Below are 115,343 nucleotides of genomic sequence, written 5' to 3' on the forward strand. Positions count from 1 at the left end.
TGAAGGGGGTGAACACTCATCCCTGAGCCCGGATCGCTACCCCTTAGCCTTATTTGCCGGCCTTGTGTTCGGCCCGCATCTTCTTTGCCTCCTCCAGGATGGTGTTAACCGCCGTCTTCAGCGGTGCCCAACCATACCAGTGCATGTAGTCGTTGTTGGCATGGAAGGCACCCTGGAAGGTGCGCTGGCGGTATTCCAGCATGATCAGATAGAGTTCCTGCTCGATCTTGGTCTTGGCATCGTAGTACTGCAACAGGTCCGGGGCGAATTCCCAGTGGTCCGGCTTGACCAGGATGCCATCGGCGTAGAGCCCCTGCACCACCTTGATCGCCTTGGCGAATTCGTGGTCGGCGGCCTTGATGATCTCATCCGAGGCACGGAAGTGCTGATCCACAAAACCCTTGGCATGACACTGATTGCAGTGGTTTTTCATCTTCAGGCGCAGCTCGTTGAACTCCTCTGGGCCACGCGCCGCCCGGCCCTGCACCACGATCTCGACAAAGCGCTTGGTCGGCTGCAGGTCGGCATCGAGAATACCGGCTGCTTGCAGGATCAAGGCCCGATCCAGCACCCACTCAGGGTCGTCGTCCACATCCACGTAGTTGCCCGAGGGCAGGGCGGCGGCCAGCTTGGTCAACTGCGGCTCCAGCGCGGGGGCGGCGTCCACCAGGGCCAGGACATTCTCCTTGGTGGGGATACGCAGGGCCAGGAAGCCCCAGGGGGCGACGACCTCGTGGTCGCCTTCCATCATGTGACAGCTCTGACAGGTGGGGGCGCGGCTGTTTTCCTCCTGATGGCCCTCGATCTGCCAGATGATGCCGTGCTTGGCGGTGCTGTACATCTCCCACTGGGGATGGTCAAAGCCCATGTGGCAGTTGGAGCAGGCACGCGGGTCCTGGGCCTCGGACTTGCGGAAGGTATGCCGGGTGTGGCAGTTGTCGCACTGGGCGTTACCGTAGCGGTAGTGCGAGGCCTCCTCGCCGCCGTCGTGCTGCAATTCACCACTGACCCCGTCCATGATGCCCTTCAGGCCCTTTTCACCAATCTTGTGGCAGCCGGAACAGCCCCGGTAGCCCTCCTTGGTGATGGCCCCAGGCTGGCCGTGCCAGGCGATCTGGGACTTCATGCCAAACCAGGCCAGATGGTGCTTGCCCTTTTTCATCTGTTTGGCTTGGGTCTTGTGACATTCCTTACAGGTCTCGGTGGTGGGCATGGCGGCCTTGGCGTGGTCCTCCATGGTCTTGTGCTCGGCACCGTGACAGTTGACACAGGTGACCGCGTCGTTGCGTTTCTTGGTGTTGGCCATGGGGCTGTCGAGCCATTGCTTGACCACCCCAGGGGTTACGTTGCTGTGACAGCCGATACAGTCGGCCTGCTTCTCCCGATCCTCCATGTCCACCACGGCCTCCTCATTGTAGGCCGCCTGCGCCAGCCCGGCTGTAAACAGCCAGCCCAGGGCAAGGACCAAACTACTCCCCCATCTACGTTTCTTCATTGCTGCTCCTCCTCAGGGTGCGTGATTTACCCTCCCCCCGCGGGGACGGGCTGTGGCCGACGCCAACGCCCTGATATCAGAGCGCCAACGCCATAACCCTTATATTTATTGTGTTTTTATGTCTTTTAGCAGAGAAGCGGCAGGGTTTTCTTGATAAATGTCAATTATTGACCTGATTACCCACAAATCTCAGCCAATCGAATAGGGCGGCCCGTGGCCGCCGAGCAACCACTAGGAGCCTGTCGGATTTAGGATGCTCCTACTGCGCCGGTGGGAAGAACGGCTCAAATTTCCCCGATTTTTCGTTGCGTAGGCCCACTATGCGCCTCAAAATCGTGAAAATTTGTTCTCGCTCTCCCACCTTGCTCGCTACGGGCACCTAAACCCGACAGGCTCCTAGGGGCAGGCTTCATGGCTGTGGCTTGGTGGCGGGCGCGGCCCACCCTATGCCGCATGGCAAAGTCGGCCTCCCAGCCCAGGACGTGCATGGCTAGCCAAGCTGAGGTAATGGCTGAGATACATGGGTAATCAGGATTATTGAAGAGAACTCGACAGGACTTGGAACTCGGCAGGTCGTTACGACAATTCTTTCTCCAGGGCTTGGCAGGGCAAGCCAAGCCCCATCCAACAGGGTAGAATGGGGCCTGTTGATTTAGCCTTATCCAGCCTGCCGACTGCCCGTGCCCTCTGCCCCCCTCCAGCCAATCGATCTATCCCATTGCCTGCTGCAAGACCGGCAGGCCCTGGGGCGGCGTCTGCATGGCCTGCGCCAGCGGCAAAAAAAGGGACTGCCCTTCGATCAGGGCCTGGCACGCTTGCAGCGCGATCTACAGCGCTCGCAGGCGGCCTTTGCCGCCCGGCAGGGTGCCCTGGGACCGATCTGCTACCCGGAGGAGCTGCCCATCTCCGCGCGGCGCGAGGAGATCGCCGGGCTGATCCAGCGCCATCAGGTGATCATCCTCTGCGGCGAGACCGGCTCGGGCAAATCCACCCAGCTGCCAAAGATCTGCCTGGAGCTGGGCTACGGCATCGGCGGGCGCATCGGCCACACCCAGCCGCGGCGCATCGCCGCCCGCAGCCTGGCCAGTCGCATCGCCAGCGAGTTGGATACCGAGCTGGGCGCGGCGGTGGGCTATAAGGTGCGCTTCAAGGATCAGGTCTCGGCGCAGAGCCGGGTCAAGCTGGTTACCGATGGCATGTTGCTGGCTGAGATCCAGCAGGACCGCGAGCTGCTGGAGTACGACTGCCTGATCATCGACGAGGCCCACGAGCGCAGCCTGAATATCGATTTTCTCCTCGGTTATCTGAAACAGCTATTACCCAAGCGGCCTGAGCTGAAGCTGATTGTCACCTCCGCCACCATAGACCCGGAGCGCTTTGCGCGCTTTTTCGATGGTGCGCCGGTGATCAACGTCTCTGGCCGCACCTATCCGGTGGATCTGCGCTATCGTCCGCCGAGCGAGGAGGGCGGCAGCAACGAGCGCGATGAACCCCTGCAACAGGCCCTGCTCGATGCAGTGGACGAGCTGGCCCGCGAGCCCTGGGGCGATATCCTGGTGTTTCTCTCCGGCGAGCGCGCCATCCGCGAGTCCGCCGAGAGCCTGCGCCAGCACCGCCACAAGGGCATCCAGATCCTGCCCCTGTACGCCCGCCAGAGCAGCGCCGAGCAGGCGGCCATCTTCCGTCCCGATGGCTCGCGGCGGATCATCCTTGCCACCAATGTGGCCGAGACCTCGCTCACCGTGCCGGGCATCCGTAACGTCATCGACGCAGGCTTTGCCCGCATCAGCCGCTACAGCCATCGCTCCAAGGTCCAGCGCCTGCCGGTGGAGCGCATCGCCCAGGCCTCGGCCAACCAGCGCCAGGGCCGCTGCGGCCGGGTGGCACCGGGCATCTGTATCCGCCTCTACAGCGAGGAGGATTTCGCCAGCCGCGCCGAGTTCACCGAGCCGGAGATCCAGCGCACCAACCTGGCCTCGGTGATCCTGCAGATGAAGATGCTCGGCTTTGGCGACATCGCCGCCTTCCCCTTCATCGACCCGCCGGACATGCGTCTGGTGCGTGATGGCTACCGGGTGCTGGAGGAACTGGGCGCGCTGGATGGCACGGGCCGGGTCAGCCGCATCGGCCAGCAGATTGCCCGCCTGCCGGTGGACCCGCGCATTGGCCGCATGGTGCTGGAGAGCGTACACCACGCCTGCCTGCGCGAGGTGCTGGTGATTGCCGCCGCCCTGTCGGTGCAGGACCCGCGCGAGCGCCCGGCGGACAAGCAGCAGCAAGCGGACGAGGCCCATGCCCTGTTCAAGGACGAGACCTCGGATTTTCTCAGCTTCGTCAAGCTCTGGGACTATCTGCAGGAGAAGCGTCGGCACCTGTCCCGGCGCAAGTTCCAGCAGCTGTGCCAGGGCCATTTCCTCTCCGCCAACCGGGTCAACGAGTGGATCGACATCCACCAGCAACTGCAACTGCAGATGCACGAGCTGGGGCACAAGGAGAACGAACAGCCCGGTAACCCCGGCGAGATCCACCGCGCACTCTTGTCGGGCCTGCTCGGCCACATCGGCTGGCGCGAAAGCGGCAAAAACAAGGGCTACCTGGGGGCGCGCAACAGCCGTTTTCACCTGTTCCCCGGCTCCGGCCTGTTCGCCAGCCAGCCCAAGTGGCTGATGGCGGCGGAACTGGTGGAGACCAGCCGCCTCTATGCCCGCACGGCTGCGGCCATAGAACCCGCCTGGGTCGAGCAGGCCGCCGGGCATCTGCTCCAACGCAGCCACTCCCAGCCCCACTGGCAGAGCCAGCGCGGCCAGGTGGGCGGCTTCGAGAAGGTCAGCCTCTACGGCCTGGTGCTGGTGCCACGGCGGCGGATCAACTACGGCCCGATCAACCCGGCACAGAGCCGCGAGATCTTCATCCGCTCCGCCCTGGTGGAGGGTGATTTCCACAGCCGTGCGCCCTTCTGGCGGCACAATCAGGAGCTCATCGCCCAGGTCCATGAGCTGGAGGCCAAGTCGCGCCGGCGAGACATTCTGGTGGATGAAGACAAGCTGTTCGCCTTTTACAACGAGCGCATCCCCGAGGGTATCTACAGCACGGCGCAGTTCGATCAGTGGCTGCGGGAGATCAGCAAGCAGCAACCCAAGCTATTGCATCTGCGCATGGGCGACATTCTGCGCGAGCAGGCGCCGCAGTTGGATGCCGCCGCCTTTCCCAATCGGCTCGACTTCGCCGGCCTGCAGCTGCCGCTGCGCTATGCCTTTGAGCCCGGTCAGGCGGACGACGGCGCCAATCTGGCGGTGCCCCTGGCGGTGCTCAATCAGGTGGATCAGCAGCAGATCGACTGGGGCATCCCCGGCCAGCTGCAGGAGCGCCTGACCGCCCTGCTCAAGGCCTTGCCCAAGACCCTGCGCAAGCATTTTGTGCCGGTGCCGGACACCGCCGCCCGGCTGGCCGAGCGGCTCAAGCCCGGCGCAGGGCCGCTGCTGACCCGGCTGGGGGAGGAGCTCAAGCGCCTCAGCGGCGTGCGGATTCCCGAGGATGCCTGGGACCTGCAGGCGGTGCCGGAGCACCTGCGCCTGAACATCCGCGTGCTGGATGAAAACGGCCAGCTGCTGGCCCAGGGGCGCGATCTGGCCGCCCTCAAGCGCCAGTTTGCCGAGCGCGCCGAGCAGGCCTTCAGTCAGGTCAAGGGGGCGCTGCAGGAGCAGACCGGCCTGCGCGACTGGAGCTGCGGCCCGCTGCCGGAAAGTATCGAGATCGGCCAGGCCGGGGTGCGCCTCAAGGGCTTTCCGGCGCTGGTGGACGAGGGCAAGAGCGTCGCCCTGCGCGTGCTCGACTCGGCGGCGCGTGCCGAGCAGGCCCACCGCCAGGGACTGCGGCGCTTGTTTCTGATCCGTCTGGGCCAGAGCGGGCGCTATTTGAAGAAAAATCTGCCGAACCTGCAACGCATGGCCCTGCAATACGCCAAGGCAAGGGCCATGGACGGCCAGCCCCGAGAGCTGCAAGAGGAACTGGTGGAGCTGATCATCGACCTCGCCTTCATCCAGGAGCGGCCAGCCATGCGCGATGCCCAGGCCTTCAATCAGGCCCTGGAGTCGGGGCGTAGCGGGCTGATGGAGCAAGCCAATCGGGTGTGCACCCTGGCATCGGAGATCCTCCATCACTACCAGGGGCTGCGCCAGGCCCTGGCCGGTCGCGGCGAGATCAACTGGCTCGACTCCCTCAACGACATGCGCGCCCAGCTCGACCGTTTGGTCTATCGCGGCTTTCTGCTGGACACCCCGTTTCAACAGCTGCGCCAGTACCCCCGCTACCTGAAGGCGCTGCAGCTACGGTTGGATAAGCTGGGCCACGCCGCGGCGCGGGATCAGCAGTTACTGCGCCAGATCGGCCCGGCCCTGAGCGAATGGCAGGGTCAATACGACAAGGCCTGCCACGCTGGGCGCGAAGACGAACGCCTGGAGCAGCTGCGTTGGATGTTCGAGGAACTGCGCGTGTCCCTATTCGCCCAGGAACTGGGCACGGCCTACCCCATCTCCCTCAAGCGCATGGAAAAACGCCGCCGGGAGCTGGGGCTGTGAAATAACCCCGTCAACCAATGGCCAGCGAGCGCGTTGTAGGGCTTGTGGTTCAACAATCGAGGAGAAGCATCATGAAAAAATCACTCATTACCCTGGTCGCCCTGTTGGGCATGGCTGGCCTGGCCCTGGCTCAACCCTATGGCATGGGCCCGACCGGCGGCCCCGGAGCGGGCATGGGCCCGGCCGGACCCCAGGCCATGCCCTACGGCCCCGGCATGGGCCGGGGCGGCATGCGCGGGCCGGGCAAAGGCGGCAAGATGCGCTGGATCGACACCGATGGCGATGGCCGCATCTCCCTGCAGGAGCACAACGCCATGGTGGAAAAGCGGTTTTCCCTTTTTGATACCGACGGCGATGGCACGGTGACCCAGGATGAATTCGTTCAACGCTCGACCGAACGCTTTCAGTTGATGGACATCAACGGCGACGGCTACATCACCCCGGATGAGCGCCAGGCCATGCGCCAGCAGTTCGGCAAAGGGCGCGGCATGGGCATGGGTCGTCCCTAAACCCGCACCAGGCCCCACACCTATCTGCGCCAGGTGTGGGGCACCACGGAGGATGAGAAATCCCTTGGCTGCTTCGGGACTCGGGAGTTGCCACGGATGCTTTACGGTAAAAGAGGCCACCCGACGCAGCCTGGGAGGCCAGCTGTGCTGGGCGACCCGGGTCGGCCAAATCGCGCAGCAAGGCTGCCCTCCCACCAGGCGGCCACCACTTTTCACCCCCGAGCCAGCGTCGTCGAGGGTTGGCCAGTTACAGGAGATTAAAACAGCCTTTTCAGGACGTCCTTGAGCCCGTCCGATGCCTTTTCCTCCAGCTCCTGTTGCAGCTTTTCTTCCAGCTTGGCCTTGGCCTTTTCCTCCAGCTGACGCTTGAGTTCCTCCTCCGAGGCCGCCGCCTCTTCCGACAGGCCCAGCTTCTTTTGCAGCAGACGGCGGCCCTCCTCTTCAGCCCGCTGTTTGACCTTGGCCTTGATCACCTGATCCAGATGCACCTTCCATTGCCGCCAATCGCCCATCTGCTCCAGCGGCCCCTGGTAGCTCATGGGGATAGGGATATTGGTCAGTTCCTTGAAGTCCTTGCCGCCCTGGCCCTTGCTGCTCTCCACCACCACGGCGGTGAGGCGGTAATCCAGCCAGGATTTGGCGCTGTCCAGCTGGCCCTGACCCTCAAAGCGCAGGAAGGGCGACTTCATCTGCATGGATGTGTTGTGAATCAGGCTGCCCTGGATCTTGGCCGTGGCGTCCAGCGCCGAGAAGTCCGTCTCCTGCACCTTGGACGGCTCCGGCGGCGGCTCCTTGCCCTGTAGCTCGGCGATGCGCGCCTTGGCCTCGCGCAGGGTCTGGGCCAGGTTGAAGCCCTTGATGGCGCCATCGCGGAAGCTGACCTGCACATCCCCGTGCAGCCGGTTACGCAGTTCGACGCCGGTGTTGCCCTGGGAGCGGAGTTTGATACTGACATCGCCCTTGCCGCGCAGCCGGTCCTCGCCGCTGATGGCCTTGAGCAGGGGCTCCGCCTGCACGCCGCTGATCTTGGCCTGATAGTCCAGGGTCGGCGGTTTGGCACTGGCGTCGATCAGGGTTAGGCCGCTGTATTTGCCCTGATAGAGGTTGCCTATGTTCTGCTCCAGGCGCAGCTTGCCCTGGGCCTGGGTCAGTTTCAGGCCGATGTTCTCCAGCCGGAAGCGATCCAGCGCCAGCCGACCTATGCCCAGCTGGCCCTGCATATCCAGGGCAAACAGCAGGGCCAGGGGCAGTGGCCCGGACTCGGCAGTCCTGGCCGTACCCGCGGCGGGCGGGGGCAGATAGCGGTTCAGGTCCAGGCCGTTGAGCTTGAGATCAAAGCCCAGCCTGGGCCGCTGCGCCAGGGCGATGCTGGCGTTGCCGCTGAGCAGGCTGTCATCCAGGCTAAGCTGGATATTGGTCAGATCGATCTTGCTCAGATTGCCGCTCAGGCCCAGCTTCAGGCTGCCCTGGGTCAGGGCCACGGGGTCTGTGGTCTGGGGTGCCGACAGGCCAAGACCGGCCAGCACCCGGCGTGGTTTGAAGGGCAGTAGCTCCAGCTTGCCTTTGAAGCTAAGCTGGGTCAGGAGGTTTTCCGCCTGCAGCTGGCCGCGCAGGTCCAGCTCGGCAAAATTGGCCTGAATCTGATCCAGCAGGGCCAGGCCCTTGGCCAGGTCCAGGTTGAGATGGGCGTCCAGCTTGGCCGCAGGCACCCCCGGCAGGGGGCTCAGGCGCAGGGACAGGGGCGAGAGGGAGATGTGACGCTGATGGATATTGGCCGCCAGCTGGCCATCCAGGCTCAGGTTCATGGTCTGGCTGGCACCTGGGGGCTGCAGGGCGGCATTCAGATGCAGGTCACGCAGGTTGAGCAGCTGCAAGCGGGTATCCAGCTCCAGCTGGCCGCGCAGCTCCAGACTCTGCGGACCATTCAGCTCGGCCAGGCGCAGCTTGAGGCCCTGTATGCTGAGTCTTTGGCTGGCGGGGTCGAAATTCAGCTGGCCGGACAGGGCGCTGCTAAAGGCCATGCCACCGGGCAGGGGCTGCACCTGGCTGCTCAGGCCGATATCCACCGGCAGACCGGGGCTGATCTGGCCGCTGCTCAGGTTCAGCCCGGTCAGCTGCACCCCGCGCCCCGCCGCCCGGTCCTCAAAGATAAACAGGCCATCGCTCAGTTCAATGCCGCCAATCAACAGCGCCGCCAGGGGCCTGGCCTTGTTGTCAGCCCCTGTATCGGCCCCGGCCGCGCTGGGCCTGATCAGGTCCTGCCAGTTGTTGCGGCCGTCCTTTTCCTGGATCAGGTGGGCCTTGAAGCCCTTGAGCACTAGGGTATCCACCTCCAGGCGCTGTTGCAGCAGGGGCAGCAGCTTGACCTTGACCCCGGCCTCGTCCACCTGGGCGAAAGGCCTGTCGCCAAAGCCCTTGGCATTGCCCAGGGATACCCGCTCCAGCTCCACCCCCAGCCAGGGGAAGTAGCTCAGGCGGATGTCGCCGCCCAGCTGCAACGGCCGGCCGGTGTGTCGCTCCACCTGCTCGGTGATCTGCTGCTTGAAGTCGTTGGGGTCCAGCACCAACGGCAGGGCCAGGGCCGCCACCAGCAGCAGCATGAGCAGCAAGCCAAGGATTTTGAACAAGAGTTTCATGGTTCTGTCCTCAATGGAATCACATGGGTGTAAAGCACTGGTAGCGCTGGCCTCCCGATAAGTATGCACCACCAGCAACCGTTTCGCGTTGCGCGCTTGCCCAATGCCAATCCAGCGCTGCTCGATCTCGCTATGCTATTCATCTGGGGCTCGACACTTTTGCAATCTGCCGGAATTCCGGCTCAAAATCCGCGTGTTCCGGACAAACGCCCAGCCGGTTTTCGCAATGGTCGATGAACAATCCAGCGGTCTGATACAGGCTCGCAACCATTTCATGCAGGGTATTGAAGTGTTCGGCAATGGCGGCATAGTCGGTTTCGTAGCTGTGCGCTGCCAGATTGCGCACGGTGCGCAGGGCTTGCCATGTTTCTATGGAATCGACTACCCCTGCTTTTTCGTAGTAGGCAAGCACCTTGAGAAAGCTTTCCGTACTTTCGCCCAGCAGCAGTGAGGCATGGCGCATCGCTGCCCCCAGCGTATCTTGCAGCTTGGCGAAACGCTCATTGAAGGCAGCCAGCGCTTCAAAAAGAACGCTGTCTTTTTTCCGGAACTCTAGTGTCTGTCCTTCCAAGGGCCACTCCAGGCGCGTGGTGGTGGCGTGCAGGTAATAGGTACAGCGCTGAATGGCTTCGAGCAGTTGCGCCAGGTGGGTTTTTTCGGCTTCAAGGAAGGGTTTTGCATTCATAGCAAAAGGCCTTTTTCGATGGCGATCCGTTGAAACGGCGTCGGCGGCACTCCGGATTGGTGAGCAATAACGTCCACCGGCAGGGCCAAGGCCTGTTCCAGGGCCAGTTTGATGCGGGCGCGCTGCAGCAGCCCGATGGCATGGTCGGATTGTATGAGCAGGTCAATATCGCCACCCTTGACATCATCACGCAGTCTTGAGCCAAAGACTATGGCACAGGCTTCACGCCCTGCGTGATGCTGAACGGTTCGCTTGATGATTTCGATTTGTTGATTTGTCAGTCGCATGGGTGAAGATTAGCGGCTTTCCTGGTTGTTTTGCGGTTTCGTACAAATATGCTTCCCTAGGAGCCTGTCGGATTTAGAATGCTCCTACTGCGCCGGTGGGAAGAACGGCCCAGAATTGTTTTGAACATTGGCCCCGATTTTTCGTTGCCTAGGCCAACTCAGCGCCTCAAAATCGTGAAAATTTGTTCTCGTTCTCCCACCTTGCTCGCTACGGGCACCTAAACCCGACAGGCTCCTAGGGCCGAACTGTGATCCAATCTATGGTCAAATAACGCAAAATAATTCCGATGAGGTCGTTCATGAGCATCCAAACCATCCACACCCAGCCCTTTTCCGATCAAAAACCCGGCACCTCCGGCCTGCGCAAGAAGGTGCGCGTGTTTCAGCAGCCGCATTATCTGGAGAACTTCGTCCAGTCCCTGTTTGACACCCAGCCGCTGCAGGGCGGCGTTCTGGTGCTGGGTGGCGATGGCCGCTTTTACAACCGTCAGGCGATCCAGATCATCCTGCGCATGGCGGCAGCCAATGGCATTGCCAAGGTGCTGCTGGGCCAGGCCGGTATCCTCTCCACGCCGGCCGCCTCGCACCTGATCCGCAAATACCGCACCCAGGGCGGCATCATTCTGTCTGCCAGCCACAACCCCGGCGGGCCGGAGGAGGACTTTGGCATCAAGTTCAACGCCAGCAACGGCGGCCCGGCGGCGGAGAAGATCACCGAGGCCATCTTTGCCCGCAGCAAGCAGATCGACAGCTATCGCCTGCTGCAAGCCGATGACCTGGATATCGACCACCTGGGTAGCCGCCAACTGGGCGAGATGCAGGTGGAGGTGGTGGATTCGGTCAAGGATTACGCCGAGCTGATGCAGCAGTTGTTCGACTTCGAGCTGATGCGCAGCTTTTTCAACAACGCCAACTTCAGCCTGTGCTTCGATGCCATGCACGCGGTTACCGGGCCCTATGCCCGATACATACTGGAAGAGGTGCTGGAGGCCCCGCCCGGCAGTCTGATCAACGCCCGGCCGCTGGAGGACTTCGGCGGCGGTCACCCCGACCCCAATCTGGTACACGCCGCCGAGCTGGTGGCCATGACCCGTGGCAGCAAGGGCCTGGACTTTGCTGCCGCCTCCGATGGCGATGGCGACCGCAACATGATCCTCGGCCGCGACTGCTTCGTCACCCCCAGCGACAGCCTGGCGATCATGGCCGCCAATGCCCACCTGATCCCCGGCTACGCCAAGGGCATCAGCGGCGTGGCCCGCTCCATGCCCACCAGTCAGGCGGTGGACCGGGTGGCTGCGGCCCTGGAACTGCCTTGCTTCGAGACCCCTACCGGCTGGAAATTCTTCGGCAACCTGTTGGATGCCGGGCGCATCAGCCTGTGCGGCGAAGAGAGCTTCGGCAGCGGCTCGGACCATGTGCGGGAGAAGGACGGCCTCTGGGCGGTGCTGTTCTGGCTCAACCTGCTGGCGGTCAAGGGCCAGTCAGTAGCAACCATCCTCAAGGAGCACTGGGCCCGCTTCGGCCGCAACTACTACAGCCGCCACGACTACGAGGCCATAGACGCCCAGGCCGCCGAGGGCCTGATGGCGCACCTGCGTGATCAATTCGGCCAGCTGCCGGGGCAGCAGATCGAGGGCTACCGCGTCAGCTACGCCGACGATTTCAGCTACAGCGACCCGGTGGATGCCAGCGTCTCCGCCAATCAGGGCATACGCATCGGCTTCGAGGACGGCTCGCGGGTGGTGTTTCGCCTGTCTGGCACCGGCACCCAGGGGGCGACCCTGAGGGTCTATCTGGAGTCCTTCGAGCCCGCCCCGGCCAGGCAGCAGCAGGACACCCAGGAGGTGCTGCGGCCCCTGATCGCCATCGCCGAGCAATTGGCCCAGATCCGCCAGCGCACGGGTCGTGAGCGGCCCAGTGTGATTACTTGAAACGGTGTTGTGCTATGGCATAGGCGGGGGTCGGGCTGGCAGGCCGCCCGACCTCCTTCTTTATTTGCCTTCCAGGTACTGGCTCAGCTTGGCGGCGGGGACGTAGCCGGGCAGCAGTTCGCCGTCGGGCAGGATCATTGCTGGGGTGCCGTTGATGCCCATCAACTCACCCAGACGCATGTGCTCCACCACCGGGTTGTCGCACTTCTTCTCCGCCACCTTCTTGCCGTCCTTGGCCTGGGTCATGGCCTTTTTCTGGTCATCGGCGCACCAGACCGATACCGCCTTGTCATAAGACGGGCTGCCGACCCCCGCCCTGGGGTAGAACAGGTAGCGGATCTGAATATCGGCCTTGTTGTAGGCGGCGATTTCCTTATGCAGCTTGCGGCAATAGCCACAATCTATGTCGGTAAATACCGTTACCTGATGCTTGGATGTGTCGCCGAAGATGATCATATTGTCCTCGCCCACCTCGGCCAGGGCACCTTGAATGGCGGAGGATCGACGTTTTTCGGTGAGATTTTCGTCGGTTTCCAGGTCGATGATGTTGGCCTTCATGAAATAGCGGCCATCGGCAGACAGGTACACCACCTGGGGGCCGAACACCACCTCATACAGGCCCTTGACCGGTGATTCACTGATGCTGTCGGGCTTGGCACCGGGCATCATCTTGGCCAGGCGTTGCTGGACGGCCCCTTTGCCGTCCGTCTCCGCCAGCAGGGGCTGGGCCAGCAGCAGACTCGCTGCCAGGGATAGAGCTATGTTTTTGATCTGCATAGGATTTCCTGATTGAAAATAAAAAACTTTATCTACGGTCACTGAAATCGCGGAGCATGCTGCGCTTGCCAATCCTCTTTCATCTCTGCGTCCTTTGCGCTCCTTTGCGCCCTCTGCGTCCAATTTTAATCGCGAAAATTGTTGAACTGCAGGGGCAGGCCGAATTCCTGCTCCCGCAGGAAGGCGATGACCTGCTGCAGATCATCCCGCTTCTTGCCGGTAACCCGCACCTGTTCGCCCTGGATCTGCGCCTGCACCTTGATCTTGCTGGCCTTGATCTCCTTGACGATCTTCTTTGCCGTGTCCGACTCTATGCCCTGTTTGACGATCACCAGTTGGCGGGCATCGTTGAGGTTGACCACCGGGTCTTTCTTCTCCAGCGCGGCTATGTCCACGCCCCGTTTGACCAGCTTGGCATGAAGAATATCCATCATCTGCTGCAACTGGAAGTCATCATTGGCGCGCAGGTTGATCTCGGTCCCCTTGACCTCGAACCGGGCATCGCTGCCCTTGAAGTCAAAGCGTTGAGATACCTCACGATTGGCCTGATCCACGGCATTGCGCACCTCTTGCAGATCGGCCTCGGAAACCACATCGAATGAAGGCATGTTTTCTCCTAACCCGGCGGTGCCGGAAGCAATGGGACGCAGAGATCGCAGAGAAGCGCAAAGCACGCAGAGGCTTGAACCTATATTCCTCAGTTAAGCCACAGAGACACAGACGACTCCAGGGCCACCGCCCCACACCTACCACCCTTTGGGGCTAGGTGTGGGTTCATCGGTTTGGCATGACCTACCTCCTCCGTCCATGGAGTCGTCTGTGGCTCTGTGGCCAAATGCTCTTTTTAGGTTGAATTTTTATCCAACTCTGCGATCTCTGCGCTCCTTTGCGGTCTCTGCGTCCTGAAATTTTCGCCACTGGGTTCGCCAATGGGGCCGCAAGGCTGGCTAAGTTACCACAGACGCCGCACACCAAGCACGGCGATCAGGCGCGGGGATGATGACGGGCGTGCAGTTCCTGCAGCCGGGCCTGGGCGACGTGGGTGTAGATCTGGGTGGTGGACAGGTCGCTGTGGCCCAGCAGCATCTGCACCACGCGCAGATCGGCGCCGTGGTTGAGCAGGTGGGTGGCGAAGGCGTGGCGCAGGGTGTGCGGCGATAGCCCCTTGTGAATACCGGCGTTGAAGGCATGTTTCTTGATCAGGTACCAGAAGGCCTGGCGGGTCATGCCGGCACCGCGCCGGGTGGGGAAGAGGGCATCACAGGGGCGGCCGTGGAGCAGTTCCTGACGCGGGCCATGCAGAAAACGCCGCAGCCAATCCAGTGCCTCTTCGCCCAGGGGCACCAGGCGCTCCTTGCCACCCTTGCCGACCACCTGCACCACCCCCTGATTCAGGCCCAGCTGATCCGGCCGCAGCCCCACCAGTTCGGACACGCGCAGACCGGTGGCGTAGAGCACCTCCAGCATGGCGCGATCACGCAGGCCCTCGGCGCTGCTGGTATCCGGCGCTGCCAACAGGGCCTCCACCTCGGTCTCGCTGAGGGACTTGGGCAGGGGTCGGCCCAGTTTGGGTGACTCGATGCGTGCCGTGGGATCGACCTCAATCTGCCCCTCGCGCAGGGCGTGGCGATAGAACTGACGCAGACAGGAGAGCAGGCGGGCGCTGGAGCGGCCCTTCTTGCCGCGCTCAAACTGCACCGCCAGATACTGCTGCAGATCGGCGCGCTCGGCCGCCAGCAGGGACCTGCCCTGCCCCTCCAGCCAGAGCGCCAGCTGGCGCAGATCGGTCTGATAGGCACTGAGGGTATTGTGCGCCAGCCCCCGCTCCAGCCAGAGGGCATCGGCGAACTGCTCGATCAGGGGGTTGTCTTTGGGACAGCCCGTTTGAGCCGACTCAGACCCAGTCAAGCCCTACCCCCTCATGGCGCAGCAGCCAGCGTTTGATCTGCAATTGCTCGCCCTGGGTCTGGCCGCAGTAGCCGCCAAGGCCCTGTTTGGCCAGCACCCGGTGACAGGGCACCACCAGGGGGCAGGGATTGGCCCGGCAGGCGTTGCCCACCGCCTGCGCCGAGCTGCCCAGCTGCCGTGCCAACTGGCCATAGCTGCGGGTCTGACCGGGCGGTATCTGCAACAGGGCCTGCCAAACCCGGCGTTGAAAGTCGGTGCCGCGCAGATCCAGTGGCAGAGCTATGGGCCTGTGGCCGTCGGTAAAATAGTCGAGCAGGGGCTTGCAAAGCCATTCGTGGCCCAGGGCCCTCAGGGGGATCGACAAAAACCCGGGCTGTTTTGCGGCAAGAAAGTCCAGGCTGACCAAGCGCCCATCGGCATGGGACAGGCGCAGCCAGCCCAGGGGCGAGTCCATCCGGGTCTGGACAAGAGGGGTATCCATAAGGCGCATACTCACGAAAACTATTATCCTAACGATCATGTAGCGAGCAGCGCCACCCCGGAACATGAAACACCTTCTTGTGCGCTTCGGGACTCGGGGTTCGGGACTCGGGACTCGAAAATTGCCACGGATGTTTCACAGTAAGGATCATGCCTGTCTGAGCCAGGCGTGGGGTACCTCGGCCCTGGCGGTTTGACTCGCCGAGTGCAACTCGGCGCTCCCAGATGCAACAATGCCATTGCCCCTGTTGAGTCCGCGAGTTCGTTTGCGGACATCAATAAAGACCAAACACAAACCCGGACCCATACATGACCGATCCATCACCCTTCTGGCAACGCAAGACACTGGAACAACTCAGCCGGGAAGAGTGGGAATCCCTCTGCGACGGCTGTGGCAAATGCTGCCTGAACAAGCTGGAGGATGGCGACAGCGGGCAGATCCAGTACACCAACGTGGCCTGTAACCTGCTGGACCTGAGCAGCTGCCAGTGCTCCGACTACCCCAATCGCTCGCTACGGGTGCCCGAGTGCGTCACCCTGACGCCGAAAAACAGCCGCGAGCTGAACTGGATGCCGACCAGCTGCGCCTATCGCCTGCTGGCGGCGGGCAAGGACCTGCCCCTGTGGCACCCCCTGATCAGCGGCGACCGCAGCGCCATGCAGCGCGCCGGGCAGTGCATCTGCGGCCGGGTGATCCACGAAAGGGACGCCGACAGGCTGGAGCACCACCTGATCAGCTGGGTGAGTTGACCCTGTATCCCTGCCATCGTCTGGCCTTGGCCTGTCACGGGGCATAGGTCAACGGCTTGGCCAAGACACAAGGGCAATCAGGTAATCATTTAGCTGCAATCCATTGATTTAGCTCTGTGGTTTAACCCACGAATTGGGGATCAATGCAGCAGATGGCCAAAGTTTCCGATCAGGTAGATACCGGCGACGATCCCGGCCAGGGGTAGCGCGGTGATCATGGCGGCGGCGCAGATCCAGCGGTTACCAGGGCCGAACAGGGAGGCCAGGGCGAGCAGCACCCCTGCCGCGCCCAGGCCGGTGGCACCGAAGAAGTAATTCCGCACGCACTGGGTACCACAGGTCCGGTCATCCAGATGACCCGATAGCAGATTAACGAATACCAGTATCAGCAAGACCCAGCCGCCCAATGAGAGCAACAAGCCCAGGGGTGCAGTCAATTTCATCTCTCGGTTCTCCTCAGTGAAGGCGTGTCGATTAAGGCGGGCTCACAGGCCCTGTTGTTGTGCGGCAAGATTACCGCGACTCAGGGGCCTCTGACAAAGGCTAATTGTCCCCAACCGACAGGGACTGGTCCGCTTCAGGCCAGAGAATGAAACAGTTCCCAGGCGCTTCGAGACTCGGAATGCAGGGCCGAGCCTTCAGGCCAGCCACTTACCGCTGAGCGCTGACGGCTGGAACTCACCCCACCCACAGCCGCGCATTGCGGAACAGACGCAACCAGGGGCCGTCATCGCTCCAGCCATCCGGGTGCCAGGAGTGCTGCACGGCGCGGAACACCCGCTCCGGATGGGGCATCATGATGGTCACTCGGCCGTCGCTGTTGCACAGGCCGGTGATGCCGTCGGGCGAGCCGTTGGGATTCGCCGGGTAGCGGCGGGCCGGCTCGCCGCTGTTTTCGATGAAGCGCAGGCCGATCAGCCCCTCTGCCGCTTGCTGATGGGCGGCATCGCGGAACTCGGCGCGGCCCTCGCCGTGGGCCACGGCGATGGGCATGCGTGAGCCGGCCATGCCCGCCAGCAGGATCGACGGCGAATCCAGCACCTCCACCAGCGAGAAACGGGCCTCGAACTGCTCCGAGCGGTTGCGCACGAAATGCGGCCAGTGATCGCTGCCAGGGATCAATTCGTGCAGGTTGGAGAGCATCTGGCAGCCGTTGCACACCCCCAGGGCGAAGCTGTCGCTACGGGCAAAGAAGGCCTGGAACTGGTCGCGGCTGCGCGAGTTGAACAGGATCGACTTGGCCCAGCCCTCACCGGCGCCGAGCACATCGCCATAGGAGAAACCGCCGCAGGCCACCAGACCCTTGAACTGGGCCAGCTCCACCCGGCCGCTGTGGATGTCCGACATGTGCACATCGATGCAGTCAAACCCAGCGCGGTGGAAGGCGGCGGCCATTTCCACCTGACCGTTGACCCCCTGCTCGCGCAGTATCGCCATCGCGGGCCTCGCCCCCAGATTGAGCATAGGTGCGGCCGGGTTCTGATTTAGATCAAAGCTGAGCTGCACCTGCAGGCCAGGGTTTGGCTCGGCGATGCGGGCGTGCTCCTCATCGGCGCACTCGGGGTTGTCGCGCAGGCGCTGCATCTGCTGGCTGGTCTGGCTCCAGGCCTGTTGCAGCTCCACCCGGCTCATTTCCAGCAACAGCTTGCCGGCGTGGAACAAACGGATTTGATCGCTGGCGTTGGGGCTGCCGATAATCCGGCTGTGCTTGCCCAGACCCAGCTCGCCGATGCGCTGCAGCAGTTGCTGGCTGTGCTCCCGGCGTACCTGCAGCACTACCCCCAGCTCTTCGCAGAACAGGGCCTTGCGCGGGTTATCCCCCAGGCCATCGAGGCGAATGTCAAGGCCGCAGCGGCCGGCAAAGGCCATCTCGCACAGGGTCACCGCCAGGCCGCCATCGGAGCGGTCGTGGTAAGCCAACAGCAAGCCCTGCTGGCGGCATTCCACCAGCAGCTGGAACAGCGCCTTGAGCAACTCGGGGTCGTCCAGATCCGGCCCCTGTCGCCCCAGTTGGCCATAGACCTGGGCGAGACAGGAGGCGCCCATGCGGTTCTTGCCCTGACCCAGATCGATCAGGATCAGGTCGCTGTCGCCCTGATCCAGGCGCAACTGCGGCGTCAGGCAGCGGCGCACATCGGCCACCGGGGCAAAGGCGGAGACGATGAGCGACAGGGGCGCGGCCATTTCCCGCGGCTTGTCGCCCTGCTGCCAGACGGTCTTCATGCTCATGGAATCCTTGCCCACCGGGATGGCGATACCCAGTTGCGGGCACAGCTCCATGGCCACCGCCTGCACTGTGTTGTAGAGCTTGGCGTCCTCGGCGGTGTGGCCGGCGGCGGCCATCCAGTTGGCCGAGAGCTTGATGTCGCCCAGGCGCTGCACGTCCGCCGCCGCCAGGTTGGTGATGGCCTCGGCCACCGCCATGCGCCCGGAGGCGGGGGCCTTGAGCAGCGCCAGGGGGCTGCGCTCGCCCATGGCCATGGCCTCACCGGCGTAGCCCTGGTAGTCGCTGAGGGTGACGGCGCAGTCGGCCACCGGCACTTGCCAGGGCCCGACCATCTGATCCCGCGCCACCAGGCCGGTGATGGATCTGTCGCCGATGGTGATGAGGAAGGTCTTATCAGCCACCGTCGGCAACCTAAGCAGCCGCAGCAGGGCCTCCTTGAGGTCGATGTCGCCCAGTTCCAGCTTCTTTTTGTGGAAGGGGCGGCGATGCACATCGCGCAGCATCCGCGGTGGCTTGCCGAACAGCAGGGACATGGACATGTCGATGGGCTGATTGCCGAACTGGGCGTCCCCCAGCAGTAGGCGTTGTTCCTCGGTGGCCTCGCCGACCACCGCATAGGGGCAGCGTTCGCGCTCGCAGATGGCCTGGAAATCGTCCAGGCGCTCGGCATCCACCGCCAGCACATAGCGTTCCTGGGACTCGTTGCACCAGATTTCCATGGGTGACATGCCGGAGTCATCGCAGGGCAGGGTGCGCAGCTCGAAACGGCCGCCGCGGCCGCTGTCGTGCACCAGCTCCGGCAGGGCGTTGGACAGACCGCCGGCGCCGACATCGTGGATGAACAGAATGGGGTTGGCCTCGCCCTGGGCCCAGCAGCGGTCGATGACCTCCTGGCAGCGCCGCTCCATCTCCGGGTTGGCCCGCTGTACCGAGGCAAAGTCCAGGTCCGCAGCGGAGCGGCCAGAGTCCATTGACGAGGCGGCACCGCCACCCAGGCCGATGAGCATGGCCGGACCGCCGAGGACCACCAGGGGCGTGCCGGCGGGGAAGGGTTTTTTCTCGACGTGCTCGGCGCGGATGTTGCCCGAGCCGCCGGCGAGCATGATCGGCTTGTGGTAGCCGCGTAGTTCCTCACCGTCAGGGCCGGGCACCGCCATTTCATAGCTGCGGAAGTAGCCGCACAGGTTGGGGCGGCCGAATTCGTTGTTGAAGGCGGCCGAGCCGATGGGGCCTTCGAGCATGATGTCCAGGGCCGAGACAATCCGCTCGGGGCGGCCGAAGTCCTGCTCCCAGGGCTGCTCGGCACCGGGGATGCGCAGGTTGGAGACGGAAAAGCCGGTGAGCCCCGCCTTGGGCTTGGAGCCCTGGCCGGTGGCGCCCTCATCGCGGATCTCGCCGCCGGAGCCGGTGGCGGCACCTGGGTCGGGGGAGATGGCGGTGGGATGGTTGTGGGTCTCCACCTTCATCAAAATATGGATCGGCTCCGCCGATTCCACATAGCGGCCGGTCGCCGGATCGGCGAAGAAGCGCAACCCCTGCGGGCCTTCCATCACTGCGGCGTTGTCGCTGTAGGCGGAGAGCACGCCGGCGGGGGAGACCTCGGTGGTGTTGCGGATCATCTTGAACAGGGAGTCGGGCTGGCGCTCGCCATCGATGATCCAGTCGGCGTTGAAGATCTTGTGCCGGCAGTGCTCGGAATTGGCCTGGGCAAACATCATCAGCTCCACGTCCGTGGGATTACGCTCCAGGGCCTGGAAGCTGTCCACCAGGTAGTCGATCTCGTCCGCCGACAGGGCCAGGCCCAGCTCGCTGTTGGCCTGCACCAGGGCCTCGCGGCCGCCTTCGAGGACATCGACGCTGATCATCGGCCGTGGTTCGGCGTGGCGGAACAGGGCCTCGGCCTCGTCCAGATCGAACCAGACCTGCTCGGTCATGCGATCCTGCAGCAGGGAGGCGGCACTATTCAGCTGAGCCTGATCCAGACCTGCCTTGCCCGCATTGAGATAGTAAGCAATACCGCGCTCCAGCCGACGGATCTGGCTCAGGCCGCAGTTGTGGGCGATGTCGCTGGCCTTGGACGACCAGGGCGAGATGGTGCCGGGGCGAGGTGTCACCAGCAGCAGCTGACCTTCGGGTTCATGGCTGGCGCGCTTGGGGCCGTAGCGCAGCAGGGCTTCAAGCACCGAAAGCTCGGCGGCATCCAGGGCTTGTTCCAAATGGGGCTCCAGCTCGGCAAAGTGGCAGTACTCGGCGTACAGCTCCAATTCCAGACCCGGTGCCAGACCCAGGGCATCGGCCAGGCGTTGTTGCAGCTTGTTGAGACGAAATTCAGAAAGGGCCGGGGCCCCGCGCAGAACCAGCATCAGGTTTGCCTTTTGAGGGAAAGATGCCGCAATCATAACGAAAATGACGCGCGAATGGGCAGCATCCTTGCGGCCACAGACAGCTGGCAAGGCCCCCTGCCCGCCCCAAGACAAATATGATTATGATTCAAAATCAACAGGATAAGATATATTTACGGTCTCTTTGTGCGGCGCACAAAAAAATTCTTGACAGTCCAGGGATTGTCTCCTATTCTTCTCCTCAGCGTATGTTGCGTTGCACAATTTTCTGACAACCAAACGGGAGAGACCCAAATGAAGACTGCAAAAGAAAACCTCGACATGATCAGCGACCTGAACAGCAAGGGCTATGACAACCTGCGTCAGCTCGGCGAACTCAACCTGACCACCTGGAACCGGATGATGGAAACCCAGCTGAGCACCTACAGCCAGCTGATGGAAAGCGCCATCAACCAGACCAAGGCGGTGACCGAGGCCAAGACCTACCAGGATGCCCTGCGCACCCAGCTGGAAATGGGCCGTAACCTGGGCGAGACCCTGATCGGCAAGACCCGCGAAATGGCCGAAATGAGCCAGCAGGTGGGTGCCGAGTACCGCAGCTGGTTTGAAAAGAACCTGGCCGCCGGCAAGGAAGAGTTCGATAAAGCGGCTGCAAAGGCCGCCTGATTCGTGTCATCATAAGCGCCAAGGCCCGCCCCGCAAGGGCGGGTTTTTTTTATCCTGAATTTAGGCCCTAAACCGGATCGCAAAGAACGCCAAGAACACGCAAAGGGCGCAAAGGGATTAAAAGCTGTGCCTGATTATCCCTGCATCTCAGCCATTATCTTGGCTCGGCTGGCTGTGCATGCCAGGTGCGGAAGATTTAATCCTTTGCGTGCTCTGCGCTCCTCAGCATTCTCTGCGTCCTTATAAGTTCAACCCACTTATCCCATCACATCCCTGGAGAAAAACATGAGTTGCACCAACAAAATTGCCGTAGTTACCGGTGGTCTGGGCGGTATTGGCACCGCCATCTGTCGTCGTCTGGCCCAGGAAGGGGCCAAGGTGATTGCCACCTATCACCCCTCCGAGGCGGACAAGGTCGAGGCCTGGCTGGCCGACCAGGGCGGCGATGCCGAGGCCGTGGTGGGTGATGTCTCCAGCGCCGAGGACAGCGCCCGCATGATGGGCGAGGTCCTGGCCAAGCACGGCCGGGTGGATATTCTGGTCAATTGCGCCGGTATTACCCGCGACACCACCATGAAGAAAATGAGCGCCGAGCAGTGGGATGCGGTGATCCACACCAACCTCAGCAGCGCCTTCTACGTCACCCAGCCGGTGTGGAACAGCATGATCGAGAACGGCTTTGGCCGGGTGATCAACATCTCTTCGGTGAACGGCCAGCGCGGCCAGTTCGGTCAGGCCAACTACGCCGCCGCCAAGGCCGGTATGCACGGCTTCAGCATGACCCTGGCCTACGAGGGTGCCACCAAGGGCGTCACCGCCAACACCATCTCCCCCGGTTATGTGGAAACGGCCATGACCGCCGCCATGCGCGATGACGTGCGCGAGTCCATCGTTGCCGGCATCCCCATGCGCCGCATGGGCAAACCCGAGGAAATCGCCCACGCCGTGGCCTTTGTGGCCGACGACAACAGCACCTACCTCACCGGCGCAAACATTCCGGTGAATGGCGGACTGTTTATTCACTAGCCGTCAGCTGCCAGCGATCAGCCTTCAGCGGCCAGCTGGGGGTTGCCAGGGCTGTTTAAAGCCTCTCTCCCCAACCCCTCTCCCCGTCGGGGAGAGGGGTTTTTCTGCTAACGGCTGGCAGCTGACCGCTCTCCGGGCTACAAATGCCGACGTACCTCAACCACATCCGGCTCGTCGGAATTGTGGACGATGCGAAAGCCCAGCTTTTGGCACATGCGCAGCATCTTGCTGTTGTTGGACAGCACCTCCCCTTCCATCACCTCTATGCCCCGGTCGCGGGCGACGAACATCAGCCGCTGCAACAGGTGGCGGCCTATGCCCTGGCGTTGCCATTCGTCCCCCACGGTGAGGGCAAACTCACAGGAATGCCGGTCTGAATTACTGACATAGCGCACCACGCCCAGGATGCGCGCCTGCGGGGTGTCTTCGTTGATGATGGCGATCAGGGCCATCTCCCGGTCGTAGTCGATCTGGGTGAAGCGTGCCAGCATCAGCGGGCTGAGCTTGTCCAGGCTCTGCATGAAGCGGAAATAGCGGCTCTCCGCCGACAGGTTTTCGACAAACTGCTTCTCGCAGCCGGCATCCTCCGGGCGGATCGGGCGGATCACCACGTTACTGCCATCGGGCAGCTGCCAGGTGCTCTCCAGCTCTGGTGGATAGGGGTGTATGGCCATGTGATCGTAGCGTGAGGTGCTGGTCTTAGGTGGCCCGACGCGGATACGGGCGTCCAGCGCAATCACCCCCTGCTCGTCCACCAGCAGGGGGTTGATGTCCATCTCGCGGATCTCGGGCAGCTCGCAGGCCATCTCCGATATGCGCTGCAGTACCTCCACCAGGGGGGCCAGGTTGGCCTCGGGGAAGTTGCGGAACTTGCGCAGGAACTGGGCCATACGGGTGCCCGAAATCAGCTGCTTGCTGAGGTATTCGTTCAACGGCGGCAGGGCCACCTGGGAGTCGGCAAACACCTCTGAGGCCACGCCACCGGCACCGAAGCGGATCACCGGGCCGAACACCGGGTCCTGGATGATACCGAGCATGATCTCCCGGCCGTGGGGGCGATTGGCCATGGCCTCCACCGTGACCCCTTCCAGCCGTGCCTCGGGCACCTGTGCCGCCACCTCTTCCATCATTTCGCGAAAGGCGGTGCGTACGCTGCGCGGTTCATTAATATTCAGCCGCACCCCGGAGACATCGGACTTGTGCTCTATGCTGGGGCAATTGATCTTCATCGCCACCGGCAGACCCAGGTTCTCGGCGGCAATCAGGGCCTCGGCGGCGGAGGAGACGTTGATCGCCGGCGAGACCGGGATATGAAAGGCGCGCAGCAGGGCCTTTGACTCGGTATTGCTCAGCACGCTGCGCCGATCGCCTAGGGCGTTTTCGATAATCAGCCGCACCCCTTCCACATCGGTCTCGCTCTGCCGCGACAGCGGCGGCGGCACCTGCAGCAAGACCTTTTGATTACGCCGGTAACAGGCCAGGTAGCCAAAGGCATCCACCCCGGCCTCGGGGCTGCGGAATTGAGGAATGCCCGCCTCGCCGAACAGGCGGCGCGCCTCGCGTACCATCAACTCGCCCATCCAGCAGGCCAGCACCGGTTTGCGCGACTGCTTGGCGGCGGCGATTACTCCCTCGGCGCAGGCGGTGGGGTCGGTCATCGCCTGGGGGGCCAGCAGTACCAGCACGCCGTCCACGTTCTTGTCCGCCAGCACCAGCCGGGTGGCGTCCTCATAGCGTTGGTGGTCGGCATCGCCTAGGATGTCAACCGGGTCGCTGTGGGACCAGTGCCCCGGCAATACCTCGCTGAGTTTCTCTATGGTCTCCTTGGCCAGTTCCGCCAGGGGTACATGCAGGTCGCTGGCGCGGTCCGCCGCCATCACGCCGGGGCCGCCACCATTGGTGACTATGGCCAGCCTGGCCCCCTCCACGCGCACATTGGAGGCCAGGATGCGGGCGGCGGCAAACAACTGGCTGACGGTGTGCACGCGCACGGCACCGGCGCGTTCCACCACGCTATCGAACACCGCATCACTGCCCACCAGGGCACCGGTGTGGGATACCGCAGCGCGGGTGCCGCTCTCGCTGCGGCCGGATTTGACCACCACCACGGGCTTCAGTCGGGCCGCCACGCGCAGGCCGCTGATAAAGCTGCGGGCATCGTTCACCCCCTCCACATAGAGCAGTATGCTCTTGGTCTCGGGGTCCACCGCCAGGTAGTCCAGCACATCGCCAAAGCCCACATCGGCGGTGGCCCCGAGGGAGGCCACGGCGGAAAAGCCAAAGCCCTCGCTGTTGGCCCAGTCCAGCAGGGCGGTGCAGAAGGCACCCGATTGGGCCACCAGGGCCACCTTGCCGGTCTGCACCTGGCTCTTGGCCGAGGTGGCATTGAGGCCGATGCGGGGACGGATGATACCCAGGCAGTTCGGACCCATCAGAGGGATGTTGTGGGTCTTGGCGATATCGACGATCTCGTTTTGCAGGGATTCGCCGCGCGGCCCGGTCTCGGCAAACCCGGCGGAGATGACAATGGCGGCGCGCACGCCCAGATCACCGGCCTCGCGCATCATCGTCGGGATCTGCTCGGCGGGCACGGCGAACACCACCAGGTCGATGGGGTGATCTATAGCCCGCAGCCTGGGGTAACAGGGCAGCCCCTGGATCGCTTCGCAGTCCGGGTTGACCGGATAGATCTCTCCCTTAAAACCGCATTCCTGCATGTTGCGCAGGATCTGGCCACCGACCGAATGGGCCTCGTCGGAGGCACCGACAATGGCCACGGAACCGGGTTCAAACAGGGTCTTGAGGTAGTGCTTCTTCATATAATGTATCCAGATAATACGGGGTCAGCTATGAGTTTAGATGAAATTTGCTGCGCCGCAACAAGAAAATGCTGCAACGCAACAACTTCACCCACAAAGATAATGCAAGAAAGCCCCGAACCGAGGGCAAGGCAAGCGGGCAAGCAACGGCTCTGGCAGTGGCGTCAACCTGAAGATGGGGTTTGGCTGTCCCGGCGAGCCCTCGTTAAAAGGAAGCAGAGGATGTTTTCTTTCCACGCCCCTGGGGTAGAATTGGCCGCAAGGAGAACCCCATGCCCATAGCCCTCATCAGCCACAGCGACTGCCTTCTGCACGAGATGGGAGGCGCGCATCCGGAACAACCGGCCCGTCTGCACGCCATCAACGACCGCCTGATTGCCTCCCATCTGGGCATGGTACTGCATCAATATGACGCCCCTGCGGCCAGCCGCGAACAGCTGCTCATGGTCCACCAGCCGGCCTATCTGGACCGGGTCTTCACAGCGGAGCCCGAGCAGGGTCTGACTTGGCTGGACGGCGATACCGCCATGGGACGTCACAGCCTGAGCGCCGCCCTGTACGCCGCCGGCGCAGGCATCCTCGGGGTGGATCTGGTGCTGGGAGGAGAGGTGGATCAGGCCTTTTGCGCCGTGCGCCCACCCGGCCATCACGCCGGGCCTGACTACGCCATGGGCTTTTGCATCTTCAACAACATCGCAGTTGCCGCTTATCATGCGATCCAGAATCATGGCCTGGAGCGCATCGCCATCATCGATTTCGATGTCCACCACGGCAACGGTACCCAGGACATAGTCGGCGGGGATGAGCGCATCCTGTTCTGCTCCAGCTTCCAGCACCCCTTCTACCCCGGCAGCGGCTTTGCGGACAATCCGGGCAACGTGATCAATCTGCCCCTGCCCGCGCTGACCGACGGCAAGGCCTTGCGCCAGGCCATCAGCGAGCGCTGGCTGGGCCAGATCCAGGCCTTCGCCCCGCAGCTGATTCTCATCTCCGCCGGCTTTGACGGCCATCAGGCCGACGACATGGCCCAGTTCAATTTGGTGGATGCCGACTACGGCTGGATCACCAGCCGACTGATGGACCTGGCCCGGATCAGCGCCCAGGGCCGTATCGTCTCCCTGCTGGAAGGCGGCTACGAACTGCACGCCCTGGCCCGCAGCGTCGAGGCCCACCTCAAGGCCTTCATAGGCGAGGTCTAGGAGCCTGTCGGATTTAGGATGCTCCTACTGCGCCGGTGGGAAGAACGGCTCAAATTTCCCCGATTTTTCGTTGCGTAGGCCAACTATGCGCCTCAAAATCGTGAAAATTTGTTCTCGCTCTCCCACCTTGCTCGCTACGGGCACCTAAACCCGACAGGCTCCTAGGGGCCTGTCGGGTTTAACGGGGCAGCCAAATTTCAGAAGTCACATAAGGCAACTGGAATTTTGCAATTTCTGATCAATCATGGCCTTTTTTCGACAATCCGACAGGCTCCCAGTCATGCAACGACCCGACCCTGGCAATGGCGTCACTCCCGGCCAACTGATCCGCTGGTTCGCCGCTGGCCTGTTCCTGCTTGGCACCCTCTCACTGAGCAGCAAACACGGCCTGGGCCTGGCCGGCCTGCTGTTCGGCCTCATCTTTCTGGCCATCACCGGCAGCCTGGTGCATTTTCTGGCCAAGGGGGTGGATGCCCTGGTCCATCAACGTCGGCGCGAGGCCGATGAAAATGAGGCCCGAAAACGGCTCTGCCAGGAACGTGGCTGGGTCTTTCGCCCTATCCCCGGACGCAATCTGCGCTGGCGCGTGCAACCCGGCGACAAGACCCAGGGCTGGTACCTGGACTTTCATTTGCGGGGGGGGGTACTGCCTGGGCAGGACGTGCATCAACTGGGCTTCAGCCTGCAACAATCCGGCAGTTTCCCACCCCTGCTGTTGCTGCATCGGCAGGCCGTTGAGCCGTTGAGCCGGGGATCCAGCCTCCCGGTTGTGCAGGTCGATCGGCTAACCCGTTTCAGCGGCACCGGTGCCGCCCAAGCGCAGATCACCGAGCTGGCCCGACAGCGACCCGAGGCCGGCCCCGAAGGCTATGTCTGGCTATCCCTGGAGCCTGGGCTTGGGCGCAGGCTGGGTCAGGATACCCGGCTCAACGACCGGCTACAGCAGCTGGATGCCGACCTGGAGCCCATCTATGCACGGGCCCGGGCCAACAGCAGCGGCCTGTTTCTCTACGCAGGTGCCGAGGGCCTGGAATTCAATGGCCTGACCGTCTTCATGTCCGCCGAGATGATCACCCTGGCCATAGATATCCTGGAGCGTCTGAAGACGCATGGGTCCGGCCCTCATGCCATGGGTTGATCCTGACTTCGGCAGTTAAGTGTCGAGTATCGCCGCAAGGCCAACGGAGGCAAAACCGGGATTGCGGATGTGTCGAGTCCAGGGTGCAGGTCTAATAGCGGTCTGGGCGCAGCAGGGGCTGCCGGGGTCGATGATCCTTGGCCTTCAGGCGCTGCTCCAGCTCCTGTTGCAGCAACTCCAGGGCGCGGTTTCTGATACGCGAGGCCCCTTGGTGATAGTGCAGCACGGTGCAGGGGATGGGTTCGTGCAGGCCGCGCTGGGCGGGTTCCTGGAACTCGGTCCAGGCGAGAATGGGTAGATCATACAGGCTGGAGTCGATGACCACCCAGCTGTCCCGGTCCAGATAAAGGGACAGGGGCGGCAGCCCCTCCAGGCCGAAGCAGGCCTCGAACCGCTTGCGCGCCAAATAACGCCGCCAGACATTCCACGCCCCGGCAGGGATTTTCGACGGGTAGCTGTCCAGCAGCGGCAGGTCACGCAGGCGCTCGTACATTTTTCCTCCTAGAAGCCGCCAGCCTCCAGCGGTCAGCAGTCAGCCACCAGCTTTCAGCGGTCAGCAATACAGCCCCGTAGCCCGGATGCAGCGAAGCGGAATCCGGGGTTGCCGCTAGGCAGGGCCACACCTATCCCGTTGCACCTCCGAGCCAGCGCTCGGAGCTCCCAGGATGAGAGGCGAACCCCAATGTTGTTTCACAGTAAAAGCTGACGGCTAACTGCTGGCAGCTGGCAGCTTACCCGGTTATTGCTGCAAACACATTGGGCAGGCGTTCCGGCAGGCGTTCGACGTTATCGACAATGGAGTAGTTGTTTTCGCCGAAGATGCGCGCGACGTAGCGGTCGGCGTTGGGGTCCAGGGTCAGGCAGTAGGTATGTATGCCCTTCATCGCCAGGTCTTCCACCGCCTTTTTGGCATCGTTGCGCAGGTACTGGGGGTCGCGCTCGTCGATGTCCGCCGGTTCGCCGTCGGTGACCAGCAGCACCAGCCGTTTCTGCGCCGCTTGCTGGGTCAGGTGCCAACCGGCGTGGCGCAGGGCCGCGCCCATACGGGTGGAAAGGCCACCCTTCATGCCCGCCATGCGTGCCTTGGCCTCGTCGTTGTAGCCTTCGTTGAAGTCCTTGAAGCGGTAGTACTGCACATCGTGCCGGCCATCGGAGGCAAAACCGTGCACGGCGAAGTTGTCGCCGATGGAGTCTATGGCCCAGGCCAGCAGGCCCGAGGCCTCGCGGGTCAAATCGAGGACGCTGGGCTGCTCGCTGTAGCCTTCGTCGTCCGGATCCAGATCGCCTATCTTCAGGTTGGTGGATTCGGACAGATCCAGCAGCAGGACGATGGACAGGTCGCGCACATGGCGGGTGATGCGGATGTTGATGCGCGGGTCAGGCATGATGCCGCGGCGAATGTCGATCATGGCGCGCACCGCGGCGTTCAGGTCCAGCTCCTCGCCCTCCTCGTAGCCGCGGCGACGGACTATGCCCTGGGGCTGCATGGCGTCGATCAGGTGACGGATGCGCGAGGCGATGGGCTTGTGCTTGACCAGGATCTCGTCCATCCGTTCGGGGTCGGCCTTGCCCTGGCGGCGCTCGATCACCGTGGCCCAGTCCGGCCGCGCCAGCTGCACCTGATAGTCCCATTCGTGGTAGTGATAGGGGTCGGAGACCGGCTCGACGCCCTCCATCTGGTTCCAGCTCTTGGTGGTTTCCAGGTCGTCCTCGTAGGGGAACAGCTCGGAGGAGAGGACCAGGATTTCGTCCGGGTTGCCGTGGGTCATCTCCGAGTCGATCTCATCGACAAACTCCATCACGCTGACATAGCGCCGTTTGGGACCCTGTTGTTCGGGGATGTAGTCGTCCCCCTGGGAGATGAACATATTGTCAACGAATTCCCAGATATAGCGGTTGTCATCGCGGTAGGGAATGGGCCAGTCGGAGAGGATACGCACGCTGGGCAGGGGTGCCAGGGCAAGGATGCGGTTGTAGAAATCCACCCCGGCCATCCAGCTCAGATTGCGGGCATAGGGGTCGGCCTCCAGCTTGGTGCGAAACTCGCCGGCCACCTGGCTGATCAGCGGCTGGGGGTCGTTGTAGTCCGGGTCCATGATGGCGCGGGTGACGCGCAGCATGTAGTCCATCATCTCGTGAGGCTGGCCGAACTCGTCATCCTTGCCCGGCTGGGTGGTGTAAAAGGATAGCCAGAGTTTGCGCAGGCCGGGGAACTCCTGATAGGCAAGATATTCGATGCGCGCATCCTCGAACAGCTCGATGAAGCGCATCTGCGCCTGGGACAGCTGCTCGCCGGAGATCGCCTCGCGGGTATAGACCAGGTGCGCGGCGGCGTGAGCGGCGGCGGCGCGGTAGATCTCCATGCCGTCGATGCCGCGAAAGGGGTCGTAGGCGTCCGGTATGTGGATCTGAAAGTCTTCGATGAAGGGCTTGAGGCCGCGCTTGGTCTCGTAGTCCCCCGCCGTTGGGCGCATGAGGAAGGCGCGGGCCCAGAGGGCGCGCAGGTAGAAGTTGAGCCGACGCTGGTTGTCGATGAACAGGGTACCCCGGCGCTCCCGTTGCAGCACGGACTTGGCCGATTCGGTGTTGAGGCCGAAGTAGGCCATCTGGCCGTCGAGATCCCGTTGATGGGCCTGGGCACCCCACATGGCCCAGCGCCGCAGGCCACCAAGGGTGAGTTTGGAGAGCAGCTCGTCGAGCACCTCCATCATCGGCCGCAGACCGCGCGGCGCCTTACCGGCCAGCTGATGCAGCAGCTTCAGATAGCCGCGCATGACCTCGGCATCGCCCAAACGCTGGGCCGCCAGGGGCATGTTGGCCATCATCAGGGTGATGACGGTGCCAGAGGTGTGGGAGGACAGCTTCATCAGCGCCTCGACGATGTCGGGGATGACATCCTCGCCCACCTCCTTGACCACCCCGGGCATTTCCTGCACATAGGTCAGTACCAGGTCCTGACCCCGGCCGAGGGTGCACATGGCGCGCATGCCCTCCAGGTAGTTCTGCAGGCCACGGGGCGACATCACCCGCGATGCCTCGTGATAAGACGACTCCAAGGCCTCGCGGTGCTCGTGGTCCTCGGCACTCAGGCAGCTGACGTACTCACTAAAATCAATGCTCATGAAAAAGCCTCCAGCCGTCAGCTGTCAGCGGCCAGCTTTTTTTAGCTAGCCAGCCAACAGCTGGCGGATTTCTCGATAAATCTATTAGCCTTCAGCTGCCAACCGTCAGCGGCCAGCTTTTAGTTGCTAGCCGCCAGTTTATTCAGCAGGCCAGCTATCATCTGACGGACCTCTCGGCAAAGCCCCTGCAGAACCTGACTCTGATTCTGCGGCATGTAACCCAGGTCGGCAGCCAGCAGCAGCTGATATTCCAGTTCACAGCAAGAGCCAGAAGCAATGTACAAAAAGCGTGAAAAATCCTTATCACTGCTCCGGCCATAACCCTCGGCAATATTCGAGGGTATGGAGACGGCGGCCCGGCGCATCTGACTGGTCAGCCCAAATCGCTCGCTTTCTGGCATCTGCTGGGTCTCGGCATAAAGCGCCAAGACCAAATGATGGGACTTCTCCCAAACCTGCAAACGCCTGAAATCCCTCACGGCGATACGCGGGAAAGCTGGGCGCTGACGGCTGGCAGCTGGCGGCTAAAAATAAGTATTTACCGCCGCGGTGAGGGTATCGCGCATGTCCGGGTCGTCGGTGAGGGGGGTGACCAGGGCCATTTCGCAGGCGGACTGGGTGTCTATGCCCTTGCCGATGAGTTGCGCCGCATAGACCAGCAGGCGGGTGGACATGCCCTCGTCGAGCCCGTGACCCTTGAGGTTGCGCGAGCGCTGGGCGATCTGCACCAGCTTTTCCGCCACTTCCTTGCTGACGCCGCCTTCGTGGGCCACTATCTGGGTCTCGATCTCGCTGCTCGGGTAGTCGAAGTCCATGCCGCCGAAGCGCTGCTTGGTGGACTGCTTGAGGTCCTTCATCAGCGACTGATAGCCGGGGTTGTAGGAGATGACGATCTGGAAATCCGCGTGCGCCTGCACCAGCTCGCCCTTCTTTTCCAGCGGCAGCACGCGGCGGTGGTCGGTAAGCGGGTGGATCACCACCGTGGTGTCCTGGCGCGCTTCGACGATTTCATCCAGATAGCAGATGGCGCCGATGCGCGCGGCCACGGTGAGCGGGCCGTCCTGCCATTTGGTGCCATTGATGTCCAGCAGGAAACGGCCGACCAGGTCGGAGGCGGTCATGTCCTCGTTACAGGCGACGGTGATCAGGGGCTTTTGCAGGCGCCAGGCCATGTATTCGACAAAGCGCGACTTGCCGCAACCGGTGGGGCCCTTGAGCATCACCGGCATGCGCGCGGCATAGGCGGCCTCGTACTTGGCCACTTCGTTGCCGACGGCGCAATAGTAGGGCTCGTCTTGGATCAGATACTGCTGGCTGGTGGTGTCGCTCATGATCGGGCTCCTCAAATAGGTGCTAACCGGATGGTTACAGTGTCCGCAAATAAACGCCAATGGACGCAAATTTAGGACGCAGAGATCGCAAAGTAGCGCAGAGTACGCAGAGTTTGTTATTGCTTAACCACTCAGGCCGTTAAGCCCCGTGCCCTTTTGGAAGATGGGTCGGAGAGGGACAGTAGTCATCTCTTTGCGACCTTTGCGTATCCTTCGCGTTCTTTGCGATCCATCTCTCTCTGCGCTCTCCCCGCTTCTCTGCGTCCTTTAACACTGCGGTCTGCCAGCTGCCACTGCAGCTGGCGGGAATCGGGTCCGGCCCCTGCACGAGCAGGGGCCGGAAGGCGGCCTGGGTGATTACACCGGGGTGCCGCGGAAGACAACCATTTCAGCGCCCTTGGACTGGGCGTAGTTGTCAAAGCCGATCAGGCGCACATGGTTCTTGGGGTGCGCCTTGTGGCAGGCCTCGGCCTCGGCCAGGATGCGGTCCACGTCGGTTTCGCCGAACATGGGCAGCTTCCACATGTACCAGTAGTGGTCGAAGGCATTCTCCGGCTCAACGTGTTCCACGGCCGGGTTCCAGCCCTTGGCGACGATGTAGTCCACCTGCTTGCGGATGCGCTCGGCGTCCATCTCCGGCAGATAGGAGAAAGTCTCGAACTTGCGGCTGGTCACGTCGGCCAGGCTGGATTTGTAGTCTTGCATATCACTCATGATCTGATTCCTCAGTTGTTTGCCTCAGAGCCACAGAGATCACAGAGATGTCTGAAGTCTCTCCGCTCTATCGCTGGTTGTGGCTTAATTGCGTAGGGTCTGATGGATGCAGGCGCTTAGCCCTGCCACCGAGGCACGCAGCTGCAGATTGCCCCAAGGCTCTCTGTGTGCTCTGTGCCTCTGTGGCTGATGGCTTATTTGTGCGCCACGTCCAGCTTGTCCACGGTGTCGAATTCGAACTTGATTTCCTTCCAAGTCTCCATCGCGGCCTTCAGTTCAGGGCTGTTGGCGGCGGCGTTGGTGAGGATTTCCTTGCCTTCTTTTTCCAGTTCGCGGCCTTGGTTGCGGGCCTCGACGCAGGCCTCCAGGGCGACACGGTTGGCGGCGGCACCGGCGGCGTTGCCCCAGGGATGGCCCAGGGTACCGCCACCGAACTGCAGCACCGAGTCGTCGCCGAAGATGGACACCAGCGCCGGCATGTGCCAGACGTGGATGCCGCCAGAGGCCACCGGCATGACGCCGGGCATGGCACCCCAATCCTGATCGAACATGATGCCACGGCTGCGGTTTTCCTTGATATAGGCATCGCGCATCAGGTCGATCCAGCCGAGGGTGGCCTCGCGATCGCCTTCCAGCTTGCCGACCACGGTACCAGAGTGCAGATGGTCGCCGCCGGACAGACGCAGGGCCTTGGTCAGTACGCGGAAGTGGATGCCGTGGTTGGGGTTGCGGTCGAGCACGGCGTGCATGGCGCGGTGGATGTGCAGCAGCACACCGTTGTCGCGACACCACTGCGCCAGGCCGGTGTTGGCGCAGAAGCCGCCGGTCAGGTAGTCGTGCATGATGATGGGCGCGCCCAGCTCCTTGGCATACTCGGCGCGCTTGAACATCTCGTCCGGGGTCGGCGCGGTGACGTTGAGGTAGTGGCCCTTGCGCTCGCCGGTTTCCTTCTCGGCCTTATGGATGGCATCCATGACAAAGTCGAAGCGCTGGCGCCAGCGCATGAAGGGCTGGGAGTTGACGTTTTCGTCGTCCTTGGTGAAGTCCAGACCGCCACGCAGGCATTCGTACACGGCGCGGCCGTAGTTTTTCGCCGACAGGCCCAGCTTGGGCTTGATGGTACAGCCCAGCAGGGGACGGCCGTACTTGTTCATCTTGTCGCGCTCGACCTGGATGCCGTGGGGCGGACCGTTACAGGTCATCACATAGGCCAGGGGGAAGCGCACGTCCTCCAGACGCAGGGCGCGTACGGCCTTGAAGCCGAACACGTTGCCCACCAGAGAGGTGAAGACGTTGACCACCGAGCCCTCTTCAAACAGGTCGATCGGGTAGGCAATGAAGGCATAGAAGGAGTCGTCGCTGCCGGGTACGTCCTCGATGGCGTAGGCGCGACCCTTGTAGTAATCCAGATCGGTGAGCAGGTCGGTCCACACCGTGGTCCAGGTGCCGGTGGAGGATTCGGCGGCCACAGCGGCGGCTGCCTCTTCACGGGGTACGCCGGCCTGGGGGATGATCTTGAAACACGCCAGGATGTCGGTGTCCTTGGGGGTGTAATCGGGCATCCAGTAGGTTTCGCGGTACTCTTTCACGCCCGCATCATAAGTCTTAGCCATGGGTCTTCCTCATCTTGTATTGGGTCTGATGGGTATTGGGTCTGCCAGGACCGGTGAAGCCACCTAACCCCGGCAATAAAACCGCTTGATTTCCAGGAGAACAACCTGGAATGAAGGCAAGTATAGGGGCCTGACCTATAAATGATAGTCAGGTGTTTTGATGAAATTCATAAACGAAGACTTATGTATGCGAGTAGGAACCAGGAGACAACCTGGGTTAGGCACCCCCAATTATGCCCCCAAAATGACGGGATACCCTGGGTATTATTGGGAGTTGGCGGTAATTGACGGAAACAAAAAAGCCAGCTTTTACGCTGGCTTAGGGGGTTGGTGGGAGTAGTTGATTTAAATGGTTGGCTGGGGACGAGGGAGTCGAACCCCCACATACAGAGTCAGAGTCTGCTGTCCTACCATTAGACGAGTCCCCAATAGGGCCCTCGCGGGCCTTGGAAAAAGATTAGCGCTTGGAGTACTGCGGACGCTTGCGCGCCTTGTGCAGGCCAACCTTTTTGCGTTCGACCATGCGCGCGTCGCGGGTCAGGTAGCCGGACTGGCGCATGGGCGGGCGCAGGTCTTCATTGAACAGCGACAGGGCGCGGGCGATACCGTGACGTATGGCACCGGCCTGGCCGGTGATGCCGCCGCCGGTGACGCTGATCTTGAGGTCTACCTTGTCGAGCATCTCGACCTTTTCCAGGGGTTGACGCACGACCATGCGCGCGGTTTCGCGGCCGAAGAACTCTTCCAGGCTGCGGTTATTGATGGTGATGGCACCCTTGCCAGGGCTCAGGTAAACCCGAGCGGTGGAGGTCTTGCGGCGACCGGTGCAGTTGATTACTTCCGCCATGATGCTTTTCTTTCCCGTGGATTCAGATTTCGAGAGGTTTCGGCTGTTGTGCCTGGTGTTTATGTTCGCCCCCGGCATAGACCTTGAGCTTGTCCAGCATGGCGCGGCCCAGGGGGTTACGCGGCATCATGCCCTTGACCGCCTGCTGAATGACGCGCTCCGGCGCCTTGGCCAGCAGGCCTTCAAGATTGATCGATTTGAGGTTGCCGATGTAGCCGGTATGACGGTGATACATCTTGTCTTGCAGCTTGTTGCCGGTGACGGCAATCTTTTCCGCATTGACGATGATAATGTAGTCGCCGGTATCCACATGCGGGGTGTATTCCGGCTTGTGCTTGCCACGCAGGCGGCGTGCCACTTCACTGGCCAGGCGGCCAAGGGTCTTGCCGGAGGCGTCGATCAGGTACCAGTCACGACGCACGTCGGCCGGTTTTGTGCTTACAGTAGTCATTGAATGCTGCCCCATAGCAACTGGATTGGGTTTACCCCGAAAAAGACGGCGCAATATACAGCCCCAAAGGCGGCAAATCAAGCACCGATTATGAATTTACTCTCAGCCAGCGGGAATCCGCAGGCGCTGCACCGGCTGACCCTTGAGCAGGTGGCTTTGCAGGATCTCATCCAGGTCTTCCTGATCCACGTAACTGTACCAGATGCCCTCGGGATAGACCGCGATGACCGGGCCCTGATCGCAACGACCCATGCAGCCGGCGCTGTTGATGCGCACCCCACCCTCCTGGTGGATACCGGCCTCCTTACAGCGTTGTTTCAGGTAATTGCGGGCGTCCCGGGCGTTGTGACGGGCGCAGCAGGCGCTGCCGTCTTGCCGGTCGTTGGTGCAGAAAAACAGGTGATAACGGTAGAACATTTCCCCTCCGCTTGCTTACGGGTTGATGGCGCTGTACCCAACCAAGGTCTTTTCAGCACCGGCCCCTGGGCTGGTAAACTGCATCCTTGCCCGCAACCGACCCGACAACAGTGACCCAGCCCGCCCCGACAGAACCGACCTTGGACCGACAACGCCTGCTGCAACAGGCAGATCGCTGCGTCAAGTGCGGTCTCTGCCTGGCGGTCTGCCCGACCTATGCCCTGCTGCAGAACGAGGCGGACTCGCCCCGTGGCCGCATCGCCCTGATTCAGGGCCTGCTGGAGGGCCAGTTAGCGCACGGCGAACGGCTGGAGCAACACCTGCGCGGCTGCCTGCATTGCCGTAATTGTCAGAGCGCCTGTCCCTCGGGGGTAGAGTATAACCTGATCATCGACTCAGGCCTTGGGCTAATGCCGCCACCCTCGCCATTTCGGCTTGATCAGCTCAGCCGCTGGTCGCAACGGCCCTGGCTGCAGGGCCTGTTGCGCCTGCTCAATCCCCTGCCCCTGCGCGGCCTGGCACGGGGTCTGAGCTGGGGCAGCTGGCGGCGTTCGCTACAGCTGCTGCCCCAGGTGCAGCGGCCAGTCCCTGCCCGTGATCGGCCCGGCGCGGGGCCGGCCTTGTTTCTCGGCTGCATCGGCCAGATCAATGACAGCCCGGCGCAGCGGGCCTTTATCCAGGTCTGCGCGGCGCTGGACATCCCCCTGCGCATTCCCGCCGGCCAGGCCTGCTGTGGCGCCCTGCACCGCCATCAGGGGCTGGTACAGCGCACCCAGCCGATGCAGGCGGCCAATGCCCAGGCCTTTGCCGGGGCCGAGCGCCTGATCAGCCTGAGCAGCGGTTGCGCCGCCGAATTGCAGCAGCAGTTTGGCCAGCGGGTTGAAGACCCCAGCGCCTTTCTGCAGCGCCAGAGTTGGCCTGCGGGGCGGTTGCGGCCATTGAACGCCAAGGTGGCGCTGCACAGCCCCTGTTCCCTGCGCAATGTGCTGGATACGGCGGAATCGGTCCGGCAGTTGCTGGGGCGCATCCCCCAGCTGCGCCTGGAGGCGCTGGCTAACGGCCACGGCTGCTGCGGCGGGGCCGGTCTGCAGCTCCTGAAACAGGACGGATTGGGCGAGCGGCTGGCGCAGCCCCTGCTCGATCAGCTGGAGCAGATGCGGCCGGATATACTGGTCACCTCCAGCAGCGGCTGCGCCCTGCAACTGCGTCAGGCCCAGGCCCAGCGCGGGCTGAACCTGGAGGTGATCCACCCGGTCGAACTCATCGCTCGGCAGTTACTGTGAAACATCCGTGGCAAATTTCGAGTCCCGAGTCCCGAGCCCCGAGTCCCGGCGCCGCCAACAGATGTTTCAGGTTCCGGGGTGGCGCTGTCCGCCCATGTCCGTTGGGTTGAGTATCGGGACTCGGCACCTGACCCATTGGGACGCAGAGGACGCAGAAAAGAATGAATTACGGTGAAACAACTTTGGGACTTGCCTCTCATCCTGGGAGCTCCGAACGCTGGCTCGGAGGTGCAAAGCAATGGCCTGCAGGGCAGACACTCTCATGCTTTGCAGCGCCTCCCCGGATTCCGCCCTTCGGCAGGCCCTTCGGCAGGCTCAGGACATCGCTCAGGACATCGCTCAGGACATCGCTCAGGACATCGCTTCGCTGCATCCGGGCTACGGGGTCGCCGAGTCCCGAAGCGGCCAAGAATTGTTTCATATTCCGGGGTGCCCACACCTAGCGCAGATAGGCGTGGGCCGCTCCATGATCGTTAGGTTCAAACTTGGAGTAATGCCATGCCCCTATCCCACCTGACCCCGGCCGACCGGCTGGTTGTTTCGTTTGATAATGCCCTGCGCACCCTGTTTGGCAAGCCTCGGGGCAGCGGTCGGGCGAGCCCGGCGGCGGGCCTGGAAGAGGCGGAGCTGAACCCGGCGCAACGGCGTCATGTAGGCCGTTTGATGCGCATCAATCACAGTGGCGAGGTCTGCGCCCAAGCCCTGTATCAGGGTCAGGCCGCCACCGCCCGGCGATCCCGGCTGCGGCAGGGCATGGCGCAGGCGGCGCTGGAGGAGAACGACCACCTGGCCTGGTGTGAACGCCGACTACAGGAGCTGGATCAGCGCAAAAGCCTGCTCAATCCCCTCTGGTTCGCCGGTTCCTTTGCCCTGGGTGCCGCCGCCGGCCTGGCCGGGGACAGGTGGAGCCTGGGCTTTGTCGCCGAGACAGAGAAACAGGTCAGCGCCCACCTGGACGACCACCTGCGCCAGCTACCACCGCAGGACCGCAAGGACCGCGCCATTATCCAGCAGATGCGCGAGGATGAAATGCAACACGCCAGCCACGCCCTGGAGGCCGGCGGCACCAAGCTGCCCCTGCCGATCCGCCTGGGCATGAAGGCGGCATCACGGCTAATGACGCGCACCAGCTACCACGTCTGACCTAACGGACATGGAACGGGCAGCGCCACCCCGGAGCATGAAACATCCCCTAGTCGATGGGACGCAAAGGACGCAGAGAAGCATGAGGAAGAAGTAGCCCGGATGGAGTGAAACGGAATCCGGGGTTGCCGTTGGACATGGCTACCCCATTGCCCCTCCGAGCCAGCGCTCGGAGCTCCCAGATTGACAGGCGGCCATGTTGTTTCACAGTAACGGGCATGGGGCGGACAGCGATACCCCGGAACATGAAACCTAATCATTCTGAGCTGTCTCCACCAGCTCAAAGCTGTGACTCACCTGGGCCACCTGGCCGATCATGATGGAGGCGGAGCAGAACTTCTCGGCGCTGAGCCGCACCGCCCGCTCCACCGCCTTTTCCGTCAGCCCCGGCCCGCCGACGCGAAAGTGCATGTTGATCTGGGTGAATACCTTGGGATCGGTCTCGGCACGCTCGGCGCTCAGTTCCACCTCGCACAGGCTCACCTCATGCCGTCCCTTGCGCAGGATGTGTACCACGTCGAACTCAGAGCAGCCGCCCATGCCCAGCAGCAGCAGCTCCATCGGTCGCACCCCCAGATTGCGCCCGCCAAACTCCTCCGGTCCATCCATCACCAGGGCGTGACCACTGCCCGACTCGCCCAGCATCAGCGCCCCTTCGACCCACTTGACTCTTGCCTTCATCGTCTAAAAACCTCATTAAAACAACCAAATAATTCACATCACCAAGGATCTGGAAAATAGGGATATACTCTCTACCAGAACACTGGCCTCCAGCCTCCATCAGGCACGACCCGTCCATTGAGCAACCCGTAACGGACCATGCAGCAATGACAACATACAGTACCGCCAAATCCCAGCCCGAGTATCTCTCCCGCCTGCTGACCTTTTGCCATACCCGCAAGTATCCGCCCAAGGCCGACATCATCCGCCCCGGCGACCCGGCCGATGTGCTCAGCTACATCCTGGAGGGCTCGGTGGCGGTGATGATGGAGGACGAGGACGGCCGCGAGCTGATCCTCACCTACCTGAACAAGGGCGACTTTGTCGGCGAGATGGGGGTGTTCATCCACAGCTCCAACCGCAGCGCCATGATCCGCACCCGCACCGCCTGCCTGATTGCCGAGATCTCCTACACCAAGCTGGAACACCTGCTGGCCACGGACCTCAAGGACTACGCCATCGACATCATCCACGCCATGGGTCGGCAGTTGGCCACCCGTCTGATAGAGACCAGCCGCAAGGTCAGCCACCTGGCCTTCTACGATGTCACCGGCCGCATCGCCCGCACCCTGCTGGACCTGTGCAAGCAACCGGACGCCATGACCCACCCCGAGGGCATGCAGATCAGGATCACCCGTCAGGACCTGGGGCGCATCGTCGGCTGTTCGCGGGAGATGGTTGGCCGCATCCTGAAAAAGCTCGAATCCGAGGGCCTGATCAGCGTCAAGGGCAAGACCATAGTCGTATTTGGCACCCGCTGAGTCGGCCCGGCACATCAACAACCCCAAGCAAGCACCCAGGACACAGCCACATGAACTACCCCGCCTTTTTTGATCAAGTAAAGACCATTGACCTGCACGACCCCCTGGCGCAAATCCTCGGCGTCAGCGCGGACGGGCTGATGCGCTACAGCTATCTGGACGCGGTCAAGCTGGCCGGCCACTCCTGTCCCACGGTGGCCGGGGCCTATCTGATGACCCTCAAGGGGCTGGAATGCCTCTATCCTGAAGGCCCGGCCGAGCGCGGCGGTCTGCGCGTGGAACTGAGCGCGGCCCAGTCCGAAGGGGTCGCTGGGGTGATAGGTGCCGTCGCCGGGCTGTTGACCGGCGCTGCGGGAGAGGGTGGCTTCAAGGGCCTGGGCGGGCGCTTCTCACGCCGCGATCTGCTGCGTTTTGCCAGCAGTCAGGCCGCCGAGCTGCGCCTGCGGCGTCTGGATAGCGGCGCTGCGGTGGACCTGGCCTATCACCCGGAGATAGCGCCACCGCCAGCGGGCCTGCAGCCGCTGATGCAGCGGCTGCTGTCCGGTCAGGCCAGCGCAGAGGAGCAGGTCGAATTCGGTCGCCTCTGGCAGGAACGGGTCCGCGCCATACTGATAGATCACGCCGATGATCACGGCCTGGTCGTTGTAACACCCAGGCCGTGACAGCTACTCAGAGGATCAAGCTCCTTGCCCCTTTGGGGATGCGGGTGCAGAGACGCAGAGGATATCTATACATTACTATGAAACTCGCGAAGCGCTCGTTTGCTCCCCCTCCCCCTGGGAGGGGGTTGGGGGGAGGGAACGATCAGGGGCGAGAAGACTTTCATTTTCCGGGGTGGCTCTGCTCGCCCCATGATCGTTGGGGTTCATCCCCAGCGCCAGCAGCAGCAACACAAACAACAGCAGTGACAGGCCCTGCCAGAAGCGCAGGGGGTGGCTTTGCAACAGGGGCAAGGGGCCAGGATTGACCAGGGCCGGATTGGGCTGGCGCAGGTCCTGCAGAAACTCGGACAGATGCTGATGGCGTCGCTGGGGATCGGGATGCACCGCCTTACGCAGGGCCGCATCCAGCCAGGCGGGAATCTCGCTGCCCTCATCCAACAGCGAGCGATACTGCAACCGATGCTGGGCGGCGCGGCTCGTGGCCCTGGCCACCTGAGTACCGTAGGGCAGGCGGCCACTGAGCATCTGATAGGTCAGCACGCCCAGGGAAAACAGGTCCGACTGTGGGCGTCCCGTTTCGCCGAGAAAATACTCCGGCGCGCTGTATTGGGCGGTGCCGAGCAGGGCCTCCTGACCCAAGGCGGCACCAGAACCCGGCGTGTGGCCCAGCTCCTGCAGGCCGGCCACACGTACCGAGCCAAAATCGATCAGCCGCACCCGGCCGCCGCTATCAATCAGGATATTGTTCGGTCGCAGGTCCTGATGCAGCATCTCCAGCCGGTGCATAGCCTGCAGCCCACGGGCGATCTGCTCCACCAGCTCGCGCACCCGCTCAAGGGCGGGCCTGGGGTGATCCAGCATCCACTGCACCAGGGTCTGGCCCTCGATGTACTCAAAGGCGGTGTAGAGAAATTGCCGCTGGCGGCGCTGCGGCGCGGCCTTGAGCAGATGGGGATTATCCAGCCGCCGGGCGATCCATTCCTCCAACACAAAACGCTCCAGATAGGCGGCATCCTCGCGCAGCTCCACCGAGGGCAGCTTCAGCGCCACCTGCTCGCCCGTATCCGGGTCCTGGGCCAGATAGAGATGGCTGCGATGGCTGTGGTGCAGCTCACGCAGGATCTCATAGCCATCAAAGCGCTGGCGCGGTGCCAGTTCCGGGGCAAAGGCCAGCTCGCTGACCTGACGGTTGAGCTCATCCAGCCCCGGCGGCGGCAGATCCTCGATGCGCAGGATCTGGATGCTGAGGTTGTCCTCACTGCCGTTGTCCAGGGCCAGCTGCAGGATCTGTTGCGCCGCTTGGTCCAGATCATCGCCATGGCGCGCCAGACACTGCTGCATCAGGGCAGCGCTGGCGAACTCATAGATGCCGTCGCTGGCGAGGATAAACACATCCCCCTGCTCCAGGGGCAGGGCCAGATAGTCCAGCTCCAGCCGGTCCTGCATGCCCAGGGCGCGGCTTAGATAGCTCTTATCCGGCGCCAACCAGAGGCGATGATCCTCGGTCAGCTGCTCAAAACCGGCACGGCTGAGGCGAAACACCCGGCAATCCCCCAGGTGAAACAGGTGCGCCGTGCGCGATTTGAGCACCAGGGCGCTGAGGGTGCAGACATAGCCGCGATTCAGGTCATAGCGGAAAGGCCCGTTGCGGCTCTGGGCATAGAGCCAGGAGTTGGTGGCCTGCAGCACCCGCTGCACCGAATGCTTTACCGTCCAGGACTCCGGCGTGGCGTAATAGTCCTCCAGAAAGCTGCGCACCGCCGTCTGGCTGGCGATCTGGCTGACCTGGCTGCTGCTGATGCCATCGGCCAGGGCCAGGGCTATGCCCTTGCTGCTGAGCAGCGGCTCCTGGGGGGCGATCAGGCCGAGAAAGTCCTGATTCAGCGGCTTGCGCCCCTTGTCGCTGCACTGGCCGAGGCTGATGGCTAGCCCAGGCATCCGGGCTCAGGCACCCACCCGAATGGAGGCCTTGTCCGTCGTGCCTTGGGGCGCGGCATTTTCCTTCAGCATCCGCTGCGGACTGGTACGCACATGGGTGTAGTACAGCGGCAGACCCACCAGCACAAAGCCACCCACCAGATTGCCCAGCACCGTAGGCAGCTCGTTCCAGACGATGTACTGCATGAAGGTGAAGTTGCCGCCCATGATCATGGAGAAGGGGAACAGGAACATGTTGACGATGGAGTGCTCGAAGCCCATGAAGAAGAACAGCATGATCGGCATCCACATGGCCGCCATCTTGCCGGTGGCGCTGGTGGAGATCATCGCCCCCACCACGCCCATGGACACCATCCAGTTGCACAGCATGCCGCGGATAAAGATGGTGAACCAGCCATCGACGCCGTGGGCCATGTAGCCCAGGGTGCGCGATTCGCCGATGTGGCTGACCTTCTCGGCAATGGCGCCGCCGTCTGTGTTGTAGCCGTAGGTGAGGATGAAGGACATCATGAAGGCCACGCTGAGGGCACCGGCGAAGTTGCCGATGAACACCAGTCCCCAGTTGCGCAGCAGTTGCCCCAGGGTGACGCCGGGGCGGCGGTCGATCAGGGCCAGGGGCACCAGGGTGAAGACCCCGGTGAGCAGGTCGAATTTCATCAAATAGAGCATGATGAAGCCCACCGGGAACAACAGGGCACCGAGCAGGGGCGAGCCGGTCTGGGTGGCGACGGTGACGGCGAACACGGCAGCCAGGGCAAGAATAGCCCCGGCCATGAAGGCGCGAATCAGGGTGTCCTTGGTGGACATATAGACCTTGGATTCCCCCTGATCCACCATCTTGCTGACAAACTCTGTAGGTTCTAAGTAGGACATGCGGATTACCTCGTTGTGATTAAGCCAATGATAGTGATTAATAAAGTCCGCCAATGAACGCGGATGAACGTTGATGAATGACTGTCCTTGGCCATGGCCGACCCATAGGGCGGCCCGTGGCCGCCACCCAGCGCAGGACATAGGGCGGCCCATGGCCGCCGTCCCCACGCAGAATGCAGGCCTCAGGGCCGATGGCAGCGCCTGTGGCAGGGCAGCTTGCGCCGAAACCTTATGCTGGGAGCTCCGAGCGCTGGCTCGGAGGTGCAAAGTAATAGCCTGCTGGGCAGACACCCCTATGCTTTGCAGCGCCTCCCCGGACATCGCTTCGCTGCATCCGGGCTACGGGGCTGCCGAGTCCCGAGTTTGTGGGAGGGCAGCTTGCTGCGCGACGTCGCCCGGCATAGCCGGCCTCCCACCTCCGAGCCAGCTCTCGGAGCTCCCAGGTTGGCAACACCCAGACCGACAGCTCTGCTTGACCTCATTCTTCCCCTCTGCGTCCTTTGCGCTCCTTTGCGTTCTCTGCGTCCAATTCTGGGCGTCGCCTGGCCTAGCCGGCCTCCCACCTCCGAGCCAGCGCTCGGAGCTCCCAGGTCAGGCCGCCTGAGCCATTTCCTGCAGGCTGAGCAATACGCGGCCGTTTTCCACCTTGACCGGATAGCTGGGGGCGCAGCCCACGTCCGGTGCCTTGGCCTGGCCGCTGCTGAGGTCGATCTTCCAGTTGTGCAGCGGGCAGGTCACCGTGGTGTCGTGGACTATGCCCTGGGACAGGGGGCCGCGCCGGTGCGGGCATTCGTCGCGCAGGGCGAATACCTGATCACTGGCGGTGCGAAACAGGGCGATGTCAAAGCTCTGAGTCTTGACCACCCGTGAGCCGAGCTTAGGGATGTCGGTCAGGGCGGCGATGTCGATCCAATGGGTCATGGGTGCTTCCTCTGGTAGATGAGTGAATAAACTAGGGGGCGGCAAACCCCTATCGAATCCCGAGTCCCGCGTCCCGCGCTGGCAGCGCTATCTTGTTGAACTCATGGGCCTGCGCCCCCTCGGCGCGTTCCTTCCAGGGGTCGATCTGGGCGAATTGCTGGGCGTAGCGGAAACGCTCGGCCAGGGCCTGGCGCTGGGCCGGGTCGAACAGGGCGTCCTTGATGTATTGCAGGCCGACGCGCTCCACCCAGGGCGCGGTGCGCTCCAGGTAGCGCGCCTCTTCACGGTATTTCTGCGTGAAGGCGGCGCAGTACTCCAGTACCTGCTCCTCGGTCTCCACCTTGCACAGCAGGTCGGTGACGCGCACCTTGATGCCGCCGTTGCCGCCGATGTGCAGCTCGTAGCCGGACTCGACGCAGACCACGCCGAAGTCCTTGATGGTGGCCTCGGCGCAGTTGCGCGGGCAGCCGGATACCGCCAGCTTGAACTTGTGCGGCATCCAGGAGCCCCAGGTGAGTTGCTCCAGCTTGACCCCCAGGCCGGTGGAGTCCTGGGTGCCGAAGCGGCACCAGGTCTTGCCGGCGCAGGTCTTGCAGGTGCGCAGGGCCTTGCCGTAGGCGTGGCCGGAGACCATGCCGGCGCGGGACAGATCGGCCCAGATGGCCGGCAGGTCTTCCTTCTTGATGCCGAACAGGTCGATGCGCTGACCGCCGGTGACCTTCATCTCCGGCACCTGATAGGTGTCGCAGACATCGGCGATGGCGCGCAGCTCGGCGGGGGTGCAGAGGCCACCGAACATGCGCGGCACCACCGAGTAGGTGCCATCCTTCTGGATGTTGCCGTGGGCGCGTTCGTTGATGAAGCGCGACTGGGCGTCGTCCCGATAGTCACCCGGCCAGCGCGCCAGCAGGTAATAGTTCAGCGCCGGGCGGCAGCTGGCGCAGCCATCCGGGGTCTTCCATTCAAAGAACTGGCGCACGGCAGCCATATCCTTGAGCTGGTGCTGCTGGATGCCCTTGATCAGATCATCGTGGCTGTAGTCGGTGCAGGCACACAGGGGCTTTTGGCTCGGTTTGACGCTGTAGCCCTCGCCCACCAAGCTGGAGAGAATCGCCTCCACCAAGCCGGTGCAGGAGCCGCAGGAGCTGGAGGCCTTGGTGTGGGCCTGCACCTCGGCCAGGGTGAACAGGCCTTTGCTGGTGATGGCCTTGACGATATCGCCCTTGCATACGCCATTGCAGCCGCAGATCTCGGCGCTATCGGGCAGGGACATGACGTTGGCCCCGGCATCGCCATGGCCGGCATCGCCCAGGTTGTGCTGGCCGAACAGCAGGGTCTTGCGCAGGTCGCTGACATCCGCCCCCTCACGCAGCAGGCTGAAGTACCAGCTGCCGTCCAGGGTATCGCCGTAGAGCAGGGCGCCCTTGATGCGGTTATCCCGCAGCACCAGCTTTTTATACACACCGGCGGCGGGGTCCTGCAGCAGCAGGGTCTCATCGCCCTCGCCTTCGTTGAACTCACCGGCGCTGAACAGTTCGATGCCACTGACCTTGAGTCGGGTCGAGGTGGCCGAGCCCTCGTAGCGGGCTATGCCCAGATGGGCCAGATGATTGGCCGCCACCTTGGCCTGCTCAAACAAGGGTGCCACCAGACCGTAGCAGGTGCCCCGGTGTTGCACGCACTCGCCGACGGCATAGATGCGCGGGTCGAAGGTTTGCAGGGTATCGCTGACCCTTATGCCGCGCTCGCAGTAGATGCCAGCATCCTGCGCCAGCTCGATGTTTGGCCGTATGCCCACCGCCATCACCACCAGATCGGCCTCCAGGCGGCGACCATCGGCCAGACGCACCGCCCGTACCCGGTCATCGCCGAGGATCTCCGCCGTCTGCGCCTGCAGCAGAAACGCCAGCCCGCGTTGCTCCAGGGAGGCCTGCAGCAGGCCAGCGGCGGCCCGATCCAGCTGGCGTTCCATCAGGCGATCCATCAGGTGCAACACCGTCACCGCCATGCCCTTCTTCAGCAGGCCGTTGGCCGCCTCCAGGCCGAGCAGGCCACCGCCTATCACCACCGCCTTGCCGCCCTGCTTGGCCGCCTGCAGCATGTACTCCACATCGGCGATGTCGCGAAAACCAATGACGCCGGGCAGCTCGTGTCCCGGCAAGGGGATGATGAGGGGGCGGGCACCGGTGGCGATGAGCAGGCGGTCGTAGGCCTGCTCGCGGCCGCTGGTGGCAATCACGCGGCGGCGCACGCGGTCGATGCGCACCACGGCATCACCGCTGATCAGCTCTATGCCCTGCTCGGCGTACCAGGCGTGGTCATTGAGGATGATGTCAGACAGGCCCTTCTCCCCGGCCAGCACCGGCGAGAGCATGATGCGGTTGTAGTTGGGATGGGGTTCGGCGCCGAAGACGCTGATCTGGTAGCTCTCAGGTGCCAGCTTGATCAGCTCCTCCAGGGTACGCACCCCGGCCATGCCGTTGCCGATGAGAACCAGTTTCTCTTTGCTCATTGAGTCGCCCTGCTGCTGTGTGGCCTGGAAATCCCCCGCCCGGGCGCTTGGCAGCGCGGGCGGGGTCTGTGCTTTCCGGCGCTACAGCAGGGACTGTGCCAGGCTTAATAAAACCATTTCCTTAGAGACACATAGAAGACGCTGGCTGGAGCATAATTGGGATGAGAGAAGCAGACCTGCACCGGAATGGTGCGTAGAGGGAGCGAGATTGGGCAGCGATGGGGCAGACAGCATGCTGGGGGCGAGCCTGTAGATCAGGAACGCCGCGAGCTGATCCTCACCTACCTCAACAAGGGCGATTTCATCGGTGAGATGGGGGTCTTCATCGAGAGCGCCAACCGCAGCGCCATGATCCGCACCCGCTCCGCCAGACCATAGTGGTGTTTGGTACCCGTTAGCTTTGGGACGCAGAGGGCGCAAAGCAGCGCAGAGATCGCAGAGTGTTAAAGTGGCTTTGATGAGCTATTTGCGTCTTTAAGCCCCTCGCCCCCTAGGTGAGTTGGGGAGAGGGGGCGGCTGACTTGTCGTCCCCAGCTAGCGGCAGGTTACTGGGCAGGGGCTGGGTTGAAGGCTAAGCCATCACCACTGTGGTGCGTACCTCAACCTTCAGCGCACGCTTGATGGCGGCGAAGATCGCCGAGATGTTGCTCATGGTCGGATTGCCCGATGCCGATAGCATTCGGTGCAGACTCTTGGCCGGCTTGTGGATCTCTTCAGCCAGGGTCTCAAACCCAACCGTTGCGTTGACCAAATCGCGCAGAATCAGCTTGGCGGTATCGGGCTCGCCGTCAATGAACAGGGTGATGGCCTCGTCAAGCAACGCCTGGGCAAAAGCCGGATCGCTCTGCACACGGGCAGCCAGGGTTTGTTTGAAATCACGGGTCAGTGCCATGGTTTACGTGCCTTTTTTCGTTGGTGCCTTGCGGCGCTTGTAGTCTTCCCACAAGGCAACCGCTTCATCGATGTCTTTCTGCTGACGTTTCTTGCTGCCGCCACCCAGCAGAACAAGAATTTGCAGGCCGTCTTTGGCCAGGTAGATGCGGTAGCCCGGCCCCCAGTCAATCCTGTACTCGCCAATCCCCCGAAACCACTCCACATTGGACAGATTGCCCTGTTCCATTCTGACAGCCGCGACGCTGACCTTGGCTGCAGCCATGGCATCGAGGCTGGCAAACCATTTAGCGTAAGGGCTGCTGCCATCGGCCAGGAGCAGTTCTTTGACTTGGTAGCTCATTGAGCCCATGGTAACACATAGGTTTCCATTGATGCGGATTGGAGATGAACAAGAGGGTGAACTCTGCGATCTCCGCGCTTCTTCGCGTCCTCTGCGTCCGGCTTTGAGCCCCTAAGCAAACAACTCCGCCAGCCGGGCACCGGGGTCTTCGGCGCGCATGAAGGCCTCGCCGACGAGAAAGGCGTTGACCCCCCGGTCGCGGCAGCGGCGCACGTCTTCGGCGCTGAGGATGCCGCTTTCGGTGATCACCAGCCGGTTAGGCGGGATTGCCTTGAGCAGGTCGAAGGTGGTTTTCAGGCGCACCTCGAAGTTGCGCAGGTTGCGGTTGTTGATCCCCACCAGCGGGTTGTCCAGGGGCAGGCTGCGCTCCAGTTCTTCGCCGTCGTGGACCTCGATCAGCACGTCCATGCCCAGCTTGTGGGCCAGGCTGTTGAGCTCGATCATCTGCACGTCTTCCAGGCAGGCGGCGATGAGCAGAATGCAGTCGGCGCCGAGGGCGCGGGCCTCGAATACCTGATAGGCATCGACGATGAAATCCTTGCGCAGCACCGGCAGGGAGCAGGCGGCGCGGGCCTGTTTGAGATAGTCATCGCTGCCCTGAAAGAAATCCACGTCGGTGAGCACCGACAGACAGCTGGCGCCGCCCTGCTGGTAGCTTTGGGCGATGGCCGCCGGGCGAAAATCCGCCCGCAGCACCCCCTTGGAGGGCGAGGCCTTCTTGATCTCGGCAATCACCCCAGGCCGCCCCGCCGCCACCCGCTGCCGCAGGCCCTGGGCAAAGCCGCGCACGGCATCGGCCCTGCCCGCCAGCCCCTCCAGCTGGGCCATGCCCAAGCGGGCGCTGCGCTGTTCGATCTCCTGCCACTTGCGCTCGACTATCTTATTCAGGATATCCGGGGTCTGACTCATCTCGGCCCTCAACGGCAAAAGCCGCAACCCTAAACCCGACCCGAATGGAAAGCAACCGCCTACCCTGAATTCGCCAGTTAAGCCACAGAGACACAGAGCCCACAGAGATTTTCAATAAGTTACACGCTCAATCATGCTTGGCTGGAAGGCGTTTGATGTTCACTCTTCAAACCCAACGAGCACCCTCTGTGTGCTCTGTGGCTCTGTGGCTAAATGCGGTTTTTAGGCTCATCCTGGCAGCGCGAAAAAACTTCACTCACCTTAACCCCACCGGCCCCGGATGCACGTTTACAGCCCTGAACCTCAACCACAGGAGCCTTGCCATGAAACTGCATTTCACCCTCATCCCCCTGGCCGCCCTGGTGGCCGTTGCCTGCTCGCCGACGCCACCCAGCGAAACCGACCCAAGCCAGATCCAGCACCAAGCCCAGCCCGAGCTGGCAAAGCAGGTGCCCGGCAACAACCCAGGCCCAGCCCAGCCGCCCAGCCAGAGCGAGACGGCCCGGATGGATAGCGCCGGTCCACAACCCAGCCCAGCAGCCATCCCCCAGACCATGCACGAGGCCCTGCCAACCCCGGTTGGCAGGGCGCTGATGACCAAATCACGCGCTCAGATGGGCCTCATCGCCCAGGCCCCGCTGGCGGACGCCATGCTTCGGCCGCAGGAGAATCGGGACAACTACGCCAAGATCGCCGACAACGGCGTGCAGCTGACCCGTGACAACCCCGTCTCCACCCTCAGCGTGGATGTGGACACCGGCAGCTACAGTATCGTCCGGCGCTATCTCAACCAGGGCCAGCTGCCGCCCAAGGATGCGGTGCGTGCCGAGGAGCTGATCAACTACTTCGATTACGCCTACCCCCGTCCGGACAGCCGCGAACAGCCCCTGCGCCTGACCACCGAGCTGGCCGCCAGCCCCTGGAACCCCCAGCGCCTGCTGCTGCAGGTGGGGCTGCAGGGCTATCTGCCGAGCCAGCGGCCAGCGGCCAACCTGGTGTTTCTCATCGATGTCTCCGGCTCCATGCACAGCGCCGACAAGCTGCCGCTGCTGGTCAGCTCGTTCAAGCTGCTCAGCCAGCAGCTGACCGAGCAGGATCGCATCAGCCTGGTGACCTACGCCGGCAACGCCGGGGTGGTGCTTGAGCCGACCCCGGGGAATCAGCGGGCGAAGATCATCGCCGCCCTGGAGAACCTGCAGGCGGGCGGTTCCACCCACGGCTCGGCGGGCATCCACAGCGCCTATCGGCTGGCCGAGCAGGGGCTGATCAAGGACGGCATCAACCGGGTGATCCTGGCCACCGATGGGGATTTCAACGTCGGCACCACCAACCACGAACAGCTGATCCAGCTCATCGAGCAGCAGCGCGCCAAGGGCATCAGCCTGACCACCCTCGGCTTTGGTCGCGGCAACTACAACGACCAGCTGATGGAGCAGCTGGCGGACAAGGGCAACGGCAACTACGGCTACATCGACGGCATCCAGGAGGCGCAGAAGCTGCTGGTGGACGAGCTGGCCTCGACCCTGGAGACCATTGCTGGCGACGTCAAACTGCAGCTGGAGTTCAACCCGGCGCGGGTGGCGGAGTACCGCCTGATCGGCTACGAAAACCGCCTGCTCGCCCGCGAGGACTTCAACAACGACAAGGTGGACGCCGGTGAAGTGGGCGCCGGGCACAGAGTCACGGCGCTCTACGAACTGACCCTGGTGGGCAGCGAGGCGGCGCAGCTGGACCCGCTGCGCTATGGCCAAGCCAAGGTCGAGACATCATCGCTGGCTAAAGACCTGGGTGATGAGCTGGCCTTTGTCAAACTGCGCTACAAGCTGCCGGGCCAGGAGCAGAGCAGCCTGGTCAGCCAGCCGGTGTTGGGCCAATCCCAATCCCAGCAACCGAGCGAGCGCCTGCGCTTTGCCGCCGCCGTGGCCGGCTTCGCCCAGCTGCTGCGCGGTGGCGAGCACCTGGGCAGCTTCGGCTACCCGCAGCTGATCGAACTGGCCAACGGCGCCAAGGGTGAGGATCGCTTCGGCTACCGCGCCGAGTTCATCCGCCTGCTGCGCCTGGCCCAGAGCCTGAAGTGATTGGGACGCAGAGAACGCGGAGAAGCGCGGAGACCGCAGAGGGTATATCTATTTTTCTCTGCGATCTCTGCGCTCCTTTGCGTCCTCTGCGACCTTTTGGGAATGCAGCAGGTCCGCGCTGCGGACAGAGAACGCCTGGACTCGAGCTGATGCAGCATGGCCAGCAGAGTGCCTCTTATGCCGAAAATGATCCGCAGCGCGGATCACCCGGGTTCCCACGCAGCGCGTGGGAACCAGAAATCCTTATTTTTCTCTGCGATCTCTGCGCTCCTTTGCGTCCTCTGCGTCCAGTTCAGCGGTTTTCGTGGTGAAATAGGCCGGTGAACACAGCCATCGAAGACATAAGTGACGAACAGTTGATGCTGGCCTACCAGGGCGGTGATCTGCGCGCCTTTGAGCGGCTCTATGGGCGTTACAAGGGGCCGCTGTTTCGCTACCTGCTGCGCGGTTGTTCGGACCGCGCCCAGGCCGAGGAGTTGTTTCAGGACATCTGGGCCGGGCTGATCAAGGCCCGTGCCCGCTATGTGGTACAGGCCAGCTTCAAGACCTACCTGTTCCAGCTGGGGCATAACCGGCTGGTGGATCACTACCGCCGCCAACAACTCCATCTGGTCAGCGATGAATCCCTGGCGCTGGAGCCCGACCGGCGACCGGACCTGGCCCAGGGGGCCAATGACCGCGACTGCGTCGAGCGCCTGCAGCAACAGCTGGGCCAGCTGCCCGCAGAGCAGCGCGAGGCCTTTGTGCTGCAGCAGGAGACCGAGCTGAGCCTGGAGCAGATCGGCCAGCTGTGCGGCGTAGGCCGCGAGACCATCAAGAGCCGCCTGCGCTATGCCCTCAAGCAATTGCGTGCGGCCCTGGAGGATTGCCTGTGAACGACGAAGCCGAACTGAAGCTGAGCCAGCTGTACCGCCAGGGTGCCCAGGAGCAGCCCAGCGCAAAGCTGGATGGCAGCATCCTGCAGCTGGCCCGCTCCGAGATTGAAGGCCGGGCTGAGGGCCGGGCCAGGCCAAGGCGTCGTTGGCCTCTGCGCCTACCCCTGTCTGCCGCCGCCGGGCTGCTGCTGGCCTTTGGCCTGGTACGCCTGGTGATGCAGGAGATACCGCAGGAACGGCCCCTATTGGATGCGGCCCCGGCCGGTCCAGACCTGATGGCACCGATCATGCGGGAATCGGTCGAGCTGCCGCAGAACGCGGCCCCGGCCCAACCCGAGGAGCGGCCCCTTGGGCAACAACCCCAGCAACAAAAGGCCAGCCGAGCCATGGTCAGGCAAAGACCTGCCGAACAGGGACAGGTGCCCTCGGCCGAGGCCGATCCCCCCCACAGCGCGCAGCGCCTGGACTTCATGGCCAGCCCGCCAGCCCCCAGCAAACGCCACGACGACAGTCTGGAGGCCGTCCCCGGCGATGCCCAGGCCCTGCTGAAACGGATAGAACAGCTGCTGCAACAGGGTCAGCGGGAACAGGCGCGGGAACTCCTGCTGGAATTGAAGAAACGCCACCCCCAGCTGCCCATACCAGCAGGATTGGAGGGCAGATGACAGAGGATAGGGCGCGGTTTACCTGATCTGTCGCGTAGCGACGCAAAATTGTGTCCTCTGTCCTCCGTCCTCTGTATCAGGGCAAGGATTGGCTGAGCAGTACCAGTTCATCCAGCTTGTTACGCGCCGCGCCGCTGCTGATGGCGGCATCGGCACAAGCCAGGCCATCGGCCAGGCTGTCGGCGATACCGGCGGCATAGAGGGCCGCGCCGGCATTCAGGCAGACGATGTCGCGGGCGGGGCCGGGGTGGTCCTCCAGCACGGAGCGGATCAGGCGCAGGCTCTCGCCGGCATCGGCCACCCTGAGGCTGTCCAGGGTGCCCCGTCTGAGACCGAAATCCTCCGGCTGGATGCTGAAACAGCGCACCAGACCGTCCCTGAGTTCGGCCACATCAGTGGGCGCGGCGCAACTGATCTCATCCAGGCCATCGCGGGAGTGCACCACCAGCACATGACGCGAGCCAAGCCGCTGCAAAACCTCAGCCAGAGGCTCCAGCCACTGCTTGGCAAACACGCCGAGCACCTGATTGGGCGCACCGGCGGGGTTGGTCAGGGGGCCGAGCAGGTTGAACAGGGTGCGCACGCCCATCTCCCGGCGCGGGCCTATGGCGTGCTTCATGGCACCGTGATGGGCCGGGGCGAACATGAAGCCCACGCCCACCTGGGTGACGCACTGGGCCACCTGCTGCGGGGTCAGGTCCAGCCGCACCCCGGCGGCCTCCAGTACATCGGCGCTGCCGGACTTGGACGACACCGAGCGGTTGCCGTGCTTGGCCACCCAGCCACCGGCAGCGGCCGTGACAAAGGCCGAGGCGGTGGAGACATTAAACAGCCCCGAGGCATCGCCGCCGGTGCCGCAGGTGTCCACCAGATGCTCGGCATCCAACTCCACCCGGCTGGCCAGGGAGCGCATCACCTGGGCCGCAGCGGCGATCTCGGTGACGCTCTCGCCCTTCATGCGCAGGCCGATGAGAAAGCCGCCGATCTGTGCCGGGGTGGCAGCGCCGGTCATGATGGCCTGCATCACCTCGGTCATTTGCTCCTGGCTCAGGTCCTGGCGGTTGATGACTTGTTCTAGGGCTTGTTTGAGTTCCATCAGAGTCTCTAAATATTAGTGTATAAGTTGCACAGTATTCCTTCGCTCTATCCCTCTGGGAGAGAAAAGGCTCAGGCCACCAAGGGCAACGGCTTGACCGGGGTTCGCGGGGCCTTTCCCGCCAGCCACAGATCATAATTGACTTGCATGCGCAACCAAAGCCCCGGCGGCTGAGACAGGGCCTCTGATAACTTTAAATCCATCTCGGCGGTAATGCCGCCATGGCCGTTAAGGATTTTTGATAGGTGGGAGCGGGATACCCCCAGATGTTCTGCAAATTCGCTCACCGTCAAATCCAGCGTCGGCAATATATCCTGCTTGAGTAGTTCACCGGGGTGTGGAGGGTTGTGCATTTCTATTTGCCTTTTTAAAAAAGACAATCACTTAGAGATTTTCCATAGTGATCATCCGTTAGTGATAATCCAAGTAGTCAAGCAACTCTACGTCACCCTCGGTAAAGCAGAACATCAAGCGCCAATTGGCATTGACAAATACCCGCTTTCGACCCCGTCTCGAAGAACTGCTGCAATCCGGCATGGCGAAAAGTTTTGATCATGGATTTCCTGCAAGCATAGGAAATGTGGCGAACCGGTTCTATCTTCCATCAATAAAATTCCGCAACAGCTCATGCCCCTGCTGAGTCAGGATGGATTCGGGATGGAACTGCACCCCCTGGATGTCCAACTCACGGTGGCGCACGCCCATGATCTCGTCCACCTCGCCATCACGCTCGGTCCAGGCGGTGATCTCCAGGCAATCGGGCAGGCTGGCCTTTTCAATCACCAGGGAATGATAGCGCGTTGCCTCAAAGGGATTGGCCAGGCCGCTGAACACGCCGCTGTCGGCATGAAAGATGGGCGAGGTCTTGCCGTGCATCACCTGGCGGGCATGGACGATGCGCCCGCCAAAGGCCTGGCCGATGGACTGATGCCCCAGACAAACACCCAGAATCGGCAGCTTGCCCGCAAATTCACGGATCGCCGCCAGGGATATCCCCGCCTGATCCGGCGCGCAGGGGCCGGGGGAGATCATCAGCCGATCCGGCGCCAGGGCCTCGATGCCGGCGATATCGATCTCATCGTTGCGCACCACCCGCACCTCCACCCCCAGCTCACCCAGGTACTGCACCAGGTTGAAGGTGAAGGAGTCGTAGTTGTCGATCATCAGCAGCATGGCGGCAGCGCCTATCTTGGGGTGGGATGAAGCAATGGGCCATTTTCACGCAAAATGCCCTCAACATAAACTCCGGCGCTGGCATGAGTTCAACTTTACTGGATCTATCGGCGGCGTCCCGGCAGGCCCTTGGGCCTGGCAGGACGGCTAAACCCCATTTAACCCAGGTAGAATTAGCAGCATTCAGCCCCATATCCCGTCATTCTGCCCCCAGGAAACCGACCATGACCGACAACCCCCTTCTGCATATCCAAGACCTGCCGCCCTTCTCCCAGATTCTGCCCGAGCAGGTGGCGCCTGCCATCGATGCCCTGCTGGCGGACTGCCGCCAGGGGGTGGAGCAGGCCCTGAAACAGCGCGAGTTCCATTGGGACAACCTGATCGAACCCCTGGAGCTGTTGGACAACAGCCTCAACCGGGCCTGGGCGGCGGTGGGGCATCTGAATTCGGTGGCGGATACGCCCGAGCTGCGCGCCGCCCACGATGCCTGCCTGCCCAAGCTGGCGGAGTATGGCACCGAGATGGGCCAGAACGAGGCGCTGTTTGCCGCCTACCAGGCTGTGGCCCAGTCCGCTGAGCCCCTAAATCAAGCCCAGCGCAAAACCCTGGACAATGCCCTGCGCGATTTCCACCTCTCCGGCGTCGATCTGCCGGCGCAGCAGAAGGCCCGCTTCAAGGCCATCAGCCAGGAGCTGTCGCAGCTGTCCAGCCAGTTCGACCACAACCTGCTGGACGCCACCCAGGCCTGGAGCAAGGTCTTCGATAGCGTCGAGCCCCTGGCCGGCCTGCCGCAATCAGCGCTGGATCAGGCGGCCCAGGCGGCGCGCCAGCATGAGCGCCAGGGCTGGCTGATCAACCTGGAGTTCCCCAGCTATTTCGCGGTGATGACCTATGCCGACGACCGCGCCCTGCGCCGCGAGGTGTATGAGGCCTACGCCACACGCGCCTCCGAGCTGGGGCCACAGAGCGGCCAGTGGGACAACAGCGGCCTGATGGAGCAGATCCTCGCCCTGCGCCACGAGGCGGCGCAGCTGTTGGGCTTTGCCAACTATGCGGAGCAATCCCTGGCCACCAAGATGGCCCCATCGACCGATGCGGTGGTGGACTTCCTCCAGGACCTGGCCGTGCGCTCCCGCCCCCAGGCCGAGCGCGAGCTGGCCGAACTGGCCGCCTTCGCCCGCGAAGAGCATGGCCTGGATGAGCTGCAGGCCTGGGATATCGGCTATTACAGCGAGAAGCTGCGCCAGCGCCGTCATCGCCTGAGTCAGGAGGAGCTGCGGCCCTATTTCCCCGCGCCCAAGGTCATCGCCGGCCTGTTCGCGCTGGTGCAGCGCCTGTTCGGCGTGCATATCTCAGCCAAGACCGGGGTGGATACCTGGCACAAGGACGTGGGTTTTTATCAGATTCACAGCGCTGAAGGCGAGCTGATCGCCCAGTTCTATCTCGACCCCTACGCCCGGCCGCACAAGCGCGGTGGCGCTTGGATGGACGACTGCGCTGGACGCTTCTTCGGTCGCCAGATTCGGCAGATCCCGGTGGCCTTTCTCACCTGCAACTTCACCCCGCCGCTGGCCGGTGAGGATGGGGATAAACCGGCCCTGCTCACCCACGACGAGGTGCAGACCCTGTTCCACGAGTTCGGCCACGGCCTGCACCACATGCTCACCCGCATCGACTGCCCGGCGGTGTCCGGCATCAGCGGCGTCGAGTGGGACGCGGTGGAGCTGCCCAGCCAGTTCCTGGAGAACTTCTGCTGGGAGCGGCAGGTGCTGGATCTGATCTCCGGCCATGTGGACACCGGCGAGCCCATCCCCGATGAGCTCTACCGGCGCATGCTGGATGCGAAGAACTTCCAGTCAGCGATGCAGATGGTCAGGCAGCTGGAGTTCGCCCTGTTCGATTTTCGCATCCATCGGGAATACGATCCCAGCCGGGGCGGGCGTATCTATGAGATTCTCGCCGAGGTGCGCCAGCAGGTATCGGTAGTGCGGCCGCCGCAGTGGAACCGCTTTGCCCACGGCTTCTCCCACATCTTCTCCGGCGGCTACGCGGCGGGCTATTACAGCTACAAATGGGCCGAGGTGCTCTCCGCCGATGCCTTTGGTCTGTTCGAGGAGCGCGGGGTGATGGACCCGGCCACCGGCCAGGCGTTTTTGCAGCAGATTCTGCAGCAGGGTGGCTCGCGCCCGGCGATGGAGTTGTTCCGCGCCTTCCGCGGCCGCGAGCCGGACATAGCCCCGCTGCTGCGTCACTCCGGCATCGCCGTGGCCAAGGCCGCCTGATCCAGCCAGAGGCCGAATTCCAGCTCGTCGATGTAGTCGAACTCATCCGCCCCCAGGGCCAGGATAGCGGCATCTGTGGGCGGAAACATCGGCCTCGGTGGCAGGTCCAGCTGCAATGGCACAAGCAGGACCGCCAACAGGGCCAGGGCTGCGGCCAGGGGCAGGGGCTGCCAATCCAGGCCCCGATTCAGGCCAGAAAGCCAGTCCGAAACCCAACCGCCCGAGCGGGCTTGTGGCAGGGCCTGCAGGGCGCTCTGGCGGGACTGCCTGAGCCGTTCCAGGCTGTCCTCATCCAGCCCGGCCAGGCGTCGGTTCAGACCATCCCGCAGGGCCTGCTGCAGGGCTTGCTGCTCGCTGTTGAGGCTGGTGTCTTCTGTTCTGTTCATTGCCAATGCTCCGCTAATTTTGCCCTCAGGGTCTGCAGGGCGCGTGATAGATGGGTCTTGACACTGCCGCCGCTACAGCCCATCACCTGTGCCGTCTGCGCCAGGTCCAGCCCCTCCCAGATGCGCAACAGCACGGCCTGACGCTGTCGTGGGGGCAGCCGGGCCAGGCCCTGCACCAGGGCCTCGCTGGCATCGGCCAGTTGCAGCCGCTGCTCCGGCCCCTCGCTGGCGCGTCCGGGCAGGTTTTCCAGGGGGTTGTCCTCGTCCTGTTCCGGGCTGAAGCTGAACAGGTGGCGGCGACGTACCGCCCGACGCCGATGGTGATCACGAATCCGGTTCTGCAGGGTGCGATGGAACAAGGGCGGCCAGTCCGTTTCCGGCTTGTTGGCATAGGCGCGAACAAAGGCGGCCATGGCATCCTGCAGCAGGTCCTGGGCCTGATCAGGGTCGCCACAGGACAGCTGGGTCATCACCAGGGCACGGCGCTCCACCCCGGCGAGAAAGGCCTCCAGCGCCGACCGGCGTTGCTCTTGCTGCATCTTTGCTGTCATCCCCTCGGTTCTCCTGGCCCCTGCGTACTTAAACGCAGCCAGCGGGGCTTGGTTGACAGAGGACAGAGGACGGAAGACAGAGTGCTGAGGCGCTTCGCGCCAGTTTTCCCTATCTGTCGCGTAGCGACACAAAATTCTGTCTTCTGTCCTCTGTCTTCTGTCCTCTGTCTTCTATCCTCTGTCCCTGCTCCTGGATTTTTTATTCACACGCAAAAAACTGTTGACATTTGCCTTGCGGATGTTCCATCCAAACACCGCACGAAACCCTATTGACATTGATAACTTATTGATTAAAAATAAATTATACAGAGTTGATCAAAATTTGACCAATTTATTAAAACCCCAGTATCGATGCGCCTTGGGGGCCATTACACAGGCTTCATCCACACAGTTATCCACAGATATTGTGGACAACTGAGGTTTTCACCAGTGGCGTGGGGGGTTAGCCCATTTCCGTGCAATCCACCTGACGAAAGCCCCCTAACTCAGGATGCCCCATCCCACCTCAAGGCATAGAATAGCCCCATGCCCTCCCCTCCCCCCCAGATCCCCGTCCGCATCGCCGTGTTCGCCCCGCTGCGGCGCCTGTTCGACTACCTGGCACCCGGCTCGGCCCGGCCTGGTATGCGCGCCCTGCTGCCCTTCGGCCAGGGGCAGCGGGTCGGCGTCATCCTGCAGGTCGATATCCGCTCTGAGCTGGACGAGTCCCGCCTCAAGCCGGTGCGGCAACTGCTCGATGCCGAGCCCCTGTTCAGCAGCGATGACCTGGCCTTTCTGGGCTGGGCGGCGGCCTATTACCAGCACCCTCTGGGCGAGGTGCTGGCCACCGCCCTGCCCGCCCTGCTGCGCCGGGGCAAGCCGCCGCCCCCGGCCGGGTTGGAGGGCTGGGCCCTGCACAGTCCGCCAAGCCCGACCCAGCAACAAGCCCTGGCCCGGGCACCGCGCCAGCACCAGCTGCTGGAGTTGCTGCGCGACGGGCCGAAGGCGGGCCTGAGCCAGGCCGATCTGCGCGCCCGCCTCGGCCCCTGCGGACCTGTCCTAAAGGCCCTGGCCGAGAAGGGGCTGATCCGGCCCCTGCTGCTGCCTCTGGATCTACCCCGCCAAACCGCCGAGCCAGGCCCCGAGCTGATGGCGCAGCAGCGCCAGGCGGTGGAGCAGATCCTCGGCGGCCAGGGCTTTCACCCCTGTCTGCTGCACGGCATCACCGGCAGCGGCAAGACCGAGGTCTATCTGGCCGCCAGCCGGGCCGTGATCCAGGCCGGTGGCCAGGTGCTGGTGCTGGTGCCGGAGATCGCCCTGACCCCGCAGACCACAGAGCGCTTCGCCCGCCGCCTGGGGCTGACGCCGCTGGTGCTGCACTCGGCGCTGAACGAGCGCGAGCGCGCCCTGGCCTGGATCCAGGCCAGCCGGGGCGAGGCGGCGCTGGTCCTGGGCACCCGCTCGGCCATCTTCACCCCCCTGCCCCGACTGGGCCTGCTGATCCTGGACGAGGAGCACGATCTGTCGTTCAAGCAGCAGGACGGCTTTCGCTACTCCGCCCGCGACCTGGCCTTGGTGCGCGGTCGCCGGGCCGCCTGCCCGGTGCTGCTGGGCTCGGCCACGCCCTCCCTGGAGTCCCTGCACAACGCCCGCCAGGGGCGCTTTACCCTGCTGCGTCTGGAGCAGCGGGCCGGGGCCGCCCAGCCACCCCAGGTGCAGCTGCTGGACATCCGCTCGGCGCCCCTGCAGGCCGGCCTCAGCCCCGCCCTGCTGGACGCCATGCAGCGGGAGCTGGCGGCCGATAATCAGGTGCTGCTGTTTCTCAATCGACGCGGCTACGCGCCGGTGCTGATCTGCCACGACTGCGGCTGGATCGCCCCCTGTCCGCACTGTGACGCCCGCCTTTGTCTGCACCTAGCCGAGCAGCGTCTCAGCTGCCATCACTGTGGCCAGCTGCGGCGCATCCCCGATCACTGTCCCGCTTGCCAGGGCCAGCGCCTGAGCGGCCACGGCGTGGGCACGGAGCAGGTCGAGGCATTCCTCGCCCAGCGTTTTGCCGCCTTTCCCTGCGTGCGCATCGACCGTGACAGCACCCGGCGCCAGGGCAGCCTGCAGAAAAAATTGGAGGGGGTGCGCCAGGGCAGCCAGCGCATCCTGCTGGGTACCCAGATGCTGGCCAAGGGGCATGACTTTCCCCAGGTTACCCTGGTGGCCATGCTGGATGTGGATCAGGGGCTGTTTGGGGCGGATTTTCGCGCCACCGAGCGCATGGCCCAGCTATTGACCCAGGTGGCCGGTCGCGCCGGGCGTGCCGAGCGCCCCGGCCGGGTGCTGATCCAGACCCGCTATCCGGACCATCCCCTGCTGCGCCAGTTGATTGAACAGGGTTATGGCGCCTGCGCCGAGGAGTTGCTGCAAGAGCGGCAGCAGGCCCAGCTGCCGCCGTTCAGTCACCAGGCCCTGCTGCGCGCCGACGCCCTTCAGGCCGAGCAGGCCGAGGCCTTTGTGCAACAGGCCCTGGCGCTGGGCCAAGAGTTGAGTCAAAAATTGAGCCAGGGCATAGAGTTCTGGGGTCCGGCCCCGGCGGCGATGGAACGCCGCGCTGGCAGGCACCGTCAGCAGTTACTGCTGCAATCTACCTCCCGGCCCCGGCTACAGGCCTTCCTCGGCCCCTGGCTGGAGCGGCTGGAGGCAATCAAGGCCCCGGCAAGGTTGCGCTGGTCCATCGACGTGGACCCATTGGAGACCCTGTGATGGGGTGTAAACCTAACGCACATGGAGCGGACAGCGCCACCCTGGCTCATGAAACCCCTCTTGGTCGCTTCGGGACTCGGCAACCCGGATTCCGTTACACTCCATCCGGGCTACAGCCTGCGAGGGCGCGGCGGCCAGGGGCCGCCCTATGCAATTGGCTGAGATTTGTGGGTGATCAGGGAGGTCTATTAGGCCCCACAAGACCTACGGATGGGCAAGCCTCCAGCCCTTTGCGTTCTTTGCGATCCGTTTTGGTTCCGGCTTCGTCGCGTTAAAACTAACGCCCGATCAGCTCCGCCGGGCGCTGGATGTCGATCTGCACGCGGCGGTTGCGGGCGCGGCCTTCCTCGGTCTCGTTATCGGCGATGGGCGCGCTCTCCCCCGCGCCCTGGGTATGGATGATGCCCCCGTCGATCCCCAGGCCGATCAGGGCGTCTTTCACCGCCTCGGCGCGGCGCAGGGAGAGCTTCTGGTTATAGGCATCGGAGCCGATGCTGTCGGTGTGACCGGTGACGCGGATGGCCTCGGGCCGCATCTGGCCCCGATACTCCTCCTGCAGGCCACGCAGCATGTCGATGAAGCCAGGCTTGAGGCTGGCCTTGTTGAAGTCGAAGAACAGGTCCGGCACGGTGATCTCCAGGATACAGCCGTTGGCATCCACCTTGTAGCCCTTGGGGGTATTGGGGCATTTGTCCTTGTCGTCAAACACGCCATCGCCATCCGAGTCCTTGATGCACAGGTTTTCGCCACCGGCGATGCTCTTCACGCACTCACCGGCGCTGGTCACCGCCTTGCCATAGGTGCTGCGCACATTGCGCTCCACCGCCAGGGCACTGCCGCTGAGCAGGAACAGTAACAGGATGCAGATGACGGCTACAAAACGTCTTACCGTGAAAGATCCATGGCAAATATCGAGTCCCGAAGTGGCCAAGAGATGTTTCATGTTCCGGGGTGGCGCTGTCCGCTCCACATGGGTTAGGGGATGGGTATTCATGGTCAAAATTCCTCGTTTCTGTGCTTGATTGCGTCCATTATGCCAAGGATGGGGGGCTTAGGGCCAATCGGCGTTCTGTTCTGGCGTTTTGGCCTATGCCTCTGTACAGCACTATTCTGGTATGCTTGCGCCACTGATTTCTGTCCTTGATAGCCTATCCGAATCAAGTCTCCAGATGACGAGCCAAAGTTGCCAGCAATGAAAAACCAGATTCAAGACCTTATCCGCCAGGCCCTACAAGGTCTGATCGACCAGGGCCTGATGCCCGAGGGAGAGCCTACCAACTTCAGCGTCGAGCGCAGCCGCGACCCCAGCCACGGCGATTTCGCCAGCAACGCCGCCCTGGTCTGCGCCAAGCTGGCGCGCTGCAAGCCGCAGGAGCTGGCGGAAAAGCTGGTGGCCGAGCTGGGGGCCGAGCTGGGCAGGCCCGATCTGGTGGAGCGCATCGAGATCGCCGGCCCCGGCTTCATCAACTTCTATCTCAGCCACAGCGCCTATCACGGCCTGATCCCGCAGATCCTGCAGCAGGGCCACGGCTTTGGCCGCTCGGCGCTGGGGGCAGGCAAGCGGGTGCAGGTGGAATTCGTCTCCGCCAACCCCACAGGTCCCCTGCACGTGGGCCATGGCCGCGGTGCCGCCTATGGCTCGGTGGTGGCCAATCTGCTTGAAGCGGTGGGTTACAGCGTCCACCGCGAGTATTACGTCAACGACGCCGGGCGACAGATGGACATACTCGCAGCCTCCGTCTGGCTGCGCTACCTGGAGCTGTGCGGCGAGGGCCTGCGCTTTCCCGCCAATGGCTACAAGGGCGATTACGTCTGGGACATAGCCGCCACCCTGCACCGTGAGCACGCCGATGCCTACCGCCAGAGCGCCGAGGCGGTGTTTGCCGACCTGCCTGAGGACGCCGCCTACGCCGATGAGCTGGACGGCGAGGGCCAGCCTCTGCCCGGCGCACCGGCAGGGGACAAGGAGGCGCATATCGACGGGCTGGTGAACCGGGCCAAGCAGCTTCTGGGGGATAACCGCTACCGCTATGTGTTCGAGCTGGGGCTGAACACCATTCTCGACGACATCCGCGACGACCTGGCCCTGTTCGGCGTCGAATATCAGGAGTGGTATTCGGAGCGCTCGCTGACCGAATCCGGCGCTGTGAACAAGGCCATAGAGCGCCTGCGCCAGGCCGGTCATGCCTACGAGCAGGACGGCGCGCTCTGGTTCTGCTCCACCGCCTTCGGCGACGAGAAGGACCGGGTGTTGGTGCGGGATAACGGCCAGACTACCTACTTTGCCTCGGACATCGCCTACCACATGGACAAACTGGAGCGCGGCTTTGACCGCGTCATCGACATCTGGGGCGCCGATCACCACGGCTATGTGCCGCGGGTCAAGGCCGCCCTGCAGGCCCTGGGTGATGACCCGGGCAAGCTCGACGTGCTGCTGGTGCAGTTCGCCATCCTGTATAAAAACGGCGAGCGCATGCAGATGTCCACCCGTTCCGGCGAGTTCGTCACCCTGCGCCAGCTGCGCAAGGAGGTGGGCCGGGATGCGGCGCGCTTCTTCTACGTCATGCGCCGCTGCGAGCAGCACCTGGACTTCGACCTCGACCTGGCCACCAGCCAATCCAGCGACAACCCGGTGTATTACGTCCAGTACGCCCACGCCCGCATCTGCGCCGTGCTGCGCCAGGGTGCGGAAAAGGGCCTGCAGGTGGAGCCCAGCGCCGGCACCGCAAACCTGGAATTGCTCAGCGAAAGCCATGAACTGTCCCTGCTCAAGCAGCTGTCGCGCTACCCCGAGGTACTGGAAAGCGCGGCGCTGCAGCAGGAACCGCACCAGCTCACCCACTACCTGCGCGAGCTGGCCAACGATTTTCACACCTACTACAACGCCCACGCCTTCCTCGTCGCCGAGGATGCGCTGCGGGATGCCCGCATCAAGCTGATCCTGGCGGTGCGTGAGGTGATCCGCAACGGCCTCAACCTGCTGGGCGTCTCGGCACCGGAGCAGATGTAATGGCCCAAGCCAGTCGCAAAAAGCCTGAAGGCCCACGCATACCCGGCTGGGCCTGGTTTCTCGCTGGGGTGATGCTGGGTGCCATCGGCATGGGCCTGCTGGGCTCCCAGGACAGCCGCAATCTGCAACAGCAAATCAAGGACCGTCTCAGCGCCCAGACCCAGCCCCCGGCGCAACAGGAAGAACCCAACAAGGCCCCCAAGCCGCGCTTTGACTTTTACACCGTGCTGCCGGAGATGGAGGTGGTGGTGCCGGAGGAGGAGATCCAAGCGCCGCCCAAGCCCGAACCCAAGCCCAAGCCCGCGCAAAAGACCACCCAGCCCGAACAACAGGCCAGGGTGGAAAAGGCCGAACCGGCCCAGGTCTATCTGTTGCAGATGGGCTCCTTCCGCAGCTTCACCGATGCCGACCGGCTCAAGGCCCGGCTCGGCTTCATGGGCATAGAGAGCGATATCCAGAGCGTGACCATCTCCAACGAACAGGGCAAGAGTACCGTCCACCGGGTGCGCGGCGGCCCCTACAGTCAGGCCCAGGCCCAGGCCCTGCACCGCAGCCTGAAGGACAACCAGATCAACAGCCTGATGATCAAACTCAAACGCTGATCCCGAACTGGCCTGAACCAAGGAGCTTGACATGCGCCTGAACCCCTTCCCCCGCACTGGCCCCCACCCCCTGCCCTGGCGTCCCCTGGGCCTGATGCTGTTGGCCCTGCTATCACTTTGGGGCGGTTGCGCCCAGGCTGGACAGACCCTGCGGGTGGGCACCAACCTGTGGCCCGGCTATGAGCCCCTCTATCTGGCCCAGGATATCGTGCAACCGGGCTGGGACAAGGCCATACGTCTGGTCGAATACCCCTCTGCCACCGAGGTGTTGCGCGCCTTTCGCAACCGCGCCATCGAGGCCGCTGGCCTGACCCTGGACGAGGCACTGCTACTCAAGCAAGATGGCGTACCCCTGCGCCTGGTGCTGGTGATGGACATCTCCCAGGGGGCCGATGTGATCATCGCCCGCCCGGAGATCCCGGACATGGCCGGGCTGCGCGGCAAGCGGGTGGCAGTGGAGAGCGGTGCCCTGGGGGCCTATGTACTGACCCGAGCCCTGGAGCTGCATGGACTGGGCCTGGATGAGATCGACATCGCCCATCTGGATGTCAGTAGCCATCGCCAGGCCTTTGTCTCCGGCCAGGTGGATGCGGTGGTTACCTTTGAGCCGGTGCGCACCCAGCTGCTCAACGCCGGCGGCCGGGAGGTCTTCAGCAGCCGGGAGATTCCCGGTGAGGTGGTGGATGCCCTGGTGGTGCATGAGGACTTCCTCCAGCGCCAGCCAGAGACGGTAGAGCAGCTGATCAAGGGCTGGTTTCAGGCCCTGCAGCTGCTTCAGCAAAGGCCGGATGAGGCCGCCGGGCTGATCGGCAAACGGCTCAAGCTCAGCCCTCGGGAGGTATTGGACAGCTATGCCGGCCTGTACCTGCCCAGCCCGGCGGACAACCTGAAGCTCATTGGTGGCCCCACGCCCGACCTCCTGAAGACCCTGCACAAGCTGCGCCAGCTGATGCGCGAGCGGAACCTGCTCGGTGATGACGTCGATTTAAGCCAACTCCTTTCTGCCGACAGCCTGCCGGTCAAATGATCTTCTCCCTGCGTTTTCTCATCCCGGTCAGCGCCGCGCTGATCCTGTTGCTGGTGGTCGGCCTGTCCTATCACTTCACCAGCGACCTGCTGCGCGAAGAGGTCACCCAGGAGGTGCAGCGGGATATGCGCAACCGTATTAACCAGGCCCAGGGCAGCATAGAGCGATTCTTGAAGATCGACTATGCCGATGGCATGCGCCAACTGATGGCCTCCTTCGGCTCGGAACTGGATCTGGTGGTAAGCCTAGTGACCGAGCCCGAGGGGCAGGTTGTCGCCGCCACCCAGCACCGCCTGCTCCAACAGCAGCTGGACCAGATTGACTATCCCATCGACCCGAATATAGCCCAGCAGGTCATAGCCAATCGCGCCAGCCAGGTGGTGCTGTCCAAGGATGGCCGCTGGGTGCAGGGCTATGCCAGCATCTGCGCCCAGGACAGCCACCGCTCCCTGCGCGCCACCCGCTGCGGTCTGCTTTATCATCAGGCCGATCTGGAATATCACCTGGATTCGGCCAGTGCCAGGGTGCGTGATCAGGCCCGCCTCAACGGCATCGGCGTGCTCAGCCTGGGGCTGAGCCTGATCCTGCTGGTACATTTCCGCATCACCCACCGCATCGGCCTGATTCAACAGGCCCTGCAGGCCTTCTCCGCCGGAGATCGCGGGGTACTGGTGCGCCTTGGCGGGCACGATGAACTGGCGCAGATCAGCCAGGGTATAGATCAGATGCTGACGCGGCTGCGACGGGACGAGGCCGAGCTTCTGGAGAGCCAGCAGGCCAAGCTGGCGATCATCAACAGCACCCATCTGTGCATCATCTCCACCGATGCCAAGGGGGTGATCAGCAGCATCAATGCCGTGGGTGAGCAGATGCTCGGCTACAGCGAGGCGGAATTGCTGGGACGGCGTAGCCCGCTCCTGTTCCACCTGCCAGAAGAGATCGAGCGGTGCGCCACCCAGCTAAGCCGGGAGCTGGGCCGACCGATCCGGCCCAACTTCGAGGTATTCATCGCCAGGCTATCCCAGGGGGCCGCAGAAGAGCAGGAATGGACCTATGTACGCAAGGACGGCTCCCACTTTCCCGTGCTGCTCGGCATCAGCACCCTGACCGATGAGTCCGGCCAGGTGCGGGGCTATCTCGGCGTGGCCAAGGACATCAGCCAGCGCAAGCGCAACGAGGAGCGCCTGCTGCTGGCCGACAAGGTCTTCCAGAACGCCGGCGAGGGCATAGTCATCACCGACACCCTGGGTATAGTGGTGGACGTCAACCCAGCCTATGAGCGCATCACCGGCTACAGCAAGGCAGAGATCCTCGGGCGCTCCTCCGGGCATGTGAAATCGGGCCGCCATGACAAGGCATTCTATGCGAAGATGTGGCAAACAATTCTGCAAGAGGGGGGCTGGGAAGGCGAGATCTGGGACCGGCGCAAGAGTGGCGAGGTGTTTCCAAAATGGCTCAATATCACCGCCATCAAGGACAGCCAGGGCCAGGTTGGTCACTATGTGGGCATCTTCGTCGATATCAGTCAGCAGAAGGCCACCGAGGAAAAGCTGCAACAACTGGCCTTCTACGACCCCCTCACACGACTACCCAACCGCGCCCTGTTCCGCGACCGGCTGGCCTTCCAGATCAACCTGGGACAGCGCAACAAGGCCCTGCTGGGCCTGATGTTCATCGACCTGGACCGCTTCAAACAGGTCAACGACAGCCTGGGCCATGATGCCGGGGATGAACTGCTGATCCAGGTCGCCGGGCGCATCCAGGCCTGTTTGCGCATGAGCGACACCGTTGCCCGCCTGGGCGGCGACGAGTTCACCCTGATCCTGCCCAGCCTGCAATCACGGGAAGACGCCGCCAAACTGGCAACCAAGGTCATAGACCAGCTACAGCAGACCTTCGATATTCAGGGGCATGAGGTGCAGATCGGTGCCAGCATCGGCATCGGCCTCCACCCACAGGACGGCAAGGACTGCGAGACCCTGATCAAGCACGCCGACCAGGCCATGTATCAGGCCAAGCAGCAGGGCCGGGGCTGTCACCGCTTCTACGACCAACTGACCCAAACCGGCAGCGGCAAGGCATGAGCCACCAGGCCCGTAAGCGTTTTAGCCAGAACTTCCTGCACGATCAGGGGGTAATAAGTCGCATTGTGCGCGCCATCAACCCCCGGACCGGCCAGAACCTGCTGGAGATCGGCCCCGGCCAAGGGGCCATCACCCGACCCCTGTTGCAGGCCTGTGGACGCCTGCAGGTGGTGGAACTGGACCGGGATCTGATCGAACCGCTGCGCCAGGGCTGCGCCGGGCTGGGCGAGCTGATTATCCATTCCGCCGATGCCCTCAAGTTTGATTTCGCCCCCCTGGGCAGGGACCAGCCCCTGCGCCTGGTGGGCAACCTGCCCTATAACATCTCCACGCCGCTGCTGTTTCATCTGCTGGAGCAGAGCAATTACATAAGCAATTACATAAGGGACATGCACTTCATGCTGCAAAAGGAGGTGGTGCAGCGCATGGCCGCCGAGCCCGGCGGCAAGGACTACGGCCGCCTGACGGTGATGTTGCAGGCGCGCTGCCGGGTCAGCCATCTGTTCGACATCGGCCCCGCTGCCTTCACCCCGGCCCCCAAGGTGGATTCCAGCCTGGTGCGGCTTGCGCCCTACGCCCAACCGCCCTACCCCATCGCCGATTTCGGTGCCTTTGCCCGGCTGGTCAGCGCCGCCTTCAGCCAGCGCCGCAAGACCCTGCGTAACTGCCTCAAGGGCCTGCTGGACGAGGCCCAGATTCGTGCCGCCGGGGTTGACCCCAGCGCCCGCGCCGAGACCCTGGACATAGGCCAATTCGCCCAGCTGGCGCAGCTGAGCGCAAGGGCGGAAGACCCGGCCGACCAACACCCAGCACCAACCGTACCTGATTCAACCTTAAGATGAGCCGATTACCCACAAATCTCAGCCAATCGAATAGGGCGGCCCGTGGCCGCCGCGCAACCACCAGGGGCAGGCATCATTGCTGTGGCTTGGCGGCGGGCGTGGTCCGCCCTATGCCGCACGGCAAAGCCGGCCTCCCACCCCAGGACGTACACGGCCAGCCATACCGAGATAATGGCTGAGATTCAAGCAAGTGAGATTCAAACAAGGATCGACATGAAAATCGTCATCAGCCAAAACCGCGCCCGTGCAGCCCAAAAAAGCCCGATCCAGAAGCGCTTTGAACGCCTCAGCCGGAAACTGCTCGAGCTGCGGCGGCACAATCAGGACTTCGAGCGGGAACTGAATGAGCTGGTTGGGCTGTACAGCGATTATTCGCGCCAGCAAGACGAGGCGCAACTCGACACCCTCAAGGCCCTGGCGCAAAAGCTGATCGTCTTCGCCAGCCGCAAAAGCCTGGCCGATTGGCACCGCGACGAACTCGGCCACTGGCTCGGCCAGCTGGTCTCAAAGATAGCCGCCTTTGACCGCCAGGCCGCTGCGGCACTCGACCTGGACTATCAGGCCGCCCTGGCCAAATCCATGGACATGACCCTGGAGGAGATGCAACAGGAACTGCACTATGCCCTGAGCGACTTTGAGGCATTCTTCGACACCAACCCGAACCAGGCCGAGGCCGATTGGGATGAGACCGAGGATGACGAAGGCCTTCAGGATGACCTGTTCGGGTTTGATGGTCTGCACAAGGATACCGACCCGCCCTGGGCAGATGCCTGGGAGGATGATCCCGCCCAGCAGGAGGAAGATCGGTTCGAACCCGCCCACCGCCAGGACAAAAATCCGATGGACAGCGACTGGGTCAAGCAGTTGTTCAGAAAGGCGGCCCAGGCCCTGCACCCGGACCGGGAGCAGGACGAGGACAAGCGGGCGATCAAGCAGCAGCAGATGACGCAACTGCTCAAGGCACGCAAACAGGGCGATCTGATGACCCTGCTGAGCATCTACAGTGAACACATAGATGAGCGCGGTATAGAAATCGCCGAGCAGGAGATGGCCCAGATCTGCGCCCTACTGGAGGAACAGATCGAGGAACTGGCATTTGAACGCGCCACCTACGCCTGTACACACCCCGTCAGATACCAGGTGTACCAAACCCTCTACGCCAGCGACGCCGAATCCCGGCAGGAGAAAATTGAAGACTGGAAGCAGGCCCTGGCCGAGCAGGCGCAGGCGGAGGCCAGACTGCTGGACAGTCTGAAAAACCTCAGCCAACTCAGGCAGGCACTAAGGGAAAGGCAGCAACAGCGCTACTACGCCGACCCCAGCCTGTTTGGCTTTTGAGTGCTGCGGGATGCACAACGCAAACTCAATCGGACTGACGGTGCTGCAGGAAGTGGCGGATCAGGCCCTGGGTGGAGCTGTCGTGCCTGCCTTGACCTGGCTCGCCCCTGAGTTCCGGCAGGATGCGGTTGGCCAGCTCCTTGCCCAGCTCTACGCCCCATTGGTCGTAGGAGTTCAGGCCCCAGAGCACGCCCTGGACGAAGATCTTGTGCTCATACAGGGCGATCAGGCTGCCCAGCACCTCGGGGGTGAGGCGATCGAACATCAGGCTGTTGCTGGGCCGGTTGCCGGGGAAGGTTTTGTGCCGCGCCAACAGCTCCAGGCGCTCGCCGCTGACCCCGGCGGCCTCTAGCTCGGCACGGGCCTGCTCGGCGCTCTTGCCGCGCATCAGGGCCTCGGGCTGGGCGAGGAAGTTGCTGATCAGCTTCAGATGCTGGTCGCCCAGCTCGTTGTGGCTGTTGACCGGGGCGATGAAATCGCAGGGGATCAGGTGGCCGCCCTGGTGGATCAACTGATAATAGGCGTGCTGGCCATCGGTCCCGGCGCTGCCCCAGATGATGGGGCCGGTGGGGTAATCCACGGCCTCGCCATCTCGCGTCACCGATTTGCCGTTGCTCTCCATGTCCGCCTGTTGCAGATAGTCCGGCAGATAGCGCAGATACTGGTCATAGGGCAGTATGGCCTGGCTGCTGGCCCCGGCAAAGTTGCTATACCAGATACCCAGCAGGGCCAGGATCACCGGCATGTTCGCCGCCAAGGGGGCCTGGCGGAAGTGCTGATCCATGCAGCGGGCACCGGCCAGCAACTGGCGGAACCTGTCCATGCCGATGGCCACGGCGATGGGAAAGCCGATGGCGGACCAGAGCGAGTAACGGCCACCGACCCAGTCCCAGAACTCCAGCATGTGATTGCTGTCGATGCCAAAGGCCTCCACCTTGGCCCGGTTGGTGGAAATGGCGATGAAGTGCGCCGCCACCGCCTGCTCGTCGTGCAACTGGTCCAGCAGCCAGGCGCGGGCGGAGAAGGCGTTGCTCAGGGTCTCCTGGGTGGTGAAGGTCTTGGAGGCAACGATGAACAGGGTGGTCTCGGCCTTGAGCGGGCGCAGGGTCTCGCTCAGGTGGGTGCCGTCCACATTGGAGACAAAGTGCAGTCTGAGACCTGACTGCCAATAGGGGCGCAGGGCCTCGCACACCATCAGCGGACCCAGGTTGGAGCCGCCAATGCCGATATTCACCACATCGGTGATACGCTGGCCGCCGTGGCCGCTCCAGCTGCCGTTGCGAATGGCCTCGGACAGCCGCTCCATCTGCCCCAGCACCCGCTCCACCCCCGGCATGACATCCTCACCGTTCACCCGAATGGGCTGGGCCGGGTCATTGCGCAGGGCCACATGCAGCACGGCGCGCTGCTCGGTGTTGTTGATCGCCTCGCCGCTGAACATGCGCTGGATCCAGGTCGGCAGCTGCCGCTCCTCGGCCAGTTGCCCAAGCAGGCCCAGGGTTTCATCCCTGATGCGGTTCTTGGAATAGTCCAGCAGGATGCCGCAGGCCTCCAGGGAGAATCGCTCGAAGCGCTGCGGGTCGCTGGCGAACAGGTCCTGCATCTGCACATCGGCCATCTGCCGCCAATGTTGTTGCAGTTGCGGGATGCTCGGGCTTGCGGAGAATCGGGTCATGGCAGTAATCCTGATCTGGGCCGGCTGGCCGTGCACAAAGCCGGGATTATCCCAGATTCAGCGCCACGGGGCCTGCCCTTCTCATGCCGACAGCTGCGCCTGCGCACAACGCGGCCGCAAGGGACAGTCGGCGCAAAGCGGCCGCTTACGGCAGTGTTGCTTGGCGTGCCGCACAATCAGGCCGTGATATTCATTGTATAGCCCCACGTCCCCCCGCAGGGCCTGCTCCAGGCCCAGGCGCAGGCTGTCATAGGGCTCATCGCCCTGACACAGCCCCAGGCGAGAAAACAGACGCCTGCTGTAGGCATCGATCACGAACACGGGCCGCTCAAAGGCATACAGGAGCATGTCATCGGCGGTCTCCCGCCCTACCCCCTTTACCCCCAGCAGGGTTTGGCGCAGCACGTCCGTGCTCAGCGCCGCCAGGCGCTCATGCCCCTGTTGCAGATAGAAACGGCAGAAGGCCTGCAGCCGCTGGGTCTTGATATTGAAATAGCCGACCGGACGTATGATCTGCGCCAGCTGGGCCGGATCGGCCTCGGCCAGCCGTTGCGTATCCAGCATCTCGGCCTGGCGCAGGTTGGCGATGGCCTTTTCCACGTTGGTCCAGGCGGTGTTCTGGGTGAGTATCGCCCCCAGCATGACCTCAAAGGCGCTCTGCGCCGGCCACCAGTGCTGTGGGCCATAAGCCGCCAGCAACTGTTGGAATGCCCAGCGCAGGGGTTCGGCCGGCAGGCCCAGGGGTTGGCTCATGCCTTGCCCACCAGCCGCAACAGCGCCTGGACTTCATCCTTCTCCAGCGCGCGGGATTGGCCCAGGCGCGGGTATTTGCCCAGCAGGATGGGCCCGTAGCGCACCCGGATGAGCCGATTGACGCGGCCACCCACCGCCTCCCACATGCGCCGCACCTCGCGGTTGCGCCCCTCCACCAGAACCACGTGATACCAGCGATTGGCGCTCTCACCGCCGGACTCGACGATCTCCTCAAAGCGCGCCTTGCCGTCTTCCAGCTCGATGCCGTGGGTCAGCTGATAGAGCATATCCGGGCTAACCTCGCCCAGCACGCGCACGGCGTACTCCCGCTCCACCTTGAGCGAGGGGTGCATGAGCCGGTTGGCCAGGTCGCCATCGCTGGTAAACAGCAGCAGGCCGGAGCTGTTGATATCCAGCCGACCCACGGCGATCCAGCGCCCTTGGCGGATCTTGGGCAGGGCGGCAAATACCGTCTTGCGCCCCTCGGGGTCGCTGCGCGTGACCAGTTCGCCCTCGGGCTTGTGGTAGGCAATCACCTGGGGTAGCTGGGTGCTCTGGTTGGCCTTGATCTCCAGGCTGCGCCGCCCCATGCGCAGGCGATCCCCCGGCACGGCGCGATCCCCCAGCTGGGCGATGCGCTCATTGAGCTGGATCTGGCCCTCGGCGATCAGCGTCTCGATCTGCCGACGGCTGCCCCAGCCGGCATTGGCCAGCAGTTTCTGGATGCGCTCACCGGCCGCTTCGGGCTTGGCTTTTTTCATGACTGATCCTGTGATGGCGTTGCCGGGGCGGGCTCTTCCAGGCGGTCGGGATCGTTCAGATCCAGCTCGCGGTTGATGGAGTCAAAGTCGCGGATCTCGGCCAGGGTGGGCAGCTGATCCAGGGATTTGAGGTCGAAGTAATCCAGAAATTCCCGTGTCGTGGCATAGAGCGCCGGTCGGCCGGGCACATCGCGCCGCCCCACCACGCGAATCCAGTCGCGGTCGGAGAGGGTCTTGATGATATTGCTGGCCACCGCCACGCCGCGTATGTCCTCGATCTCGCCACGGGTCACCGGCTGGCGGTAGGCGATGATCGCCAGGGTCTCCAGCAGGGCGCGGGAATAACGCGGTGCCCGCTCCTGCCAGAGATTGGCGATGCTGGCTGCATAGGCCTGACGCACCTGCAGGCGGTAGCCGCCGGCGACCTCCCTAAGCTCGATGGCGCGCCCGGCATAATCCTGCTCCAGCGCCTGCAAGGCCCGGCGCAGATCGGTCCTGTCCGGCTGCTCGGCCTCCTCGAACAGCCCCTGCAACTGCTCCAGGCTCAACGCCCGCCCGGCTGCCAGCAGGGCCGCCTCCAGAATCAGCTTCAGCTCCACTGGCACCTCGGTTCACCCCAGTCGGTCATTGTGTAATCCTAACCCGGCACGGCCGGAAGCATAGAGGAAGCAAAACGGCACAAGGATCGCGGCCATCCAGGGCGGCAAGGGCCTGTCGCCTTTGGGATACCTCTACTGCGCCCCAGTATAGCGCCCTTGGCCGCTGACCGCCTCTCAGGGCTGGCGTTTCAGCTCGTACAGGCCAATCAACAGGGGAATGGACAGCACCGAGGCGTTCACCCCCAGCACCAGATCCCAACCCCCGTATCGCCAGAGATAGCCACTGACGGTGATACCCAGGGCACCGCCGACGTAGTAAAACAGCACATAGAGGGCATTGCCCCGGCCGCGACTGCCGCTGAGGCGACCGTTGAGGGCACCGTTGGCGGCCGCATGGATGGTGAAGAAACCCGCGCAACTGCCGAGCAAGGCGAGGATCACCAAGGCCAGATTGGGAGCCGCCAGCCCGGCCAGGGAGAGGCCGAACAGCAGGGAGCCCAGCACCAGGGTAAGGGGGCTGCCGAAGCGATTGGCCAAACGCCCGGACAGCGGCCCCATCAGGGCACCGATGAGGTAGGCGGTATATAGCCCGGTAATCAGCCCGGTGGAGGCGGAAATGGGCGGCTCGCTCAGGTGAAAGGGCAGAAAATTGAAGGTGGCGGAAAACACCCAGAAGGCACCAAAGCCCACCAGAAACAGGCGCAGCGCGGGCCAGGAGCGCAGCAACCCGGCAAAGCCCAGCTGACCCTGATGCTGTTGCGGCCTGCGCGCCACCCCAGGCAGCCAGCGCGCGGCGGCCAGGCTGGTGACCAGCAACAGCCCCGCCGCGCTGAAGAAGGCATAGCGCCAGTGCAGCGGCGGATGCAGAAAGCCTCCCAGCAAGCGCCCACCCAAACCGCCCACCACTGTGGCCGAGACATAGGCCCCCATGGCCACATTGAGACGCTGCAACGGCAGGGCATTGGCCAGGTAGGCGGCAACGCAGGTGGTCAGGGCGGGGATGAAAAGCCCCTGCAGGAAGCGCGCCGCCACCAACAGCTGAAAACTCTGGGTCAGGGCGCAGACCAGATCGGCCAGGGCCGCCATGAAGGCGGCGATCAGAATCAACGGCCGCAGTGCGTAGTGGTCACTCAGACGGCCAAAGGGCAGATTGGCCAGGGCAATGCCCAGGATCACCGCCGACACGGACAGCGAGGCGGTGGCCGCATCAACGCCGAACTCCCGCACCAGCACAGGCAGCACCGGCTGGGTGATGTAGATATTGCTGAAGGCAGCCACCACCAGGCAGAACACCAGCAGCTGGATGCGCCAAAGCCCCTTATCGGGCAGGGTTCTGATCGGCATGGGTTCCGCCTGGATGGCGCAAGTCAGCGAGCTGGGGGAGCGCCATGCCGGGTCGTTGCCACTCAGTGGTTGCTGAAGACCTCATCCAGGTCCGATGCCTCCAGGATGCGTTCAGCCCAGAGCTCCAGTTGTTCCAGGGTGGCGCTCTCCAGCCTTGCCCGGCTCTCTGAACTGAGCGCGCCGAAGCGTTTGCTGATCAGGCGTTCCAGAAGCACGATTTCGCCTTGCTGCATACCTTGCTGCATACCTTGCTGCATACCTTGTTCCATGCCTTTTTGTAGCCCACGCTCGGTGGCTAGGCGCTCTACACTAGTGACATAACGCATTTGGGTCTCTCCTTCAATTTGATCGATATCTTGCCACAATTTCTGCTCCAGGCCGTCGGGTAGCCGCATCATCCAGTCCAGCACCGCGAAGAGGTCGAGGATACGCTGGCGCTCCCAGCCGCGCTTGTAGAGCAGCCGAACCAGGGTGCGTTTGGCCTGATAGCGGGCCTCGGGGTCATGCCGGGTTTGGCCGGTGCGCAGGTGGGCCAGGGTAACCAGGGCAAAGGGGTTGGGGTGATCTTCCAGCGCATCGGCTTGGGTGGCGTAATCCAGCAGCTTGGCGATGGGGAAATCGAGGCGATGACGACAGCCGAGGATGTCGTAGCCAAAGTGGTCGGGCCGCCAGTGTTCGTTTTGATCGGCCAGCACGGCGAAGCTGGCGATGGGCCGGTTGTAACGGTCAAACAGGCGGTAGTTGTAGGTGTAGATGCGCTTGGGGAACTGGCTTTCGGGCTCGCCCTGCACTTCGATGTGGATATAGACCCAGCCCTCGGTGCCATCCAGCAGGGTGACCTGCACCAAGGCATCGGCAAAGCGTTTGCCCAGCTCGGCATCGCGCACCACCTGGCGCAGTTCGGTGTTTTTGAAGCTGTAGCCCTTGCTCCAGTCGATGGCGGCGTTGGCCTCAGGGAAGTAGAAGTCCATGAATTCCGGAAAGGCGTGCTCCAGCACCTCTTTCCAGGGGCTGTCGTAGTCGTCGGTGGGGGTTTGCGGCTTCAGGACCATGGGGCAAGTTTAGGGTCTTCGGGTGAAGGCGGCAAGATTCAGGGGAAAATAGCATGCACGAGGATGCGGCACCCAGCTAACCCCGGATTCCGCTGCACAACATAAGAAGCCCCACCCTTGTTCTGCATTCACCCGTCGGTCTGGCGAGGGTTTACAGACCTCTTGCCTTATCCTTACGCTGAGCCGGGAGCAGGTTGGAGTGAGGAAAGCATCAGGCAAACTCGCTGATCAGGCCCAGCTTCTGCCGGGGGGCTGTGTTGGCGGTCAATTCCTCATCGCCGTCAAGGAGTTCATCGCCGTCCTCGCCAAAGCCACGCCCATCCGGGCCCTGGTCGCGCTGGGCCTGCTCCCGCTGGGGGGCCGCCTCGCGCTGGCCGACGTCCACATTGCCCAGGTTGAGGTTGGCGTCTTGCAGCATTTCCCGCAGGCGTGGCAGGCTTTGTTCTATGGCATCCCGGGTGATGGCGTGTTGCGCCATGATGCTGACGTTGGCCTGGTCATTGGTCATCGAGAGTCGGATTTCCAGCGGACCCAGGTGCTGGGGATTGAGGCGGATCTGCGCCTGATCCATGCCCCGGTTCATCATCCACTGGATGCGCTCGCCCACCCCCTCGCCCCATTGCTTGGAGCCGACGGGCACCTCCAGCGGGCGCGGCTGTTGCGTGGTGCTGGCCGCTGTCTCCAGCGCGGCGCTTGCTGCCGCTGCGGGACGGGCGGCGTTCATTTGGCTCATGATCTGGTTGAAGCCCTTGAGGGCCTCATCGCCTCCCAACTGTGGCCCCAACAGGCTGCCTGAAGGGTCGCGGAAGCCGCTGAAACCGCGCTGCATCAGGTCATCGAAACCCTTGCCATCGGCCTCTTGCAGGGCTTGCAACTGGCTGGCCCAACTGGCGGTATTCAGGCTTGTTGTGGGATTGCTGGCATTGTTAAGCAAATCCCCTTGCAGCCGCTGGAACAGGGACTGTGCCTGGCCTTGAAGTTGGGTCTGACCGGTCAGCTCGGGGGCCGACAGGGCCGCCGATCCGGCAAGGGAAAGAGCGCTTGGGATAGAAGTATCCAGCTGCTGGGCCGCCAGCGCCTGTTCAGTCAAGGGGCTATCGCCACGCTGGGCCTGGGCATCCGCCAGCAAGGGCCCCGGCGTCAGGCCTGTTGCGCCCTCGGCATCAGTCAGCAAAGACCCCGGCGTCAGGCCGGGTTCGCCCTTGATATCAGTCAGCAAAGACCCCGGCGTCAGGCCGGGTTCGCCCTCGGTTGTGTCCTTTTCCAAGGCACGCAATTGCCCAAGCAAGGCGTCGATGCTGGCCGGTTCGCCAGGCCCCTCATCTCCTTCTTCAGGCTCTTCCGTGGCAAGTCTTGGAGCATCTTCATTGCTCCCTTGCCCGCTGCCGTCTTCAGCCCCTGCCGACTCTTTCTTCTCGGACGGCAAATCCTTGCCCTTGTCGGCAAGGGTTTCCCTTTCCTCGACAGGCTCCCTGGCCCGGACATCTTCCCGTTCGGCGGCAGGTTCCTTGCGCTGTGCCGGTTCTACTTCATCCCTTTTTTTGACCTGCTGTTCCTTCATCAGGCCGGAGAACTCGTCGTTGTCCCGCTCGCGCACCTGGGGCGTCTCCCTCGGGCGCGCCTCGGCAACGGGTTGGGTAAAGCTTGGCAGTTGGCTGGATTGTACAGACATGGCGTTTCTCTGAATGGCTTTGCTCAGAGAATAAAAAGCAGTTAGCGTGCCAAGACTTGGTTTATTGGGCCCTAAGCCCCAGCACATCCTGCATGTCGTACAGGCCCCGCTCCTGTCGCATCAGCCAGCCAGCGGCACGCACCGCGCCCTTGGCGAAGGTCATGCGGCTGGAGGCCTTGTGGACGATCTCCACCCGCTCGCCCTCGGTGGCGAACCAAACGCTGTGCTCGCCCACCACGTCACCGGCGCGGATGGTCTCAAAGCCAATGGTCTTGGGGTCACGGGCACCGGTCTGGCCCTCGCGGCCATACACGGCCACCTGCTTGAGATCCCGCCCCAGGGCATCGGCCACCACTTCGCCCATGCGCAGAGCGGTGCCGGAGGGGGCATCGACCTTGTGCCGGTGATGGGCCTCGATGATCTCGATATCGGCCCCCTCGCCCATCACCCCTGCGGTCAACTGCAACAGCTTGAGGCAGAGATTGACGCCCACGCTCATGTTGGGGGCAAAGACTATGCCTATGTCCTCGGCGGCGCTGTGGATGGCAGTCTTTTGCACCTCATCCAGCCCGGTGGTGCCTATCACCATGGGCTTACCATGGGCGCGGCAGACCTTCAGGTGCTCCAGGGTCGGCGCTGGTGAGGTGAAGTCGATGAGCAGGTCAAAGTCATCCACCACAGGGGTCAGATCATCGACGATGCTGACGCCTAGCTTGCCAACCCCAGCCAGCTCACCGGCATCGGTACCGATCAGACTGGAACCAGGCCGCTCGGTGGCCGCGCCCAGGCTCAGGCCATCGGTCTCGCTCACCGCCTGGATCAAACTCCGCCCCATGCGCCCAGCGGCGCCCACAATCGCAATTCGTGTCATCTGTTCTGACCTCATACAAGGGACGCAGAGAGCGCAAAGAAACGCAGAGGACGCAGAGATCTATGAATTGACTCTGCGTCCTCTGCGCTCCTTGGCGTGCTCTGCGTCCAGAATTTTACAAACCCATCTTTTCGAAGAAGCCCTTGACCTTATCCATCCAGCCTTCGGACTGGGGGCTGTGCTGGCTGCCGCGGCCCTTGCAGCTCTCTTCCAGTCGGCGCAGCAGTTCCTTTTGCTCGTTGGTGAGATTCACCGGGGTCTCCACCACCACCTTGCACAGCAGGTCGCCGGGGACGTTGCCGCGTACCGGCTTGACCCCCTTGCCGCGCATACGGAAGATCTTGCCGGTCTGGGTGCCGGCGGGGATCTTCAGCAATACCCGGCCATCCAGGGTAGGGACGTGCAACTCGCCGCCAAGGGCCGCTGTACCAAAGGAAATGGGCACCTCGCAGAACAGGTGGGCGTCTTCACGGGTGAAGATGGGATGTTCCTTGACCGCCACCTGCACGTAGAGATCGCCTGCGGGACCACCGGCCTCGCCCGCCTCGCCCTCGCCCGCCAGACGGATGCGGTCGCCCGTATCCACCCCCGGCGGCACCTTGACCGACAGGGTCTTCTGCTCCTGCACCCGGCCCTGGCCGTGACAGCTGGGACAGGGGTCTTCGATCACCTGGCCCCGGCCGTGACAGCGTGGGCAGGTCTGCTGCACCGAGAAAAAGCCCTGCTGCATGCGCACCTGACCCAGGCCGGCGCAGGTGGGGCAGGTCTTCGGGCTGCTGCCCTTTTTCGCCCCGCTGCCGCCACAGGCAGCACAGCTGACAAAGGTGGGCACGCGTATCTTCACCGTGGTGCCAGACACCGCCTCTTCCAGGCTCAGCTCCAGGTTGTAGCGCAGGTCGGCACCCCGGTTGGGGCCACCGCGACGACCGCCGCCGGCACCAAAGATATCGCCGAATACATCGCCGAAGATATCGCTGAAGCTGGCCCCACCGGCACCGCTGTAGCCCGCTCCACCCCGGCCTCCGCCCATGGAGGGATCGACCCCGGCATGACCAAACTGATCGTAGGCGGCCCGCTTCTGTGGGTTGGAGAGTACCTCGTAGGCCTCCTTGACCTCCTTGAACTGGCGCTCGGCATCGGCCGACTTGTCACCGGTATTACGGTCCGGGTGAAACTTCATCGCCAGACGGCGATAGGCCTTCTTGATCTCATCCTCGCCGGCGTTCTTCTGCAGACCCAGTATTTCGTATAAATCGCGTTTGGACATAATTCAGCTACCAGCATGAATCTAGATTCGGCAGTTAAGCCACAGAGACACAGAGATCACAGAGCCTTTTTCAAAGGGTGATAATTAACCACCTATCAGCAAAAAGACTGTTAGGTGTTCACTCATCAAGCCTCATGATCTTAACTCTGTGTGCTCTGTGGCTCTGTGGCCAAATGCTTTTCATGGAGCCGCCAGCCCCCAGCCCAGCATCCCAAGCAAAGAAACGCACGGCTCCTAAGAGCCGCACGTCCCAGCTGGCCGCTGATGGCTGACGGCTTTGGGCTTATTTCTTGTCGTCTTTGACCTCTTCGAACTCGGCATCGACCACGTCGTCGCCGCCTCCCGGGGGTGGCGGCGGCTCATCACCACCGGCCGCGCCCGGCTGGGCCCCCGATTGTGCCCCCTGCTGTGAATACAGCCGCTCGGCCATTTTGCCGGAGGCCTCGGTGAGCACCTTGGTCTTGGCCTCGATTGCGTCCTTGTCGCTGCCCTTCATCGCCTCTTCCAGTTCCTTGATGGCGTTTTCGATGCTGCTCTTCTCGCCGGCCTCCAGCTTGTCCTCGCCCAGTTCCTCCATGGATTTCTTGGTTGCGTGGATCATGGTGTCGGCCTGATTGCGCGCCGCTACCAGTTCGTGGAACTGCTTGTCCTCCTCGGCATGGGCCTCGGCGTCCTTCACCATTTTGTCGATCTCGGCGTCACTCAGCCCAGAGGAGGCGGTGATGCGGATCGACTGCTCCTTGCCGGTGGCCTTGTCCTTGGCGGAGACGTGCATGATACCGTTGGCATCGATATCGAAAGTGACCTCCACCTGGGGCATGCCGCGCGGTGCCGGCGGGATGTCGGTCAAATCGAACCGACCCAGGGATTTGTTGGCGCTGGCCATCTCGCGCTCGCCCTGGAGTACGTGCACGGTTACCGCAGTTTGGTTGTCATCGGCGGTGGAGAAGGTCTGCGAGGCCGAGGTCGGGATGGTGGTGTTCTTTTCAATCAGCTTGGTCATCACCCCGCCCAGGGTCTCTATGCCCAGGGACAGCGGGGTCACGTCCAGCAACAGCACGTCCTTCACCTCGCCGCCGAGCACGCCGCCCTGGATGGCCGCGCCCATGGCCACCGCCTCATCCGGGTTGACGTCCTTGCGCGGCTCCTTGCCAAAGAAGGCCTTGACCTTCTCCTGCACCTTGGGCATACGGGTCTGACCACCGACCAGGATCACCTCATCGATATCGGCCGCCGATACCCCTGCATCCTTCAGCGCCACCTTGCAGGGCTCGATGGTGCGATCCACCAACTCTTCCACCAGTTGCTCCAGCTTGGAACGGGACAGCTTGATGTTCATGTGCTTGGGGCCGCTGGCATCGGCGGTGATGTAGGGCAGATTGACATCCGTCTGCTGACCGCTGGACAGCTCGATCTTGGCCTTTTCCGCCGCCTCTTTCAGGCGCTGCAGGGCCAGGGGATCGTTCTTCAGATCCACGCCCTGGTCGTGCTTGAACTCGGCGACGAGGAAATCGATGATGCGCATGTCGAAGTCTTCCCCACCGAGGAAGGTATCGCCGTTGGTGGAGAGCACCTCGAACTGGTGCTCGCCATCGATCTCGGCGATCTCGATGATGGAGATATCAAAGGTGCCGCCACCCAGGTCATAGACCGCGATCTTCTGGTCACCACGCTTCTTGTCCATGCCGTAGGCCAGGGCCGCAGCGGTAGGCTCGTTGATGATACGTTTGACCTCCAGCCCGGCGATGCGGCCGGCATCCTTGGTGGCCTGACGCTGGGAGTCGTTGAAGTAGGCCGGCACCGTGATCACCGCCTCGCTGACCTTCTCGCCCAGGTAGTCCTCGGCGGTCTTCTTCATCTTCTGCAATACCTTGGCGGAGATCTCCGGCGGTGCCATCTTGTTGCCGTTGACCTCGACCCAGGCATCGCTGTTGTCTGCCTTGACGATCCTGTAGGCCACCATATCCTTGTCCTTGGTCACCATGGGGTCATCGAACCGGCGGCCGATCAGGCGCTTGATGGCGAACAGGGTATTCTTCGGATTGGTCACCGCTTGGCGCTTGGCGCTCTGCCCAACCAGCACCTCGTCATCGCTGGTATAGGCGATGATGGACGGGGTGGTGCGGTCACCCTCGCTGTTTTCTATTACCTTGACCTTGTCACCCTCCATCACTGCCACGCAGGAGTTGGTGGTGCCCAGGTCGATACCAATAATCTTGCCCATGAATGTTCTCCTAAAAATTGTTACTTAAAAGCTGTTAGCCACGGAGCCACAGAGACTTGAGAGAATCTGAATCAGGCCGAGTTTCACACCCATGCCAAGGTTCTCTGACCAGCCCATGCAACAGACTCCTCTTACTCTGTGTGCTCCTTGGCCCTGTGGCTTTATTGCCTTATGGATTGGATGTTGAATAAATGGGTTGTCTGTCGGGCTTTTCAAGCATTCGCGCTGACAATCACCATCGCCGGGCGCAGCATGCGGCCATTGAGCAGATAGCCCTTCTGTACCACCTGTACCACGCTGTTGGGCTCGTGCTCGGCACTGGGCATCATCTGCATGGCCTGGTGTTGTTCCGGGTTGAAGGGCTGGCCGATGGGATCGATCTGTTCGATGCCGAACTTCTGCATCACATCGGCCATCAGCTTCAGGGTCAGCTCGGTACCCTCGCGCAGTGTCTGCACCTGGGCCTGTTCATCCTGGGCGGCCTGATAACCCAACTCCAGACTGTCGCGCACCTGCAGCAACTCCTTGGCAAAGCCATCCAGGGCGAATTTGTGGGCACTCTCCAGATCCCGCTCATGGCGCTTGCGCAGGTTATCCATCTCCGCCACCACCCGCATCAGCTTGTCCAGATGCTCCTGGGCCTTGGCATTGGCCTCTTGCAGTTGTCGCTCGACATCATCACCGGTCTGGGCCTCAGCCCCCAGCGGGACATCGGTCCGCAGGGTCTCGGGGCTGGCCTGTTCCATCTCCACCGGTTCAGTCATTGGCTCCTGGGCCGGGGTCTCAGGTCCTTTCTCTTGCTGCTGTTGTTCGCTCATCGGCCTCACATCGCCTCTTTAAAAACCGTGTCAAAAATAAGCTGCTCTGCCCAACGCTTCCCGCCTCGCCCCTCGGGCCAGGGGCTGGGATGATGCAGGATATTGGGAAAAAAACTCAGCCGCCCGCTGGGGCGGGGCTGAATTTCCCCTGAGATGGGGATGGATAGGGGGCTTTCAAGTGCCGCGTCGGCAAATTCCCCTCAGAGACTGAGGCTCAGGCCCTCCTGGGCCAGGTGGAATTCGGGGTCTGACGGCCCTACCCGGTTGCGCTCCATGGCGGCGGCGAAGATCTGCTCCAAGGCCTCGTCGGAGCGGGTGGGCTCGTGGTGGGTGAGATAGCAGCGCTTGACCTGTGCCTCGCGGGCGGCGCGGATGCTGGCATCAAAGGTGCCATGGCCCCAGCCCTTGCGCTTGGGGTATTCCTCTTCGGTATAGGCGGTGTCTATGATCAGGACATCGGCACCACGGAAGAAATCGATGATGGTCTGGCGCTTTTCGTCGATGATGGCCTGAAAGTCGGCAAACTCCTCGTCCTCCGGGTCGTAGATGTTGTAGTCCCATTCGTGGTCGCCGGTGAACACCAGGACCTTGCCCTGGCACTCGATGCGGTAGGCAAAATTCAGCACCGGATGATTCATCAGCATGTAGCTGATCTGCATGCTGCCCACCTGAATCGGCTCGCCATGGGGTTGCAGGTCCACATAGCGGATGCGGGCGTTAAGTTCACTCTCCTTGACTGGAAAAAAGGCATAATCCATCTGCCGCTCCAATACATCCTTGACCCCCCGGCCAGCGACTATATCCCGGGCACCATGCAGAATCACCTCGTTGCCGGGCACAAAGATGGGCACGAACATGGGCAGACCCTGGATGTGATCCCAGTGGGTGTGGGTGATGAAAACATGAATTTTGATGGGAAATTCGGCAAACAGGGTCTGCGCCAGCTGGAAGATACCGGTACCGCCATCCAGCACCACCAGTTCGTTGTCATCCCCGCGCACCTCGATGCAGGTGGTATTGCCGCCGTAGCGGACCGTCCGCTCCCCTGGGGTCGGTATGGACCCGCGTACACCCCAAAATCTGAAACGCAAGACCGCTTCTCCTTAAGGTTCATGGAGTGGCAAGCACCACCCCAGAAAATGAAAGTCTGCTCGCCCCGATCGTTCCCGACCGCCAAGGAAGGCGGAAGTGTCGGCGTTGCTGGGAGCACTCGCCGCCCTCCCCCCAACCCTCGACAGCTGTTCCTGACGCTGTTCTACCTCCTGCATCCGTGCAGTCGCCTCCCGGGGGGGAGCAAACGAGCGCTTCGCGACTTTCACAGTAAATGAAATACTGAACAAAAAGTCAAAAAACCGCATCCGGGCTAGAGTGCTGCGACTTTATGTAACTCTTTGCGTTCTTCGCGATCCTGTTTCTCTCCCGGCTGCGCGGGATCAGGGCTAGAGCGTCATAAAGGCGCTGGCCTTTTTCATTTCTTCATCCAGATCCCCCAGGCTCTCCATCATCAACATGCCATTGAGGTCACAGCCGAAGCGCTGCTGGATGCTGGGCGGAAAGTCTCCGATCAGGTGATTGCCCGAGTCGCCGAAGGGCACCGAATGCACCACCAGATTGGCGGCGAACACCGCATCGCGCATTTTGCCATTTTCCAGCTCCACCTCGGGCTGGTGGTGATAGCGAATACATTGCACCAGATCCATGGGCAGGGTCCAGTTCTCCGCCAACAGGGCACCGATCTCGGCGTGATCCACCCCCAGCACCTGCAGCTCGGCCTCGGCCAGGCTCATACCCCCCTCTGCGGCCAATTCCAGGGCCTGACGAAACTCCTCGGCCTTGTACTGGGCCAGCACCACCTTGCCAAAGTCATGCAGCAGGCCGGCGATGAAATAATCCGCCGCATCCCGGTCCGGCACACCGAGGATGGAGGCCAGGCGTTTGTTGATGCCCGCCACGCCCAGGGAGTGCATGAGGAACTTGTTCATGTCAAAACCGGCACCGTTGCGCTTGGGCAACATGCCGATGGCAGCTATGGTCAGGGCCAGGTTCTTGATCGTATTGATGCCGACAAAGACCACGCCGTGATTGATCGAGTTGATCGGCCGGGACAGGCCATAAAAGGCGGAGTTGACCAGCTTGAGGATCTTCATGGTGATCACCGGATCGTGCTCGATCACCTTGACCAGCTCCTTGGGGGCGCAATCGGCGCGGGCGGTCAGCTCCAGCACCTTGGTCACCCCTTGCGGGAAGGCGGGCATGCGCTCCACCAGTTTGATGAGTTCGGCGTTATCTGTCATGGGTTGTTTTAAGTCTGCGTGGTCTGTTTACCTGGTCCGATTCTAACGGAAGATTCAATCCGCCGATACCGTTCGCGCCGCCGCCCAGCTGCGCAGATAGGCTATTTTCTCCGCCATGATCACCGACAGGGGCCGGGTCTTGGCCAGCTCCTCCAGCAGGTGGGCGTTGTCCAGGGACTCCTCGCGGGCGTGGGCGGCATAGAGCGCGGACACCACCGCCTGCTCGATCTCAGCCCCGGTGAAGCCCTCGGCGGCCGCCGCCAGGCCCTCCAGATCAAATCCCTGGGCATCCTGACCGCGCTTGTTCAGGTGGATCTCAAAGATCACCCGACGCACCTCGGGGCTGGGCAGATCGACAAAAAATATCTCATCGAAACGGCCCTTGCGCAGCAGCTCCGGCGGCAGGGATTCGATATCGTTGGCGGTGGCCACCAGAAACACCCGGTCCTTGCGCTCCGCCATCCAGGTCAGCAGGGTGCCGAGGATGCGCTTGGACGGCCCGCCCTCGGCGTCGCCGGACAGGCCCTTTTCGATCTCGTCAATCCAGAGCACGCAGGGGGCCATCACCGCCGCCGTCTTCAGGGCATCGCGCAGATTGCGCTCGGTCTCGCCGTAATACTTGTTATACAGGGCAGCGAAATCCAGCCGCAGCAGGGGCAGGGACCAGGCCCCGGCCACCGACTTGGCCGCCAGGCTCTTGCCGCCGCCCTGCACCCCCAGCAACAGCAGACCCTTGGGCGGGTCCAGCCCCGGCGGCGCCTCCTCGGCGGTAAAGATACGCCGCCGCGCCTCCAGCCACAGCTTCAGATTATGCAGACCCGCCACCTCGCCAAAGCGGGCGGTATCGGTCTCGAAGGAGAGCACACCGCCCTGGTCCAGCAGCCGGTACTTGGCCTCCTTGATACTGTCGATATCCCCATCGTCCAGCACCCCATCGTCATAGATGGCGGTGCGCACCAGGCGCTGGGCATCGGCCAGGCTCAGGCCGAGCAGGTTGTTCACCAGGGCATCCACCACCCGGGCGCTGCCCTTGACCCGTTTCTTGAAACGCCGCCCCCAGGCAGCGCTCTCGTCGTGCACCAGATCCAGCAGCTGCTGGCGATCGGGCAGGGACAGCTCAAACCGGGCCGCCAGGTTCTTAAGCTCCAGCGGCGTGTCCAGCTTGGGTGCCACCAACACCAGGGCATGGGGCGTGGCATGATGCTTCTGCCCCACCTCACGCAGCAGGCGCAGAGTAATGGGGTCATCCACCCAGTGGTGAAAATCAAACAGCAGATAGAGCCCGGCATCGCTGGTGGCATGGATCTGGCGCAACACCTCCTGTGGCTCCAGCTGGCCCCGTGCCGGAAAGCCTTCCAGATCCAGCCGCCGCAGGCCACTGGCCACCGACCAACGGAACAAAGGGCGGGCCAAACGCAGCGCCAGACGCTGAAACAGGCCCTCCACCCGCGCCTCTTCGGTGGTCTCGACGAGGATGATGGGGGTGCCTGTATCAATGATCAGTTGCAGGTCGTGCAGGTCGCTCATTTGGGGGTACTCAATCAGACGGGCCTTAACAGGTGCCAAGCATAGCGGTTTTTTCATCCCTACCCAACGATCATGGGGCAAGACGGCCACCCCAGAAGATGAAAGTCGTCTCGACTCGGGCTCCAGGCTTCGTCCTACCTCCTCCATCCCTGGAGTCGTCGACTCGGGCTCCAGGCTTCGTCCTACCTCCTCCATCCCTGGAGTCGTCGACTCGGGCTCCAGGCTTCGTCCTACCTCCTCCATCCCTGGAGTCGTCGACTCGGGCTAGATGTCGATCCAGCGTCCCTCAGCAAAATGCCATCGCCGTACCCAGGCCAGATGGAATTGGCTGTTGCGCTTGCTCAGACCGCACTGGCCGTCCCGTAACAATAGCTTATTCCGGGCCATCTATTCCCGCATAGCCTGCTACAACTAGGGGAGAGAATCAGGGCTTAGAAATTTAAGGGGAGGGAGGAAGTGGGGGTGAAATCAGAATTGAACTTTCTATCATTCTGATAAATATAGGAATTTTTCTCTATTAATTAATGGCGGAGAGTGAGGGATTCGAACCCTCGATGGAGCTATTAACCCCATACTCCCTTAGCAGGGGAGCGCCTTCAGCCTCTCGGCCAACTCTCCGGGATTTCGTGCTGGGTAGTAACTTTCAGATTGGTTTTTTGCTGGTTTCCCCCTTGCGAGGGGGTGGAGTATAACCGGCCCGAGGGCCGGTTTCTAGCAAGTCAGGCTATTCTTCCGCAGTAGCATTACCTGCAGCAGCCTGTTCAGCCTTGATGCGCTCATAAATTTCTTCACGATGCACGCTGACTTCCTTCGGGGCATTCACGCCTATACGGACCTGATTACCCTTTACCCCCAGAACGGTTACGGTTACATCGTCACCGATCATCAGGGTTTCGCCTACACGACGAGTCAATATCAACATTTCCAGTTCTCCTGTTTCCATGTGTCTCCGGTGGTCATTTTTCCTGAACCAAACCTTCGACAGTCCAACCAAGCGATTATTATGTTAGCCAGGCCAACGCAAACGTCACGCAGAACCCAAGCTGCGGAAATATTACCATAATCCTGGATAATTTAAATCCGCAGTTACATCGAATTTCAGTCCTTGCTCAGGCCAAAGGCCTCGTGCAGGGTTCTGACCCCCAGTTCCAGGTACTTTTCGTCGATGACCACGGATATCTTGATCTCAGAGGTGGAGATCATGCGGATGTTGATGCCCTCCTTGGCCAGGGCACCGAACATCCGGCTGGCGATACCGGCATGGGAGCGCATGCCCACGCCCACCAGGGAGACCTTGACGATGGCGGCATCGCCGTCCACCTCGCGGGCATTGAGCGTCTGCGACAGGCTGTTGAGCAATGCCAGGGCCTTGTCGAAATCGTTGCGGTGGACGGTAAAGGTGAAGTCCGTGGTGCCATCCCGGGAGATGTTCTGCACGATCATATCGACCTCGATATTGGCCTCGCCGATAGGACCCAGGATCTTGTAGGCCACGCCGGGTTGGTCCGGTACGCCGCGAATGGTCAGTTTTGCCTCATCGCGATTGAAGGCTATGCCGGAGATCTTTGCCTCTTCCATTTCGTCGTCCTCAAAGGTGATCAGGGTGCCCTCTCCTTCCTGGAAGCTGGATAGCACACGCAGGGGTACTTGGTATTTGCCGGCAAACTCCACCGCCCGAATCTGCAACACCTTGGAGCCGAGGCTGGCCATTTCCAGCATTTCTTCGAAGGTGATTTTATCGAGCTTGCGCGCCTTGGGCTCTACCCGAGGATCGGTGGTATAGACGCCATCCACATCGGTGAAAATCTGGCACTCGTCGGCCTTCAGCGCGGCGGCCATGGCCACTGCCGTGGTGTCCGAACCGCCCCGTCCCAGTGTGGTGATGGCCCCGCTTTCATCCACCCCCTGAAAACCGGCCACGACCACCACGCGACCGGCCTGAAGGTCGGCCCTGACGCGCAGATCGTCTATCTCAAGGATGCGCGCCTTGTTGTAGGCGCTGTCGGTGCGGATGTGGACCTGGGAACCGGTGTAGGAGCGTGCACTGCATCCTATGCTCTCTAGTGCCATGCTTAGCAGAGCTATGGTTACCTGCTCCCCGGTGGAGAGTAGCACATCGAATTCCCGCGCCGAGGGCGGGCTTTGAACGGCATGGGCCAGGTCCACCAAGCGGTTGGTCTCGCCGGACATGGCCGAGACCACCACCACCATCTGGTTGCCCGCATCGCGGCTGGCCTTGACCTTTTCCGCCACGGCCTTGATGCGCTCGACCGTACCGACCGAGGTGCCGCCAAATTTCTGAACCAGTAACGCCATGGGGTTTCCACGATAATAAACGGCGAGGGCCGTCGCCAATAAAGCGGGCAATTAGAACCCATTTCGGTGCTGGATTAAAGGGGGCGGGGCAAAAATTGCCCATTACCTGCCCCGCTGGGCTGTGGCCGTCAATAATACTGCTTGCAGCCGAGCCGCTCCGGGGCCTGATCCCCCCAGCGTACCGCCGGATTTTGATTGGGGTCGGAGGAGACCTTGCCTTGCATCAGACGCTCGGAGAAGCGTGCGGCGCTGATCTGCTTGCCGGGCAGGTATTCGATATCACCACAGGCCTGGTCGAGGTAGCTGGCCACCTGACTGATATCCTTGCCACCGCTGCCATTGGCCGAGTGCAGCAGGTATTTCAGGGCCTTTTCGATCTTGCCATCGCGGGACGGGGTCGAGTGGGCATCGAATTCCTTGAAGTCCATGCAGCGCAAGCCGATCTTCTGCTTGTATTGCCAGGCATCTTCCACCACGGGCACGCGTTCTTTCACCTGCTGGCAGACCTCACCGGCCAGACGCCGCAAGCGGGCCGTCTTTTTCTCCTGCTTCAGGGCCAGCCGCTCACGCACGGCATCCTCAAAGACCCCTTTGAAGTCGTACTGATCGATGCCGTAACCCGGCAGGCTGTCCTCCGCTTTGCCGTAGTGTTGCGGCTGCCGCCAGTAACGGAAGGAGCCGCCCTTGGGTCCGGGGACAAAGCTGTTCAGGGTGGTGTGCTGGAAGTCCTGTATCTTGGCCGGTACCGTGGATTTGAGGTAGTGAATCACGCCGAATTCATCCACATCGGTGACGATCTGGGCGTGACCGGCGCTGACAATGGCGTCATCGCCACTGTCACCGAAAAACAGGGGATTGAGGCTGGATTCAATGCGCGGCAGGGTCGCCACTACCCCAGGGCGGAACCACTTGCGGTCCACCCGGACCGGATAGGTGTCCTCCATGAGCGAGTTGGTGCCCACCACATCGCCCACGAATTTCATGAAGCGGCGCAGACGCTCCGCCTCGGGCAGGTCATCATAATAGTGCATGTCGTTGCTGATCATCTCTTCGATGGTAGCAAAGGGGCTCTTGCCCTCATTCTCCTCATAGACCTTGCGGTGTTCGGCGATGATCTTCTCCCGTTCCGGGTAGCGCGGGTCCTTGATCAGGAAGGGCAGCTTGTTTTCGTAGGCGAAGATGAGCCGGGCGTAATAGGCGGAATCGGCGCAGTCATGGGGAATGTTGGCGTACTTGCCCTTGGTGAAAAAGCTCCTGACGTAGCTTTTTCTGACCCAGTTGCTGAAGCGATCCTCCCATTGCGGGCTCCATTGATTCTTCGTCTCCCAGATCGCCGCCGCCGCCGGCAGGCCCAAGCCGGTGCCCATCAAGCCTATGATCACCCCAGCAAGAAGTCGCTTTTTCATGCTCCGCCTCGAAATTGAGTTAAAAAATAATGTTAATCAGGTGATTATAATAGCAATATAAATCAAATTATCAAGTATTTATGGAACCACCCGGCCATCTCCCTTTCCCGCTCGACGACCCCGGGGTTAGGCCAAATGTGTTGCGGGCAAACCACAGTATTTTTCTGCCAACCTGGCAAATAACTGATGATTTCCCAGTGTTTTTTGTTTAAAAATATCTCTATGACTTATTGGATTTTGCTTATTGATATTTCTCAATTTCTTTAATATCAATTAGTTATATGTCTATTCCGACACCAGGGATCAGACAGACGAGGCAAGGTAAAAATATGCTTGGAATAGTTTTTTCAAAACAGAATAAAGGTTCCGATTAAAATCGATGATTGAAAAAGAAAAAACTTTATTTATTACCCACCATGGTCCATAATTGCAGCACTGGAACAACAGTGCAACTTTTTTAATACAGAAGGATACCATGAGCGCCCAACCCCAATTCGCTCGCTGCAGAAACTGCGAGCATGCCCTGATCACCGGCGTCGCCTGCGACACGGGCCCCGCCGACTGCCCACAGATGGACAAGCCCAAACAGGCACAACCCCTGCGCCCTGCCCTGGGCCGCCTGGGCAACATGGTCCGCAGCCTGGCCCTGCCAAGCGAATACGACGCCATCCGCGGCAGTGATTGATCTGCTAGCGCATTCAGCCACCGGGCGCACAGAGAAAAAATCAACCCGATTACCCACAAGCCTCAGTCAACCACCCAGGCTGGCCTAGAGACCGACCGCTAGCCATAGCACTGTCAACGGGCAGTCTGGCGAAGAAAACCTGGCATGTGCGATCCAGGTGACTGGACTTGAGATGCAGCAAAGCGTCGTCCTGGGCCTGTCGAAGGACGGAATCCGGGCTACGCCCAGCTGGCTGCCCCCCACGCCCTGCCAGATCAGGCCTTGTCCAGATAACGCGCCAGCAGGGCCCGGTCCAGGGATTGTCCCGGCAGGGGAACCTGCACCCGGTAACCGCCTCCGGGCACCTCTGTAATTGGCCTGCCATCGGCCAGGCGCATCTGTTCCAGACGCAGATCCTGGTTGCCCTCTGGGGTGATCAGCTCAAGCCGGTCACCAATGGCAAACCTGTTCTTTGCCTCCAGCTCGACCCAGCCATCCGCGCCCTGCCCCACCACCTCGGCGACAAATATCTGACGCTCGCTTTGCGATGAGTTCTGTCGGTAGCTCTGTAGCTCCTGGGTCTGGTGGCGCTGCAGGAAGCCATCGGTGTAACCACGGTTGGCCAGGCTCTCCAGGTCGGCCATCAGCCGTGAGTTCAGGCCCCGCCCCGCCAGGGCATCGTCGATGGCGCGGCGATAGACCTGGGTGGTGCGTGCCACATAGTAGTGAGACTTGGTGCGGCCCTCTATCTTCAAACTATCCACACCGATCTCCACCAGCCGCTGCACATGCTCCAGGGCGCGCAGGTCCTTGGAATTCATGATGTAGGTGCCGGCCTCGTCCTCCTCGATGGGCATCAGCTCGCCGGGGCGCTCGGACTCTTCCAACAGATAGGCCTGCTCGGCCAGGGGGTGTCGCGGCGGCGCGACCCCGCTGCCGGACTCAGCGGCATCCGGGCGCACCGCATAGTCCCAGCGGCAGGAGTTGGTACAGCTGCCCTGGTTGGCGTCGCGGTGGTTGAAATAGCCCGACAGCAGACAGCGACCGGAATAGGCGATGCACAGGGCACCGTGGACAAATACCTCCAGCTCCATATCCGGGCAGGCCTGACGGATCTCGGCGATCTCCTCCAGGGACAGCTCCCGCGACAGTATCACCCGCGTTAGCCCCTGCCGCTGCCAGAAGCGCACCGAGGCTGTGTTCATCGTATTCGCCTGCACCGAGAGATGGATTGCCTGCTCAGGCCAGCGCTCGCGCACCAGCAGGATCAGGCCGGGGTCGGCCATGATCAGGGCATCCGGCCCCAGCTCCAGCACCGGGGCCATATCATCGATGAAGGTCTTCAGCTTGGCCCCGTGCGGCATGATATTGGCGGCGACAAAAAACTTGCGTCCCTGGGCCTGGGTCTCGGCAATGCCCTGGGCCAGGTTATTCGGTAGAAAATCGTTATTGCGCACCCTGAGGCTATAGCGGGGCATGCCGGCATAGACCGCATCGGCACCATAGGCCAAGGCATAGCGCATGTTGCGCAGGGTGCCCGCTGGAGAAAGGAGTTCGACCTGGGTCATGCAAATACCAGATGAGAGGCGCTGCGACCCGGCTGGTGAAAAGAAGGTACCGGGATCAGCGACGGCTGCGTTCGGTCAGACCAAAGGCCTCGCGCAGGGACAGAAAATTGCGTCGGAACAGCTCATAGGCCGTTTCCGCCACCTCGGCATAGGCACCGTAGATCTTGTGCCGTTCAATCTCGTGGCGCAGGTCCGCATCGGCGCTGCAGGCCTCCAGCACCAGGTTCTCAAAACCCTGTTTATCAATGCTGTACATGGCGTAATCCTCCAGGTTTCCGCTTCTTGCTGATGTGTGCCCTTAGCCCCTATATCGGCAGGGGAACGTCGGGATTGAGCCCTTGCCTGCCATCGGCCCCTGCGCTGAAGGCGAAGAGGCGCGGTAGCAACTTGAGAGCTTACATCAAGTATAGATCACAATAACATGAATTCAATGTATAATTTTAATCCATAATCCACCCTCTCTCATTTTGGGGGTGGCCCTGGGCAATCATCCAGATCAAGCCCCGATCCTCATGATTAGCAGAGGCATATTTTGTGCCACGAGAAGCAGGGCAGTCGATCGGCTGTACAGGGGGGCAACCTCTCCTTTGAGGCCGGCCAGGCCCGTTTGGAGATGGGCTGGTACCGCCTAATCAGCCCCCCACCCTCTCCCCAATGGGGAGAGAGAACAAAAGGACTGAATAGCTGCTACAGAGGAGAAGAAGGGTTTAACGTCATGGATTGACAGCAATTAACCCATAAACCTAAAAAGAGCATTTGGCCACAGAGCCACAGAGCACACAGAGAAAAATCAATATGTTGGAAAGCGAACATTCAACACCTTCTAGGAGGCGGTAGGTGTGGGGCGGTGGCTGGAGCCACTGTCCCTGATCGTTCCCGACCGCCTCTCCCTGAGGGGTGGGGAGCAAACGAACGCTGCGCAACTTTCACAGTAAGAGTTGCAACTTTCTAACCCCTTGCGCTCTTTGCGTTTCCTTTGCGTTCTTTGCGATCCGTTATTGGTTCTGGCTTTGCCAGGTTAGATTGAAGGAAGCAGGATCAGGCCGAACCTGAGATACCGAGGGACGAGCACGGACCTCCCGCCCGCTACTCCAGCCCCAGGATGAAATCCCACTGTTCTGGGCTCATGGGCATGATGGATAGGCGGTTACCCTTGCGCAGCAGGGGGCAGCCGGCCAGGGGGCCATCGGCATAGGGCTTGAGCTCACGCAGGCTGATATTGCGTTTCAGATGACGCTCATAGGTGACGTCCACCATGTACCAGCGCGGCTGGTCCGGGTCGCTCTTGGGATCATGGTAGTTACTGTTGGGGTCAAAGGCGGTGAAGTCCGGATAGGCCTCGCGACTCACCCGCATCAGGCCCACTATGCCCGGCTCGGCACAATTGGAATGGTAGAAAAAGACCCGGTCGTTCAGCCGCATCTGATCGCGCATCATATTCCGCGCCTGATAGTTACGCACACCATCCCAATGCTCGGTACGCTGCGGCATATTCAGCAGGTGATCGATGCCAAACACCTCTGGCTCGGATTTCATCAACCAGTAATTCATTGAAACCTCATCGGTTTTCAAAAATTCTACGTTATTTTAACGGGCCGGAAGCAAAACCCGAGTCACACAGCCCTGGGTTAAACCGGGCTTGAGCATACCGCCAAACCCTTGGCTGAGGCTTGGCCCCTCATCCTCAAGGGACTGAGGGGCCTAAGGGTCTGAGCAGTCACCTATCCAGATCAGTTATTCTCGATGACGATGCTGGGGAACTTTGCGGCGTAACTCTTGGCCTGCAGCGACAGCTTGGCGGCGGTCTTGCGGGCGATTTCGCGGTAGATCTGGGAGATACGCGCCTCAGGCTCCGCCACTACCGTGGGCTTGCCGCCATCGGTCTCCTCGCGGATGCGGATATCCAGGGGCAGCTGGCCGAGCAGGTCAACGCCGTATTGGCTGGACATGCTCTGACCACCACCGGTGCCAAAGATGGGCTCTTCGTGACCGCAGTTGGAACAGATGTGCATGCTCATGTTCTCCACGATGCCGAGCACAGGCACCTCCACTTTTTCGAACATCTTCAGTCCCTTGCGCGCATCCAGCAGGGCGATGTCCTGGGGCGTGGTGACGATCACGGCACCGGCCACCGGCACCTTCTGCGCCAGGGTCAGCTGGGTGTCACCGGTGCCTGGCGGCAGGTCGATCACCAGGTAATCCAGATCACTCCAGTTGGTATCGTTGAGCAGCTGCTCCAGGGCCTGGGTGACCATGGGGCCGCGCCAGATCATCGGCGTCTCCTCGTCGATCAGAAAGCCGATGGACATGGCCTGCAGACCGTGGGCCTGCATCGGCTCCAGGCTACTGCCGTCCTTGGACTCGGGCTTGCCGCTGATGCCCAGCATGCGCGGCTGCGAAGGGCCGTAGATATCCGCATCCAGCAGGCCCACAGTGGCACCCTCGGCCACCAGGGCCAGGGCCAGGTTGACCGCAGTGGTGGACTTGCCGACGCCACCCTTGCCGGAGGCCACGGCAATGATGTTCTTGACGTTATCGATGGGCTTGAGGGCCTTCTGCACCGAGTGGGCAACGATCTTGGTGCCGATATTCACCGTGCAGGCAGACACGCCAGCGACGGCCTCAACCGCCGCCTTGACCTGATTGCTGATCTCCTCGTGGATGCCCTTGGCGGGAAAGCCCAGCTCGATGGCCAGGCTGACCTTGTCGCCGGAAATCTCTATGCCCTTGACGAACTTGGCCGAGACCAGGTCCTTGTTCAGGTGCGGCTCCACGTAGCCCTGGATGGCCGCTTCGATCTGTTCTTTGCTCACTTCAGACATATATGCTCCTGGAGCCCGGCGCTAGACCGGGTCGATCAATGAAATTAATAAGGACGCAGAGGACGCGAAGAAGCGCGGAGCTCGCAGAGTTTTACAGGGTTTTGCGGCCCTAAATACCCTTGCTATTCACCCGCGCCAACCCGGTCCGTCAAAAATCGCCAACTTGGTCTGGGATTCTACACAATCGCCCGGCCTATCCCCAATGTAATCAGTCAGGTTTTGTCCGGACGCTTGCCACGGCCCCCTTCTGGCCAGTCTGTGAGACAATGTGGGGGCTTAGATGCCCCCTTTTCAACCGAGCAGCAAGGTTCAATATCCATGAGTCAACCCCGGAAAATCCTCGTCACCAGCGCCCTGCCCTACGCCAACGGCCCGATCCACATCGGCCATCTGGTGGAATACATCCAGACCGATATCTGGAGCCGTTTTCAAAAGATGCGCGGCCATGAGTGTTGGTATGTCTGCGCCGATGACGCCCACGGCACCCCCATCATGCTGCGCGCCCGGCAGGAAGGGATCGAACCGGAACAGCTGATCGCCCGGGTGGCGGAGGAGCACAAGGCCGACTTTGCCGCCTTTCGCATCGGCTTTGACAACTACCACTCCACCCACTCCGAGGAAAACCGCTTTTTCGCCACCTGCATCTATGAGCGCAACCGGGAGGCCGGCCACATCGTCAAGCGCGAGATCAGCCAGGCCTATGACCCGGTGGAGCAGATGTTCCTGCCCGATCGCTTCATCAAGGGCCAATGCCCCAAGTGCGGCGCGGCGGACCAATACGGCGACAACTGCGAGGCCTGTGGCGCCAGCTATTCCCCGGCGGAGCTGAAGAACCCGGTATCCGCCGTATCCGGTGCCACCCCGATAGAGCGGCAATCCGAGCACCACTTCTTCAAGCTGGCCGACTTTCAGGCCATGCTCAAGGACTGGACCCACGGCGGCCACCTGCAAAAGGAGATGGCCAACAAGCTGGATGAATGGTTCGACGCCGGCCTGCAAGAGTGGGATATCTCCCGCGACGCGCCCTATTTTGGCTTCGAGATCCCCGATCACCCCGGCAAGTATTTCTACGTCTGGCTGGATGCCCCCATCGGCTACATGGCCAGCTTCAAGCAGCTGTGCGACCGCGCTGGCCTGGACTTCGATGCCTTCTGGAATGCCGATTCCAGCGCCGAGCTGTATAACTTCATCGGCAAGGACATAGTCTATTTCCACTGCCTGTTCTGGCCCGCCATGCTGCACGGCGCGGGCTTTCGCAAGCCCACGGCGGTATTCGCCCACGGCTTTCTCACCGTGGATGGGGCGAAGATGTCCAAGTCCCGTGGCACCTTCATCAAGGCGCGCACCTATCTGGATCATCTCAACCCCGAATACCTGCGCTACTACTTCGCCGCCAAGCTCGGCAGCGGGGTGGATGATATCGACCTCAACCTGGAGGACTTCGCCCAGCGGGTCAACTCGGACCTGGTGGGCAAGCTGGTCAATATCGCCAGCCGCTGCGCCGGTTTCATCAACAAGCGTTTTGCCAACCGCCTCAGCGCCGAGCTGGCGGAGCCGGAGCTGTTCACCCAGTTTGTCGCCGCCGCCGACTCCATCGCCAGCCATTATGAGGGGCGCGAGTTCAGCCGCGCCCTGCGCGAGATCATGGCCTTGGCGGATCGGGCCAATCAGTACATCGACGAGCGCCAGCCCTGGGTGCTGGCCAAGCAGGAGGGCCGGGAGGCCGAGCTGCACGCGGTGTGCAGCATGGGCCTGGAGCTGTTTCGTCTGCTCATGGGCTATCTGCGCCCGGTTCTGCCGGGCACCGCCGAGGCCGCCGAGGCCTTTCTGCAGATCGAGCCCCTGCGCTGGGCCGACCTGGCCCAACCCCTGGGCGGGCATAAAATCAGCCCGTTCAAACCCTTGATGACGCGGGTGGAGATGCCCCAGATCACGGCCATGCTGGAGGCCTCGAAAGAAGACCTCAAGGCCGCCCAGGCGCAGCTACAGGGGGCCAGCGATGACAACCAGCTGGCGGCGGACCCCATCGCCGAGACGATCGATTATGCCGACTTCGCCAAGGTCGATCTGCGCGTGGCGCGTATCGCCAAGGCCGAGGCGGTGGAAGGGGCGGACAAGCTGCTGCGCCTGACCCTGGACCTGGGGGGCGAGACGCGCAACGTCTTTGCCGGGATCAAATCGGCCTATGCGCCGGAAGACCTGGAAGGGCGCCTGACGGTGATGGTGGCCAACCTGGCACCGCGCAAGATGCGCTTTGGCCTGTCCGAGGGCATGGTGCTGGCGGCCGGCCCCGGCGGCAAGGAGCTGTTCATCCTCAGCCCGGACAGCGGTGCCGAGCCGGGGATGAAGGTCAAGTAGCCTGCTGCAGATGAGCCCTGCCATGCAAACCCTGAACCCTACCGGGCAACCGCTCTCGGTGCTGATCCTTTTCGCCCATCCCTATCCGCATCGCTCGCGGGTCAACCGCGCCTTGCTCGAAGGGGTGCATGACCTGCCGGGGGTCACCATCAATGACCTCTACGAACGCTACCCCAACTTTCACATCGACATCCAGCGGGAGCAGGAACTGCTGTCTCGGGCCGACCTGCTGGTAATGCAATACCCCATCTATTGGTACAACAACCCGGCCCTGCTGCAACAATGGAAGGAGAAGGTGCTGACCCTGGGCTTTGCCTACGGCAGCGGTGGCCATGTCCTGCGCGGCAAGCGCCTGTTATGCGCCATCAGTACCGGCCAGGCGGCCCAGTCCTACCGGCCCGAAGGGGCCAACCGCTATGCCATCGAACAGACCCTGCGGCCGATGGAGCAGATGGCCCGTCACTGCGGCATGGACTACCTCAAACCCTTTGTGTTGCACGGCGCGCCACGCCTGAGCGAGGGAGAGATCCAGGCCGGGGCCGGGGCCTACCGGCTGCATCTGCAACGCCTGCTTGAGGAAATGGCCCATGGCTGAGACATCCCTGCTCGGCAATACCGTAATCTACCTGACGGCGGCGGTCATCGCCGTGCCCCTGGCCAAGCGGCTGGGCCTGGGCTCGGTACTGGGCTATCTGATCGCCGGGGCCATCATCGGCCCCTGGGTGCTGGGCCTGATCCATAACGTCGAGGACATCCTGCATTTTGCCGAGTTCGGCGTGGTACTGCTGCTGTTTCTCATCGGCCTGGAACTGAACCCGCGCCGCCTCTGGTCCATGCGCCGCCCCATCCTCGGCCTGGGCGGCCTGCAGGTGGTGGCCAGCAGCGCCCTATTGATGATCCCCGGCCTGCTGCTGGGGCTGGAGTTGCGCGTTGCCCTGGTGATTGCCATGGGCCTGTCCCTGTCCTCCACCGCCATCGCCCTGCAGACCCTGCAAGAGCGCAACCTGCTGCCCACCCGGGCGGGCCGCTCGGCCTTTTCCGTGCTCTTGTTTCAGGACATCGCGGTGATCCCCATGCTGGCCCTGATCCCCCTGCTGGGCAGCGGCGTCCAGGCCGAGAGCGGCGGCCTGATGGGCCTGCTCAAAGTAGCTGGGGCCATTGCCGGAGTGGTGGTGCTGGGGCATTACCTGACCCGGCCCATCTTCCGCTTCATTGCCAAAACCGGCCTGCAGGAGATCTTCACCGCCTTTACCCTGCTGCTGGTCACCGGCATCGCCCTGCTCATGGCCCAGGTGCAGCTGTCCATGGCCCTGGGCAGCTTTTTGGCCGGGGTGCTGCTGGCCGAGTCGGAATACCGGCATGTGCTGGAGGCCGAGATCAAGCCCTTCAAGGGCCTGCTGCTGGGGCTGTTTTTCATCTCTGTGGGCATGTCCATCAATTTTGGCCTGCTGCTGGCCCAGCCCTTGCTGATCCTCGGCCTGGTACTGCTGCTGATCGGCATCAAGCTGCTGGTGCTCTGGATCATTGCCGGCCGCACCGACCCGCCGCTGGAGAAAGACCAGCGCGCCCTGTTCGCCTTTCTGCTCTGTCAGGGCGGTGAATTCGCCTTTGTCCTGTTCGGCGTGGCCCGTACCGAGGGCCTGCTGAGCACGGCCCTGGTCGATCCGCTGATCCTCGGCGTCAGCCTGTCCATGGCCATCACCCCCCTGCTGCTGCTGCTGCTGGAGCGTTTCATCCAGCCCCAGCACATCCACCTGGGCGAACCGCGCCCGGCCGATCAGGTGGAAGAGTTCAATCCGGTGATCATCGCCGGTTTTGGCCGCTTTGGCCGCATCGTCGGCCGTCTGCTCTATTCCAGCCACATCCCCACCACGGTCCTGGACCACGACCCGGACCACATAGAGGCGGTGCGCAAGTTCGGCTACAAGGTCTATTACGGCGACGCCACTCGCCTGGACATACTGCGTGCCGCCGGGGCGGAGCAGGCACGCCTGCTGATCATCGCCCTGGACGACCCGGAGGCCTCGGTACATCTGGTGCAACTGGCCCGTGAACACTTTCCCCAGCTGAAGATACTGGCGCGGGCGCGTGATCTGTCCCACGCCTATCAACTGGAAAAACAGGGGGCCGATCTGTTCCAGCGGGAGATGCTGGAGTCGGCCCTGCGCCTGGGCGAGCAGGGCCTGCGCTATCTGGGCCTTGGTGCCTATCACGCCCATGAGGCGGTGAACCGGTTCCGTGATTACGACCGCTCTCTGTACGATCTGCTGCGTGAAGAGGGTGCCCTGGAGCTGGGCATCTCCATCCAGCACCAGGGCCGGGATGAGCTGGAACAGGTTCTAAACGCCGACCGCGCAGAGTTTCCCCATCAACGGGATCCCGGCTGGGAATAGCCAGCATGCCCCTACCTGAAAGCATCAGCGTCGGCCTTTCCGCCTTCGCCCTGATCTCCCTGGCCGAGCTGGGGGACAAGAGCCAGCTGGTGTGCATGACCCTGGCCAGTCGTCACCGCCCCTGGCCGGTGCTGCTCGGCGCGGCCAGCGCCTTCCTGCTGCTCAACCTGCTGGCGGTGGCATTCGGTGCCAGCCTGTCCGCCTGGGTACCGAGGCCGATCATGGCCGGCCTGGTGGCCCTGCTGTTCGCCCTGTTCGGCCTGCAGGCCCTGTTCAATGGCGGGGAAGAAGACACCGAGGCACCGCAAGAGCGCTCCGGACGGGGTATTTTCGTCACCACCTTCCTGCTCATCGGTCTATCCGAGTTTGGTGACAAGACCCAGATCGCCGTGGCTGGCCTGGCCGGCGGCTTCCCGCCCCTGCCGGTATGGATAGGTGCCAGCCTGGCCCTGGTAGGCGTCTCCGCCCTGGGCATCTGGGCTGGCCGCATACTGTTCAAACGCCTGCCCCTGCGCCTGCTGCACCGTCTCAGCGGCCTGCTGTTCCTGCTCTTCGCCGCCCTGGCTGCCTGGAAGGCCTACAGCCTCCTCTGACCCAGCCCGATTTGCTCCGGGGCCAACAAGGGGCTACTCCTGCCGAGCACTGAGGTGCTAATCTGTGCCCGACAATCCTGAAAAGGGCTTTTAGCCACGGAACCAAGGGCACACAGAGAGCATTTAATTCTGTTTAACCAGGTAGTTACGCGGGCGCTGAAGAAATCCCCCCTAGCCCCCCTTTAGTAAAGGGGGGGGATTTGATTGGCCCCTTTGTAAAGGGGGGGGGGATTCGATATTTTTCATGTTCTGGGGTGGTGCTATCCACTCCATGTCCTTTAGGATAAAGATAAAACCCAACCACCGAGGAGTTTCACCATGCGCATATCCCTGCTACCCGTTCTGCTGTGCCTGCCCCTTATCACCCCGGCCGTTGCCGAGGAATCCCCCAGCGTCAACATCAAGCGCCTCACCCTGAATACGGCGGGCAAAGCGGCCCATGCCGCCATCGAGGCCTGCCGCGCCAAGGGGGTGCAGGTGGGCGTGACCCTGGTGGACCGCAACGGCCTGGTCCAGGTCAGCCTGCGCGACACCCTGGCAGCGAGCATTACCATCCCTATCAGCCAGGGCAAGGCCCGGGCGGCAGCCAATTTCGGCGTACCCACCTCAGCCCTGAAGGAGCGGGCCAACGGCCCCATTGGCCGCACCCCAGGCCTGGTGATGTCCACCGGCGGCCTGCCCATTGAGGCGGCCGGCACCCTGTACGGGGCCATCGGCGTCAGTGGAGCGCCCTCCGGCCTCACCGATGAGGAATGCGCCCAGGCCGGGGTGGATGCCATCCAGGACGATCTGGAAATGGCCATGTAGGGGGTTGGAGATAGGGCTTGGGGTGCCCGGATCAGTCATCAGCCCTCAGCCCCCTGTCCTCTGTCCTCTGTACAGCTGACCCGGTTACGCCCCTCTGCCTTGGCCTGGTAGAGGGCCTGATCGGCCCTTTGCAGTAGCCGGTCGAGGCTGTCTTCCTGCCGATATTCGCTGACACCGAAGCTGGCGGTACATCTGCCGACCTGGGGGAATTCCTGCTCGGCAATCTGCTGACGCAGGTGCTCGGCCAGTTGCGCGGCACCCTCCAGGGGTGTGGCCGGGCAGATGATCAGGAACTCCTCGCCGCCCCAGCGCCCGGCGGTGTCCGTGCTGCGGCTGTGTTCGCGCAGCAGGGCGGCGACCCCGATCAACACCTGATCCCCCAACTGATGGCCGTGTTCATCATTGACCTGTTTGAAGTGGTCTATATCGAGCATGATCAGGCTGAAGGTGCCCGGATAGCGTTGCCGACGGGCATATTCCTCGGCCAGAACGGCGTCCAGGCGCAGCCGGTTGGCCAGTTGCGTGAGCGGGTCGGTGGCGGCGAGTATCTGCAGTTGCCGGTTTTTCTGCTGTAATTCCTGCTGCGCCTTGCCCAGCTCCTGCAGGGCCTGCTCGGCGCGGCTGCGCTCTGTCGCCAGACGCCGGTTCCAGTACAGCATGATGCCGATCAGCAACAGGGCCAGGGCGGCCAGGCGGGCGAGCAGGCCGTAGTCTAGGTCCTGCACATAATTGACCTTGTACCAGCTGTTGTAGAGGTCGCGCTTTTCCTTCTCACTGACGCTGTCGAGCATCCTTTGCATCAGCGGGCGCAGCAGGGGCTCGTCGTTGCGCGTGGCTATGCTCAGGCGCCAACGTTCGTCAAACTTGCCGTTGATACGCAGATCGACAATCCCCTCGCTTTGCAGCGTATAGGCCACCGAGGGCAAGGCCCCGATGAAGCCGTACGCCCGCCCCTGCTGCACCAGCTGTAGCCCCTCCAGCACGCTGTCTGCCTCGATGATCTGAATCCCTGGGTAGCGCACCCTGAGCAGTTCGGTAAAGGCATAGCCGGAGACCATGGCCAGGGGCCTGTCGATTACGGATTCCAGGTCCTCGATGTAGAACTCCGTGGTATGGGTGGCGATGACAAAGGGAAAGTCCAGGTAGGGCCGGGTGAAATCCATGTACTGGCGGCGCTCCGGGGTCTCCATGGCCAGGGAGAAGATGTCGCATTTGCGCGCCTTGGCAAACTCGATGCTCTGGGTCCAGGACCGGGTGGGCACCAGACTCAGGGCTATGCCGCTGCGCTCCTGGGCCAGTTGCAGAATGTCCGCCACCATGCCCTGGTGCTCGCCCTGGTGGATGCGTTCAAAGGGCAGCCAGTCGGGGTCCACGCACATGCGGATACTGCGCTTGGCATCCAAATAGCGGCGTTGCTCATCGCTCAGGCTGAATTGCTTGGCCTGGCTGCCGTCACCCAGCAGCCAGCGGTTGCGCAGTTCCTGCAGCTCCTGGTAGTCGAGGTGGGCGTAGGCCTTGTCCAGGGCGGAGGCCAGCTCCGGCCAGTCGTCGCGCACGGCGACATGCCATTTCAGGCGCTCTCTGTCCTTCAGTTCCACCTCGCCGCTGACCCTGAGGTTGGCCAGCATCAGCTCGCCGATGTGGTATTCCAGCACCGCTGCGGCCCCCAGGGTGGCATCCGCCTGGCCGTAGGCCACCGCCTTGAGGGCTGCGGCGGTGTCCGCCACCGGCAGCAGCTCGATGCCCGGAAACTGGGCTTGCAGCAGTTCCATCTGCCAGAATCCGCGCACCACGGAGACCCGCTTGCCGTTCAGCTCGGAGAGGCCGAAGAAAGGGGCGTCCTGGCGGCTGGCAATGCTGTAGGCGGTGCTGGCCATGGGCTGAGTGAAATGGGCAAAGCGGCGGCGGCTTGGGGTATCGACGATATTGCCCATGAGGTCGATCTGCTTGTCCTCCAGCATCTGCAGGAACTCCTCCCAGCTGGGACCGCTGACAAACTCCAGGCGCAGCTTGAGCTTGTCCGCCAGCAGTTGCAGCAGCTCGATGAAATAGCCCTGGGGCTCGCCGTTACGGCGGAAGTTGATCGGTGCCCAATCCAGCTCATTGTGCGCCCGGATCACCCTGTGCTTGCTCAGAAAGGCCCGCTCTTGCGCGGTCAGTTTCAGACCGCTGTCCCACAGCAGGCTGCCAAGCAGGAAGGCATCGTAACTGGCGGGCCTTTGCGCCAGGCCCTGCTGCACCAGGATATCGCCCAGCAGGCGGATGTGGTTGAGATCGGTACTGCCGGGCGGGTGCAGGTCCGGCTGCATCACCTGCTTGATGGTCTCGTACTCGAACCAGAGGGCATCGGCCTCTTTGTTCTGGCTGTTGTAGCGTCTCAGGATCAGCTCGATGATCTCTTGCGGATGGGCCAGGGCGTAGCGCCAGCCCCGGTTGCTGGCCGCCACAAAGGCCTGCACCAGCTCTGGCCGGGACTCGGCCAGGGCCCTGGAGGTGAACAGGTTGAGATCGTACTCTTGCGTGCTGTAGGCACCGGGATTGATGACATTGAAGGCCAGGCCGCGCTTGCGCAGCTGGAAGGGCTCGTTGGTGGCAAAGCCCTGATAGGCATCCACCCGGCCCTGAATGAAATCCTCGATATCGAAGCTGGGCGCTACCCGCTCGATCTCGCCGGGCTTGATGTCAAAGCGTTCCAGCATCTTCTGAAAGCCGGGGCTGTTCATGGCAAGCTCGGAACTCATCAGCCGCTTGCCGCGCAGGTCCGCCGGGGTCTGTATCTCCAGCCGGGTGATGATGATGCGCGGTGATTCCTTGAAGTAATTGGCCAATAGCACCACCGGTTGGCCCTGCATATAGGCGCGCAGCACCTCATCGTTCCACAGGCCGAAGCTCATGCTGCCCTCCACCACCTCCTTGATGGGCTGGGTCTGGTTATCGTACTCGTGCAGACTGACCTCGAGCCCCGCCTCGCGGTAAAAGCCCTGCTCGATGGCGGCATAGAAGCCAGCAAACTCGAACTGGTGCTTCCACTGCAAGCGCAGCGAGACCTGTTCCAGGGCCCATAGCGGGCCGCCCAGCAGCAATAACCCCAAAAGCAGCAGTGCGCGGCCGGGGTTGAGGATGCAAAGCGGCAGAAAAGGTAGTGATTTCAGATTCAAATGCAAGGGATAGCGATCAGAGGCCAGAAGACAGATTCTTATGTCGCAATGCGACAATTTACACCAAAAACGCGCGCAGCGCCCTCACCTATCTGTCCTCTGCCCTCTGTCCTCCGTCTTCTGTCCCCTGTCTTCTGTCCTCTGTCCCCAGGTATTCCTTGAGACTGGCAAGGTAGCTGTGGACAAAGTTGGGCACGCCGTAGATCAGCGAGGCGGCATTGGCCTCGTCTTCCTCGCACTGGAAGCGACTATCCGCCTCCACCGCCTTGAGCCGGTCGGCTACCCTGCCGAATACTGCCTGGGTCGGCAGCAGGCCCTTGAGGGCCGCCTTCAGGGGCACACTGAGCATCAGGCCTATGACCCTTTTATCGAGGATATCGGCATCCAGGGTCAGGTCGATCTCGCCCACAACCCGCAGTCGATCACCAGCTCCGGCCAGCAGTACCGTGCGCACCCGGCCTTCGATGGCGAACTGGTTGAAGTCGCTCAGGCGCTCCTCCAGCACCCACAGGGGTTGGCCGCTCAGACCGAAGCGGCTGGCGATGTCCTGCCAGGGCAGGTCGGCCCCCTGCCTGAGTTGACGCCGAAAGCGGATCTGTTCGCTGTCCTTGATGTATTTCTTGCTGAAGTTGTAGATGGAGCGCTCCGGGCTGGACAGCTGGGCAAAGCCCTGTTTGCGTCCCTTGGCCTCCACCTCCTTGGCGCGGGAGAAGATGTAGCGCACATCACAGGGCAGGGGTGCTGCGGCCTGGACCTGGTAGGGGCCTGTGTCCGCCGTGGAGTCCAGGCCGATCATCCCCGGCCGCACCTGCCTCAGATAGCCCGCGCCCAGGGCGCGCCAATCGGCCGGAGGGGCTCGATCCAGATCGAAGCTGAAGAAGCTGTGGATGCGGTAGCCCTCCTTGAGCCGCCCCCGTGCCTTGGGGTGCGGCCCCTGCTGGTAGCTGAATTCGGTGTTGAAGTCCGCCTCGTCGGTGGCCCAGGCCGGACCGGACGGGGCCAGTGACAGGGATAAGGACAAGCAGAGGCCTGCCAGCCAGGGGGTATTCATGGTGTATCTCCCATGATCCAGGAAGAGGAGCCAAAATGGCCGTCGTCGCGTTTGCGCCAGGGCTCCGCCTCGTGCGTTTCGTCGGGGAAACGGAACTCAAAGGGGTCGCCGAGGGAGTCCAGGGCGTTGGCCTGGAACAGGTCGCCGCCGAGGGAGGAATAATGGGCGTAGCCCAGCCCACAGCTGGCGCTGTCCACCAGGAAGCTGTTTTCCTGCTTGAAGTATTCGATCTGGCTGCGCGCGCCTATATCCTGCTGGGCGCAGCCGCTGACCGGGTCCAGCGCCAGGCTCACCAGCCCGGCGGGGGGCTCGCGCAGCAGGGAATGGTGCTCGGCGTAGGCGGGAAAGTGGCTGAGGTGGTCGCGCTGGGGCTCGCCCTTGAGCAGGCCCTCCAGCAGGGTCTCGAAGATGGGCAGGGCAACCTGGCTGCCGGTGGCGCCAGGGCCCAGGCTGCGCTGATCCACGTAGCCGACCCAGACGCCCAGGGTGAGAGAGCTGGTGAAGCCGATGAACCAGGCATCGCGGTAGTCGTCCGTGGTACCGGTCTTGCCCGCCACCTTGTCACCAAAGCGGGCCAGCCGCGCCGCCGTGCCGCGCTGGGTCACCCCCATCAACAGGCTCTTCAGCTGGAACAGGGAGCGCGGGTCCACCGCCACCCGGCGGAACTGGGCATTCTTGTTCAACGGGCTGTCCAGGGCCTGTTGTTGCCCCCCCTCATCGCCCAGCGCCAGCTCAAAGCGCTTGATGAAGCGCGGCTTGATCGGCACCCCACCGTTGGCGATGCGGGCATAGGCGGTGACCATGCGCAGCAGCGAGGTCTCCTGGGCACCGAGAATAAAGGGGTAATGGCGCACCGGCGCGGCCATGGGGCTGGGGCACTGGTCCTGTTTGATCTCTGCCTGTGAGCAGTAGATGCCGAACTCCAGACTGAGGCGGCGCACCGCGTCCAGGGCCTTGGCCGGATTGGAATCGTAGGGGTCGTCGTAGGCGTAATTGCCGATGTGGGTCATCTCCAGCAGCCAGGCGGTCATCAGGTTGCGTGAGTGTTCCAGGCCGTAGCGCAGGCTGTGGCTGCCACCCTCCTCGCGACTGTAGTTGCTTGGCCGCCAGGGCTGATCGAAGGGCGACAGCAAGGGCAGTTGCAGGCCGTAGTCGGGGATCTGATCACTGGGGGTGAGGCCGTTCTCCAACGCCATCAGATAGGTGAAGGGCTTCAGGGTGGAACCGGGCTGGCGGTATTCGCGACTAGCCCGATCGTACTCATTGGCTACCAGCTTGCCATCCTGATGTACCCAGGGGGTGCCGCCCTGCAGGGCCAGCACGTCGCCACTGTGGTGGTCCATCACCACCACGGCACCCTGCACCTCGGGCACGCCATCCTTGGGTGCCTTGCCCTGGAAGCGCCGCTCATAACGGCTCAGGCCCTGCACCAGGGCCTGCTCGGCCAGGGCCTGGATGCCGGGGTGCAGGGCCAGGGTGGCCTGCACGGCGAAGTCCTGCCAGTAATAGTCCAGCCAGGGGTCGAGCTGGGCGTTGCGCAGATAATGCCGATAGGGCAAGAGCTGCTGACCCTGAGCCGCCTCCTGATCGATGAAGGGGTAGGCCTGCAAGCGGTGTTTGTCGGCATCGCGCTGGCTGATGTAGCCCTCCTGGACCATCTGCTCCAGCACATAGTGCTGACGGCCCTTGAGTTCCTCGAAATGCGCCGAAAAGGGCAGCGCACCGGGGCGCTTGGGCATGGCCGCCAGGGTGGCCAGCTGGCCTAGGTTGAGCCGGGCCAGGGGCTTGCCGAACAGCAACTGCGCCGCTGCCGCCGCGCCCCGGCTGCCACGGCCGAAATTGACCACATTGAAATAGGCCTCCAGGATGGCCTTCTTGCCCCATTGCAGCTCCAGCTCGCGGGCGATGATCAGCTCACCCAGCTTGCGCCGCAGGCGCGGGTTGTCCCGCTCCGGCCTCTGCTTCTGCTGCTGATAGTAATAGAGGTTCTTCACCAACTGCTGGGTGATGGTGGAGCCACCCTGGTAGTTGCCCTCCAGGCTCTTGTTGGCGGCGCGGATCAGGCTGTTGATATCTATACCCTTGTGCCGGTAGAACTGCTTGTCTTCCACGGCAATCAGCGCCTGTTGCAGCTTGATTGGGATCTTCTCCAGCAGCTGCCAGTCGCCCTCCCCGTCCCTGGCCGAGTCGAACACCACCTCGCCATTGGCCAGACGGAAGACGCTGCGATGGCGCTTGCTGCCAAACGGCTGACGCCCGAGGTGAAGCAGTATGTCCTTGCGGGTTTGCTTGAGGATATCCAGGGCGGCGTCGATGCGTTCCGGCGCGGCCAGGTGCGCCGCCGATGGCTGGGGATGGCAGATGGATAGATAAAAGGCGATGGACTGATCATAGTCCAGCCCCAGCTTGGCCAGCTTGGGCTTGAAGTCCTCGGCAAAGATGGCAGCTACCTGATCCGGCGGGACCGAGCCGATCATCTCGTCGATGAACTGGCCCAGGGGTACGCCAAACAGGGTCACTGCCGGTGAGTCCATCAGGCTGCGGCAGGCACCACGGGCCAGGCCCACCGCCTGTTCGCCGTTGAGCTGGTACAGGGCGGTGTCGCTATCGGCAGGGGCCTGATCCAGGTAGGGGGATAGCGCCAGAAACAGGGCGAGGAGCAATTCGTAAGTCATTTACACTTCAATGAAACAAGGATAGAGGCACAGTTTAGCCCCTTGGCCCTTGGTGTTGAAGTAGTTACTTGTCACATCCCCCTTTGCAAAAGGGGGATTGAAGAAATCCCCCCTGCCCCCTTTGGTAAAGGGGGGGATATTGACCTCCCCCTTTGTAAAAGGAGGACAGAGGGGGATTCCGGCGCTGGTAGTTACGCGGGCGCTGAAGAAATCTCCCCTGCCCCCTTTGGTAAAGGGGGAGTTTGCGGCCTTCTTCAACTCTGCGATTTCTTAGTGTTCTGGGTTCAGGTATTGCTCCAGGGTGCTGAACAGCAGGGCCATGTCCAGGGGTTTGCGCAGGTAGTCGTCGAAGCCGGCCTGCAGGGCCTGGGCGCGGTCGCTTTCCATGGCGTTGGCGGTGACGGCGATGATGGGGGTATCAGAGCAGCAGTCCTCTTGCCTGAGCTTGGCCAGCACCTCATAGCCGCTCATGCCCGGCAGGTTGATGTCCAGCAGGATCAGGTCAGGCCGTTGCGAGCGGGCCAGTTGCAGGCCCTGTTCCGGCTCCATGGCGCTGATCAGGCGAATCTGTGGTTGCCGCTCCATGGCACGGCTGACCAGGCGCAGATTGGCCGGGTTGTCTTCGATATAGAGCACCTTGGCGCGTTTTTCCACCAGGCCGGAGGCCGTCTCGGCCTCCTCTTCCGCCACCTCGGCGGCCCCTGCCTGGTCGGCCTCGGTCTCCGCCAGCGGCAGTTCCAGCCAGAAGGTGCTGCCCACCCCTGGGGTGCTGCTCAGGCCGATGCGGCCGTGCATGAGTTCGATCAGGGTCTTGGCGATGACCAGGCCAATGCCCGTGCCCTCCACCTCGCTGTGCTCTGCCTGCAACCGGTTGAACGGCTCGAACAGGCGCGCCTGATCCTCGGCGGATATGCCCTGGCCTGTGTCCTCCACCGCCAGGCGCAGGCGGTCGGCCGCGGGCCGTTGCAGGTGCAGCCTGACCTGGCCCTGGGGCCGGTTGTATTTCACCGCATTGCTGAGCAGGTTGAGCAGCACCTGCTTCAGCCGGGTGGCGTCGGCCAGCACCTGCAGGCCCTCATCCAGCGCGGGCAGTTCGATGCGGATGCCTTGCTTCTGCGCCAGCGGGGTAATCAGGGTCTGGCATTGCCGGATCAACGGGGCCAATTCGACCGGGGCTATGTTCAGGTCAACCCGGCCGGATTCGATCTTGGCCAGATCGAGGATTTCATTGATCAGCTCCAGCAGGTGCCGCCCGGCACTGCTGATCTCCTGCACCGATTCCTGCTGGGCCTCCTCCAGGGGGTCCATCTCCAGCAGTTGCGAGAAGCCGATGATGGCGTTCAGCGGGGTACGCAGCTCATGGCTCATGCTGGAGAGGAAGTCTGACTTGGCCCGGTTGGCCTGCTCCGCCTGGAGCTTGGCATCGAGCAACTCCTGCTCCGATTGCCGCTTGTGGATGCCCAGCCCCAGGACGATGGCGATGCGCTTGAGGAATTCAACGTCTGCCTCATCCCCCTGATGACCGGGGTGATAGGCCAGGGATACTATGCCCAGCAGCTCGTCACTGTAGAGCAGGGGCAGGATAAAATGACCATGGTCGATCATGCCCTCGTATTGAACTCTGTGGTTTTCGTCCAGGTGGTCACAGATGATCATCTCTTTGGTCTGGGCCGCCTTGCCGCACAGGCAGTGGCCCAGCTCCACCCGTTGGCACTGGGCCTTGATGGCCTCGCTGATGCGGTGCTCCGCCGCCATTTCCAGCACCTTGCCGCTCTCCTCCCGTACCAGCAGGAAGATGGCGCCGTGGGACAGATGCAGGCGCGGCAACTGCTTGATCAGCAGGTCCAGGGCGTAATCCAGAAAGTGTTTCATGTCCAGATCGGACAGGGAGCGGTGCAGCAGGTCGGACAGCACCTGCTCCTCGTTGGCCAGGCGTTGTAGCTGCTCCTGCTGGCCCTTGATCTGGGAGATGTCGGTAAAATGGGCCACATAGTTGCCAATCTCACCCCGCTCGTCCCGCACGGCGGTGATGCTCAGCCACTCGGGATAGATCTCGCCGTTCTTGCGCTGGTTCCAGATCTCCCCCTCCCAGTGGCCCTGGCGTTGCAGCTCATCCCACATGGTCTGATAAAAGCCGGGCTCGTGCCGGTCCGAGCGCAGCAGATTGGGGGCCTGGCCCAGCACCTCCTCGGCGCTGTAACCGGTGGTTCGCTCAAAGGCCTTGTTGACGCGGATGATGCGGTTGTCGGCATCGGTGATGATGATCGCCTCATGGGTGTCGAAGGTGCTGGCCATCAGGGCCAGGCTGGCCTCGGCCCGCTTGCGCTGGCTTATGTCATGGACATAGCTGTACAACAGCCGCTGTCCGGCCTCGTCGCTGGCGCTGATGTTGACCTCGACATCGATGATGTGGCCGTCCTTGCAGCGGTGACGGGCATCGAAGCGGTCATGCCCCAGGCGCAGGATGCGCTCGATGCGCTGCCGAATCTGCTGCGGCGTATCATCCACCTCCACATCCCGAACCCGGAGATCGAGCAGCTCCTCGCGGCTATAGCCGAGCATGCGGCAATAGCTATCGTTGCAATCGAGAAACCGCTCCTGGGTGTTCACCACGAAAAAGCCATCCATGGCCGCATTGACGATTACCTCGTTGCGTTGGCTCTGCTGCCGCAGCTCGGCGGTACGCGCCGCCACCCTGGCCTCCAGGTCCTGATTGGCAATATTGAGCTGTTCCAGCAGGGATTGCATGGCGCGGGATTGGCGAATGATCAGGACGACCACCAGCAGCAGGATCAGGGTGGCTATGACCAGGGCCAGGGCCAGGTAGGCCATGAGTTCCCGTCGCGCCTCGGCATTGAGCCGCTCACTCTGGCGCACCGCCTGCTCCGAGGTATCCTGTTGCAGGTCGATCATGCGTTGCAGTTGCTCGGCAAAGTCGCCGTTGACCACGCTGATGGTACGCGCCACCTGCACGCGGTCCTCGATGCGGCCTTCGCGCAGGCGCGCAAAGGTCTCCTCCACCACCGGGTTGGCCTGGCGGATGATCTGGCTTTGCTGTACCAGATCGGCCCGCTGATCCTCGCTCAGGGGCATATCCAGCAGGGTCAGGCGGGCCTTGATGAAACGACTGGCCTGGGCGTTGAAGCGCTGCCACAGTTCATCGATCTCAAAGGGATCTTGCAGGTGCAGGGCGGTGGTCAGCAGGGTGATACGCTCGCGGATGGCATCGCGCATCTGCCCCATCAGCCGCGCCTTGACCATGTTCAGCTGCACCACCTGGCGCAGGCTGTGGTTCTGCGCATCCAGCCGCTGCAAGGCCAGACTGGTGGCCAGCCCAAGCAATAGCAGGCAAAGCAGATAGCCGATGACCACCAGGGTGACCGGGCGGCGGAAGTTGACCTGAGCGGAAATTGACATAGAGCAATTGAAACCCGAAAGGCAGCCCATTATCAACCTAAATATGGACATAAGGTTTGTATTGGCAGGCGGCGGCATGACTGCCCATGTGCGGCCCGAGGTGGGCAGCCAGCTCTGCCGGGTGATCTGACAAAGCATCGCAGATCAGGCGGCAAAGGCCGCGCCAAGTCGCATTTGCGTGGCCCTGCCCGGCAGCAACACCGGATTCCGCCCTTCGACTGGCTCAGGACATCGCTTCGCTCCATCCGGGCTACTTCTTTCCCATTCTTCTCTGCGTCCTTTGCGCTCCTTTGCGTCCTCTGCGTCCCATTGATTACTGTGAAACAACATTGGGGTTCGCCTCTCATCCTGGGAGCTCCGAGCGCTGGCTCGGAGGTGCAACGGGATAAGGGTGGCCATACCTAGCGGCAACCCCGGATTCCGCCCTTCGACTGGCTCAGGACATCGCTTCGCTGCATCCGGGCTACTTCCTCCTCATTCTTCTCTGCGTCCTTTGCGCTCCTTTGCGTCCTCTGCGTCCCATTGATTAGAAGATGTTTACTGTGAAACAACATGGCCGCCTGTCAATCTGGGAGCTCCGAGCGCTGGCTCGGAGGGGCAAAGGTTAGGCGTGGCCCTGCCCAGCAGCAATCCCGGATTCCGTTACACTCCATCCGGGCTACTTCCTCCTCATTCTTCTCTGCGTCCTTTGCGCTCCTTTGCGTCCTCTGCGTCCCATTGATTAGAAGATGTTTCATGTTCCGGGGTGCCCCACACCTAGCTCAGATAGGTGTGGGGTTGCCCCATGATCGTTAGTGCGCGGCCCGCTCCCGGTTGCGGATGTTGCCGTCGTAATCCGCGCCGATCTCCAGCGGCCTGTCGGCATACACCAAGCGGTTGCGCCCCTCTTGCTTGGCCCGATAGAGGGCGGCATCGGCCAGGGCGAGCATGGCATCCAGGTCGGCGCCGGGCTGATCGCTCAGGCCGATGCTGAGGGTGAAGCCGAAGTGATAGCCCTCCTGGGTGACCGGTGAATCCGCCACCAGTTGGCGGAAGGCATCCAGTGAGGCCTGGGCGGTCTGCTGCGGTTGTTGCAGCAGGATGCAGAATTCCTCGCCGCCAAAGCGGGCCACCAGCTCCCCGGCAAAGGCGTTTCTGAGCAGTTCCGCCATGTGTTTGAGGGCGACATCGCCGCCTTCGTGGCCCTGACTGTCGTTGATCTTTTTGAAGAAATCGATATCGATCATGGCCGCGCTCAGGGCTGAGCCGGTCTTTTTTGCCTGGGCATAGAGGGCCTGGCCCTTGCTGAAGAAGTAGCGGCGGTTGTGCAGCCGGGTGAGGTAGTCGCGGTTGGAGATGTCCTTGATGGTCTCTATGTATTCCAGCAGGTTCAGGTTCTGGTTGACCCGGCACAGCAGTTCCTCATAGACCACGGGCTTGGCCAGAAAATCATCCGCCCCACTCTTGAGAAAACGGCTGGAGAGGCGGGCATCGGACTGGCCGGACAGGCCAATGATGGCCAGCTCGCCCTTGGCGTGGCGCTCGCGAATGCGTCGGCACAGCTCAAAGCCATCCATCTGCGGCATGTGGTAGTCGGTGAATACCAGTCGAATATCCGGGTGCTGGTCAAGCAGCTCCAGCGCCTCCTTGCCACTGCGCGCCAGCAGGGGGTTGAGACACATGACCTCCAATTGTTTGCGCAATACCAGGGTGGCGCTGCGTGAGTCGTCCACCAGCAGTACCTGGATCGAGCGGTTCTTGTGGATGCGGCGCACCAGGTCACAGGCGTACTCGTAGGACGCCACGCCCTGCTTGATGATATAGTCCACCACGCCCAGGCCGTGCATACGCTCTCGCATGTCCTCGCCATAGGCCCCGGTGAGCACCAGGGTGGGGATGTCCGCGGCAATCACCTCGGTCACTACCTCGCCGTTGGGGGCGTCGGGCAGATTGAGATCGGCCACCGCAGCGCTGAAGCCCTGGGGATTGTCGGCAATCAGCCGCAAGGCAGCGACGCGGCTGGCTGCCACCAGGGCGCTGTAGCCCGGTTCTTTCTCAATCAGGGATTTGGCCACCACGGCCAGGGCACGGTTGTCTTCTATTACTAAAATCTGAGGCATGACAGGCTCATAGCACCCGAGGTTGTTTTTTTCTGCCGCTATCGGAGCGATTTCACCCCATGGTAAAGCCACGGGGTTAGAATAATACAGAATACAGAATACAGAGACAGAGGCATCGGTCTTCTTTCCCCTGTTCGTTCTTACTTACAACCCATCCAGCAGGTGTGCCTTTTTATGCAATCGACCCAGGATATCATCAAGGGGGTCAAGATCCCCCCGCAACCCCATTTGTTGCAAGAGATTCAGGCGGAGCTGCAACGGCCCAACGCCAATCTGACCAGCATCGGCAAGCTGATCAGCAACGACGTGGCCCTGTCCGCCGCCGTGCTGAAAACGATCAACTCGCCCTTTTTCGGCCGAGGCAAGAAGATCTCTTCCATCCCCCAGGCCATAGTGTTGCTCGGCGTCAAGGCCACCCTGAGCCTGGTCACCGGCTTTGCCCTGCGCCAGAGTTTTGATCAGCAGGGCCTGAGCCTGCCTCGCTTCTGGGATGCCGCCACCAACTGCGCCCGGCTGAGCGCCTTTGCCGCCAGGCACCTGGGGCTGATGGAGCCCGACTCCCCCTATACCCTGGGGCTGTTTCACGATGTGGGCATCCCGCTGATGGCACAGCGTTTTCCCGATTATCTGGATACCCTGAAGCAGGCCAACGAGGCCGAAACCGGGCTGTTTACCGATACCGAAAACCAGCGCTATGGTGCCGATCATACGGTGATCGGCTACATCGTCTGCCGCGATTGGGGCCTGCCGCCGGAGATCCGCCAGGCCCTGCGCAGCCACCATGACCTGGAGGCCTGCCTCGGCCCCAAGGCCCCGCACGATGACCCCGCCAACCAAATGGTGGCCCTGCTCAAGCTGGCCGAGTGCGGCGATAGCCTGTTCCGTACCGACCAGCCGGACAAGGAGTGGCAGCGCTTCGGCCCGCTGGTGCTGGAATTCCTCTGCCTGAGCGAGGATGACGCCAACGAACTGTTTGAAGACATGCGCGACCTCTTGCTCAGCGGCGGGGACTGAGCCTGACCGAGGGGTCGGCCTGCTGCGCCGAGTTGCCCCCCCGGATTCCGCTGCACAGGGATCATCCTAAAAAGAGCATTTAGCCACAGAGCCACAGACGACTCCATGGCCACCGATGATCCAGTCATCGGTATGGCATGACCTACCTCCCTGTAGGCCCGACGGAGGAGGTAGAGCGAAGCCTGGAGCCAGAGCCGAGCACACAGAGAAAAAATCAATGAGTTAGAAAGCGAACATTCAACACCTTCCAGGTGAGTCTGGTCTGAGGTGTAACTCTTTGAAACAACTCTGTGATCTCGGCAACTGCTCCTGCGTTGCTCTACCTCCCCACATCCTGTGGGTCGTCTGTGTCTCTGTGGCTTAAACTGAGGAATATAGGGTTACGAATCCCGAATCCCGAGGCACTATAACCATGCCCTTGTCCGACATCCTGCTCGTCTCCATGGGCCTGCTGTTGCTGGCCATCCTCGCCTCCGGGCTGTTTCGCCGCCTGGCGCTGC

General features: G+C 62.5%; 92 protein-coding genes and 2 tRNA genes (1 of these 94 running past the window's edge). 32 read left to right on the forward strand and 62 right to left on the reverse strand.

Annotation, left to right across the window (positions count from 1 at the left end; genetic code table 11):
* Nucleotides 1-49 precede the first annotated feature (49 nt).
* Nucleotides 50-1,495 carry a cytochrome C gene (locus tag D5125_16505; protein QFY90930.1) on the reverse strand — a complete coding sequence of 482 codons (1,446 nt, stop codon included), beginning with the start codon at nt 1,493-1,495 and terminating at the stop codon, nt 50-52.
* A gap of 722 nt (nt 1,496-2,217) precedes the next feature.
* On the opposite strand from D5125_16505, the gene hrpA reads away from it, so the two are divergent.
* On the forward strand, nt 2,218-6,072 hold the full coding sequence (gene hrpA / locus D5125_16510) for an ATP-dependent RNA helicase HrpA (GenBank protein QFY91207.1): 3,855 nt from the start codon (nt 2,218-2,220) through the stop codon (nt 6,070-6,072).
* Nucleotides 6,073-6,143: 71 nt separating this feature from the next.
* The gene (locus D5125_16515; GenBank protein ID QFY90931.1) at nt 6,144-6,581 is read left to right on the forward strand and encodes an EF-hand domain-containing protein; all 438 of its coding nucleotides are present in this window, start codon (nt 6,144-6,146) and stop codon (nt 6,579-6,581) included.
* A 257-nt stretch (nt 6,582-6,838) separates the two neighbouring features.
* On the opposite strand, the gene D5125_16520 is transcribed toward D5125_16515, so the two are convergent.
* The 3 genes from D5125_16520 to D5125_16530 all read right to left on the reverse strand — a co-directional run bounded on the left by D5125_16520 (nt 6,839) and on the right by D5125_16530 (nt 10,189).
* Nucleotides 6,839-9,217 (reverse strand): AsmA family protein, encoded by a 2,379-nt coding sequence (locus D5125_16520; protein ID QFY90932.1) that lies wholly within the window; start codon nt 9,215-9,217, stop codon nt 6,839-6,841.
* A 139-nt stretch (nt 9,218-9,356) separates the two neighbouring features.
* Nucleotides 9,357-9,902, reverse strand: coding sequence for a hypothetical protein (locus D5125_16525; protein ID QFY90933.1), 546 nt, complete (start codon nt 9,900-9,902; stop codon nt 9,357-9,359).
* On the reverse strand, nt 9,899-10,189 hold the full coding sequence (locus D5125_16530; GenBank protein QFY90934.1) for a nucleotidyltransferase domain-containing protein: 291 nt from the start codon (nt 10,187-10,189) through the stop codon (nt 9,899-9,901). The genes D5125_16525 and D5125_16530 overlap by 4 nt, the downstream gene beginning before the upstream one ends.
* A 299-nt stretch (nt 10,190-10,488) precedes the next feature.
* Between D5125_16530 and D5125_16535 the strand changes: the two genes are divergently transcribed.
* A complete protein-coding gene (locus D5125_16535) occupies nt 10,489-12,120 on the forward strand; it encodes an alpha-D-glucose phosphate-specific phosphoglucomutase (protein QFY90935.1) in 1,632 nt (543 codons plus the stop codon).
* A 60-nt stretch (nt 12,121-12,180) separates the two neighbouring features.
* Here the strand turns inward: D5125_16535 and D5125_16540 are convergent, their stop codons facing one another.
* The 4 genes from D5125_16540 to D5125_16555 form a co-directional block, all read right to left on the reverse strand.
* The gene (locus tag D5125_16540; protein QFY90936.1) at nt 12,181-12,897 is read right to left on the reverse strand and encodes a DsbC family protein; all 717 of its coding nucleotides are present in this window, start codon (nt 12,895-12,897) and stop codon (nt 12,181-12,183) included.
* A 125-nt stretch (nt 12,898-13,022) separates the two neighbouring features.
* Nucleotides 13,023-13,505: a YajQ family cyclic di-GMP-binding protein gene (locus D5125_16545; protein ID QFY90937.1), complete on the reverse strand. Its 483-nt coding sequence runs from the start codon at nt 13,503-13,505 to the stop codon at nt 13,023-13,025.
* Between the two features lie 376 nt (nt 13,506-13,881).
* Nucleotides 13,882-14,805, reverse strand: coding sequence for a site-specific tyrosine recombinase XerD (gene xerD / locus D5125_16550; GenBank protein QFY91208.2), 924 nt, complete (start codon nt 14,803-14,805; stop codon nt 13,882-13,884).
* A complete protein-coding gene (locus D5125_16555; GenBank protein QFY90938.1) occupies nt 14,792-15,259 on the reverse strand; it encodes a methylated-DNA--[protein]-cysteine S-methyltransferase in 468 nt (155 codons plus the stop codon). Before D5125_16555 ends, xerD begins: the two co-directional genes overlap by 14 nt.
* A 335-nt stretch (nt 15,260-15,594) precedes the next feature.
* Between D5125_16555 and D5125_16560 the strand changes: the two genes are divergently transcribed.
* Nucleotides 15,595-16,035 carry a YcgN family cysteine cluster protein gene (locus D5125_16560; GenBank protein ID QFY90939.1) on the forward strand — a complete coding sequence of 147 codons (441 nt, stop codon included), beginning with the start codon at nt 15,595-15,597 and terminating at the stop codon, nt 16,033-16,035.
* A gap of 140 nt (nt 16,036-16,175) precedes the next feature.
* On the opposite strand, the gene D5125_16565 is transcribed toward D5125_16560, so the two are convergent.
* Together D5125_16565 and purL are read right to left on the reverse strand one after the other, a co-directional pair.
* Nucleotides 16,176-16,478, reverse strand: a complete 303-nt coding sequence (locus D5125_16565; protein ID QFY90940.1) for a hypothetical protein — start codon at nt 16,476-16,478, stop codon at nt 16,176-16,178.
* A 235-nt stretch (nt 16,479-16,713) separates the two neighbouring features.
* A complete protein-coding gene (gene purL, locus D5125_16570; GenBank protein QFY90941.1) occupies nt 16,714-20,625 on the reverse strand; it encodes a phosphoribosylformylglycinamidine synthase in 3,912 nt (1,303 codons plus the stop codon).
* Nucleotides 20,626-20,898: 273 nt separating this feature from the next.
* On the opposite strand from purL, the gene D5125_16575 reads away from it, so the two are divergent.
* A complete protein-coding gene (locus tag D5125_16575; protein ID QFY90942.1) occupies nt 20,899-21,270 on the forward strand; it encodes a phasin family protein in 372 nt (123 codons plus the stop codon).
* Between the two features lie 285 nt (nt 21,271-21,555).
* Nucleotides 21,556-22,296: an acetoacetyl-CoA reductase gene (gene phbB, locus D5125_16580; GenBank protein QFY90943.1), complete on the forward strand. Its 741-nt coding sequence runs from the start codon at nt 21,556-21,558 to the stop codon at nt 22,294-22,296.
* Between the two features lie 137 nt (nt 22,297-22,433).
* On the opposite strand, the gene D5125_16585 is transcribed toward phbB, so the two are convergent.
* Entirely contained in the window at nt 22,434-25,115 is a 2,682-nt protein-coding gene (locus D5125_16585; protein ID QFY90944.1) for a bifunctional acetate--CoA ligase family protein/GNAT family N-acetyltransferase, read from the reverse strand.
* A gap of 272 nt (nt 25,116-25,387) precedes the next feature.
* Between D5125_16585 and D5125_16590 the strand changes: the two genes are divergently transcribed.
* Both D5125_16590 and D5125_16595 read left to right on the forward strand, forming a co-directional pair.
* Nucleotides 25,388-26,314 (forward strand): histone deacetylase family protein, encoded by a 927-nt coding sequence (locus D5125_16590; protein ID QFY90945.1) that lies wholly within the window; start codon nt 25,388-25,390, stop codon nt 26,312-26,314.
* Nucleotides 26,315-26,594: 280 nt separating this feature from the next.
* Nucleotides 26,595-27,452 (forward strand): hypothetical protein, encoded by an 858-nt coding sequence (locus tag D5125_16595; protein ID QFY90946.1) that lies wholly within the window; start codon nt 26,595-26,597, stop codon nt 27,450-27,452.
* 91 nt (nt 27,453-27,543) lie between these two features.
* Here the strand turns inward: D5125_16595 and D5125_16600 are convergent, their stop codons facing one another.
* From D5125_16600 to D5125_16645, 10 genes are all read right to left on the reverse strand, one after another.
* Entirely contained in the window at nt 27,544-27,945 is a 402-nt protein-coding gene (locus tag D5125_16600; GenBank protein QFY90947.1) for a hypothetical protein, read from the reverse strand.
* A 238-nt stretch (nt 27,946-28,183) separates the two neighbouring features.
* Complete coding sequence (locus D5125_16605; protein QFY90948.1) at nt 28,184-30,574, reverse strand: nitric oxide reductase activation protein NorD; 2,391 nt, start codon at nt 30,572-30,574, stop codon at nt 28,184-28,186.
* Nucleotides 30,575-30,693: 119 nt separating this feature from the next.
* Complete coding sequence (locus D5125_16610; protein QFY90949.1) at nt 30,694-31,053, reverse strand: four helix bundle protein; 360 nt, start codon at nt 31,051-31,053, stop codon at nt 30,694-30,696.
* 45 nt (nt 31,054-31,098) lie between these two features.
* A complete protein-coding gene (locus D5125_16615) occupies nt 31,099-31,905 on the reverse strand; it encodes a CbbQ/NirQ/NorQ/GpvN family protein (protein ID QFY90950.1) in 807 nt (268 codons plus the stop codon).
* Between the two features lie 357 nt (nt 31,906-32,262).
* Nucleotides 32,263-32,619: a ribulose bisphosphate carboxylase small subunit gene (locus tag D5125_16620; protein ID QFY90951.1), complete on the reverse strand. Its 357-nt coding sequence runs from the start codon at nt 32,617-32,619 to the stop codon at nt 32,263-32,265.
* A 194-nt stretch (nt 32,620-32,813) separates the two neighbouring features.
* On the reverse strand, nt 32,814-34,232 hold the full coding sequence (locus D5125_16625; protein ID QFY90952.1) for a form I ribulose bisphosphate carboxylase large subunit: 1,419 nt from the start codon (nt 34,230-34,232) through the stop codon (nt 32,814-32,816).
* Nucleotides 34,233-34,586: 354 nt separating this feature from the next.
* Nucleotides 34,587-34,660: transfer RNA gene (locus tag D5125_16630), tRNA-Gln, on the reverse strand.
* A 29-nt stretch (nt 34,661-34,689) separates the two neighbouring features.
* Entirely contained in the window at nt 34,690-35,079 is a 390-nt protein-coding gene (gene rpsI / locus D5125_16635) for a 30S ribosomal protein S9 (protein ID QFY90953.1), read from the reverse strand.
* A gap of 22 nt (nt 35,080-35,101) precedes the next feature.
* Complete coding sequence (gene rplM, locus D5125_16640) at nt 35,102-35,530, reverse strand: 50S ribosomal protein L13 (protein ID QFY90954.1); 429 nt, start codon at nt 35,528-35,530, stop codon at nt 35,102-35,104.
* 102 nt (nt 35,531-35,632) lie between these two features.
* Entirely contained in the window at nt 35,633-35,947 is a 315-nt protein-coding gene (locus tag D5125_16645) for an NAD(P)H-dependent oxidoreductase subunit E (GenBank protein ID QFY90955.1), read from the reverse strand.
* Between the two features lie 140 nt (nt 35,948-36,087).
* On the opposite strand from D5125_16645, the gene D5125_16650 reads away from it, so the two are divergent.
* Nucleotides 36,088-37,230: a (Fe-S)-binding protein gene (locus D5125_16650; protein QFY90956.2), complete on the forward strand. Its 1,143-nt coding sequence runs from the start codon at nt 36,088-36,090 to the stop codon at nt 37,228-37,230.
* Nucleotides 37,231-37,728: 498 nt separating this feature from the next.
* On the forward strand, nt 37,729-38,373 hold the full coding sequence (gene coq7 / locus D5125_16660; GenBank protein QFY90958.1) for a 2-polyprenyl-3-methyl-6-methoxy-1,4-benzoquinone monooxygenase: 645 nt from the start codon (nt 37,729-37,731) through the stop codon (nt 38,371-38,373).
* Nucleotides 38,374-38,625: 252 nt separating this feature from the next.
* Here coq7 and D5125_16665 read toward each other — a convergent pair whose 3' ends face one another.
* Nucleotides 38,626-39,054, reverse strand: coding sequence for an OsmC family protein (locus tag D5125_16665; GenBank protein QFY90959.1), 429 nt, complete (start codon nt 39,052-39,054; stop codon nt 38,626-38,628).
* A gap of 146 nt (nt 39,055-39,200) precedes the next feature.
* On the opposite strand from D5125_16665, the gene crp reads away from it, so the two are divergent.
* Both crp and D5125_16675 read left to right on the forward strand, forming a co-directional pair.
* Nucleotides 39,201-39,854: a cAMP-activated global transcriptional regulator CRP gene (gene crp, locus D5125_16670; protein ID QFY90960.1), complete on the forward strand. Its 654-nt coding sequence runs from the start codon at nt 39,201-39,203 to the stop codon at nt 39,852-39,854.
* Between the two features lie 50 nt (nt 39,855-39,904).
* Complete coding sequence (locus D5125_16675; protein ID QFY90961.1) at nt 39,905-40,516, forward strand: hypothetical protein; 612 nt, start codon at nt 39,905-39,907, stop codon at nt 40,514-40,516.
* A gap of 75 nt (nt 40,517-40,591) precedes the next feature.
* On the opposite strand, the gene D5125_16680 is transcribed toward D5125_16675, so the two are convergent.
* The 4 genes from D5125_16680 to D5125_16695 form a co-directional block, all read right to left on the reverse strand.
* On the reverse strand, nt 40,592-42,454 hold the full coding sequence (locus D5125_16680) for a bifunctional protein-serine/threonine kinase/phosphatase (GenBank protein QFY90962.1): 1,863 nt from the start codon (nt 42,452-42,454) through the stop codon (nt 40,592-40,594).
* A 6-nt stretch (nt 42,455-42,460) separates the two neighbouring features.
* Nucleotides 42,461-43,327, reverse strand: coding sequence for a formate/nitrite transporter family protein (locus tag D5125_16685; protein ID QFY90963.1), 867 nt, complete (start codon nt 43,325-43,327; stop codon nt 42,461-42,463).
* Nucleotides 43,328-43,918: 591 nt separating this feature from the next.
* Entirely contained in the window at nt 43,919-44,248 is a 330-nt protein-coding gene (gene nirD / locus D5125_16690) for a nitrite reductase small subunit NirD (protein ID QFY90964.1), read from the reverse strand.
* Nucleotides 44,249-44,297: 49 nt separating this feature from the next.
* A complete protein-coding gene (locus tag D5125_16695; GenBank protein QFY90965.1) occupies nt 44,298-46,760 on the reverse strand; it encodes an NAD(P)/FAD-dependent oxidoreductase in 2,463 nt (820 codons plus the stop codon).
* Nucleotides 46,761-46,946: 186 nt separating this feature from the next.
* Here D5125_16695 and D5125_16700 point away from each other — a divergent pair, with 186 nt between their 5' ends.
* Nucleotides 46,947-47,138 carry a hypothetical protein gene (locus tag D5125_16700; protein ID QFY90966.1) on the forward strand — a complete coding sequence of 64 codons (192 nt, stop codon included), beginning with the start codon at nt 46,947-46,949 and terminating at the stop codon, nt 47,136-47,138.
* Nucleotides 47,139-47,331: 193 nt separating this feature from the next.
* Here the strand turns inward: D5125_16700 and D5125_16705 are convergent, their stop codons facing one another.
* The 3 genes from D5125_16705 to trpC all read right to left on the reverse strand — a co-directional run bounded on the left by D5125_16705 (nt 47,332) and on the right by trpC (nt 48,903).
* Nucleotides 47,332-47,652, reverse strand: a complete 321-nt coding sequence (locus D5125_16705) for a transcriptional regulator (protein ID QFY90967.1) — start codon at nt 47,650-47,652, stop codon at nt 47,332-47,334.
* A gap of 3 nt (nt 47,653-47,655) precedes the next feature.
* Nucleotides 47,656-47,994 carry a type II toxin-antitoxin system RelE/ParE family toxin gene (locus D5125_16710; protein QFY90968.1) on the reverse strand — a complete coding sequence of 113 codons (339 nt, stop codon included), beginning with the start codon at nt 47,992-47,994 and terminating at the stop codon, nt 47,656-47,658.
* A 111-nt stretch (nt 47,995-48,105) separates the two neighbouring features.
* Entirely contained in the window at nt 48,106-48,903 is a 798-nt protein-coding gene (gene trpC, locus D5125_16715; protein ID QFY90969.1) for an indole-3-glycerol phosphate synthase TrpC, read from the reverse strand.
* Between the two features lie 323 nt (nt 48,904-49,226).
* Between trpC and D5125_16720 the strand changes: the two genes are divergently transcribed.
* The 3 genes from D5125_16720 to D5125_16730 all read left to right on the forward strand — a co-directional run bounded on the left by D5125_16720 (nt 49,227) and on the right by D5125_16730 (nt 52,521).
* On the forward strand, nt 49,227-50,981 hold the full coding sequence (locus D5125_16720) for a von Willebrand factor type A domain-containing protein (protein QFY90970.1): 1,755 nt from the start codon (nt 49,227-49,229) through the stop codon (nt 50,979-50,981).
* 359 nt (nt 50,982-51,340) lie between these two features.
* On the forward strand, nt 51,341-51,856 hold the full coding sequence (locus D5125_16725; GenBank protein ID QFY91209.1) for a sigma-70 family RNA polymerase sigma factor: 516 nt from the start codon (nt 51,341-51,343) through the stop codon (nt 51,854-51,856).
* Nucleotides 51,853-52,521, forward strand: a complete 669-nt coding sequence (locus D5125_16730) for a hypothetical protein (protein QFY90971.1) — start codon at nt 51,853-51,855, stop codon at nt 52,519-52,521. The genes D5125_16725 and D5125_16730 overlap by 4 nt, the downstream gene beginning before the upstream one ends.
* Nucleotides 52,522-52,597: 76 nt before the next feature.
* Here the strand turns inward: D5125_16730 and trpD are convergent, their stop codons facing one another.
* The 3 genes from trpD to D5125_16745 form a co-directional block, all read right to left on the reverse strand.
* On the reverse strand, nt 52,598-53,617 hold the full coding sequence (gene trpD / locus D5125_16735; protein ID QFY90972.1) for an anthranilate phosphoribosyltransferase: 1,020 nt from the start codon (nt 53,615-53,617) through the stop codon (nt 52,598-52,600).
* A gap of 71 nt (nt 53,618-53,688) precedes the next feature.
* On the reverse strand, nt 53,689-53,976 hold the full coding sequence (locus D5125_16740) for a HigA family addiction module antidote protein (protein ID QFY91210.1): 288 nt from the start codon (nt 53,974-53,976) through the stop codon (nt 53,689-53,691).
* A 235-nt stretch (nt 53,977-54,211) separates the two neighbouring features.
* A complete protein-coding gene (locus D5125_16745; GenBank protein QFY90973.1) occupies nt 54,212-54,790 on the reverse strand; it encodes an aminodeoxychorismate/anthranilate synthase component II in 579 nt (192 codons plus the stop codon).
* 224 nt (nt 54,791-55,014) lie between these two features.
* Between D5125_16745 and prlC the strand changes: the two genes are divergently transcribed.
* The gene (gene prlC / locus D5125_16750; protein QFY90974.1) at nt 55,015-57,072 is read left to right on the forward strand and encodes an oligopeptidase A; all 2,058 of its coding nucleotides are present in this window, start codon (nt 55,015-55,017) and stop codon (nt 57,070-57,072) included.
* On the opposite strand, the gene D5125_16755 is transcribed toward prlC, so the two are convergent.
* Nucleotides 57,039-57,458 carry a hypothetical protein gene (locus tag D5125_16755; GenBank protein ID QFY90975.1) on the reverse strand — a complete coding sequence of 140 codons (420 nt, stop codon included), beginning with the start codon at nt 57,456-57,458 and terminating at the stop codon, nt 57,039-57,041. The two genes, prlC and D5125_16755, sit on opposite strands and share 34 nt — an antisense overlap.
* On the reverse strand, nt 57,455-57,997 hold the full coding sequence (locus tag D5125_16760) for an RNA polymerase sigma factor (protein ID QFY90976.1): 543 nt from the start codon (nt 57,995-57,997) through the stop codon (nt 57,455-57,457). The genes D5125_16755 and D5125_16760 overlap by 4 nt, the downstream gene beginning before the upstream one ends.
* 537 nt (nt 57,998-58,534) lie before the next feature.
* Between D5125_16760 and D5125_16765 the strand changes: the two genes are divergently transcribed.
* Nucleotides 58,535-60,742, forward strand: a complete 2,208-nt coding sequence (locus tag D5125_16765) for a primosomal protein N' (protein QFY90977.1) — start codon at nt 58,535-58,537, stop codon at nt 60,740-60,742.
* A gap of 277 nt (nt 60,743-61,019) precedes the next feature.
* On the opposite strand, the gene D5125_16770 is transcribed toward D5125_16765, so the two are convergent.
* Complete coding sequence (locus tag D5125_16770) at nt 61,020-61,685, reverse strand: OmpA family protein (protein ID QFY90978.1); 666 nt, start codon at nt 61,683-61,685, stop codon at nt 61,020-61,022.
* Nucleotides 61,686-61,934: 249 nt separating this feature from the next.
* Here D5125_16770 and D5125_16775 point away from each other — a divergent pair, with 249 nt between their 5' ends.
* From D5125_16775 to D5125_16800, 6 genes are all read left to right on the forward strand, one after another.
* The gene (locus tag D5125_16775) at nt 61,935-63,752 is read left to right on the forward strand and encodes an arginine--tRNA ligase (GenBank protein ID QFY90979.1); all 1,818 of its coding nucleotides are present in this window, start codon (nt 61,935-61,937) and stop codon (nt 63,750-63,752) included.
* Complete coding sequence (locus tag D5125_16780) at nt 63,752-64,354, forward strand: SPOR domain-containing protein (protein ID QFY90980.1); 603 nt, start codon at nt 63,752-63,754, stop codon at nt 64,352-64,354. Before D5125_16775 ends, D5125_16780 begins: the two co-directional genes overlap by 1 nt.
* Nucleotides 64,355-64,385: 31 nt before the next feature.
* Nucleotides 64,386-65,381, forward strand: coding sequence for an ABC transporter substrate-binding protein (locus tag D5125_16785; protein ID QFY90981.1), 996 nt, complete (start codon nt 64,386-64,388; stop codon nt 65,379-65,381).
* The gene (locus D5125_16790) at nt 65,378-67,465 is read left to right on the forward strand and encodes a diguanylate cyclase (protein ID QFY90982.1); all 2,088 of its coding nucleotides are present in this window, start codon (nt 65,378-65,380) and stop codon (nt 67,463-67,465) included. The genes D5125_16785 and D5125_16790 overlap by 4 nt, the downstream gene beginning before the upstream one ends.
* Entirely contained in the window at nt 67,462-68,307 is an 846-nt protein-coding gene (gene rsmA / locus D5125_16795) for a 16S rRNA (adenine(1518)-N(6)/adenine(1519)-N(6))-dimethyltransferase RsmA (protein ID QFY90983.1), read from the forward strand. Before D5125_16790 ends, rsmA begins: the two co-directional genes overlap by 4 nt.
* 213 nt (nt 68,308-68,520) lie before the next feature.
* The gene (locus tag D5125_16800) at nt 68,521-69,645 is read left to right on the forward strand and encodes a hypothetical protein (protein ID QFY90984.1); all 1,125 of its coding nucleotides are present in this window, start codon (nt 68,521-68,523) and stop codon (nt 69,643-69,645) included.
* Nucleotides 69,646-69,670: 25 nt separating this feature from the next.
* Here D5125_16800 and pgi read toward each other — a convergent pair whose 3' ends face one another.
* The 18 genes from pgi to D5125_16890 all read right to left on the reverse strand — a co-directional run bounded on the left by pgi (nt 69,671) and on the right by D5125_16890 (nt 90,224).
* Nucleotides 69,671-71,320 (reverse strand): glucose-6-phosphate isomerase, encoded by a 1,650-nt coding sequence (gene pgi / locus D5125_16805; protein QFY90985.1) that lies wholly within the window; start codon nt 71,318-71,320, stop codon nt 69,671-69,673.
* A gap of 81 nt (nt 71,321-71,401) precedes the next feature.
* Nucleotides 71,402-72,073: an endonuclease gene (locus D5125_16810; GenBank protein QFY90986.1), complete on the reverse strand. Its 672-nt coding sequence runs from the start codon at nt 72,071-72,073 to the stop codon at nt 71,402-71,404.
* Nucleotides 72,070-72,834: a pseudouridine synthase gene (locus tag D5125_16815; protein ID QFY90987.1), complete on the reverse strand. Its 765-nt coding sequence runs from the start codon at nt 72,832-72,834 to the stop codon at nt 72,070-72,072. The genes D5125_16810 and D5125_16815 overlap by 4 nt, the downstream gene beginning before the upstream one ends.
* Entirely contained in the window at nt 72,831-73,439 is a 609-nt protein-coding gene (gene scpB / locus D5125_16820; GenBank protein QFY90988.1) for an SMC-Scp complex subunit ScpB, read from the reverse strand. The genes D5125_16815 and scpB overlap by 4 nt, the downstream gene beginning before the upstream one ends.
* Nucleotides 73,440-73,607: 168 nt before the next feature.
* Nucleotides 73,608-74,777: an MFS transporter gene (locus tag D5125_16825; protein ID QFY90989.1), complete on the reverse strand. Its 1,170-nt coding sequence runs from the start codon at nt 74,775-74,777 to the stop codon at nt 73,608-73,610.
* Between the two features lie 62 nt (nt 74,778-74,839).
* Entirely contained in the window at nt 74,840-75,829 is a 990-nt protein-coding gene (locus tag D5125_16830; protein ID QFY90990.1) for a DUF4351 domain-containing protein, read from the reverse strand.
* A gap of 211 nt (nt 75,830-76,040) precedes the next feature.
* On the reverse strand, nt 76,041-77,501 hold the full coding sequence (locus D5125_16835) for a flagellar hook-length control protein FliK (GenBank protein QFY90991.2): 1,461 nt from the start codon (nt 77,499-77,501) through the stop codon (nt 76,041-76,043).
* Nucleotides 77,502-77,562: 61 nt separating this feature from the next.
* The gene (gene dapB, locus D5125_16840) at nt 77,563-78,372 is read right to left on the reverse strand and encodes a 4-hydroxy-tetrahydrodipicolinate reductase (protein ID QFY90992.1); all 810 of its coding nucleotides are present in this window, start codon (nt 78,370-78,372) and stop codon (nt 77,563-77,565) included.
* Between the two features lie 115 nt (nt 78,373-78,487).
* On the reverse strand, nt 78,488-79,639 hold the full coding sequence (gene dnaJ / locus D5125_16845; GenBank protein ID QFY90993.1) for a molecular chaperone DnaJ: 1,152 nt from the start codon (nt 79,637-79,639) through the stop codon (nt 78,488-78,490).
* 283 nt (nt 79,640-79,922) lie between these two features.
* The gene (dnaK, locus tag D5125_16850; GenBank protein ID QFY90994.1) at nt 79,923-81,863 is read right to left on the reverse strand and encodes a molecular chaperone DnaK; all 1,941 of its coding nucleotides are present in this window, start codon (nt 81,861-81,863) and stop codon (nt 79,923-79,925) included.
* A 212-nt stretch (nt 81,864-82,075) separates the two neighbouring features.
* A complete protein-coding gene (grpE, locus tag D5125_16855) occupies nt 82,076-82,681 on the reverse strand; it encodes a nucleotide exchange factor GrpE (protein ID QFY90995.1) in 606 nt (201 codons plus the stop codon).
* Nucleotides 82,682-82,881: 200 nt separating this feature from the next.
* Nucleotides 82,882-83,772, reverse strand: coding sequence for an MBL fold metallo-hydrolase (locus D5125_16860; protein ID QFY90996.1), 891 nt, complete (start codon nt 83,770-83,772; stop codon nt 82,882-82,884).
* A gap of 348 nt (nt 83,773-84,120) precedes the next feature.
* On the reverse strand, nt 84,121-84,975 hold the full coding sequence (locus D5125_16865) for an HDOD domain-containing protein (protein QFY90997.1): 855 nt from the start codon (nt 84,973-84,975) through the stop codon (nt 84,121-84,123).
* Nucleotides 84,976-85,029: 54 nt separating this feature from the next.
* On the reverse strand, nt 85,030-86,502 hold the full coding sequence (locus D5125_16870) for an AAA family ATPase (GenBank protein QFY90998.1): 1,473 nt from the start codon (nt 86,500-86,502) through the stop codon (nt 85,030-85,032).
* A gap of 525 nt (nt 86,503-87,027) precedes the next feature.
* Nucleotides 87,028-87,120, reverse strand: a tRNA-Ser gene (locus D5125_16875).
* A 106-nt stretch (nt 87,121-87,226) separates the two neighbouring features.
* Complete coding sequence (gene csrA / locus D5125_16880; protein QFY90999.1) at nt 87,227-87,424, reverse strand: carbon storage regulator CsrA; 198 nt, start codon at nt 87,422-87,424, stop codon at nt 87,227-87,229.
* 176 nt (nt 87,425-87,600) lie between these two features.
* Nucleotides 87,601-88,818, reverse strand: a complete 1,218-nt coding sequence (locus tag D5125_16885; GenBank protein QFY91000.1) for an aspartate kinase — start codon at nt 88,816-88,818, stop codon at nt 87,601-87,603.
* A gap of 128 nt (nt 88,819-88,946) precedes the next feature.
* Nucleotides 88,947-90,224, reverse strand: a complete 1,278-nt coding sequence (locus tag D5125_16890) for a hypothetical protein (GenBank protein QFY91001.2) — start codon at nt 90,222-90,224, stop codon at nt 88,947-88,949.
* Between the two features lie 475 nt (nt 90,225-90,699).
* Here D5125_16890 and D5125_16895 point away from each other — a divergent pair, with 475 nt between their 5' ends.
* Nucleotides 90,700-90,909, forward strand: coding sequence for a hypothetical protein (locus D5125_16895; GenBank protein ID QFY91002.1), 210 nt, complete (start codon nt 90,700-90,702; stop codon nt 90,907-90,909).
* Between the two features lie 254 nt (nt 90,910-91,163).
* Here the strand turns inward: D5125_16895 and D5125_16900 are convergent, their stop codons facing one another.
* The 4 genes from D5125_16900 to apbC all read right to left on the reverse strand — a co-directional run bounded on the left by D5125_16900 (nt 91,164) and on the right by apbC (nt 95,278).
* Entirely contained in the window at nt 91,164-92,456 is a 1,293-nt protein-coding gene (locus D5125_16900; protein ID QFY91003.1) for a tRNA 5-hydroxyuridine modification protein YegQ, read from the reverse strand.
* 55 nt (nt 92,457-92,511) lie between these two features.
* Nucleotides 92,512-92,712 (reverse strand): hypothetical protein, encoded by a 201-nt coding sequence (locus D5125_16905; protein QFY91004.1) that lies wholly within the window; start codon nt 92,710-92,712, stop codon nt 92,512-92,514.
* A gap of 830 nt (nt 92,713-93,542) precedes the next feature.
* A complete protein-coding gene (locus tag D5125_16910) occupies nt 93,543-94,007 on the reverse strand; it encodes an EVE domain-containing protein (protein QFY91005.1) in 465 nt (154 codons plus the stop codon).
* A 179-nt stretch (nt 94,008-94,186) separates the two neighbouring features.
* Nucleotides 94,187-95,278, reverse strand: a complete 1,092-nt coding sequence (apbC, locus tag D5125_16915; protein QFY91006.1) for an iron-sulfur cluster carrier protein ApbC — start codon at nt 95,276-95,278, stop codon at nt 94,187-94,189.
* 318 nt (nt 95,279-95,596) lie between these two features.
* On the opposite strand from apbC, the gene metG reads away from it, so the two are divergent.
* The 5 genes from metG to D5125_00005 all read left to right on the forward strand — a co-directional run bounded on the left by metG (nt 95,597) and on the right by D5125_00005 (nt 101,429).
* Nucleotides 95,597-97,636: a methionine--tRNA ligase gene (metG, locus tag D5125_16920; GenBank protein QFY91007.1), complete on the forward strand. Its 2,040-nt coding sequence runs from the start codon at nt 95,597-95,599 to the stop codon at nt 97,634-97,636.
* A gap of 22 nt (nt 97,637-97,658) precedes the next feature.
* A complete protein-coding gene (locus D5125_16925) occupies nt 97,659-98,231 on the forward strand; it encodes an NAD(P)H-dependent oxidoreductase (protein ID QFY91008.2) in 573 nt (190 codons plus the stop codon).
* Nucleotides 98,224-100,029, forward strand: a complete 1,806-nt coding sequence (gene kefC, locus D5125_16930) for a glutathione-regulated potassium-efflux system protein KefC (protein QFY91009.1) — start codon at nt 98,224-98,226, stop codon at nt 100,027-100,029. Before D5125_16925 ends, kefC begins: the two co-directional genes overlap by 8 nt.
* Before the next feature lie 5 nt (nt 100,030-100,034).
* The gene (locus D5125_16935) at nt 100,035-100,622 is read left to right on the forward strand and encodes a TMEM165/GDT1 family protein (protein ID QFY91010.1); all 588 of its coding nucleotides are present in this window, start codon (nt 100,035-100,037) and stop codon (nt 100,620-100,622) included.
* A 318-nt stretch (nt 100,623-100,940) separates the two neighbouring features.
* Nucleotides 100,941-101,429, forward strand: a complete 489-nt coding sequence (locus D5125_00005) for a heme-binding protein (GenBank protein QFY87988.1) — start codon at nt 100,941-100,943, stop codon at nt 101,427-101,429.
* A 38-nt stretch (nt 101,430-101,467) separates the two neighbouring features.
* Here the strand turns inward: D5125_00005 and D5125_00010 are convergent, their stop codons facing one another.
* The 5 genes from D5125_00010 to D5125_00035 all read right to left on the reverse strand — a co-directional run bounded on the left by D5125_00010 (nt 101,468) and on the right by D5125_00035 (nt 113,829).
* Nucleotides 101,468-104,593, reverse strand: a complete 3,126-nt coding sequence (locus D5125_00010) for a transporter substrate-binding domain-containing protein (GenBank protein QFY87989.2) — start codon at nt 104,591-104,593, stop codon at nt 101,468-101,470.
* An 82-nt stretch (nt 104,594-104,675) separates the two neighbouring features.
* Nucleotides 104,676-105,608: a hypothetical protein gene (locus tag D5125_00015; GenBank protein QFY87990.2), complete on the reverse strand. Its 933-nt coding sequence runs from the start codon at nt 105,606-105,608 to the stop codon at nt 104,676-104,678.
* 26 nt (nt 105,609-105,634) lie between these two features.
* Nucleotides 105,635-108,313: a transglycosylase domain-containing protein gene (locus D5125_00020; GenBank protein ID QFY87991.1), complete on the reverse strand. Its 2,679-nt coding sequence runs from the start codon at nt 108,311-108,313 to the stop codon at nt 105,635-105,637.
* 270 nt (nt 108,314-108,583) lie between these two features.
* Nucleotides 108,584-111,730, reverse strand: coding sequence for a PAS domain S-box protein (locus D5125_00030; GenBank protein ID QFY87993.2), 3,147 nt, complete (start codon nt 111,728-111,730; stop codon nt 108,584-108,586).
* 791 nt (nt 111,731-112,521) lie between these two features.
* A complete protein-coding gene (locus D5125_00035) occupies nt 112,522-113,829 on the reverse strand; it encodes a diguanylate cyclase (GenBank protein ID QFY87994.1) in 1,308 nt (435 codons plus the stop codon).
* 174 nt (nt 113,830-114,003) lie between these two features.
* On the opposite strand from D5125_00035, the gene D5125_00040 reads away from it, so the two are divergent.
* Both D5125_00040 and D5125_00045 read left to right on the forward strand, forming a co-directional pair.
* Nucleotides 114,004-114,843: an HDOD domain-containing protein gene (locus D5125_00040; GenBank protein QFY87995.1), complete on the forward strand. Its 840-nt coding sequence runs from the start codon at nt 114,004-114,006 to the stop codon at nt 114,841-114,843.
* Nucleotides 114,844-115,255: 412 nt separating this feature from the next.
* Nucleotides 115,256-115,343, forward strand: partial view of a cation:proton antiporter gene (locus tag D5125_00045; protein ID QFY87996.1) — the beginning only. 2,339 nt of this gene lie beyond the right edge of the window; only the first 88 of its 2,427 coding nucleotides appear in the window; it begins with the start codon at nt 115,256-115,258; the stop codon falls past the right edge of the window.

This window comes from gamma proteobacterium SS-5, from assembly GCA_009497875.2.
Taxonomy (GTDB): Bacteria; Pseudomonadota; Gammaproteobacteria; order Chromatiales; family Chromatiaceae; genus Magnetovirga; species Magnetovirga frankeli.

Bases quoted from the DNA above. Each gene is read 5' to 3' on its own strand.
- D5125_16505 (QFY90930.1), bottom strand. From the start codon at position 1,495: ATGAAGAAACGTAGATGGGGGAGTAGTTTGGTCCTTGCCCTGGGCTGG.
- D5125_16515 (QFY90931.1), top strand. From the start codon at position 6,144: ATGAAAAAATCACTCATTACCCTGGTCGCCCTGTTGGGCATGGCTGGC.
- D5125_16520 (QFY90932.1), bottom strand. From the start codon at position 9,217: ATGAAACTCTTGTTCAAAATCCTTGGCTTGCTGCTCATGCTGCTGCTG.
- D5125_16525 (QFY90933.1), bottom strand. From the start codon at position 9,902: ATGAATGCAAAACCCTTCCTTGAAGCCGAAAAAACCCACCTGGCGCAA.
- D5125_16530 (QFY90934.1), bottom strand. From the start codon at position 10,189: ATGCGACTGACAAATCAACAAATCGAAATCATCAAGCGAACCGTTCAG.
- D5125_16535 (QFY90935.1), top strand. From the start codon at position 10,489: ATGAGCATCCAAACCATCCACACCCAGCCCTTTTCCGATCAAAAACCC.
- D5125_16540 (QFY90936.1), bottom strand. From the start codon at position 12,897: ATGCAGATCAAAAACATAGCTCTATCCCTGGCAGCGAGTCTGCTGCTG.
- D5125_16545 (QFY90937.1), bottom strand. From the start codon at position 13,505: ATGCCTTCATTCGATGTGGTTTCCGAGGCCGATCTGCAAGAGGTGCGC.
- D5125_16555 (QFY90938.1), bottom strand. From the start codon at position 15,259: ATGGACTCGCCCCTGGGCTGGCTGCGCCTGTCCCATGCCGATGGGCGC.
- D5125_16560 (QFY90939.1), top strand. From the start codon at position 15,595: ATGACCGATCCATCACCCTTCTGGCAACGCAAGACACTGGAACAACTC.
- D5125_16565 (QFY90940.1), bottom strand. From the start codon at position 16,478: ATGAAATTGACTGCACCCCTGGGCTTGTTGCTCTCATTGGGCGGCTGG.
- purL (QFY90941.1), bottom strand. From the start codon at position 20,625: ATGCTGGTTCTGCGCGGGGCCCCGGCCCTTTCTGAATTTCGTCTCAAC.
- D5125_16575 (QFY90942.1), top strand. From the start codon at position 20,899: ATGAAGACTGCAAAAGAAAACCTCGACATGATCAGCGACCTGAACAGC.
- phbB (QFY90943.1), top strand. From the start codon at position 21,556: ATGAGTTGCACCAACAAAATTGCCGTAGTTACCGGTGGTCTGGGCGGT.
- D5125_16585 (QFY90944.1), bottom strand. From the start codon at position 25,115: ATGAAGAAGCACTACCTCAAGACCCTGTTTGAACCCGGTTCCGTGGCC.
- D5125_16590 (QFY90945.1), top strand. From the start codon at position 25,388: ATGCCCATAGCCCTCATCAGCCACAGCGACTGCCTTCTGCACGAGATG.
- D5125_16595 (QFY90946.1), top strand. From the start codon at position 26,595: ATGCAACGACCCGACCCTGGCAATGGCGTCACTCCCGGCCAACTGATC.
- D5125_16600 (QFY90947.1), bottom strand. From the start codon at position 27,945: ATGTACGAGCGCCTGCGTGACCTGCCGCTGCTGGACAGCTACCCGTCG.
- D5125_16605 (QFY90948.1), bottom strand. From the start codon at position 30,574: ATGAGCATTGATTTTAGTGAGTACGTCAGCTGCCTGAGTGCCGAGGAC.
- D5125_16615 (QFY90950.1), bottom strand. From the start codon at position 31,905: ATGAGCGACACCACCAGCCAGCAGTATCTGATCCAAGACGAGCCCTAC.
- D5125_16620 (QFY90951.1), bottom strand. From the start codon at position 32,619: ATGAGTGATATGCAAGACTACAAATCCAGCCTGGCCGACGTGACCAGC.
- D5125_16625 (QFY90952.1), bottom strand. From the start codon at position 34,232: ATGGCTAAGACTTATGATGCGGGCGTGAAAGAGTACCGCGAAACCTAC.
- rpsI (QFY90953.1), bottom strand. From the start codon at position 35,079: ATGGCGGAAGTAATCAACTGCACCGGTCGCCGCAAGACCTCCACCGCT.
- rplM (QFY90954.1), bottom strand. From the start codon at position 35,530: ATGACTACTGTAAGCACAAAACCGGCCGACGTGCGTCGTGACTGGTAC.
- D5125_16645 (QFY90955.1), bottom strand. From the start codon at position 35,947: ATGTTCTACCGTTATCACCTGTTTTTCTGCACCAACGACCGGCAAGAC.
- coq7 (QFY90958.1), top strand. From the start codon at position 37,729: ATGCCCCTATCCCACCTGACCCCGGCCGACCGGCTGGTTGTTTCGTTT.
- D5125_16665 (QFY90959.1), bottom strand. From the start codon at position 39,054: ATGAAGGCAAGAGTCAAGTGGGTCGAAGGGGCGCTGATGCTGGGCGAG.
- crp (QFY90960.1), top strand. From the start codon at position 39,201: ATGACAACATACAGTACCGCCAAATCCCAGCCCGAGTATCTCTCCCGC.
- D5125_16675 (QFY90961.1), top strand. From the start codon at position 39,905: ATGAACTACCCCGCCTTTTTTGATCAAGTAAAGACCATTGACCTGCAC.
- D5125_16680 (QFY90962.1), bottom strand. From the start codon at position 42,454: ATGCCTGGGCTAGCCATCAGCCTCGGCCAGTGCAGCGACAAGGGGCGC.
- D5125_16685 (QFY90963.1), bottom strand. From the start codon at position 43,327: ATGTCCTACTTAGAACCTACAGAGTTTGTCAGCAAGATGGTGGATCAG.
- nirD (QFY90964.1), bottom strand. From the start codon at position 44,248: ATGACCCATTGGATCGACATCGCCGCCCTGACCGACATCCCTAAGCTC.
- D5125_16695 (QFY90965.1), bottom strand. From the start codon at position 46,760: ATGAGCAAAGAGAAACTGGTTCTCATCGGCAACGGCATGGCCGGGGTG.
- D5125_16700 (QFY90966.1), top strand. From the start codon at position 46,947: ATGGTGCGTAGAGGGAGCGAGATTGGGCAGCGATGGGGCAGACAGCAT.
- D5125_16705 (QFY90967.1), bottom strand. From the start codon at position 47,652: ATGGCACTGACCCGTGATTTCAAACAAACCCTGGCTGCCCGTGTGCAG.
- D5125_16710 (QFY90968.1), bottom strand. From the start codon at position 47,994: ATGAGCTACCAAGTCAAAGAACTGCTCCTGGCCGATGGCAGCAGCCCT.
- trpC (QFY90969.1), bottom strand. From the start codon at position 48,903: ATGAGTCAGACCCCGGATATCCTGAATAAGATAGTCGAGCGCAAGTGG.
- D5125_16720 (QFY90970.1), top strand. From the start codon at position 49,227: ATGAAACTGCATTTCACCCTCATCCCCCTGGCCGCCCTGGTGGCCGTT.
- D5125_16725 (QFY91209.1), top strand. From the start codon at position 51,341: ATGCTGGCCTACCAGGGCGGTGATCTGCGCGCCTTTGAGCGGCTCTAT.
- trpD (QFY90972.1), bottom strand. From the start codon at position 53,617: ATGGAACTCAAACAAGCCCTAGAACAAGTCATCAACCGCCAGGACCTG.
- D5125_16745 (QFY90973.1), bottom strand. From the start codon at position 54,790: ATGCTGCTGATGATCGACAACTACGACTCCTTCACCTTCAACCTGGTG.
- prlC (QFY90974.1), top strand. From the start codon at position 55,015: ATGACCGACAACCCCCTTCTGCATATCCAAGACCTGCCGCCCTTCTCC.
- D5125_16755 (QFY90975.1), bottom strand. From the start codon at position 57,458: ATGAACAGAACAGAAGACACCAGCCTCAACAGCGAGCAGCAAGCCCTG.
- D5125_16760 (QFY90976.1), bottom strand. From the start codon at position 57,997: ATGCAGCAAGAGCAACGCCGGTCGGCGCTGGAGGCCTTTCTCGCCGGG.
- D5125_16765 (QFY90977.1), top strand. From the start codon at position 58,535: ATGCCCTCCCCTCCCCCCCAGATCCCCGTCCGCATCGCCGTGTTCGCC.
- D5125_16770 (QFY90978.1), bottom strand. From the start codon at position 61,685: ATGAAACATCTCTTGGCCACTTCGGGACTCGATATTTGCCATGGATCT.
- D5125_16775 (QFY90979.1), top strand. From the start codon at position 61,935: ATGAAAAACCAGATTCAAGACCTTATCCGCCAGGCCCTACAAGGTCTG.
- D5125_16780 (QFY90980.1), top strand. From the start codon at position 63,752: ATGGCCCAAGCCAGTCGCAAAAAGCCTGAAGGCCCACGCATACCCGGC.
- D5125_16785 (QFY90981.1), top strand. From the start codon at position 64,386: ATGCGCCTGAACCCCTTCCCCCGCACTGGCCCCCACCCCCTGCCCTGG.
- D5125_16790 (QFY90982.1), top strand. From the start codon at position 65,378: ATGATCTTCTCCCTGCGTTTTCTCATCCCGGTCAGCGCCGCGCTGATC.
- rsmA (QFY90983.1), top strand. From the start codon at position 67,462: ATGAGCCACCAGGCCCGTAAGCGTTTTAGCCAGAACTTCCTGCACGAT.
- D5125_16800 (QFY90984.1), top strand. From the start codon at position 68,521: ATGAAAATCGTCATCAGCCAAAACCGCGCCCGTGCAGCCCAAAAAAGC.
- pgi (QFY90985.1), bottom strand. From the start codon at position 71,320: ATGACCCGATTCTCCGCAAGCCCGAGCATCCCGCAACTGCAACAACAT.
- D5125_16810 (QFY90986.1), bottom strand. From the start codon at position 72,073: ATGAGCCAACCCCTGGGCCTGCCGGCCGAACCCCTGCGCTGGGCATTC.
- D5125_16815 (QFY90987.1), bottom strand. From the start codon at position 72,834: ATGAAAAAAGCCAAGCCCGAAGCGGCCGGTGAGCGCATCCAGAAACTG.
- D5125_16825 (QFY90989.1), bottom strand. From the start codon at position 74,777: ATGCCGATCAGAACCCTGCCCGATAAGGGGCTTTGGCGCATCCAGCTG.
- D5125_16830 (QFY90990.1), bottom strand. From the start codon at position 75,829: ATGGTCCTGAAGCCGCAAACCCCCACCGACGACTACGACAGCCCCTGG.
- D5125_16835 (QFY90991.2), bottom strand. From the start codon at position 77,501: ATGTCTGTACAATCCAGCCAACTGCCAAGCTTTACCCAACCCGTTGCC.
- dapB (QFY90992.1), bottom strand. From the start codon at position 78,372: ATGACACGAATTGCGATTGTGGGCGCCGCTGGGCGCATGGGGCGGAGT.
- dnaJ (QFY90993.1), bottom strand. From the start codon at position 79,639: ATGTCCAAACGCGATTTATACGAAATACTGGGTCTGCAGAAGAACGCC.
- dnaK (QFY90994.1), bottom strand. From the start codon at position 81,863: ATGGGCAAGATTATTGGTATCGACCTGGGCACCACCAACTCCTGCGTG.
- grpE (QFY90995.1), bottom strand. From the start codon at position 82,681: ATGAGCGAACAACAGCAGCAAGAGAAAGGACCTGAGACCCCGGCCCAG.
- D5125_16865 (QFY90997.1), bottom strand. From the start codon at position 84,975: ATGACAGATAACGCCGAACTCATCAAACTGGTGGAGCGCATGCCCGCC.
- D5125_16870 (QFY90998.1), bottom strand. From the start codon at position 86,502: ATGAGCGACCTGCACGACCTGCAACTGATCATTGATACAGGCACCCCC.
- csrA (QFY90999.1), bottom strand. From the start codon at position 87,424: ATGTTGATATTGACTCGTCGTGTAGGCGAAACCCTGATGATCGGTGAC.
- D5125_16885 (QFY91000.1), bottom strand. From the start codon at position 88,818: ATGGCGTTACTGGTTCAGAAATTTGGCGGCACCTCGGTCGGTACGGTC.
- D5125_16890 (QFY91001.2), bottom strand. From the start codon at position 90,224: ATGAAAAAGCGACTTCTTGCTGGGGTGATCATAGGCTTGATGGGCACC.
- D5125_16895 (QFY91002.1), top strand. From the start codon at position 90,700: ATGAGCGCCCAACCCCAATTCGCTCGCTGCAGAAACTGCGAGCATGCC.
- D5125_16900 (QFY91003.1), bottom strand. From the start codon at position 92,456: ATGACCCAGGTCGAACTCCTTTCTCCAGCGGGCACCCTGCGCAACATG.
- D5125_16905 (QFY91004.1), bottom strand. From the start codon at position 92,712: ATGTACAGCATTGATAAACAGGGTTTTGAGAACCTGGTGCTGGAGGCC.
- D5125_16910 (QFY91005.1), bottom strand. From the start codon at position 94,007: ATGAATTACTGGTTGATGAAATCCGAGCCAGAGGTGTTTGGCATCGAT.
- apbC (QFY91006.1), bottom strand. From the start codon at position 95,278: ATGTCTGAAGTGAGCAAAGAACAGATCGAAGCGGCCATCCAGGGCTAC.
- metG (QFY91007.1), top strand. From the start codon at position 95,597: ATGAGTCAACCCCGGAAAATCCTCGTCACCAGCGCCCTGCCCTACGCC.
- D5125_16925 (QFY91008.2), top strand. From the start codon at position 97,659: ATGCAAACCCTGAACCCTACCGGGCAACCGCTCTCGGTGCTGATCCTT.
- kefC (QFY91009.1), top strand. From the start codon at position 98,224: ATGGCTGAGACATCCCTGCTCGGCAATACCGTAATCTACCTGACGGCG.
- D5125_16935 (QFY91010.1), top strand. From the start codon at position 100,035: ATGCCCCTACCTGAAAGCATCAGCGTCGGCCTTTCCGCCTTCGCCCTG.
- D5125_00005 (QFY87988.1), top strand. From the start codon at position 100,941: ATGCGCATATCCCTGCTACCCGTTCTGCTGTGCCTGCCCCTTATCACC.
- D5125_00020 (QFY87991.1), bottom strand. From the start codon at position 108,313: ATGACTTACGAATTGCTCCTCGCCCTGTTTCTGGCGCTATCCCCCTAC.
- D5125_00030 (QFY87993.2), bottom strand. From the start codon at position 111,730: ATGTCAATTTCCGCTCAGGTCAACTTCCGCCGCCCGGTCACCCTGGTG.
- D5125_00035 (QFY87994.1), bottom strand. From the start codon at position 113,829: ATGCCTCAGATTTTAGTAATAGAAGACAACCGTGCCCTGGCCGTGGTG.
- D5125_00040 (QFY87995.1), top strand. From the start codon at position 114,004: ATGCAATCGACCCAGGATATCATCAAGGGGGTCAAGATCCCCCCGCAA.